At 72.1% G+C, this 113,996-nt stretch carries 105 protein-coding genes and 4 tRNA genes; 22 read left to right on the top strand and 87 right to left on the bottom strand.

Going from position 1 to position 113,996, the window contains the following annotated elements; genetic code table 11:
• Nucleotides 1-121 precede the first annotated feature (121 nt).
• Nucleotides 122-1,744 (bottom strand): ATP-binding cassette domain-containing protein, encoded by a 1,623-nt coding sequence (locus ACF053_RS19235; RefSeq protein WP_391954978.1) that lies wholly within the window; start codon nt 1,742-1,744, stop codon nt 122-124.
• 55 nt (nt 1,745-1,799) lie between these two features.
• Between ACF053_RS19235 and ACF053_RS19230 the strand changes: the two genes are divergently transcribed.
• A complete protein-coding gene (locus ACF053_RS19230; RefSeq protein ID WP_391954977.1) occupies nt 1,800-2,855 on the top strand; it encodes a hypothetical protein in 1,056 nt (351 codons plus the stop codon).
• On the opposite strand, the gene truA is transcribed toward ACF053_RS19230, so the two are convergent.
• The 31 genes from truA to rpsJ all read right to left on the bottom strand — a co-directional run bounded on the left by truA (nt 2,820) and on the right by rpsJ (nt 21,006).
• Nucleotides 2,820-3,683 (bottom strand): tRNA pseudouridine(38-40) synthase TruA, encoded by an 864-nt coding sequence (truA, locus tag ACF053_RS19225; protein WP_058943150.1) that lies wholly within the window; start codon nt 3,681-3,683, stop codon nt 2,820-2,822. The two genes, ACF053_RS19230 and truA, sit on opposite strands and share 36 nt — an antisense overlap.
• A 77-nt stretch (nt 3,684-3,760) precedes the next feature.
• Nucleotides 3,761-4,273, bottom strand: a complete 513-nt coding sequence (gene rplQ / locus ACF053_RS19220) for a 50S ribosomal protein L17 (protein WP_391954976.1) — start codon at nt 4,271-4,273, stop codon at nt 3,761-3,763.
• A gap of 80 nt (nt 4,274-4,353) precedes the next feature.
• On the bottom strand, nt 4,354-5,376 hold the full coding sequence (locus ACF053_RS19215) for a DNA-directed RNA polymerase subunit alpha (RefSeq protein WP_003956430.1): 1,023 nt from the start codon (nt 5,374-5,376) through the stop codon (nt 4,354-4,356).
• A 151-nt stretch (nt 5,377-5,527) separates the two neighbouring features.
• Nucleotides 5,528-5,932: a 30S ribosomal protein S11 gene (gene rpsK, locus ACF053_RS19210; protein WP_003956432.1), complete on the bottom strand. Its 405-nt coding sequence runs from the start codon at nt 5,930-5,932 to the stop codon at nt 5,528-5,530.
• 65 nt (nt 5,933-5,997) lie between these two features.
• Nucleotides 5,998-6,378 carry a 30S ribosomal protein S13 gene (rpsM, locus tag ACF053_RS19205; RefSeq protein ID WP_058943152.1) on the bottom strand — a complete coding sequence of 127 codons (381 nt, stop codon included), beginning with the start codon at nt 6,376-6,378 and terminating at the stop codon, nt 5,998-6,000.
• A 184-nt stretch (nt 6,379-6,562) separates the two neighbouring features.
• Nucleotides 6,563-6,676, bottom strand: coding sequence for a 50S ribosomal protein L36 (gene rpmJ / locus ACF053_RS19200; RefSeq protein WP_003956441.1), 114 nt, complete (start codon nt 6,674-6,676; stop codon nt 6,563-6,565).
• Nucleotides 6,677-6,739: 63 nt separating this feature from the next.
• Nucleotides 6,740-6,961, bottom strand: coding sequence for a translation initiation factor IF-1 (gene infA / locus ACF053_RS19195; protein WP_003956442.1), 222 nt, complete (start codon nt 6,959-6,961; stop codon nt 6,740-6,742).
• 214 nt (nt 6,962-7,175) lie between these two features.
• Nucleotides 7,176-8,027 carry a type I methionyl aminopeptidase gene (map, locus tag ACF053_RS19190; protein WP_058943153.1) on the bottom strand — a complete coding sequence of 284 codons (852 nt, stop codon included), beginning with the start codon at nt 8,025-8,027 and terminating at the stop codon, nt 7,176-7,178.
• Between the two features lie 154 nt (nt 8,028-8,181).
• Nucleotides 8,182-8,841 (bottom strand): adenylate kinase, encoded by a 660-nt coding sequence (locus ACF053_RS19185; protein ID WP_391954975.1) that lies wholly within the window; start codon nt 8,839-8,841, stop codon nt 8,182-8,184.
• Nucleotides 8,841-10,160: a preprotein translocase subunit SecY gene (gene secY / locus ACF053_RS19180; protein ID WP_257375445.1), complete on the bottom strand. Its 1,320-nt coding sequence runs from the start codon at nt 10,158-10,160 to the stop codon at nt 8,841-8,843. Before secY ends, ACF053_RS19185 begins: the two co-directional genes overlap by 1 nt.
• Before the next feature lie 1,123 nt (nt 10,161-11,283).
• Nucleotides 11,284-11,739, bottom strand: a complete 456-nt coding sequence (gene rplO / locus ACF053_RS19175; RefSeq protein WP_058942725.1) for a 50S ribosomal protein L15 — start codon at nt 11,737-11,739, stop codon at nt 11,284-11,286.
• Between the two features lies 1 nt (nt 11,740).
• Nucleotides 11,741-11,923, bottom strand: coding sequence for a 50S ribosomal protein L30 (gene rpmD, locus ACF053_RS19170; protein ID WP_058942724.1), 183 nt, complete (start codon nt 11,921-11,923; stop codon nt 11,741-11,743).
• On the bottom strand, nt 11,923-12,528 hold the full coding sequence (gene rpsE, locus ACF053_RS19165; RefSeq protein ID WP_006376045.1) for a 30S ribosomal protein S5: 606 nt from the start codon (nt 12,526-12,528) through the stop codon (nt 11,923-11,925). The genes rpmD and rpsE overlap by 1 nt, the downstream gene beginning before the upstream one ends.
• Before the next feature lie 43 nt (nt 12,529-12,571).
• A complete protein-coding gene (gene rplR, locus ACF053_RS19160; protein WP_010473938.1) occupies nt 12,572-12,955 on the bottom strand; it encodes a 50S ribosomal protein L18 in 384 nt (127 codons plus the stop codon).
• A gap of 3 nt (nt 12,956-12,958) precedes the next feature.
• Nucleotides 12,959-13,498, bottom strand: coding sequence for a 50S ribosomal protein L6 (gene rplF / locus ACF053_RS19155; protein ID WP_064069946.1), 540 nt, complete (start codon nt 13,496-13,498; stop codon nt 12,959-12,961).
• A gap of 21 nt (nt 13,499-13,519) precedes the next feature.
• Entirely contained in the window at nt 13,520-13,918 is a 399-nt protein-coding gene (gene rpsH / locus ACF053_RS19150; protein ID WP_010473942.1) for a 30S ribosomal protein S8, read from the bottom strand.
• Between the two features lie 261 nt (nt 13,919-14,179).
• Complete coding sequence (locus ACF053_RS19145; RefSeq protein ID WP_003948630.1) at nt 14,180-14,365, bottom strand: type Z 30S ribosomal protein S14; 186 nt, start codon at nt 14,363-14,365, stop codon at nt 14,180-14,182.
• Between the two features lie 2 nt (nt 14,366-14,367).
• Nucleotides 14,368-14,925 (bottom strand): 50S ribosomal protein L5, encoded by a 558-nt coding sequence (gene rplE / locus ACF053_RS19140; protein ID WP_031129704.1) that lies wholly within the window; start codon nt 14,923-14,925, stop codon nt 14,368-14,370.
• Complete coding sequence (rplX, locus tag ACF053_RS19135) at nt 14,925-15,248, bottom strand: 50S ribosomal protein L24 (protein WP_058942721.1); 324 nt, start codon at nt 15,246-15,248, stop codon at nt 14,925-14,927. The genes rplE and rplX overlap by 1 nt, the downstream gene beginning before the upstream one ends.
• A 2-nt stretch (nt 15,249-15,250) precedes the next feature.
• Nucleotides 15,251-15,619, bottom strand: coding sequence for a 50S ribosomal protein L14 (rplN, locus tag ACF053_RS19130; RefSeq protein WP_003956455.1), 369 nt, complete (start codon nt 15,617-15,619; stop codon nt 15,251-15,253).
• Between the two features lie 101 nt (nt 15,620-15,720).
• Nucleotides 15,721-16,005: a 30S ribosomal protein S17 gene (rpsQ, locus tag ACF053_RS19125; RefSeq protein WP_058942720.1), complete on the bottom strand. Its 285-nt coding sequence runs from the start codon at nt 16,003-16,005 to the stop codon at nt 15,721-15,723.
• A complete protein-coding gene (gene rpmC, locus ACF053_RS19120; RefSeq protein ID WP_058942719.1) occupies nt 16,005-16,229 on the bottom strand; it encodes a 50S ribosomal protein L29 in 225 nt (74 codons plus the stop codon). The genes rpsQ and rpmC overlap by 1 nt, the downstream gene beginning before the upstream one ends.
• A complete protein-coding gene (gene rplP, locus ACF053_RS19115; RefSeq protein ID WP_017949658.1) occupies nt 16,229-16,648 on the bottom strand; it encodes a 50S ribosomal protein L16 in 420 nt (139 codons plus the stop codon). Before rplP ends, rpmC begins: the two co-directional genes overlap by 1 nt.
• Before the next feature lie 5 nt (nt 16,649-16,653).
• Complete coding sequence (gene rpsC / locus ACF053_RS19110) at nt 16,654-17,487, bottom strand: 30S ribosomal protein S3 (protein ID WP_058942718.1); 834 nt, start codon at nt 17,485-17,487, stop codon at nt 16,654-16,656.
• Nucleotides 17,487-17,834 carry a 50S ribosomal protein L22 gene (gene rplV / locus ACF053_RS19105; RefSeq protein ID WP_009327087.1) on the bottom strand — a complete coding sequence of 116 codons (348 nt, stop codon included), beginning with the start codon at nt 17,832-17,834 and terminating at the stop codon, nt 17,487-17,489. Before rplV ends, rpsC begins: the two co-directional genes overlap by 1 nt.
• Nucleotides 17,835-17,883: 49 nt before the next feature.
• A complete protein-coding gene (rpsS, locus tag ACF053_RS19100; protein WP_031076666.1) occupies nt 17,884-18,165 on the bottom strand; it encodes a 30S ribosomal protein S19 in 282 nt (93 codons plus the stop codon).
• A 12-nt stretch (nt 18,166-18,177) separates the two neighbouring features.
• Nucleotides 18,178-19,014 carry a 50S ribosomal protein L2 gene (gene rplB, locus ACF053_RS19095; protein ID WP_058942717.1) on the bottom strand — a complete coding sequence of 279 codons (837 nt, stop codon included), beginning with the start codon at nt 19,012-19,014 and terminating at the stop codon, nt 18,178-18,180.
• Between the two features lie 41 nt (nt 19,015-19,055).
• A complete protein-coding gene (gene rplW / locus ACF053_RS19090) occupies nt 19,056-19,382 on the bottom strand; it encodes a 50S ribosomal protein L23 (protein ID WP_058942716.1) in 327 nt (108 codons plus the stop codon).
• Nucleotides 19,382-20,032 (bottom strand): 50S ribosomal protein L4, encoded by a 651-nt coding sequence (gene rplD, locus ACF053_RS19085; RefSeq protein ID WP_058942715.1) that lies wholly within the window; start codon nt 20,030-20,032, stop codon nt 19,382-19,384. Before rplD ends, rplW begins: the two co-directional genes overlap by 1 nt.
• A gap of 7 nt (nt 20,033-20,039) precedes the next feature.
• Complete coding sequence (gene rplC / locus ACF053_RS19080) at nt 20,040-20,684, bottom strand: 50S ribosomal protein L3 (RefSeq protein ID WP_058942728.1); 645 nt, start codon at nt 20,682-20,684, stop codon at nt 20,040-20,042.
• A 13-nt stretch (nt 20,685-20,697) separates the two neighbouring features.
• Nucleotides 20,698-21,006 (bottom strand): 30S ribosomal protein S10, encoded by a 309-nt coding sequence (gene rpsJ / locus ACF053_RS19075; RefSeq protein WP_003948644.1) that lies wholly within the window; start codon nt 21,004-21,006, stop codon nt 20,698-20,700.
• 1,097 nt (nt 21,007-22,103) lie between these two features.
• On the opposite strand from rpsJ, the gene ACF053_RS19070 reads away from it, so the two are divergent.
• Together ACF053_RS19070 and ACF053_RS19065 are read left to right on the top strand one after the other, a co-directional pair.
• Complete coding sequence (locus ACF053_RS19070; protein WP_391954974.1) at nt 22,104-23,936, top strand: RNA ligase family protein; 1,833 nt, start codon at nt 22,104-22,106, stop codon at nt 23,934-23,936.
• Entirely contained in the window at nt 23,937-27,146 is a 3,210-nt protein-coding gene (locus tag ACF053_RS19065) for an RNA repair domain-containing protein (RefSeq protein ID WP_391954973.1), read from the top strand.
• A gap of 162 nt (nt 27,147-27,308) precedes the next feature.
• Here ACF053_RS19065 and ACF053_RS19060 read toward each other — a convergent pair whose 3' ends face one another.
• Nucleotides 27,309-27,917 carry a MarR family transcriptional regulator gene (locus tag ACF053_RS19060; protein ID WP_391954972.1) on the bottom strand — a complete coding sequence of 203 codons (609 nt, stop codon included), beginning with the start codon at nt 27,915-27,917 and terminating at the stop codon, nt 27,309-27,311.
• 369 nt (nt 27,918-28,286) lie between these two features.
• Between ACF053_RS19060 and ACF053_RS19055 the strand changes: the two genes are divergently transcribed.
• Complete coding sequence (locus tag ACF053_RS19055; RefSeq protein ID WP_391955140.1) at nt 28,287-30,407, top strand: PIG-L family deacetylase; 2,121 nt, start codon at nt 28,287-28,289, stop codon at nt 30,405-30,407.
• A 502-nt stretch (nt 30,408-30,909) separates the two neighbouring features.
• On the opposite strand, the gene tuf is transcribed toward ACF053_RS19055, so the two are convergent.
• From tuf to ACF053_RS18985, 14 genes are all read right to left on the bottom strand, one after another.
• Entirely contained in the window at nt 30,910-32,103 is a 1,194-nt protein-coding gene (gene tuf, locus ACF053_RS19050; protein WP_058942712.1) for an elongation factor Tu, read from the bottom strand.
• A gap of 162 nt (nt 32,104-32,265) precedes the next feature.
• Complete coding sequence (gene fusA / locus ACF053_RS19045; protein WP_391954971.1) at nt 32,266-34,392, bottom strand: elongation factor G; 2,127 nt, start codon at nt 34,390-34,392, stop codon at nt 32,266-32,268.
• A 38-nt stretch (nt 34,393-34,430) separates the two neighbouring features.
• Nucleotides 34,431-34,901 (bottom strand): 30S ribosomal protein S7, encoded by a 471-nt coding sequence (rpsG, locus tag ACF053_RS19040; RefSeq protein ID WP_058942710.1) that lies wholly within the window; start codon nt 34,899-34,901, stop codon nt 34,431-34,433.
• A 2-nt stretch (nt 34,902-34,903) separates the two neighbouring features.
• Nucleotides 34,904-35,275 (bottom strand): 30S ribosomal protein S12, encoded by a 372-nt coding sequence (gene rpsL / locus ACF053_RS19035; RefSeq protein WP_003948652.1) that lies wholly within the window; start codon nt 35,273-35,275, stop codon nt 34,904-34,906.
• Between the two features lie 1,675 nt (nt 35,276-36,950).
• Nucleotides 36,951-40,859 carry a DNA-directed RNA polymerase subunit beta' gene (locus tag ACF053_RS19030; RefSeq protein WP_058942709.1) on the bottom strand — a complete coding sequence of 1,303 codons (3,909 nt, stop codon included), beginning with the start codon at nt 40,857-40,859 and terminating at the stop codon, nt 36,951-36,953.
• A 92-nt stretch (nt 40,860-40,951) separates the two neighbouring features.
• The gene (rpoB, locus tag ACF053_RS19025; RefSeq protein ID WP_391954970.1) at nt 40,952-44,437 is read right to left on the bottom strand and encodes a DNA-directed RNA polymerase subunit beta; all 3,486 of its coding nucleotides are present in this window, start codon (nt 44,435-44,437) and stop codon (nt 40,952-40,954) included.
• A gap of 514 nt (nt 44,438-44,951) precedes the next feature.
• Nucleotides 44,952-45,335 carry a 50S ribosomal protein L7/L12 gene (gene rplL / locus ACF053_RS19020; protein WP_058942707.1) on the bottom strand — a complete coding sequence of 128 codons (384 nt, stop codon included), beginning with the start codon at nt 45,333-45,335 and terminating at the stop codon, nt 44,952-44,954.
• Nucleotides 45,336-45,450: 115 nt separating this feature from the next.
• Nucleotides 45,451-45,981, bottom strand: coding sequence for a 50S ribosomal protein L10 (rplJ, locus tag ACF053_RS19015; RefSeq protein WP_058942706.1), 531 nt, complete (start codon nt 45,979-45,981; stop codon nt 45,451-45,453).
• Nucleotides 45,982-46,584: 603 nt separating this feature from the next.
• Nucleotides 46,585-47,562, bottom strand: a complete 978-nt coding sequence (locus tag ACF053_RS19010; protein ID WP_391954969.1) for a hypothetical protein — start codon at nt 47,560-47,562, stop codon at nt 46,585-46,587.
• A gap of 152 nt (nt 47,563-47,714) precedes the next feature.
• Nucleotides 47,715-48,437, bottom strand: a complete 723-nt coding sequence (gene rplA, locus ACF053_RS19005) for a 50S ribosomal protein L1 (protein ID WP_058942704.1) — start codon at nt 48,435-48,437, stop codon at nt 47,715-47,717.
• A 79-nt stretch (nt 48,438-48,516) separates the two neighbouring features.
• Nucleotides 48,517-48,951, bottom strand: coding sequence for a 50S ribosomal protein L11 (rplK, locus tag ACF053_RS19000; protein WP_023587070.1), 435 nt, complete (start codon nt 48,949-48,951; stop codon nt 48,517-48,519).
• Between the two features lie 180 nt (nt 48,952-49,131).
• Complete coding sequence (gene nusG, locus ACF053_RS18995; RefSeq protein WP_391954968.1) at nt 49,132-50,079, bottom strand: transcription termination/antitermination protein NusG; 948 nt, start codon at nt 50,077-50,079, stop codon at nt 49,132-49,134.
• A gap of 76 nt (nt 50,080-50,155) precedes the next feature.
• Complete coding sequence (gene secE, locus ACF053_RS18990) at nt 50,156-50,443, bottom strand: preprotein translocase subunit SecE (RefSeq protein WP_391954967.1); 288 nt, start codon at nt 50,441-50,443, stop codon at nt 50,156-50,158.
• Between the two features lie 102 nt (nt 50,444-50,545).
• Nucleotides 50,546-50,618 (bottom strand) — tRNA-Trp (locus ACF053_RS18985).
• A gap of 464 nt (nt 50,619-51,082) precedes the next feature.
• Here ACF053_RS18985 and ACF053_RS18980 point away from each other — a divergent pair.
• Entirely contained in the window at nt 51,083-52,309 is a 1,227-nt protein-coding gene (locus tag ACF053_RS18980) for a pyridoxal phosphate-dependent aminotransferase (protein WP_058942701.1), read from the top strand.
• Between the two features lie 152 nt (nt 52,310-52,461).
• Entirely contained in the window at nt 52,462-53,484 is a 1,023-nt protein-coding gene (locus ACF053_RS18975) for an adenosine deaminase (RefSeq protein WP_391954966.1), read from the top strand.
• A 138-nt stretch (nt 53,485-53,622) separates the two neighbouring features.
• Here ACF053_RS18975 and ACF053_RS18970 read toward each other — a convergent pair whose 3' ends face one another.
• The 8 genes from ACF053_RS18970 to ACF053_RS18935 all read right to left on the bottom strand — a co-directional run bounded on the left by ACF053_RS18970 (nt 53,623) and on the right by ACF053_RS18935 (nt 58,722).
• Nucleotides 53,623-54,513 carry a hypothetical protein gene (locus ACF053_RS18970; RefSeq protein WP_391954965.1) on the bottom strand — a complete coding sequence of 297 codons (891 nt, stop codon included), beginning with the start codon at nt 54,511-54,513 and terminating at the stop codon, nt 53,623-53,625.
• Entirely contained in the window at nt 54,510-55,046 is a 537-nt protein-coding gene (locus ACF053_RS18965; RefSeq protein WP_391954964.1) for a SigE family RNA polymerase sigma factor, read from the bottom strand. The genes ACF053_RS18970 and ACF053_RS18965 overlap by 4 nt, the downstream gene beginning before the upstream one ends.
• Nucleotides 55,047-55,497: 451 nt before the next feature.
• On the bottom strand, nt 55,498-56,553 hold the full coding sequence (locus ACF053_RS18960) for a UDP-N-acetylmuramate dehydrogenase (protein ID WP_391954963.1): 1,056 nt from the start codon (nt 56,551-56,553) through the stop codon (nt 55,498-55,500).
• Nucleotides 56,554-57,215: 662 nt separating this feature from the next.
• Complete coding sequence (locus ACF053_RS18955) at nt 57,216-57,644, bottom strand: MaoC family dehydratase (protein WP_391954962.1); 429 nt, start codon at nt 57,642-57,644, stop codon at nt 57,216-57,218.
• Nucleotides 57,645-57,652: 8 nt separating this feature from the next.
• A complete protein-coding gene (locus ACF053_RS18950) occupies nt 57,653-58,105 on the bottom strand; it encodes an FAS1-like dehydratase domain-containing protein (protein WP_391954961.1) in 453 nt (150 codons plus the stop codon).
• Nucleotides 58,106-58,274: 169 nt separating this feature from the next.
• A complete protein-coding gene (rpmG, locus tag ACF053_RS18945; RefSeq protein ID WP_003948671.1) occupies nt 58,275-58,439 on the bottom strand; it encodes a 50S ribosomal protein L33 in 165 nt (54 codons plus the stop codon).
• Nucleotides 58,440-58,528: 89 nt separating this feature from the next.
• A tRNA-Met gene (locus ACF053_RS18940) sits at nt 58,529-58,601 on the bottom strand.
• A 48-nt stretch (nt 58,602-58,649) separates the two neighbouring features.
• Nucleotides 58,650-58,722 (bottom strand) — tRNA-Thr (locus tag ACF053_RS18935).
• Between the two features lie 635 nt (nt 58,723-59,357).
• Between ACF053_RS18935 and ACF053_RS18930 the strand changes: the two genes are divergently transcribed.
• From ACF053_RS18930 to ACF053_RS18920, 3 genes are all read left to right on the top strand, one after another.
• Nucleotides 59,358-60,590, top strand: coding sequence for an amidohydrolase family protein (locus tag ACF053_RS18930; RefSeq protein WP_391954960.1), 1,233 nt, complete (start codon nt 59,358-59,360; stop codon nt 60,588-60,590).
• A 34-nt stretch (nt 60,591-60,624) separates the two neighbouring features.
• Nucleotides 60,625-61,281: an SDR family oxidoreductase gene (locus ACF053_RS18925; RefSeq protein ID WP_391954959.1), complete on the top strand. Its 657-nt coding sequence runs from the start codon at nt 60,625-60,627 to the stop codon at nt 61,279-61,281.
• Between the two features lie 185 nt (nt 61,282-61,466).
• Complete coding sequence (locus ACF053_RS18920; protein ID WP_391954958.1) at nt 61,467-62,870, top strand: HNH endonuclease; 1,404 nt, start codon at nt 61,467-61,469, stop codon at nt 62,868-62,870.
• A 221-nt stretch (nt 62,871-63,091) separates the two neighbouring features.
• Here the strand turns inward: ACF053_RS18920 and ACF053_RS18915 are convergent.
• Nucleotides 63,092-63,173: transfer RNA gene (locus tag ACF053_RS18915), tRNA-Tyr, on the bottom strand.
• 193 nt (nt 63,174-63,366) lie between these two features.
• Between ACF053_RS18915 and ACF053_RS18910 the strand changes: the two genes are divergently transcribed.
• From ACF053_RS18910 to ACF053_RS18900, 3 genes are all read left to right on the top strand, one after another.
• A complete protein-coding gene (locus ACF053_RS18910) occupies nt 63,367-63,855 on the top strand; it encodes a YajQ family cyclic di-GMP-binding protein (RefSeq protein ID WP_058942694.1) in 489 nt (162 codons plus the stop codon).
• A gap of 146 nt (nt 63,856-64,001) precedes the next feature.
• Complete coding sequence (locus tag ACF053_RS18905; protein ID WP_391954957.1) at nt 64,002-64,505, top strand: methylated-DNA--[protein]-cysteine S-methyltransferase; 504 nt, start codon at nt 64,002-64,004, stop codon at nt 64,503-64,505.
• Complete coding sequence (locus ACF053_RS18900; RefSeq protein WP_391954956.1) at nt 64,502-65,209, top strand: alpha-ketoglutarate-dependent dioxygenase AlkB family protein; 708 nt, start codon at nt 64,502-64,504, stop codon at nt 65,207-65,209. The genes ACF053_RS18905 and ACF053_RS18900 overlap by 4 nt, the downstream gene beginning before the upstream one ends.
• Before the next feature lie 19 nt (nt 65,210-65,228).
• Here the strand turns inward: ACF053_RS18900 and ACF053_RS18895 are convergent, their stop codons facing one another.
• Nucleotides 65,229-65,498, bottom strand: coding sequence for a GlsB/YeaQ/YmgE family stress response membrane protein (locus ACF053_RS18895; RefSeq protein ID WP_058942691.1), 270 nt, complete (start codon nt 65,496-65,498; stop codon nt 65,229-65,231).
• A gap of 248 nt (nt 65,499-65,746) precedes the next feature.
• Between ACF053_RS18895 and ACF053_RS18890 the strand changes: the two genes are divergently transcribed.
• On the top strand, nt 65,747-67,027 hold the full coding sequence (locus ACF053_RS18890; RefSeq protein WP_391954955.1) for an APC family permease: 1,281 nt from the start codon (nt 65,747-65,749) through the stop codon (nt 67,025-67,027).
• A gap of 224 nt (nt 67,028-67,251) precedes the next feature.
• Here the strand turns inward: ACF053_RS18890 and ACF053_RS18885 are convergent, their stop codons facing one another.
• The 12 genes from ACF053_RS18885 to ACF053_RS18830 form a co-directional block, all read right to left on the bottom strand.
• Nucleotides 67,252-67,644: a YccF domain-containing protein gene (locus ACF053_RS18885; protein WP_391954954.1), complete on the bottom strand. Its 393-nt coding sequence runs from the start codon at nt 67,642-67,644 to the stop codon at nt 67,252-67,254.
• Nucleotides 67,641-68,504, bottom strand: a complete 864-nt coding sequence (gene htpX, locus ACF053_RS18880; RefSeq protein WP_058942688.1) for a zinc metalloprotease HtpX — start codon at nt 68,502-68,504, stop codon at nt 67,641-67,643. Before htpX ends, ACF053_RS18885 begins: the two co-directional genes overlap by 4 nt.
• Nucleotides 68,505-68,924: 420 nt before the next feature.
• The gene (locus tag ACF053_RS18875; RefSeq protein WP_391955139.1) at nt 68,925-70,466 is read right to left on the bottom strand and encodes an NADH-quinone oxidoreductase subunit N; all 1,542 of its coding nucleotides are present in this window, start codon (nt 70,464-70,466) and stop codon (nt 68,925-68,927) included.
• A 26-nt stretch (nt 70,467-70,492) separates the two neighbouring features.
• A complete protein-coding gene (locus tag ACF053_RS18870; protein ID WP_391955138.1) occupies nt 70,493-72,046 on the bottom strand; it encodes a complex I subunit 4 family protein in 1,554 nt (517 codons plus the stop codon).
• Between the two features lie 27 nt (nt 72,047-72,073).
• Nucleotides 72,074-74,065 (bottom strand): NADH-quinone oxidoreductase subunit 5 family protein, encoded by a 1,992-nt coding sequence (locus ACF053_RS18865; RefSeq protein WP_391954953.1) that lies wholly within the window; start codon nt 74,063-74,065, stop codon nt 72,074-72,076.
• A complete protein-coding gene (gene nuoK / locus ACF053_RS18860; RefSeq protein WP_058942685.1) occupies nt 74,062-74,427 on the bottom strand; it encodes an NADH-quinone oxidoreductase subunit NuoK in 366 nt (121 codons plus the stop codon). The genes ACF053_RS18865 and nuoK (ACF053_RS18860) overlap by 4 nt, the downstream gene beginning before the upstream one ends.
• On the bottom strand, nt 74,427-75,008 hold the full coding sequence (locus ACF053_RS18855) for an NADH-quinone oxidoreductase subunit J family protein (RefSeq protein ID WP_198549358.1): 582 nt from the start codon (nt 75,006-75,008) through the stop codon (nt 74,427-74,429). Before ACF053_RS18855 ends, nuoK (ACF053_RS18860) begins: the two co-directional genes overlap by 1 nt.
• Nucleotides 75,005-75,664 (bottom strand): NuoI/complex I 23 kDa subunit family protein, encoded by a 660-nt coding sequence (locus ACF053_RS18850; RefSeq protein ID WP_391954952.1) that lies wholly within the window; start codon nt 75,662-75,664, stop codon nt 75,005-75,007. The genes ACF053_RS18855 and ACF053_RS18850 overlap by 4 nt, the downstream gene beginning before the upstream one ends.
• Nucleotides 75,664-76,632, bottom strand: coding sequence for a complex I subunit 1/NuoH family protein (locus ACF053_RS18845; RefSeq protein ID WP_391954951.1), 969 nt, complete (start codon nt 76,630-76,632; stop codon nt 75,664-75,666). The genes ACF053_RS18850 and ACF053_RS18845 overlap by 1 nt, the downstream gene beginning before the upstream one ends.
• Entirely contained in the window at nt 76,629-78,077 is a 1,449-nt protein-coding gene (locus ACF053_RS18840) for an NADH-quinone oxidoreductase subunit C (protein ID WP_391954950.1), read from the bottom strand. The genes ACF053_RS18845 and ACF053_RS18840 overlap by 4 nt, the downstream gene beginning before the upstream one ends.
• A complete protein-coding gene (locus tag ACF053_RS18835; RefSeq protein WP_391954949.1) occupies nt 78,074-78,721 on the bottom strand; it encodes an NADH-quinone oxidoreductase subunit B in 648 nt (215 codons plus the stop codon). Before ACF053_RS18835 ends, ACF053_RS18840 begins: the two co-directional genes overlap by 4 nt.
• Nucleotides 78,712-79,104 (bottom strand): NADH-quinone oxidoreductase subunit A, encoded by a 393-nt coding sequence (locus ACF053_RS18830; protein WP_058944763.1) that lies wholly within the window; start codon nt 79,102-79,104, stop codon nt 78,712-78,714. The genes ACF053_RS18835 and ACF053_RS18830 overlap by 10 nt, the downstream gene beginning before the upstream one ends.
• A gap of 181 nt (nt 79,105-79,285) precedes the next feature.
• Between ACF053_RS18830 and ACF053_RS18825 the strand changes: the two genes are divergently transcribed.
• The 7 genes from ACF053_RS18825 to ACF053_RS18795 all read left to right on the top strand — a co-directional run bounded on the left by ACF053_RS18825 (nt 79,286) and on the right by ACF053_RS18795 (nt 89,722).
• A complete protein-coding gene (locus ACF053_RS18825; RefSeq protein ID WP_391954948.1) occupies nt 79,286-80,458 on the top strand; it encodes a sensor histidine kinase in 1,173 nt (390 codons plus the stop codon).
• Between the two features lie 353 nt (nt 80,459-80,811).
• Complete coding sequence (locus ACF053_RS18820) at nt 80,812-82,224, top strand: sensor histidine kinase (protein ID WP_391954947.1); 1,413 nt, start codon at nt 80,812-80,814, stop codon at nt 82,222-82,224.
• A gap of 106 nt (nt 82,225-82,330) precedes the next feature.
• Nucleotides 82,331-83,002, top strand: a complete 672-nt coding sequence (locus tag ACF053_RS18815; RefSeq protein ID WP_058944766.1) for a response regulator transcription factor — start codon at nt 82,331-82,333, stop codon at nt 83,000-83,002.
• Nucleotides 83,003-83,299: 297 nt separating this feature from the next.
• Nucleotides 83,300-85,375, top strand: a complete 2,076-nt coding sequence (locus ACF053_RS18810) for a 2-oxoacid:acceptor oxidoreductase subunit alpha (RefSeq protein ID WP_391954946.1) — start codon at nt 83,300-83,302, stop codon at nt 85,373-85,375.
• Nucleotides 85,365-86,417: a 2-oxoacid:ferredoxin oxidoreductase subunit beta gene (locus tag ACF053_RS18805; RefSeq protein ID WP_058944768.1), complete on the top strand. Its 1,053-nt coding sequence runs from the start codon at nt 85,365-85,367 to the stop codon at nt 86,415-86,417. Before ACF053_RS18810 ends, ACF053_RS18805 begins: the two co-directional genes overlap by 11 nt.
• Nucleotides 86,418-86,782: 365 nt before the next feature.
• Nucleotides 86,783-87,706 (top strand): EamA family transporter RarD, encoded by a 924-nt coding sequence (gene rarD, locus ACF053_RS18800; protein WP_391955137.1) that lies wholly within the window; start codon nt 86,783-86,785, stop codon nt 87,704-87,706.
• A gap of 678 nt (nt 87,707-88,384) precedes the next feature.
• Nucleotides 88,385-89,722 carry a M28 family peptidase gene (locus tag ACF053_RS18795; protein ID WP_391954945.1) on the top strand — a complete coding sequence of 446 codons (1,338 nt, stop codon included), beginning with the start codon at nt 88,385-88,387 and terminating at the stop codon, nt 89,720-89,722.
• 325 nt (nt 89,723-90,047) lie between these two features.
• Here ACF053_RS18795 and ACF053_RS18790 read toward each other — a convergent pair whose 3' ends face one another.
• Both ACF053_RS18790 and ACF053_RS18785 read right to left on the bottom strand, forming a co-directional pair.
• Complete coding sequence (locus ACF053_RS18790) at nt 90,048-91,343, bottom strand: LolA family protein (RefSeq protein WP_391954944.1); 1,296 nt, start codon at nt 91,341-91,343, stop codon at nt 90,048-90,050.
• A gap of 165 nt (nt 91,344-91,508) precedes the next feature.
• Nucleotides 91,509-92,519 (bottom strand): polyprenyl synthetase family protein, encoded by a 1,011-nt coding sequence (locus ACF053_RS18785; protein ID WP_391954943.1) that lies wholly within the window; start codon nt 92,517-92,519, stop codon nt 91,509-91,511.
• A gap of 414 nt (nt 92,520-92,933) precedes the next feature.
• On the opposite strand from ACF053_RS18785, the gene fahA reads away from it, so the two are divergent.
• The gene (gene fahA / locus ACF053_RS18780; RefSeq protein WP_391954942.1) at nt 92,934-94,169 is read left to right on the top strand and encodes a fumarylacetoacetase; all 1,236 of its coding nucleotides are present in this window, start codon (nt 92,934-92,936) and stop codon (nt 94,167-94,169) included.
• 270 nt (nt 94,170-94,439) lie between these two features.
• Here the strand turns inward: fahA and ACF053_RS18775 are convergent, their stop codons facing one another.
• The gene (locus ACF053_RS18775) at nt 94,440-95,267 is read right to left on the bottom strand and encodes a dioxygenase family protein (protein ID WP_391954941.1); all 828 of its coding nucleotides are present in this window, start codon (nt 95,265-95,267) and stop codon (nt 94,440-94,442) included.
• A gap of 45 nt (nt 95,268-95,312) precedes the next feature.
• Nucleotides 95,313-96,431, bottom strand: a complete 1,119-nt coding sequence (locus ACF053_RS18770) for a helix-turn-helix transcriptional regulator (RefSeq protein WP_391954940.1) — start codon at nt 96,429-96,431, stop codon at nt 95,313-95,315.
• Nucleotides 96,432-96,679: 248 nt separating this feature from the next.
• Between ACF053_RS18770 and ACF053_RS18765 the strand changes: the two genes are divergently transcribed.
• Nucleotides 96,680-97,210 (top strand): hypothetical protein, encoded by a 531-nt coding sequence (locus ACF053_RS18765; protein ID WP_391954939.1) that lies wholly within the window; start codon nt 96,680-96,682, stop codon nt 97,208-97,210.
• A gap of 128 nt (nt 97,211-97,338) precedes the next feature.
• Here the strand turns inward: ACF053_RS18765 and nuoN are convergent, their stop codons facing one another.
• Genes nuoN through ACF053_RS18695 form a run of 14 tightly spaced genes read right to left on the bottom strand, consistent with a single transcriptional unit; the run spans nt 97,339 to nt 113,497 of the window.
• On the bottom strand, nt 97,339-98,991 hold the full coding sequence (nuoN, locus tag ACF053_RS18760; RefSeq protein WP_391954938.1) for an NADH-quinone oxidoreductase subunit NuoN: 1,653 nt from the start codon (nt 98,989-98,991) through the stop codon (nt 97,339-97,341).
• Entirely contained in the window at nt 98,988-100,568 is a 1,581-nt protein-coding gene (locus ACF053_RS18755; RefSeq protein ID WP_391955136.1) for an NADH-quinone oxidoreductase subunit M, read from the bottom strand. The genes nuoN and ACF053_RS18755 overlap by 4 nt, the downstream gene beginning before the upstream one ends.
• A gap of 5 nt (nt 100,569-100,573) precedes the next feature.
• The gene (gene nuoL, locus ACF053_RS18750) at nt 100,574-102,517 is read right to left on the bottom strand and encodes an NADH-quinone oxidoreductase subunit L (protein WP_391954937.1); all 1,944 of its coding nucleotides are present in this window, start codon (nt 102,515-102,517) and stop codon (nt 100,574-100,576) included.
• 15 nt (nt 102,518-102,532) lie between these two features.
• Nucleotides 102,533-102,832 carry an NADH-quinone oxidoreductase subunit NuoK gene (gene nuoK / locus ACF053_RS18745; RefSeq protein ID WP_058945132.1) on the bottom strand — a complete coding sequence of 100 codons (300 nt, stop codon included), beginning with the start codon at nt 102,830-102,832 and terminating at the stop codon, nt 102,533-102,535.
• Nucleotides 102,829-103,656 carry an NADH-quinone oxidoreductase subunit J gene (locus ACF053_RS18740; RefSeq protein ID WP_391954936.1) on the bottom strand — a complete coding sequence of 276 codons (828 nt, stop codon included), beginning with the start codon at nt 103,654-103,656 and terminating at the stop codon, nt 102,829-102,831. Before ACF053_RS18740 ends, nuoK (ACF053_RS18745) begins: the two co-directional genes overlap by 4 nt.
• Nucleotides 103,653-104,303 carry an NADH-quinone oxidoreductase subunit NuoI gene (nuoI, locus tag ACF053_RS18735; protein ID WP_391954935.1) on the bottom strand — a complete coding sequence of 217 codons (651 nt, stop codon included), beginning with the start codon at nt 104,301-104,303 and terminating at the stop codon, nt 103,653-103,655. The genes ACF053_RS18740 and nuoI overlap by 4 nt, the downstream gene beginning before the upstream one ends.
• Nucleotides 104,293-105,660, bottom strand: a complete 1,368-nt coding sequence (gene nuoH, locus ACF053_RS18730; protein WP_391954934.1) for an NADH-quinone oxidoreductase subunit NuoH — start codon at nt 105,658-105,660, stop codon at nt 104,293-104,295. The genes nuoI and nuoH overlap by 11 nt, the downstream gene beginning before the upstream one ends.
• Entirely contained in the window at nt 105,657-108,203 is a 2,547-nt protein-coding gene (locus tag ACF053_RS18725; protein ID WP_391954933.1) for an NADH-quinone oxidoreductase subunit G, read from the bottom strand. Before ACF053_RS18725 ends, nuoH begins: the two co-directional genes overlap by 4 nt.
• The gene (gene nuoF / locus ACF053_RS18720; RefSeq protein WP_058945137.1) at nt 108,200-109,549 is read right to left on the bottom strand and encodes an NADH-quinone oxidoreductase subunit NuoF; all 1,350 of its coding nucleotides are present in this window, start codon (nt 109,547-109,549) and stop codon (nt 108,200-108,202) included. Before nuoF ends, ACF053_RS18725 begins: the two co-directional genes overlap by 4 nt.
• On the bottom strand, nt 109,549-110,388 hold the full coding sequence (gene nuoE / locus ACF053_RS18715; RefSeq protein ID WP_058945144.1) for an NADH-quinone oxidoreductase subunit NuoE: 840 nt from the start codon (nt 110,386-110,388) through the stop codon (nt 109,549-109,551). Before nuoE ends, nuoF begins: the two co-directional genes overlap by 1 nt.
• 17 nt (nt 110,389-110,405) lie before the next feature.
• Nucleotides 110,406-111,788, bottom strand: a complete 1,383-nt coding sequence (locus ACF053_RS18710; RefSeq protein ID WP_391954932.1) for an NADH-quinone oxidoreductase subunit D — start codon at nt 111,786-111,788, stop codon at nt 110,406-110,408.
• A complete protein-coding gene (locus tag ACF053_RS18705; protein WP_391954931.1) occupies nt 111,785-112,567 on the bottom strand; it encodes an NADH-quinone oxidoreductase subunit C in 783 nt (260 codons plus the stop codon). Before ACF053_RS18705 ends, ACF053_RS18710 begins: the two co-directional genes overlap by 4 nt.
• Complete coding sequence (locus ACF053_RS18700) at nt 112,564-113,118, bottom strand: NuoB/complex I 20 kDa subunit family protein (protein ID WP_058945140.1); 555 nt, start codon at nt 113,116-113,118, stop codon at nt 112,564-112,566. The genes ACF053_RS18705 and ACF053_RS18700 overlap by 4 nt, the downstream gene beginning before the upstream one ends.
• Before the next feature lie 19 nt (nt 113,119-113,137).
• Nucleotides 113,138-113,497 carry an NADH-quinone oxidoreductase subunit A gene (locus ACF053_RS18695; protein ID WP_058945141.1) on the bottom strand — a complete coding sequence of 120 codons (360 nt, stop codon included), beginning with the start codon at nt 113,495-113,497 and terminating at the stop codon, nt 113,138-113,140.
• Nucleotides 113,498-113,996 lie beyond the last annotated feature (499 nt).

Genomic DNA, 113,996 nt, shown 5'->3' with positions numbered 1-113,996 from the left:
GGCCCGGTGAGCCGGCGTAACGGCCTCTCACGTGAGATCGAGCAAGCCAGTACGCATAACGAACCAGAAGAATACGCGGCGTCCCCCACCCGGGTCAAAACGACTCCGCCGCGCCCGCCCGCTACCGCTCCCGCTCCACCCTCCGCTCGTCCCAGACCGGCTCCGCCGTCTCCCGGACCACGCCGTCCGCGCCGAACACCAGGTACCGGTCGAAGGAGCGCGCGAACCACCGGTCGTGCGTCACCGCGAGCACCGTCCCGTCGTACGCCTCCAGCCCCGCCTGCAGGGCCTCCGCCGACTCCAGGTCGAGGTTGTCCGTCGGCTCGTCGAGCAGCAGCGCCGTCGCGCCCGACAGCTCCAGCAGCAGGATCTGGAACCGGGCCTGCTGCCCGCCGGAGAGCCGCCCGAAGGGCTGGTCCCCCTGCTTCTCCAGCTCGTACCGTCGCAGCACGGACATCGCCCCGCCCCGGTCCTTGGCGTGCTCGGTCCACAGGATGTCGACGAGGGGGCGGCCCTGGAGCTCCGGGTGGGCGTGGGTCTGCGCGAAGTGCCCGGGCACGACCCGCGCGCCGAGCTTCCAGGCCCCGGTGTGCGCCACCGAGGCGTCACCCGCCAGGAGCCGCAGGAAGTGCGACTTCCCCGAGCCGTTCGAGCCGAGGACGGCGACCCGCTCCCCGTAGAAGACCTCCAGGTCGAACGGCTTCATCAGCCCGGTGAGCTCCAGACGCGCGCACGTCACCGCCCGCACCCCCGTGCGCCCGCCGCGCAGCCGCATCCGGATGTCCTGCTCGCGCGGGGGCTCCGGTGGGGGCCCGGCCTCCTCGAACTTCCGCAGCCGGGTCTGGGCCGCCGCGTACCGCGACGCCATCTCGTGGCTGATCGACGCGGCCTGCCGCAGGTTGACCACCAGCTTCTTCAGCTGGGCGTGCTTCTCCTCCCAGCGCCGCTTCAGCTCCTCGAAGCGCGCGAACCGCTCCCGCCGCGCCTCGTGGAACGTCGCGAAACCGCCGCCGTGCACCCACACGTCCGACCCGGCCGGACCCGGCTCCACCGCGACGATCTTCTGCGCGGCCCGCGCCAGCAGCTCCCGGTCGTGGGAGACGAACAGCACCGTCTTGCGGGTCTCGGCGAGCCGCTCCTCCAGCCACCGCTTGCCCGGCACGTCGAGGTAGTTGTCCGGCTCGTCGAGGAGCAGCACCTCCTCCGGGCCGCGCAGCAGGGCCTCCAGCACCAGCCGCTTCTGCTCACCGCCGCTGAGCGTGCGGACCTCACGGAACTGCGCCCGGTCGTACGGGACGCCCAGCGCCGCCGTCGTGCACATGTCCCACAGCGTCTCCGCCTCGTAGCCGCGCGCCTCCGCCCAGTCGCTCAGTGCCTGCGCGTACCCCATCTGCGCGGCCTCGTCGTCCACGGTCATGATCAGGTGCTCCGCCGCGTCGACCGCGGCGGCCGCCTCCCTGATCCGCGCCGGCGCCACGGACACCAGCAGGTCGCGGACGGTCCGCTCGTCCCGTACGGACCCCACGAACTGCGGCATCACCCCCAGCCCGCCGCTGACCGTCACGGTCCCGCCGTGCGGCTGCGCCTCCCCCGCCACCAGGCGCAGCAGCGTCGTCTTGCCGGCTCCGTTCGGCCCGACGAGCGCCACCACGGCGCCCTCGCCGACCCGGAACGACACGTCGCCGAGCAGCGCCCGCCCGTCCGGCAGGTAGTACTCGAGGTGTGCGACCTCCACATGTCCCATGGCCGCATTGTGGCCGCCGGTCCCGCGGATACCCAACCGGATTAGGATGCGCGGCATGAGCTTTGGGGGACCGCGATGGCCGCAGGAGCCACACCAGCCGGACGGGGGCACCGGCCACGACCCGTACGGGCAGCAGCCCGCCGGGCCGTACGGGCAGCAGCAGGACCCGGGCGCGGGCCCGGCGCCCTACGGGCAGGGGCAGGAGCCGTACGGGCAGCAGCCACAGGTCCCGCCGTACGGCCCGGCCGGTGAGCCGTTCGGGCAGCAGCCCGCGGCCCCCTTCGGCACCGCGGCCGACGGCACGCCCGACTGGAGCGCCCTGGCGGAGGCGTCCGAGACGCGCCAGCGCCGCCGGCGCTGGCTGATCGCCGGCGGCGGGGTCCTCGCCACGGCCGCGATCGCCACCGTCGTGGCCGTCGCCGTCGTCAACGGCGGCAGCGGCGGCGGCACCGCCCCGACCGCCTCCGCGACGACCGCGGGCCCGGGCGGCGCCGAGGTCCCGACCGACGGGACCGGCCCCCAGCCGTCCTTCTCCTCCGTCGCGCCCGCGCCCCCGCCGGACCCGATGGACTTCCTCTCGACGGCCGCCAAGGACACGGCCCCGCTCACCCCGGAGGGCCTCTTCCCCGGCACGAAGCTGACCTTCGGCGACCGGGTCTACACCAAGGGCGCCACCGGCTCCACCACCCAGTGCGCGGGTGCCGGCCGGGACGGCCTGGGCGCCGTCCTGCAGCAGCACGGCTGCTCCCGCGTCATCCGCGCCACGTACGTCCGGGACGGCGTCGCCGTCACCGTCGGCGTCGCCCTCTTCGCCGACCAGGGCAAGGCGCTCGCGGCGAAGGAGGGCGCCCGGGGCGGGATCGCCCCCCTCGCGGGCGCCGGGGTCGGCGACTTCTGCCGCGCCACCGTCTGCCTGCGCCGCTCGAACGCGCTGGGCCGCTACGCGTACTTCACCCAGGCCGGCTTCACCGACGGCCGGAAGGTCACCACCTCCGACACCGCCGTCTTCAAGACCAGCGACGACCTGGGCTCCTTCGCCTTCAACCAGATCTACGCCCGTGGCCGCGCCCAGGCGTCAGCAGCAGCCACCGCTCCGGCCGGGGGCCAGTGAGCGCTTGTTGCGGGCCTCCAGGTTCCTGGCGGCCAGCAGCTCGTCCGCCGGGTAGCCGACGGCCTCCAGGGTGAGCCCGTGCGGCCGCACGACGTGGACGGCGGAGTCCCGCACCCCCGCGGCGAGGACCTTCGCCGGCCACTCCACCGGCCGGTGCCCGTCGCCGACGAACAGCAGCGCGCCGACGAGCGAGCGCACCATGTTGTGGCAGAAGGCGTCCGCCTTGACCGTCGCCTCCATCACCCCGGACGGCAGCCGCTCCCACCGCAGCTCCTGGAGGGTGCGGATGGTCGTCGCGCCCTCCCGCCTCTTGCAGTACGCGGCGAAGTCGTGCTCGCCGAGCAACGGCTCGGCGGCGGCGTTCATCGCGTCGACGTCGAGCGGCCAGTCGTGCCACAGCACGTGTCCGCGCAGCAGCGGGTCGACGCCGCCCGGGTCGTCGGTGACGCGGTAGGCGTACCGCCGCCAGATCGCCGAGAAACGGGCGTTGAAGCCGCTCGGCGCCTCCTCGACCCGCCAGATCCGCACGTCGTGGGAGAGCCGCCCGGCGAGGCGCCGCAGCAGCTTCTCGCGGTGCTCGGCCCACACGGCCTCCGGCAGGTCGACGTGGGCGACCTGCCCGCGCGCGTGGACGCCCGCGTCGGTCCGCCCGGCGACGGTCAGCTCGTACGTCTCCGAGGAGCGCGTCACCGTGCGCAGGGCGTCCTCGATCTCACCCTGCACGGTCCGCTGCCCGCCGGCCTGCTTGGCCCAGCCGTGGAAGTCCTTGCCGTCGTAGGACAGGTCCAGCCGCACCCGTACGGAGCCGGGCTTCACGTCATCGCTCACGCGTCAATCCTCTCAAGCGGAACGGGCCCGCCCCCCGTGAGGGGGACGGGCCCGTCCGTCAGCCTTCAGAACGCGGTTCAGGCGTCCTTGGACTCGTCGGCCTTGGCCTCGTCAGCCTTGGCCTCCGCCTCATCGGCCTTCGCCTCGTCGACCTTGGCGTTGGCCTCGTCGGCCTCCTTGACCGCGCGCTTCGTGGCGGCCTCGGCCTCGGCGACGGTCGCCTTCTTGGCGATCTCGCCCTCGACCAGCTCGATCACGGCCATCGGGGCGTTGTCGCCACGACGGTTGCCGATCTTGGTGATCCGGGTGTAGCCACCCGGACGCTCGGCGTAGCGCGGGGCGATCTCGGTGAAGAGCGTGTGCACGATGCCCTTGTCCGTGATCGTCTGCAGCACCAGGCGACGGTTGTGGATGTCGCCCTTCTTCGCCTTGGTGATCAGGCGCTCCGCGACCGGACGCAGGCGGCGGGCCTTGGCCTCGGTCGTGGTGATGCGGCCGTGCTCGAAGAGCGCCTTCGCGAGGTTCGCGAGGAGCAGCTTCTCGTGCGCGGCGCTGCCGCCCAGACGGGCACCCTTGGCGGGCTTCGGCATGGTGTTTCTCCTTGTGATCTGCCCCGGCCGTGTCAGGTACCGGGGTCAGGGCCCCGCAGGCGGTCGCCTGCGGGCAGCGATCAGTACTGCTCGGTCTCGACGAAACCGGCGTCCGCGTCGTCGTCGGCGCCGAAGGCGTCGGCGGCGGCGGTCGGGTCGAATCCGGGCGGGCTGTCCTTGAGGGCCAGACCCATGCCGGCCAGCTTCGCCTTGACCTCGTCGATCGACTTCGCACCGAAGTTGCGGATGTCGAGCAGGTCGGCCTCGGAACGCGCCACGAGCTCACCCACGGAGTGGATGCCCTCGCGCTTGAGGCAGTTGTACGAACGGACGGTGAGCTCGAGCTCCTCGATCGGCAGCGCGAGGTCGGCGGCGAGGGCGGCGTCCGTCGGGGACGGGCCCATGTCGATGCCCTCGGCGTCGATGTTCAGCTCGCGGGCGAGACCGAACAGCTCGACCAGGGTCTTGCCGGCGGACGCCATGGCGTCGCGCGGGCGCATGGCCTGCTTGGTCTCGACGTCGACGATGAGCTTGTCGAAGTCGGTGCGCTGCTCGACTCGGGTGGCCTCGACCTTGTAGGTGACCTTGAGGACCGGCGAGTAGATCGAGTCGACCGGGATGCGGCCGATCTCCTGACCCACCTGCTTGTTCTGCACCGCGGAGACGTAGCCGCGACCGCGCTCGACGGTCAGCTCCATCTCCAGCTTGCCCTTGCCGTTGAGCGTGGCGAGGACCAGGTCGGGGTTGTGCACCTCGACACCGGCCGGCGGGGCGATGTCCGCGGCGGTGACCAGGCCGGGGCCCTGCTTGCGCAGGTACATCACGACCGGCTCGTCGTGCTCCGAGGAGACGACCAGCTGCTTGATGTTGAGGATGAGGTCGGTGACGTCCTCCTTGACGCCCGGCACGGTGGTGAACTCGTGCAGGACGCCGTCGATGCGGATGGACGTGACCGCCGCACCCGGGATCGAGGAGAGGAGCGTACGGCGGAGGCTGTTGCCGAGCGTGTAGCCGAAGCCCGGCTCCAGCGGCTCGATGACGAACCGCGAGCGGTACTCGTCGACGACCTCTTCGGTCAGCGAGGGACGCTGAGCGATCAGCATGGTGTTTTTCCTTCAGTCGTGGACGCCCGCTATTTGACGTCCTCGGTCAGTGCAAGGGTACGGGCGGCACGCCCCCGAAGAGCCGTACCGCCCGGGAATCCCTGCGCGGAGCGGCCGCGCGCGGACGCGCGGTGCTCCGGTAGGCCGTGCGTCAGACGCGGCGGCGCTTGGGGGGACGGCAGCCGTTGTGCGGCGTGGGGGTGACGTCCTGGATCGAGCCGACCTCGAGGCCGGTGGCCTGGAGGGAGCGGATCGCGGTCTCACGGCCGGAGCCGGGACCCTTGACGAAGACGTCGACCTTGCGCATGCCGTGCTCCTGCGCGCGGCGGGCGGCCGACTCGGCGGCCATCTGCGCGGCGAAGGGGGTGGACTTGCGCGAGCCCTTGAAGCCGACGTGGCCGGCGGAGGCCCAGGAGATCACGTTGCCGGACGGGTCCGTGATCGAAACGATGGTGTTGTTGAACGTGCTCTTGATGTGCGCGTGGCCGTGAGCGACGTTCTTCTTTTCCTTGCGGCGCACCTTCTTGGCAGCGCCCTGACGTCCCTTGGGGGGCATGTCTTAACTCCTACGGGAGGTGGTCGGTCCTACAGCGAAGACCGTGGACAGTCGTCCGCTGCGGACTACTTCTTGCCCGGCTTCTTCTTGCCGGCGATGGCGCGACGCGGGCCCTTGCGGGTACGGGCGTTCGTGCTGGTGCGCTGACCGCGGACCGGCAGGCCACGGCGGTGACGCAGACCCTGGTACGTGCCGATCTCGACCTTGCGGCGGATGTCGGCCTGGACCTCGCGGCGGAGGTCACCCTCGGTCTTGAGGTTGGCGTCCACGTACTCGCGGATCTTGACCAGGTCCTCCTCGGACAGGTCACGAACGCGGGTGTTCGGGTTCACACCGGTGGCGGCGAGGGTCTCCTTCGCCAGGGTGCGGCCGATGCCGAAGACGTAGGTGAGTGCGACCTCCACGCGCTTGTCGCGCGGGATGTCAACACCGGAAACGCGTGCCATGCAATGGCTCCTGTGTGATCGGGGGTCTTCCGCAGCACCGTTCTCTGGCCGCCGTACGAGGTACGGACCAGGTCCCCGGCCCCCGCCGGAGGTGTCGCCGACCCTGTCAGGGCTTGGCGGGCGCTGCGTATGTACGAATTTGCTTGCGTCGCGCGAAGTACTGCGAGGTGCAGGTCGGCGTGCGTCAGCCCTGGCGCTGCTTGTGGCGCAGGTTGTCGCAGATGACCATGACCCGACCGTGACGGCGGATCACCTTGCACTTGTCGCAGATCTTCTTGACGCTCGGCTTGACCTTCATGGGATGTGAGGTTCTCCGGGTCAGTGCCACCACCCGCGCGGGAAGCGGGGGTGCGGGCAAGATCTACTTGTAGCGGTAGACGATCCGGCCACGCGTCAGGTCGTACGGAGACAGCTCCACGACGACCCGGTCATCCGGGAGGATGCGGATGTAGTGCATCCGCATCTTGCCGCTGATGTGCGCGAGGACCTTGTGACCGTTCTGGAGCTCTACCTTGAACATGGCGTTCGGCAGGGACTCGATCACGGTGCCCTCAATCTCGATGGCACCTTGCTTCTTGGCCACGCTTCGCCCTTCGAATCGGCTACCTTGATCGACTCCCGCAGCCGAGTGCGAACACACGGGTACACGAGAGCCGACGCATCAGTCTACGCGAGGCCCCTGGAAAAGACGAATCAGCAGAGCATCCCCACCTGGGGAGATCCCTAAGCGCCCCGGCGCCCCGCTGCCGGACCGACCCGGGCGCGGCCCCGCGGGACCGCGGGGCCGGTGGGGCGGATCAGGCCAGCGGGTCCGGGGCGGCGGTGACGCCGAGCTCGGCGAGCTTCGCCCGGCCGCCGTCGGGGGCGGTCAGGACCAGGGGGCCGTCCTCGGTGAGGGCGACCGAGTGCTCCCAGTGCGAGGACCACGTGCCGTCGGTCGTGATGACCGTCCAGTCGTCCTCCAGCACCTCCGTGCGGGGCGTGCCCAGGGAGACCATGGGCTCGATGGCGAGGCAGAAGCCGGGGACGAGCCTGGGGCCCTTGCCGCGCTTGCGCGAGACGTAGTTCAGCAGGTGCGGGTCCATGTGCATCTCGGTGCCGATGCCGTGGCCGCCGTAGTCCTCGATGATCCCGAACTTGCCGAGGCTGTGCTCACCCGTGGCCGGCCGCGGCTGGCGGCGGATGTAGGTCTCGATCGCGCGGGAGACGTCCACCAGCCGGTTGCCGTTCTTCATCGCTGCGATGCCGTGCCACATGGATTCCTCGGTCACCCGCGACAGCTCGATCAGCTCCGGGGCGTGACCGGAGCCGACGAACGCGGTGTACGCCGCGTCGCCGTGCCAGCCGTCGATGACGGCACCGCAGTCGATGGAGATGATGTCGCCGTCCTTCAGCACGACCTCCTCGCTGGGGATGCCGTGCACGACGACCTCGTTCACCGAGGTGCAGATCGTCGCGGGGAAGCCGCCGTACCCGAGGAAGTTCGACTTGGCGCCGTGGTCGGCGAGGACCTTGCGCGCGGCCTCGTCGAGGTCCTTGGTGGTGGCGCCGGGGACGGCCACCTCGCGCGTCGCCGCGTGGATGGCGGCGACGACCAGCCCCGCCTCGCGCATCTTCGCGATCTGCTCCGGGGTCTTGATCTGCACCATGACGGCAAACGCCTTTCTCGGACTTCTCGGGGGGGGGCGAGCGGGAGCTCTCGGTACAACGATACGGGCGCCCCCGCGGCAATGGCTTCGGCCGCGGCTCCCGGGACGGGGGCCGCGGCCGAAGCGCGGTACGGGGTGCGCGGTGCGCGGGGTCCTACGCGGCGTGCTCGCCGCGCAGGGCCGCCATGGCGCGGTCGGTCACGTCGCTGACCTTGCCGAGCGCGGGGATCGTGACGACCAGGCCCTGGGCCCGGTAGTGGTCGATGATCGGCTCGGTCTGCGTGTGGTAGACCTCCAGCCGCGTGCGGACGGTCTCCTCGGAGTCGTCGTCGCGCTGGTAGAGCTCGCCGCCGCAGACGTCGCAGACGCCGTCCTGCTTCGGCGGGGTGTACGTCACGTGGAAGACGTGCGCGCTGTCGTTGCGGCAGATGCGGCGGCCGGCGATCCGCTTGACGACCTCGTCCTCCGGGACCTCCAGGTCCAGGACGGCGTCGAGCTTCATGTCCGCGGCCTCGAGCATCCGGTCCAGCGCCTCGGCCTGGGCCACGTTCCTCGGGAAGCCGTCGAGGAGGAAGCCGTTCTCGGCGTCCGCCTGCTCCATGCGGTCCTTGGCCATGCCGATCGTGACCTCGTCGGGCACCAGGTTGCCGGCGTCCATGAACGCCTTCGCCTGCTTGCCCAGCTCCGTGCCCTGACTGATGTTTGCCCGGAACAGGTCACCCGTGGAGATGTGCGGAATCGAGAGATTCCCGGCGAGGAACGCGGCCTGCGTCCCCTTGCCTGCACCGGGCGGTCCGACGAGGACGATTCGCATCAGCGGAGGAACCCTTCGTAATTGCGCTGCTGGAGCTGGCTCTCGATCTGCTTCACGGTCTCCAGCCCCACACCCACGATGATGAGGATGCTCGTCCCGCCGAACGGGAAGTTGGCGTTCGCACCGCCGAAGCCGGCCAACGCCATCGTCGGCACAAGAGCGATCAGACCCAGATACAGCGAGCCGGGCCAAGTGATCCGGTTGAGCACGTAGCTCAAGTACTCAGCAGTAGGTCGACCAGCCCGGATACCCGGGATGAAGCCACCATACTTCTTCATGTTGTCGGCGACTTCCTCGGGGTTGAAGGAGATGGCCACATAGAAGAAGGCGAAGAACACGATGAGGAAGAAGTAGATCACCGTGTGGATGGGCTTGCCGTCGACCAAATGCTGCTGAATCCAGGCAGACCACCCGGTGGTCCCGCTACCGGCGAACTGCACGATCAGGATGGGGATGTAGAGCAGCGACGAGGCGAAGATGACGGGAATCACACCCGCCTGGTTCACCTTCAGCGGGATGTACGTCGAGGTCCCGCCGTACGAGCGGCGGCCGATCATGCGCTTCGCGTACTGGACCGGGATCCGGCGCTGGGCCTGCTCGACGAAGACGACGAGGGCGACCATCACGAAGCCGATCAGGATGACCGTGCCGAACTCGATCCAGCCCTTGGCGAGCTTGCCGCTCTCCTTGATGGCCCAGAGGGAGCCGGGGAAGCCGGCGGCGATCGAGATGAACATCAGGATCGACATGCCGTTGCCGACGCCGCGGTCGGTGACGAGCTCACCGAGCCACATCACGAGGGCCGTACCGGCCGTCATCGTGATGACCATGACGATGATGGTGAAGATCGACTGGTCGGGGACGATCTGGCTGGCGACGGTGCAGTTGCTGAAGAGCGCGCCGCTCTTCGCGGTGGCGACCAGACCGGTGCCCTGCAGGACGGCGAGGGCGACCGTCAGGTAGCGGGTGTACTGCGTGATCTTCGACTGACCGGACTGTCCCTCCTTCTTCAGGGCCTCGAGCCGCGGGATGACCACGGTCAGCAGCTGAAGGATGATGCTCGCCGTGATGTACGGCATGATGCCGAGCGCGAAGATGGTGATCTGCAGCAGGGCACCACCGCTGAACATGTCCATCAGGCCGAGCAGGTTGTTGTTGCCCTGCTGGGCCTGCTTGACACATTGCTGGACGTTCTCGTAGTCCACACCGGGAACGGGGATGTGCGCACCGAGCCGGTAGAGCACGATGATGCCGAACGTGAAGAGCAGCTTCTTACGCAGGTCGGGCGTCTTGAACGCCCGGGCGAACGCGGTGAGCACGGTGCCTCCTGCGACCCCCGAGCTAGCGCGTCAGAGGCGACGGGTTTGAAAGATCAGCGGTTATTGGGCAGGGCGGCGCTGTGCTGGCACAGGCCGCCCGAAGATTAATGGCGCCACCCTACCTGGCCGTACGCCACGCGGGAAACATCTCCCACCGCGCAGGGTCCGGAACGCCCTGTTGGACCGGGTACGGAGGGGCGCCACGGACCCGGGATGTTCACCCTCAGGCAGGACGCGCGCACCCAGCGTACCCGCAGCGCACGCGGCGCCCGCGGGGGCGACCGCGCCCGGTACGGGAGTTCCGCCGGGAGCGGAACGGACACCGAACCCGGGCCCCGACGCGGCCGGCCGGCGACCGGCGGCCGCGACCCGGCGGCGGTCGGGCGGACGGCGGTCGGTCGGGGCGGCGGTCGCGCGACCGGCCCGGCGGCGGTGGGCGGCCGGGGTGGGACGGGCGACGGTCGGCGGACGCGACCGGCCCGGCGGTCGGGCGGCGGTGGACGACGGGCGAGCGGCCCGGCAGTGGGCGGACGGTCCCGGGGCGGGCGGCCGGCGTCGGGCGGGCGGCGGTCGGCGATCAGCGCGAATGACCTGCGGCGGGCCGGCGGTCGACGGTCTCGCGACCGGCCCGGCGGCGAGCGGTCCGCGGCGGGCGGTCGGCACGAACGACCTACGGCGGACCGGCGGTCGACGGTCGCGCGAACCACCGGGCGAGCGGGCCTGGCGGCGAGCGATCTGCGGCGGGTGGTCGGCGGGCGGCGCGAATGACCTGCGGCGGGCCGGCGGTCGACGGTCTCGCGACCGGCCCGGCGGCGAGCGACCAACGGCGGGCGGTCGGCGGACGGCGCCAGTGTCCTGCGGCGGACCGACGGCCGCGGTCGGCGGGCGGCGGTCGTGCAGACGACCCGGCGGCGAGTGCGGGCGGGCTGTCGGCGACGGGCGGCGGGAGGGAGCCGGGGCGGGCGGACGGCCCCGGGCTCGGGTGGACGGGGGTGAGCAGCGGGGGCCGGTGTCGCGGACGGGAGCCGCTGGTGGCCCCGGACGCGGTGGTCCCGGGAAAGGCCGACGGCCCGGGTGCCGCCCCCGTGGGGGCGGCACCCGGGCCGTCAGGTCAGTACGAGGCTCAGACGAGCTCGGTGACCGTACCGCCGGCGGCGGTGATCTTCTCCTTGGCGGAGCCGGAGACGGCGTCGACCGTCACCTGCAGCGCCACGGAGACCTCGCCCTGGCCGAGCACCTTGACGAGCTGGTTCTTGCGAACCGCGCCCTTGGCGACCAGGTCGGCGACCGTCACCTCGCCGCCCTCGGGGTAGAGGGAGGCGAGCTTGTCCAGGTTCACGACCTGGTACTCGGTCTTGAACGGGTTCTTGAAGCCCTTCAGCTTCGGGAGGCGCATGTGGAGGGGCATCTGCCCACCCTCGAAGCGCTCCGGAACCTGGTAGCGGGCCTTCGTGCCCTTGGTACCACGGCCGGCCGTCTTACCCTTCGACGCCTCACCACGACCCACACGGGTCTTGGCGGTCTTGGCGCCCGGGGCGGGACGGAGGTTGTGGACCTTGAGCGGGTTGTTCTCCGCCATGTCAGTCGACCTCCTCGACCGTCACGAGGTGGCGGACGGTCTGCACCATGCCGCGGAACTCGGGGCGGTCCTCCTTGACGACCTGCGTGTTGATGCCCTTGAGACCAAGGGACCGCAGGGTGTCGCGGTGGTTCTGCTTGCTACCGATGTACGACTTCGTCTGCGTGATCTTGAGGCGAGCCATTACGCACCCGCCCCGGCACGCGCACGGAGGAGAGCCGCGGGGGCGACGTCCTCGAGGGGCAGACCGCGGCGGGCCGCGATCTCCTCGGGACGCTGCAGGCCCTTGAGGGCCGCCACGGTCGCGTGCACGATGTTGATCGCGTTGGAAGAGCCGAGCGACTTCGACAGGATGTCGTGGACGCCGGCGCACTCGAGCACCGCACGCACCGGGCCACCGGCGATGACACCGGTACCGGGGGAAGCAGGCTTGAGCAGGACGACGCCCGCGGCCTTCTCGCCCGTGATCGGGTGCGGGATGGTGCCCTGGATACGGGGGACCTTGAAGAAGTGCTTCTTGGCCTCCTCAACACCCTTGGCGATGGCGGCCGGCACCTCCTTGGCCTTGCCGTAACCGACACCCACGGTGCCGTCACCATCGCCCACCACGACCAGCGCGGTGAAGCTGAAGCGACGACCACCCTTCACAACCTTGGCGACGCGGTTGATCGCGACGACGCGCTCAACGTACGCGGTCTTCTCGGCGGCAGCAGCGCCGCCGTCACGGCCCTTCCGGTCCCGCCGCTCGCCGCCACCGGCACCGCTTCCGCGGCGCTGGGGTCCAGCCATTGGAATTACCTCTCTTCGTTTTCCGCTGAGCTACGGAACCGGCTCAGAACTTCAGGCCGGCTTCGCGGGCGGCGTCCGCCAGGGCGGCGATGCGCCCGGCGTACCTGTTGCCGCCACGGTCGAACACGACAGCCTCGACACCGGCGGCCTTGGCGCGCTCGGCGACGAGCTTGCCGACCTGCTGGGCCTTCGCCGACTTGTCGCCTTCGCCGCCGCGGATGGACGCGTCCAGGGTCGACGCCGACGCCACGGTGTGACCCGCGATGTCGTCGATGACCTGGGCGGTGATCCCACGGTTGGACCGGGTCACGACCAGGCGCGGACGCTCAGCGGTACCCGAGACCTTCTTACGGATGCGGATGTGGCGACGCTTGAGAGCAGCGCCCTTGTAGGCCTTGCCCTTGGCAATCTTCACGCCGTATGCCATGGCTTACTTACCAGCCTTTCCGACCTTGCGGCGGATGACCTCACCCGCGTACTTCACGCCCTTGGCCTTGTAGGGGTCGGGCTTGCGAAGCTTGCGGATGTTCGCGGCGACCTCGCCGACCTTCTGCTTGTCGATGCCCTCGACCGAGAACTTGGTCGGCGACTCGACCTTGAAGGAGATGCCCTCGGGGGCCTCCACCAGGATCGGGTGGCTGTAGCCCAGCTGGAACTCCAGGTTGGAGCCCTTCGCGGCCACGCGGTAACCGACACCGCTGATCTCGAGCGCCTTCGTGTACCCCTGGGTCACACCGGTGATCATGTTGGCCACCAGCGTGCGGGACAGGCCGTGGAGGGCCTTGTTCTGACGCTCATCGTTCGGGCGGGTGACGTTCAGAACGCCGTCCTCACCCTTGACGATCTCGATCGGCGCGGCGACGGTGTGGCTCAGGGTGCCCTTGGAACCCTTGACCGTGACCGTGCGGCCCTCGATGGTGACGTCCACGCCGGCGGGAACCGTGATGGGGAGCTTGCCAATACGCGACATTAGCTTTACCTCCGTTCCCGACTACCAGACGTAGGCGAGGACTTCCCCACCCACGCCCTTCTTCTGCGCCTGCTGGCCGGTCAGGAGGCCGTGCGACGTGGAGATGATCGCCACGCCGAGACCGCCGAGGACCTTCGGCAGGTTGGTGGACTTCGCGTAGACCCGGAGGCCGGGCTTCGAGATCCGCTTGATGCCCGCGATGGAGCGCTCACGGTTCGGGCCGAACTTCAGCTCGAGGACGAGGTTCTTGCCGACCTCGGCGTCCTCGACCTTCCAGCCCGTGATGAAGCCCTCCTGCTTGAGGATCTCCGCGATGTGGGACTTGATCTTGCTGTGCGGCATCGTCACGGTGTCGTGGTACGCCGAGTTCGCGTTCCGCAGACGCGTAAGCATGTCTGCGATCGGATCAGTCATGGTCATGAATTGGCCTTCGGCCTCTCTCGCCGGGGTTTCCTGTATGCGCCATCCCTCTCCCCACTCATGGGCGGGACGGGTGCGGTGCGGGGACCTACGGCGTAGTAAGTCGTACGGGCGGCAGGCGCCCAACCCCACAAGCCTACGGCATGCGGAGGAGGGCCCCTGCCGTCCAGATGCTTACCGAGAGCCCGGCATCAACCCGTTATCGATCCGTCGCCCGCCGGGCACCCCGCGGGGTGCTGGTGGGAGACGGGCGGGGGTTGATTACCAGGAGCTCTTGGTCACGCCCGGCAGCTCGCCACGGTGAGCCATCTCACGGAGGCACACGCGGCACAGGCCGAACTTGCGGTAGACGGAGTGCGGCCGGCCGCAGCGCTGGCAGCGGGTGTACCCGCGCACACCGAACTTCGGCTTGCGGGCGGCCTTAGCGATCAGAGCCTTCTTCGCCACGGTCAGTTCTCCTTGAACGGGAAGCCGAGGTGACGGAGGAGGGCACGACCCTCGTCGTCGTTGGTCGCCGTGGTGACCACGGTGATGTCCATGCCCCGGACCCGGTCGATCTTGTCCTGGTCGATCTCGTGGAACATGACCTGCTCCGTGAGACCGAAGGTGTAGTTGCCACGGCCGTCGAACTGCTTCGGGGACAGACCGCGGAAGTCGCGGATGCGCGGCAGCGCGAGCGACAGGGTGCGGTCCAGGAACTCCCACATGCGGTCGCCACGGAGCGTGACGTGGGCACCGATCGGCTGGCCCTCACGCAGCTTGAACTGCGCGATGGACTTGCGGGCCTTGGTGACGGCCGGCTTCTGACCGGTGATCGTGGTGAGGTCGCGGATGGCGCCCTCGATCAGCTTGGAGTCGCGGGCGGCGTCGCCCACACCCATGTTGACCACGATCTTGACGAGGCCCGGAACCTGCATGACGTTCTCGTACGAGAACTCGTCACGCAGCTTGCCGACGATCTCCTCGCGGTACTTCGTCTTGAGACGCGGGGTCGTGGTGGTAGCCATCAGATGTCCTCACCCGTCCGCTTGGCAACGCGGATCTTGTTGCCTTCCTCGTCGAAGCGGTAACCGACGCGGGTCACGACCTTCTGGCCGTCCTTCTCCACGACGAGCTGGACGTTGCTCACGTGGATGGGGGCCTCGACCGTGACGATGCCGCCGGCCTGGGAGGCACGGCCCGGCTGGTTCGCCTTGGTGTGCTTCTTGACCCGGTTGACACCCTCGACCAGAACACGGTCCTCGCGGGGGAAGGCCGCGATGACCTTGCCCTGCTTGCCCTTGTCCTTACCGGTGATGACCTGGACCAGGTCGCCCTTCTTGATCTTCATGCTTACAGCACCTCCGGCGCGAGCGAGATGATCTTCATGAACTTCTTCTCGCGCAGCTCACGGCCGACCGGGCCGAAGATACGGGTGCCGCGAGGGTCGCCGTCGTTCTTCAGAATGACGGCGGCGTTCTCGTCGAAGCGGATGTACGAGCCGTCCTGGCGGCGGCGCTCCTTGACGGTGCGAACGATGACCGCCTTGACGACGTCACCCTTCTTCACGTTGCCACCGGGGATCGCGTCCTTGACGGTGGCGACGATGACGTCACCGATGCCCGCGTAGCGGCGACCGGAGCCACCGAGCACACGGATGCAAAGGATTTCCTTCGCACCAGTGTTGTCGGCGACACGCAGTCGCGACTCCTGCTGGATCACGTCTATCTCCTGATTGTCTGCCGGTTCCCGGCGCCCGTGGGCGAACCCACGGGACGCCGAGCCTGGCGGAACGAAACTCGAAGGGTCACCCCTTCAAGTGCTTACTTGGCCTTCTCGAGGATCTCGACGACGCGCCAGCGCTTCGTCGCGGACAGCGGCCGGGTCTCCATGATGAGGACACGGTCGCCGACACCCGCGGCGTTCTGCTCGTCGTGCGCCTTGAGCTTGTTCGTACGGCGGATGACCTTGCCGTACAGCGCGTGCTTCACACGGTCCTCGACAGCGACGACGACGGTCTTGTCCATCTTGTCGCTGACGACCAGACCCTCACGGGTCTTGCGGAATCCGCGCTCAACCTTGTTCTCAGTCACGTTGCTCTCGCTCATCAGGCGCTCTCCACCGTCTCGATGCCCAGCTCGCGCTCGCGCATCAGGGTGTAGATCCGGGCGATGTCCTTACGGACGGACTTGAGCCGACCGTGGTTCTCGAGCTGTCCCGTGGCCGCCTGGAAGCGGAGGTTGAACAGCTCTTCCTTGGCCTCGCGGAGCTTGCCGACAAGCTCCTCGTTGCCCAGCTCGCGCAGCTCGGACGCCTTGGTACCGGCCGACATCACGCCTCACCTGCCTCGCGCCGAACGATCCGGCACTTCATCGGAAGCTTGTGAGCAGCGCGGGTAAGCGCCTCACGCGCAATCTTCTCGTTCGGGTAGGACAGCTCGAACATCACCCGACCGGGCTTGACGTTCGCGACCCACCACTCCGGGGAACCCTTACCGGAACCCATGCGGGTCTCGGCGGGCTTCTTGGTCAGCGGGCGGTCCGGGTAGATGTTGATCCAGACCTTGCCGCCACGCTTGATGTGGCGGGTCATCGCGATACGGGCCGCCTCGATCTGGCGGTTGGTCACGTACGCCGGAGTGAGGGCCTGGATGCCGTACTCGCCGAACGCAACCTGCGTACCACCCTTGGACATACCGCTGCGCTTCGGGTGGTGCTGCTTGCGGTGCTTGACCCTACGGGGGATCAGCATTTCGGTCAGGCCTCCGTTCCGGTGCTCTCAGCCGGAGCAGCGGCAGCGGCCTCGGCCTTGGGGGCCTCGGCAGCGGCGTTCTGCTGCTGCGGCTTGCGGCCGCGACCGCCACGCTCGCCACCACGGCCACCACGGCCGGCGGGGCGGTCAGCGCCGCCACGGGCCGGACGGTTGCCGGCGCGGGCCGCGGCGTTCTCGGCGCGAACCTCGGCGATGTTCTTGACGTCGCCCTTGTAGATCCAGACCTTCACGCCGATGCGGCCGAAGGTGGTCTTGGCCTCGAAGAAGCCGTACTCGACGTTCGCACGGAGCGTGTGCAGCGGCACACGGCCCTCGCGGTAGAACTCCGAGCGGGACATCTCGGCGCCGCCGAGACGGCCACCACACTGGATCTTGATGCCCTTGGCGCCCGCCTTCATCGCCGACTGCATGCTCTTGCGCATGGCACGACGGAAGGAGACGCGGGAGGACAGCTGCTCGGCCACGGCCTGGGCCACGAGCTGAGCGTCGACCTCGGGGTTCTTGACCTCGAGGATGTTCAGCTGGACCTGCTTGCCCGTGAGCTTCTCGAGGTCGCCGCGGATGCGGTCGGCCTCGGCGCCGCGGCGGCCGATGACGATGCCCGGACGCGCGGTGTGGATGTCCACGCGGACACGGTCACGGGTGCGCTCGATCTCCACCTTCGAGATGCCGGCGCGCTCCATGCCGGACGTCATCATCCGACGGATGGCGACGTCTTCCTTGACGTAGTCCTTGTACAGCTTGTCGGCGTACCAACGCGACTTGAAGTCGGTGGTGATGCCGAGCCGGAACCCGTGCGGGTTTACCTTCTGGCCCATTACCGGGTTCCTTCCTTGCTGCTGACGACCACGGTGATGTGGCTGGTCCGCTTGCGGATCCGGTAGGCACGGCCCTGGGCACGCGGACGGAACCGCTTCAGGGTCGGGCCCTCGTCGACGTACGCCTCGCTGATGAACAGCGAAGAGGCGTCCGTGTGGTCGTAGTTGTGCGCGGCGTTGGCAATGGCGCTGTCCAGCACCTTGCCCACCGGCACGCTCGCGGCCTGCGGGGCGAAACGCAGGACCGCCTGAGCCTCCGTGGCGTCCATGCCACGGATGAGGTCCACCACGCGGCGGGCCTTCATGGGCGTGACGCGGATGTACCGCGCCTGGGCCCTGGCTTCCATGGTTGTCCCTTCAGTGTCTGACACGTTCGTCATGGTCTGTCACCCCGCGTTAGCGGCGCTTCGACTTCCGGTCGTCCTTGACGTGGCCGCGGAAGGTGCGAGTCGGCGAGAACTCGCCGAGCTTGTGGCCGACCATCGACTCGGTGACGAACACCGGGATGTGGGTCTTGCCGTTGTGCACCGCGATCGTGTGGCCGAGCATGGCCGGGACGATCATCGAGCGACGGGACCAGGTCTTGATGACGTTCTTGGTGCCTGCTTCGTTCTGAGAATCCACCTTCTTGATCAGGTGGTCGTCGACGAAGGGCCCCTTCTTGAGACTACGCGGCATCTAAACCCGCTCCTAGCGCTTCTTGTTCGTCTTGCGGCGGCGGACGATGTACTTGTTGCTCGCCTTCTTGGGAGAACGAGTACGACCCTCCTTCTGACCCCAGGGGGAGACCGGGTGGCGACCACCGGAGGTCTTGCCCTCACCACCACCGTGCGGGTGGTCAACCGGGTTCATCGCCACACCGCGGACGGTCGGGCGAACGCCCAGCCAGCGCTTGCGGCCGGCCTTGCCCCAGTTGATGTTCGACTGCTCGGCGTTGCCGACCTCACCGATGGTGGCGCGGCAGCGGACGTCGACCAGGCGGATCTCACCGGACGGCATGCGCAGGTGGGCCATCTGGCCCTCCTTCGCGAGCAGCTGCACGGAGGCACCCGCAGAGCGGGCGAACTTGGCGCCACCACCGGGACGGAGCTCGATCGCGTGGATCGTGGTACCGACCGGGATGTTGCGCAGCGCCAGGTTGTTGCCGGGCTTGATGTCGGCGCCGGGACCGTTCTCGATCCGGTCGCCCTGGCTCAGGCCACGGGGGGCGATGATGTAGCGCTTCTCGCCGTCCGCGTAGTGCAGGAGCGCGATGCGCGCGGTGCGGTTCGGGTCGTACTCGATGTGAGCGACCTTCGCCGGCACGCCGTCCTTGTCGTGACGACGGAAGTCGATCACTCGGTAGGCGCGCTTGTGGCCACCGCCCTGGTGGCGGACGGTCACACGACCGGTGTTGTTACGGCCGCCCTTGCTGTGCAGAGGGCGGACCAGCGACTTCTCCGGCGTGGACCGCGTGATCTCGACAAAGTCGGCGACGCTGGAGCCACGACGGCCCGGAGTCGTCGGCTTGTACTTGCGGATACCCATTTCTCAGTCCTCGTCCGATATTCGGACGATCCAGACCGCCCTTAGGCGGTCGGACCGCCGAAGATGTCGATACGGCTGCCCTCGGCAAGGGTCACGATGGCGCGCTTGGTGTTGGCGCGCTTGCCGAAACCGGTGCGGGTGCGCTTGCGCTTGCCCTGACGGTTGATCGTGTTGACCCCGACGACCTTGACCGCCGGCCAGACCGCCTCGACGGCCTGCTTGATCTGGGTCTTGTTCGCGCGCGGGTCGACGATGAACGTGTACTTGTTCTCGTCCAGCAGCGCGTAGCTCTTCTCGGAGACGACCGGCTTGACGAGAATGTCGCGCGGGTCCGAGAAGGTCTTGCTGGTGACGACGGCCTCAGTCATCAGGCGTCGCTCCCTTCGGTCTCAGCGGTCTGGGGGCCAGACACGAAGGACTCGAAAGCGGCCTTGGTGAAGACCACGTCGTCGGAGACGATCACGTCGTACGTGTTCAGCTGGCCCGGCTCCAGGATGTGAACCTGGGGCAGGTTGCGGGCGGAGAGCCACGCGGCCTCGTCGGCGCGGTCGACGACCAGGAGCAGGTTCTTGCGCTCCGAGATCTTGCCGAACAGCGTCTTGGCGGCCTTGGTGGAGACCTCGCCCTCGACCACGCCGGTGACGACGTGGATGCGGGAGTGACGCGCCCGGTCCGAGAGGGCACCGCGGAGGGCGGCGGCCTTCATCTTCTTCGGGGTGCGCTGCGAGTAGTCACGCGGCACGGGGCCGTGGACGACGCCACCGCCGGCGAACTGCGGCGCACGGGTCGAGCCCTGACGGGCGCGGCCGGTGCCCTTCTGGCGGTACGGCTTCTTGCCGCCACCGCGGACTTCGCCACGGGTCTTGGTCTTGTGCGTGCCCTGACGGGCAGCGGCCAGCTGGGCGACGACGACCTGGTGGATCAGCGGAACGCTGGTCTTCGCGTCGAAGATCTCCGCGGGGAGCTCGACGGTACCGGCCTTGTCGCCTGCCGGCGAAAGGATGTCAATGGTGCTCATCGTTACCTCAGGCCCCCTTGGCCGCGGTACGGACCAGGACGAGGCCGCCGTTCGGACCGGGGACCGCGCCCTTGATGAGCAGCAGACCCTTCTCCGCGTCAACGGCGTGGACGGTCAGGTTCTGGGTGGTGACCCGCTCGTTGCCCATGCGGCCCGCCATGCGGAGGCCCTTGAACACGCGGCCCGGGGTGGCGCAGCCACCGATGGAACCGGGCGAGCGGTGCTTGCGCTGGGTGCCGTGACCGGCGCCGAGGCCCTTGAAGTTGTGACGCTTCATGACACCGGCGAAGCCCTTGCCCTTGCTCTTGCCGGTGACGTCGACCTTGACGCCCGACTCGAACACGGCAGCGGTGATCTCCTGGCCGAGCGTGTACTCGCTGGCGTCAGCGGTACGCAGCTCCACCAGGTGGCGGCGCGGGGTGACGTCGGCCTTGGCGAAGTGACCCTTGAGGGGCTTGTTCACCTTGCGCGGGTCGATCTCGCCGAAGGCGATCTGGACCGACTCGTAGCCGTCGATGTCGTTCGTGCGGACCTGGGTGACGACGCAGGGCCCGGCCTTGACGACGGTGACCGGGACGACCCGGTTGTTCTCGTCCCAGACCTGGGTCATGCCGAGCTTCTCGCCCAGGACGCCCTTAATGTTCTTAGCCATCTCGCGCGTCACCTCAGAGCTTGATCTCGATGTCGACGCCCGCCGGCAGGTCGAGACGCATGAGCGAGTCGACGGTCTTCGGCGTGGGGTCGAGGATGTCGATGAGGCGCTTGTGCGTGCGCATCTCGAAGTGCTCGCGCGAGTCCTTGTACTTGTGCGGCGACTTGATGACGCAGTACACGTTCTTCTCAGTGGGCAGCGGCACCGGGCCCGCGACCGACGCACCAGTGCGGGTCACCGTCTCGACGATCTTCTTCGCCGAGGAGTCGATGACCTCGTGGTCGTAGGCCTTGAGCCGGATGCGGATCTTCTGTCCCGCCATGGCTACTCAGTAGTCCTGTCTCTCGTAACGCTCTGGAACCTGGTGGGCTTCATGTCTTCTCCGACCCACGCGGTCGGGCGTGTCGCATTCCCTCTACGAAGATCTCCCGAAGGATTTCCCAACCAAGGGGGTGCGGGCCTGTGACCGCGGGTCCGGGGGAGACACCCACCGGGTGCCTGGTCGGGGCCCCGCTGACACTTCCCGGAAGATTCCCGTACGTCCGCCCCACGTGGGGACGACGAGTACTGTGGGACTCGCTTCCGGTCCTCCCGGCGGGAGGCGCGCAGCATCGGCACTCAACCGAGCAACCCGGACAGTCTGCCATACGGGGCAGCCGCAAAGCGAATCGAGCCGATGAGAATACCCCGGGGCGCGTATCGATCAAACCGGGGCACGCGGGTACGCCGCCTCCACCTCGCCTCCGGCCACCGGTAGGACGGTGCCGCGGCGGCGCGCGGGGGCGGTGCCGGGCCCCCTCCGGCCGCCGGCAGGCGGTGGGACGCGGCGGTGTGCCGAGCCGGCTACGGCCCCCGTGGGCCGGGTACGCGGCGGTGTGCCGGGGTGACGTCGGGCCGGCTCCGACCCCCGTGGGCGGGGAACGCGCCGGGGTGACGTCGGCCGTCGAGGAGACGGGGGCGCCGGGCTTTTCCTGCGAGGCGGCGGCTCAGGTCCGCCCGGGCCACCGGTCGCGGAGTCGGGTGGTCCTGATCGGTGGCGCCGGGTACCGCTCCTCCCCGCTGCCCTGGCGGGGCACGAGGCCGGCCCCATGGGCGCGCCCGCCCTGGCCCGACGCCCGGCACCCGGCACCCGGTGGGCAGGGACCTGTGGCCACCCGCCCGCCCCGCGCGCTGCGGGCGGGGAGCACGCGGCGGCGTACGGGGCGTGGAGCGGGTTGCGGCCTACCGTCGCCGCCGACCGGGCCCTGGTCGCTGGCCCCGGGCAGCCCGGCGGCGGTGGAGCCCGTGGCGGCGGCCGCCCGCGCCATCGCGCCGGACGGCCGGGCCCGGGGGCCCGGCCGGCGGTTAATCGGTCGTACGGCGTCGGGGCGGCTCCTACAGTGACCGGGCACGTCACAGACCGACGGGGGTCGATCCAGCATGGTCGCGCAGCAGCCGCGCACCCACTACCCGCGCACGCCGCACCTGCCCTGGTCGCCGGGGGTGGCCGGCGACGACGTCCGGGCCGCCGACCTGTCGGGGCTCGCCGGGCGCGAGGTGGTGGTCACCGAGAAGCTCGACGGGGAGAACACCACCCTGTACGCCGACGGACTGCACGCGCGGTCGCTGGACTCGGCGCACCACCCGTCGCGGGCGTGGGTCAAGGCGCTGCAGGCGCGGATCGGTCACGCGGTCCCGGCGGGGTGGCGGGTGTGCGGCGAGAACGTGTTCGCCCGCCACTCGCTCGCGTACGACACGCTGGACGGCTACTTCTACGGCTTCTCCGTGTGGGACGGGCACGGGTGGTGCCTGGACTGGGACCGGACGGTGGTGTTCCTGCGCGGGCTGGGGGTGCCGGTTCCGCGCGTGCTGTGGCGCGGGGTCTTCGACGAGCGGGCGCTGCGGCGGCTGCGGGTGGACACCGCCCGGCAGGAGGGGTACGTCGTCCGGACCGTCGAGGGGTTCCCGGCGGCGGAGTTCGGGCGGCGGGTCGCGAAGTGGGTGCGCGCCGCGCACGTGCGGACCGGTACGCACTGGATGCACGCCGCCGTCACGCCGAACGGCCTCGGGGCGTCCGCCGCGCTGTGGGACGTACGGTCCGGGGCGGCGCCCGACGCGGGGGCGCTGCTCGCCGCCGTGGGCGTGGCCGACGGGGACGCGACGGCCGCGGCCGAGACCGCCGCGCGGCTGGAGGTGGGCGGCGTGGGGCTGGGCGCCGACGGCGCGTGGCTCGGCGGCGCGGGGCTGGACGCGGCCAGGGACGCGCGCGCGGACGGCGGTGATGCGGGGCCCGGCGGCGGCGGTGACGTGGTGGTGGGCGGGGGTGGTGGTGACGCGCGGCTGGCCGGGGTGCTGGCGGCGCTGCTGCACCGGGAGCGCCGGGGCCCGCTCGCCGGGCGGCTGGCGCGGGCGGTGGGGCTGCCCCTGGCCCGGCGGGTCGCCGACCTGGTGGGGCTGCAGGGCGTGCTCCACCGCCCGTACCCGGACGAGGAGCGGGCCGCGGGCCTCGTACGCCTGTCGTACGCCGCCGACCTGCGCGTCCTGCACGCCGTCGCGGCGGCCACCGCTCCCGGGGCGGAGGCGCGGGAGCAGGTGGAGTGGTCGGCGCTCCTCGCGGAGGAGGTGCGCGGGCTGCCGGGCGGACCCGACGGGGCGTGCGCCGCGGCGGACCCGTTCGCCGGGCTGGAGCCGGACGTGGCCGCGCGGTGCCGGGGGGAGGCGCGCGAGCTGCGCGCTCTGGGGCGCGTCGCCACGCCGGAGGAGGCCGTCGCCGCCACCTGGCGCTGGCGGGACGGGGGCTTCCCCCGCCTGGTGCACCTGGTCGGGCCCTCGGGCAGCGGCAAGAGCACCTTCGCGCGGGGCCTGGCCGGGGTGGGCGCGTACGTCTCCCTGGACGCCGTCCGCGAGGAGCGCGGGGACCGCGCCGACCAGCGGGCGGGCGGCGACGTGCTGCGGGCCGCCCTGGGGCGGCTCGACGCGGCGCTCGCGGCGGCCGCCCCCGGCGGCGGGACCGTCGTCTGGGACGCCACCTCGCTCAACCCGCACCAGCGCTCCCTGGTCCACGCCGTGGCCCGCCGCCGGGACGCCCTGGTCACCCACGCGGTGGTGCTGGTCGACGAGGAGGAACTGGTCCGGCGCAACGCCGTGCGGGAGCACCCCGTACCGGCCGCGGTCCTCACCGCGCAGCTGCGCCGGTTCGTACCGCCGTACCCGGGCCAGGCGCACCGCACCTGGTACGTCGGCGCGTGCGGCACCGTGGAGGAGGAGGCGTAGGTGCGCACGAGTGACGAGATCTACCACCGGGTCCGGTGGGACGCCCGGTTCGACCCGGCGCGGTTCACCGTCGGCGTCATGCAGCGCGGGGCGGCGCCGAAGCGCGTGCCGCTGCCGGCGTTCGTGCCCGGCGGGGACGTCCCGTGGCACCGGGTGCTGTTCTTCGAGGCCGACGGCGAGGTGGTCTGGGACCGGGCGACGGGGGTCGACCGGATCGACGCGACCGCCGCGGGCCGGGTCCGGGAGGCGCGGCTCCTGCGGTCGCCCTTCTTCACGGCGCGCCGGCCGTACGCGTGGGACCCGGCCGCCGCGCGCTGGGAGCCGTGCGGCGGCCCGGGCGGCGGGGCCGGCGGCGGGGCCGGCGGCGGGCTTGCTGCGGGCGGGGGCGCCGTGGCGGTTCCGGCGGTCACCGGGCTGCGGGTGCTGACGTGGAACACCTTGTGGGACCGGTACGACAGCGACCGCATCGACACGGCGCGGCGCCGCCCGCTGCTGCTGGAGGCCCTGCGCGGCGCCGACGCGGACGTGATCGCCCTCCAGGAGGTGGAGGCGGAGCTGCTCGGCATGCTGCTCGCGGCGCCGTGGGTACGACGGGGGTACACCGTGTCGACGGACCCGGGTGGGCGGGACGTCGGCGAGTGCGGGCTGCTGCTGCTCAGCCGCGTACCGGTGCGGGAGACGGCCGTGCACGTGCTGGGCCCGCACAAGGCGGTGGCGGCGGTGGTCCTGGAGACCGGTGCGGTGCGGCCGCCGGTGGTCGCGGTGACGCACCTGAGCAGCGACCACTCGCAGGACGGCGCCGGGCGGCGGGCGGTCGAACTGGCCCGGCTGGCCGAGGGGTTGGCGGGAGTCGACGCGGACGTGGTGCTGGCCGGGGACGTCAACGACGGCGGTGACCTGCCGCAGACCGCGCTCGGCATGCGGGACGCGTGGAGCGAGGTGCACGGGCCGGACGACCGCACGCCGACGTTCGACCCGGGCAGGAACCCGCTGGCCGCCGTCTCCTCGCTGTCGGGCCGCGCGTCGCGGCTGGACCGGGTGCTGCTGCGCGGCGAGGGGCTGCGCGCGGACGCGGCGGTACTGGCCGGTGACGCGCCGGGACCGGAGGGGCTGTTCGTCTCGGACCACTACGGGGTGGTGGTCGACCTGACTGTCGACGCCTCGCAGGACACGGGCTCGGGATCCGGCTCCCGCTCGGGGTCCGGCTCCGGCTCGGGCTCTGTCTCCGGCTCGGTGGACAGCGCCGGGGCCGGGACGCTGGACGTGGGGCCGACGGTCCGTACGGCGGTGGCGTGGTTGCCACCCCGCGGGCTGTGGCCGGAGCTCCAGGACGTCCGGCGGGAGCACGACCCGGGGTTCCTGCGGTGGCCGCCGCACGTGAACCTGCTGTTCGGCTTCGTCCCGGAGGCGGAGTTCGAGCGGGCGGCGGAGCTGGTGGCGCAGGCCGTGCGGGAGGTAGCGCCCTTCGACGCCCGGTTGCAGGGCGTCCACAGCTTCGGCCACGGCGAGGACGCCGCCGTGTGGCTGGACCCGGCGGCCGGTGGCGAGGCGCCGTGGGGGGAGCTGCGCCGGGCGCTGGAGCGGCGGTTCCCCCGGTGCCGCGGCACCCGGTCCGGGTTCACGCCGCACCTGACCCTGGCCCGGACCGGTGACGCGCACGCGCTGGCCGCCTCGTTGGAGGCGAGGGTGGGCGGTTCGGCGGCGCGTGTCGGCCATGTGGCGCTGCTGTCGCGGCGCGGCGACGAGCCGATGCGGGTCCGGGCGACGGTCGCCCTCGGCTCCGGCCAGGTGCGGTGGCGGGACGACGAACCGCCGGGCGCGGAACCGGCGGGCGCGGAGCCGGCGGACCGGGAGTCGGCAGACCCGGGGCCGGTGGAGGTCGAACCGGACCCGTGGGCGGACCCGGCCCTGACACCCGCCGGGGCGGACCCCGACGCGGCCCACACAGCCCATGCGGCACCTGCGGCGCACGCGCCCCGCCCCGGCCGTGCCGCGCGCGTCGCGCGGCTGGTGGCCGAGGCGCTGCCCGAGGGCGCCGTGCACGTGGTGGGCTCGCGCCGCATGGGCTGCGCCCTGCCGGGCGCCGACCTGGACCTGGTGGCGGCCCTGCCCGGTGACGCTGACCTGGCCGACGTGCGGGCCCGCGTCACCGCCGCGCTCCCCGGGGCCCGGCACGTACGCGAGGTGGTCGGCGCCCGCGTGCCCGGGTTGCGCCTCACCCTCCGCGACGTCACCCCCGCCCCGGGCGGGGCCGGGGCCGGCGCGGGCGGCGGCACGCCCCGCGCCGCGGGTCCGGACCCCGCCGTGGACGGGTCCGCGGACCCGTCCGCGGACCTCGGCGCGGACCTCGTCGTGGACCTCGTCGTGGTCGCCACGGGAGCCGTACCGCCGGGTGACGCCGTGGCGCGCCGCGCGGAACTGGACGCGGCCGCCGCCGTGGCGCTGAGCGCGGTGAGCGACGCGGACGCCGTCCTCGCCGAGGTGGGCGACCGGCGGGCGGCCTTCGCCGGGCTGGCGCGCGAGGTGAAGCGGTGGGCGCGGGCGCGCGGCCTGGACGCGGCACCCCTCGGCGGGCTGCCCGGTCTGGCGTGGAGCCTGCTGGCGGCCCGTACGGTCGGCGAGGCCGACGACCTGCGGCCGACGGAGCTGCTGCGGCGCTTCTTCGCCACCTGGGCCGCCTGGGACTGGCGGGTCGCCGTGGACGCGCCCGGAGGTCCCGGGGACGCGCGGCCGACGGCGCCCGGGCCCCTGCCGCTGACGGTGGTGACCCCGACGCATCCCCGGCGCCCGTGCACGGACCAGGTGACCCCGGGCGGCCGGGACCTGCTCACGCACGAGCTGTACCGGGCGTGGGAACTCCTCGAAGACGGCGGGCCCGGCGGCCGGGAGCGGCTGTGCGCCCCACCCCCGCTGCACCGCCGTCACGCCGCCTGGGCGGTCGTCTCCGTACCGCCGGGTCCCTTGGAGGGGCGCGTACGGGGCCGTTTGCGCGCCCTGCTCACCGCGCTGACCGAGGCCGGCGCACCGGACGCCCACGTCTGGCCCCGGCCGTTCGACACGGGACCGGACGTGCTCCGGTACGCCGTGGGGCTGGGTGCCGTACCGCCGGACCGCGCCGCCCTCGCCGCCGTGGCCGGACGCTGGCTGCGGGGCCTGCCCGGGGTGACGCTGACGTGGGCGGACGGCGGGGAGGTGCCCACACTCCGCTGACGTGCGCGGCCGCCGTCGGGTCCTGACGTGTCGTCGGATCCTGACCCGTCAGGTCCCGCCGGCCCGTCGCCGGGTCCGGCCCGACGACGGCCGCGCCCTGCGCCTCGGCCCGCCGCGCCCGGGGCCTTCCGCCCCCGGGGACCCGTGGCCCCGGAAGTCACCTCAGCCCCGACCACCTCCCACCCCACCGGCCTCGGCCCCACCGGCCACCGCCCCGGCGACGGCCTCGGCCCCACCGGCCATCCCACCGGCCGCCGCACCGGCCTCGGCCCCGGCCGCCGCCTCGGCCCTCGCCGAGGCCGCCGCCGCGTTCGCCGCCATCCGGCGCAGCACCCGCAGCGCCGTCACGTACTCCTCGTCCGGTACGCCCTCGTGGATCTCGGACCTCAGCCGGGTGACGAGCCGCTTGATCCGGGCGTGGGCCTCCCGCCCCGCGTCCGTCATGCGCAGGGCGCCGGCCGCGTCGGCGGCGATCCACCCGCGGTGCAGGAGCTGGTCGAGGGCGCGCGGCACCTCCCGGGGGCCGTCCGCGACCTCCGCCAGCTGTACGGCGACGGCCGCGCGGGTCACGCCCTCGTCACCGGCGACGAGCACCCGGTTCAGGGACCACCACTGGGGCTGGGTGACGTCGAGGCGGGCCATGGAGTCGCGGAGGTGCGTGATGACGGCCCGGTGGGCCGCCCCGCTCCAGTAGCCGACGGGCTGCGCGGCGAGCTCGGCGTCGGAGGCGTGCGGGTCGGCGACGGCCGGGACAGTGGGTGTCGTGGTCATGCCTCGACGCTAGGACCTCGACTCGACTTGAGGTCAACCCGCACGCCACCCACTCCCCCGCTGAACACCCCGCTGCGCCCCGGGCAACCCGCGGTGTCGATAATCCGTCTAGCTGATCGCGGGAGGCGCTTCGACCTGCGCCACGACCGCCACTCCCAGCTCCACCCACCCAGCAGTACCAGCAGCATCCGCCGCAGTAGCAGTACGGGGGCACAAGTGAACGACATACCGGGGGGCCGGACTCGCGCTGCCGTGTTCCGGAACGGCGCGCGGCCCGGCCAGGCGCCCCGCGCCACCAGCCACGCCGCCGCGGGCCACACCCCCGACCCCGGCGTCCCCACCCCCGGCACCACCGCCCCCGCCGGCACCATCGCCCCCGGAGCCACCACGGCCGGCCGCCCGGCTCCCACGCCGCCCCCGGGCCCGACCCGGCGCCGCACCCTCGCCACCGCCACCGTCGCCGCGCTCGCCGGGACGGCCGGGCTCGCCGGCCTCGCGGGCCTCACCGGCTGCTCGGTCCCCACCCCGCGCCGCAGCGGCCCCACGGCCGACCCGGCGCCCGGCATGTCGATCACCAGCTCGCGGCGGGCGCAGCTCCTGCAGATCATGGCGCACCCGGACGACGACCTGTACTTCATGAACCCCGACTGCCAGCGCATGGTCGACGCCGGCGTCCCCCTCGTCTGCGTGTACGTCTCCGCCGGCGAGCACACCGGCAAGAACCACGTCCCCGGCAGCCGCACCGAGCCCGTCGCCGACCGCGCCGCCTACTCCTCCGCCCGCCACCAGGGCCTGCGCCAGGCGTACGCCGAGATGATCGGCCTGGACAAGTTCACGCCCTGGCAGAAGGGGGTGGCCACGCTCCGCGGCGGCCGCGAGGCCGAGATCGACACGCTCACCCACGGCCCCCGCCGCGTCGAACTGGTCTTCCTCAACCTCCCCATGCACACCCCCCGGCGCTGGATGGCGCTGCCCGCGCTGTGGCAGGACCGCGCGCTGGGCCTGCGGACCGTCGTCGCCACCGACTCCCCCGTCCGCCGCGCCTGCGACTACGACTACGACGGCCTGGTGGACGTACTCGTCGGGCTCATGGAGCGCTACCGGCCGACCGTCGTCCACACGCTCGACCCGGACCCCGACATCCAGCACAGCGACGAGGCGACCCGCAAGAAGGACTCCGAGCAGCGCGGGTACTCCGACCACGCCGACCACACCGCGGTCGCCTCCTTCAGCTGGGCCGCGATGGTCCGCTGGGTCGCCGAGGCCACCGGCGACGGCGGGTCCGTACCGGGGTTCGTGGCCACCTCGTTCCGCGGCTACTACAACCGCCACTGGCCCAAGAACCTCCCCGAGCCGGTCCTCCGGGAGAAGGCCGCCCACCTCGTCCCCTACGGCGGCGACCCGTCGTGGCAGTGCGGCAACAACGCGGGCTGCGGCGACTACATGGTCGGCGGCACCCGTCCCCTCACCAACAAGAAGGGCTGGGTCCGCGCCACCCACCACCGCTACCCCGGCCCGGGCCCGGTCGTGGCGACCGCCCCGGACGGACGGCTCCGCGTGTACGGGGTGCTCGGCCTGCGCGCGGTGTGCTGGCAGGAGACCGAGCCGGGCAGCGGCCAGTGGGGCGACCCGATCGACCTCGGCGGCGGCCCCCTCGCCCCGGAGCTCGGCGCGGCGACCCTGCTCGACGGCCGCCAGTTGCTGTTCGGGCTGCGGTTCGCCGCGCTCGGCGGGCACGGCGGCGCCAACGAGCGCGAGGTCGTGGTGCTGGAGCAGCGGGCGCCGGGCGGGCCGTTCCTCGCCTGGGCGGGCCTCGGCAACCCCGAGCGCGACGACGACCGCGGGCGCCGTGTCGGCGTGCCGGTCGCGGTGACGGCTCCCGACGGGCGCGTCCACCTCTTCGTGCGCAACGCGGACAAGGGCGTCAGCACCCGCGTCCGCGAGGTCGACGGCACGTGGTCCCGCTGGCGGGACGCGGGCGGCGCCGAGGTCCAGGACGGGTTGTCCGCAGCGGTCGACGGACGGGGCCTGGTGCACCTCTTCGCCGCCGGGCGGGACACGGTGCACCACTGGGCGCAGGACACCGCCGGCGGGCCGGTCGGGTTCCGGCCCGGCGGCGCCCTGCCCGTGCCGGGCGGACCGGTCGACGTGGCGGTCACCCCCTCGGGCGACCTCGCCCTGTACTACCGGCAGCCGGCCCGGCAGGAGCTCACGGCCGTCCGGGTCGACGGCGGCCGCCTGCCCGTACCGCGCTTCGACGGGTACGGCGCGGTCACCGCGACCGGCACCCCCCGGGGCCCGGTCCTCCTCGGCCGCGACCTGCGCGGCCGGGTACAGCTGCACGTCGGCGGCCGCGTCGCGGTCCGCGCGCGGGGCGTCGCCGCCCTGGAGCCGGTGACGCTGCACCTGGGCCCGAAGGGCGCGACGGCGGTCGGCGTCGGCGCGGACGCGTACCCCTGGTCGTGGTCCTCCCACACCGACTCGGCCTGACCCCCGCCCACTCCCGGCCCGGCCCCGGCCCCCACTCCGGGGGCCGGAACCCGGACCCGGGCCCCCTGGGGCCTGTCTTTCGGATCGTGCCGGGCTCGCGGCGTCCGGCACCGCGCCACGCCGCGTCGTCGTCGCTCGCCCATGCTCCGCAGGGCTCCTCCTCCGCCTCGCGATCGACAGGACCGGACGCCGCTCCCTGTCCGGCCTGATCCACAAGACAGGACCTGGGCCCTGACCTCCCGGCCGGCACCCCGCCCACCGGCACGCCCCGGCACGCCCCGGCCCTCTGCAGCCCGGCCGGCCCCTGATCCCCCAGCTCCGGCGCCCCGCACCGGGCCACGGACCGACCGATCCGCCGGACCCCTTGCCCCGGACCCGCGACCCGCCGGACCGGACCCCGGACGACAACGACGAAGGGCCCCGCACCTCACGGTGCGGGGCCCTTCGCGTGCAGCTCGATGGAGCTACCAGATCAGCCGTTCAGGCCGTCAAGAAGCGGAGCTTACTTGACGATCTTGGTGACCTGGCCGGCGCCGACGGTCCGGCCACCCTCACGGATGGCGAACTTGAGGCCCTCCTCCATGGCGACCGGCTGGATCAGCGAGACCGACATGGTGGTGTTGTCGCCCGGCATGACCATCTCGGTGCCCTCGGGGAGGGTCACGACGCCGGTCACGTCCGTGGTACGGAAGTAGAACTGCGGGCGGTAGTTGTTGAAGAACGGCGTGTGACGGCCACCCTCGTCCTTGGACAGGATGTACGCCTGCGCCTCGAACTCGGTGTGCGGGGTGACCGAGCCCGGCTTGATGATGACCTGGCCGCGCTCGACGTCCTCGCGCTTGATGCCACGGAGGAGCAGACCGACGTTCTCACCGGCCTGGCCCTCGTCGAGCAGCTTGCGGAACATCTCGATGCCGGTGACCGTGGTGGTGGTCTTCTCCTGCTTGATACCGACGATGTCGACGGTCTCGTTGACCTTGAGGACACCACGCTCGATACGGCCGGTGACGACGGTGCCACGACCGGTGATCGTGAAGACGTCCTCGATCGGCATCAGGAACGGCTTGTCGACGTCACGCTCGGGCTGCGGGATGGACTCGTCGACGGCCTTCATCAGGTCGAGGACGGACTGGCCCCACTCGGCGTCGCCCTCGAGCGCCTTGAGCGCCGAGACCTTGACGACCGGGAGGTCGTCGCCCGGGAACTCGTACTCGGAGAGGAGCTCACGCACCTCGAGCTCGACGAGCTCCAGGATCTCCTCGTCGTCCACCATGTCGGCCTTGTTCAGGGCGACGACGATGTACGGCACGCCGACCTGGCGGGCCAGGAGCACGTGCTCCTTGGTCTGCGGCATCGGGCCGTCGGTGGCGGCGACCACGAGGATGGCACCGTCCATCTGGGCCGCACCGGTGATCATGTTCTTGATGTAGTCCGCGTGACCCGGGCAGTCGACGTGCGCGTAGTGACGCGACTCCGTCTGGTACTCGACGTGCGCGATGGAGATGGTGATACCGCGCTGACGCTCCTCAGGAGCCTTGTCGATCTGGTCGAAGGCCGAGGCCTCGTTCAGGTCCGGGTACTTGTCGTGCAGCACCTTGGTAATGGCGGCCGTGAGGGTCGTCTTACCGTGGTCGATGTGACCGATGGTGCCGATGTTGACGTGCGGCTTAGTCCGCTCGAACTTCGCCTTCGCCACTGGGGTCCTCCTGTGGAGTGGTTCTGTACGCCTTACTCATCGGCGCCAGGTGATCTTTGCTGGGATGCCGGCCCCGGGACGTTCCGCCACTCCGCTCGCGCGGTGTGGGGCGGAACGCCCCGGTGTATCCGGTGACAAGCCTAAAGCGTGAACTCGGTGGAGTTACTCGCCCTTGGCCTTCGCGATGATCTCCTCGGCGACGTTCCGGGGAACCTCGGCGTAGGAGTCGAACTGCATCGAGTAGCTTGCGCGACCCGAGGTCTTGCTGCGGAGGTCGCCGACGTAGCCGAACATCTCCGACAGCGGCACCAGGCCCTTGACGACACGGGCACCGGCACGCTCCTCCATGGCCTGGATCTGGCCACGGCGGGAGTTGATGTCACCGATCACGTCACCCATGTAGTCCTCGGGCGTGGTGACCTCGACGGCCATCATCGGCTCGAGGAGCACGGGGGACGCCTTGCGCGCGGCCTCCTTGAAGGCCTGCGAGCCGGCGATCTTGAAGGCGAGCTCGGAGGAGTCGACCTCGTGGTAGGCACCGTCGAGCAGCGTGACGCGCACGCCGGTCATCTCGTACCCGGCGAGGATGCCGAACTGCATGGCCTCCTGCGCACCGGCGTCGACCGAAGGGATGTACTCCTTCGGGATGCGACCACCGGTCACCTTGTTCACGAACTCGTACGAGGCGTCGCCGCCCTCGATGGGCTCGACCGCGATCTGCACCTTGGCGAACTGACCGGTACCACCGGTCTGCTTCTTGTGGGTGTAGTCCACGCGCTCGACGGCCTTGCGGATCGTCTCACGGTACGCGACCTGCGGCTTGCCGACGTTGGCCTCGACCTTGAACTCGCGCTTCATGCGGTCGACGAGGACCTCGAGGTGAAGCTCGCCCATACCGCCGATGACGGTCTGGCCGGTCTCCTCGTTGGTGTGCACCTGGAAGGAGGGGTCCTCCTCCGCGAGACGCTGGATGGCGACACCCAGCTTCTCCTGGTCACCCTTGGACTTCGGCTCGATGGCGACCTCGATCACCGGCGCCGGGAAGTCCATGGACTCCAGGATCACCGGGGACTTCTCGTCGCACAGCGTCTCACCGGTCGTGGTCTGCTTCAGACCCATGACGGCGATGATGTCGCCGGCGCCCACCGAGTCGATCTCCTCACGCTTGTTCGCGTGCATGCGGTAGATCTTGCCGATGCGCTCCTTCTTGCCCTTGACGGAGTTCAGCACCGAGGTGCCGGACTCCAGGCGACCGGAGTAGATCCGGACGAAGGTGAGCTTGCCGAGGTGCGGGTCGCTCATGATCTTGAACGCCAGCGCCGACAGCGGCTCGTCGTCGGACGGCTTGCGCTTCACGACCGTCTCGGCGTCCTTGACGTCGTGGCCCTCGATGGCCTCGATGTCGACGGGCGACGGCAGGTAGCGCACGACCGCGTCGAGCAGGGGCTGGACGCCCTTGTTCTTGAACGCGGTACCGCAGAACACCGGGGTCACCGTGGTGCCGGTGCCCTTGCCGGACGCGATGGTGATACGACGGATCGCGGCGTACAGCTGCTCCTCGGAAGGCTCCTGGCCCTCCAGGTACAGCTCCATGATCTCTTCGTCGTTCTCCGCGACGGCCTCGATGAGCTTGTTGCGGTACTCCTCGGCGGCCTCGGTGTGGGTGTCCGGGATGTCGACGACGTCGTACATCTCGCCCTTGGCGGCCTCGGCGGACCAGACCAGCGCCTTCATGCGGACCAGGTCGATGACGCCCTTGAAGTCCGCCTCGGCACCGATCGGCAGCTGCATGACGAGGGGCTGCGCGCCCAGGCGGTCCGAGATCATGTCCACGCAGCGGTGGAACTCGGCGCCCGTGCGGTCGAGCTTGTTGACGAAGCAGATGCGCGGAACGCCGTAACGGTCCGCCTGCCGCCACACGGTCTCGGACTGCGGCTCCACACCGGCCACACCGTCGAACACCGTCACGGCGCCGTCGAGGACGCGGAGCGAACGCTCCACCTCGACGGTGAAGTCGACGTGACCCGGGGTGTCGATGATGTTGATGGTGTGATCGACGTCCTCGAGCGACCAGTGGCAGGTCGTCGCGGCGGACGTGATCGTGATGCCGCGCTCCTGCTCCTGCTCCATCCAGTCCATCGTGGCAGCGCCGTCGTGGACCTCACCGATCTTGTACGAAACACCGGTGTAGAAGAGGATGCGCTCGGTGGTGGTCGTCTTGCCCGCGTCGATGTGGGCCATGATCCCGATGTTGCGGACCTTGGCCAGGTCAAGCGAAGTGGTAGCCATAAGGCTTCAGTCTTCTCTCGGTCTCGATGTGGGTGCGACTACCAGCGGTAGTGCGCGAAGGCCTTGTTGGACTCGGCCATCTTGTGCGTGTCCTCGCGCTTCTTGACCGAGGCGCCGAGGCCGTTCGAGGCGTCCAGCAGCTCGTTCATCAGGCGCTCGGTCATGGTCTTCTCGCGACGGGCGCGCGAGTAGCCCACGAGCCAGCGCAGGGCGAGGGTGGAGGCGCGACCGGGCTTGACCTCGATCGGCACCTGGTAGGTGGCGCCACCGACACGGCGGGACTTCACCTCGAGAGCCGGCTTGACGTTCTCGAGCGCGCGCTTCAGCGTGATGACCGGGTCCGCGCCGGTCTTCTCGCGGAGGCCCTCCATGGCGCCGTAGACGATGCGCTCGGCGGTGGAACGCTTGCCGTTGAGCAGGATCTTGTTGATGAGCGACGTCACCAGAGGAGAACCGTAGACCGGGTCGATGATGACCGGGCGCTTCGGGGCGGGGCCCTTACGAGGCATTCTTACTTCTCCTTCTTGGCGCCGTAGCGGCTGCGGGCCTGCTTGCGGTTCTTGACACCCTGGGTGTCGAGCGAACCGCGGATGATCTTGTAGCGAACACCCGGCAGGTCCTTCACACGGCCACCACGCACGAGCACGATGGAGTGCTCCTGCAGGTTGTGTCCCTCACCCGGAATGTAGGCCGTGACCTCGATCCCGGAGGTCAGACGCACACGCGCGACCTTGCGGAGGGCCGAGTTCGGCTTCTTCGGGGTGGTCGTGAACACACGCGTGCAGACGCCGCGGCGCTGAGGGGAACCCTCAAGGGCGGGCGTCTTGTTCTTCTCGACCTTGTCCTGCCGGCCCTTCCGGACCAGCTGCTGGATCGTAGGCACTACTTCTCCGGTTTCTGTGTGCCGTGTAGTGAAGCTAACCTGGAACGTCGCCGACCCACGCGGTCGGGTGTGTCGAATCCGCCGAACCCCCGCCCGGGCGGGGAGGAGCGCGAATTGCGGTGGCCCTTGAGGACTCGCCGTGCGGTTGAAGACACGCACAGGAGCCCAGGCACACCCCAGGCACAAGGTCTGAGCGTACCTATCGCATGGACTCCGGTCAAAACAAATGCCACGCCGAAGATCAGTCACGACCGGCCGGAGACCGCCCCCCGCACGGGTGATCGGCCGGGTGGGCCACCGGACCCCCCGTCGGGCCCCCGACCGCACCCCGGTCGCCGCCCTGAACTGCCCCTTCCCGCCCGCCTGGGTGCCCCTGGGGGCCCGCGCGGAACCGGAGGCGCCGCCTCGTACCACGAGCGCCGCGAGGCCCGTACGGGCCCGCGGGTCCCCGCCGGCCGCCGCACGCTCCGGCACCCGCGAGCCGCCTCGGGGCGGGCACACGGACATCCGTACGAGGAGTGGCCGGACCGCGGGGCCGGACCGTCGAGACCGCCGCGACGGCCGGAGGGCCACCCCCGAATTCGGACCGGCCCCGGCCCGACCCCGTGCCGGGAGGGCTGCGGTCCGAATCCGCATCGGCATGCTGCGGCCCGCCCGCGTCGACGGGCCGCAACGCCGACCCGTATCCGACTGCGGCCCGAAACCCGCGTCGGAGTGCACGGCCCGTGCCCGCGCCGGTGTGCCGTGACCCCGGCCTGCGTCAGGACGCCGCCGACCGAACCCGCGAGGGGGCCTGCGGCCCGGCCCCACGTCCGGGTACTGCCCGCCGGTCGCTTACCGGCCGGCCCCGGTGTCCGTGCGCCGCGGGCCGACCCTGTGACGGGCTGCTCCGCACCCGGACCACACCCCGGTGCGGCGGCCCGGACCCACGTCCAGGCACTGCGACCGCACCCGCTGCGGCCTGCCGCAGCCATGTCGGGCGTCGCAGCCGAACCCGCCAAGGGGTGCTGCGGCCCGGACCCGCGTGCCAGTGCTGCGCTCCGGGCCCGTGACCGGGGACCACGGACCTGGGATCGCGTCCTGGCGCGGCGGCCCGACCCGCGGCCGGGCGCTGCCGGCCGACCCCATGACCGGCCCCTGCGGATCGGCCCCTCGTCCGGGCTGCTGGCCGGACGAGTGACGGGTGCCGCGGACCGGGACCGCGTCCCTGTGCCGCCCGGACCGTGACCGGGCACTGACGGCTGGACCCAGTACGGGTACCGCCCACCGGACCCGTGACCTGGCGCAGCGAGCAGGACCCACGTCCCGGCGCTGCCGACCGAACCCACGGCCGGGTGCACGGGCCGTACGCACGGGCCGAGACCCCCGGACCCCGTTGCCTCGCGGGCCGAGACCCCCGGACCCGGTTACGGGGTCACGATCCCGAACCAGGCCCGCCACTGACGGGTTCCGTACCAGGCCCGCCCCCCGCAGACTCCGGACCAGGCCCGCACCCCGACGGGCCCCGGACCAGGTCCGCGCCCGAGAGGCCCGGACCGGGCGTCGGCCGAGCAGCCCCAGGGCCCGGCGGGCGGCCCGGCCGTGGACCGGCCTCCGGCCGGTGACCGGCCCCGGACGCGCCGGAGGGCGGCACCCCGTCCACGACGGGGTGCCGCCCTCCGATCAGACTGCGCGCTTACTGGTTGTACGGACCGTAGTCGTAGTCCTCCAGCGGAACGGCCTGGCCGGAGCCGGTGCCGAACGGCGAGTAGTCGATGTCGTCGTAGCCGACGGCCGAGTACATCGCGGCCTTGGCCTCCTCGGTCGGCTCCACCCGGATGTTGCGGTAGCGGGACAGGCCCGTACCGGCCGGGATGAGCTTACCGATGATGACGTTCTCCTTGAGGCCGATCAGGGAGTCGGACTTGGCGTTGATCGCCGCGTCCGTCAGGACCCTGGTCGTCTCCTGGAAGGAGGCCGCGGACAGCCACGACTCCGTCGCCAGCGACGCCTTGGTGATACCCATCAGCTGCGGACGGCCGGAGGCCGGGTGGCCGCCTTCCGTGACCACACGACGGTTCTCCTGCTCGAAGCGCGAGCGCTCGACGAGCTCGCCCGGCAGCAGCTCCGCGTCGCCGGACTCGATGATCGTCACGCGGCGGAGCATCTGCCGGATGATGATCTCGATGTGCTTGTCGTGGATCGACACGCCCTGCGAGTTGTAGACCTTCTGCACCTCGCCGACCAGGTGGACCTGGACGGCCCGCTGACCGAGGATGCGCAGCACGTCGTGCGGGTTCTCGGTACCCACGGTGAGCTTCTGGCCCACCTCGACGTGGTCGCCCTCGCCGACCAGGACACGGGCGCGCTTCGAGATCGGGTAGGCCGTCTCGTCGCTGCCGTCGTCCGGCGTGATGACGATCTTCTTGGTCTTCTCGGTCTCCTCGATGCGGACCCGGCCCGACGCCTCGGCGATCGGGGCCATGCCCTTCGGGGAGCGGGCCTCGAAGAGCTCGACGACACGCGGCAGACCCTGCGTGATGTCGTCACCGGCCACACCACCGGTGTGGAAGGTACGCATCGTCAGCTGGGTACCGGGCTCACCGATGGACTGGGCGGCGATGATGCCGACCGCCTCGCCGATGTCGACCAGCTTGCCGGTCGCGAGCGAACGGCCGTAGCAGTACGCACACGTGCCGACCGCGGACTCACAGGTGAGGACCGAGCGGGTCTTGACCTGCTCGACACCCGCCGCGATGAGCTGGTCGATGAGCACGTCACCGAGGTCGACGTTGGCCGGCGCGATCACCTTGCCGTCGACGACGACGTCCTCGGCGAGCATCCGGGCGTACACGGAGGTCTCGACGTCCTCCGCCTTCCGCAGGATGCCGGCCTCGTCCTTCGAACCGATCCGCAGCTTCAGACCGCGGTCGGTGCCGCAGTCCTCCTCGCGGATGATCACGTCCTGCGAGACGTCCACCAGACGACGGGTCAGGTAACCCGAGTCGGCGGTACGCAGGGCGGTGTCGGCCAGACCCTTACGGGCACCGTGGGTGGAGATGAAGTACTCCAGCACGGACAGGCCCTCGCGGAAGGACGCCTTGATCGGACGCGGGATCGTCTCGTTCTTGGCGTTCGACACCAGACCGCGCATACCCGCGATCTGGCGCATCTGCATCATGTTTCCTCGCGCACCCGAGTTCACCATCATGAAGATCGGGTTCGTCTTCGGGAAGTTCTCGTTCATCGCGTCGGCGACCTTGTTGGTCGCCTCGGTCCAGATCTGGATGAGCTCCTGCGTGCGCTCGTCCTTGGTGATCAGACCACGCTCGTACTGCTTCTGGACCTTCTCGTCGCGCGCCTCGTACTCGGCGACGATCGCCTTCTTCGCCTCCGGGACGACGACGTCCGAGATGGCGACGGTGACGCCGGAGCGGGTGGCCCAGAAGAAGCCGGCCGCCTTCAGGTTGTCGAGCGTCGCCGCCACGATGACCTTGGGGTAGCGCTCGGCGAGGTCGTTGACGATCTCGGAGAGCTGCTTCTTGCCGACCGTGTAGTCGACGAACGGGTAGTCCTCGGGCAGCAGCTCGTTGAAGAGCGCGCGACCCAGGGTCGTCCGCAGACGGAACGAGTCGCCCTGCTGCCAGGGACCGAGGCCCTCGTCACCCTCCTCCTCGACCGGCGGGGTCCAGCCGCGGGGCGGGACGGAGCCGATCGGGAAGCGGATGTCGACCTTCGCCTGGAGCGAGAGCTCCCGGGCGTCGAAGGCCATGATCGCCTCGGCGGTCGAGTTGAAGGCGCGGCCCTCACCCTTGACCTCGCGCTCCTCCTCGTCCGTGGTGAGGAAGAAGAGGCCCAGCACCATGTCCTGGGTCGGCATGGTGACGGGACGGCCGTCGGCCGGCTTGAGGATGTTGTTCGAGGACAGCATCAGGATGCGCGCCTCGGCCTGCGCCTCCGCGGAGAGCGGCAGGTGGACGGCCATCTGGTCACCGTCGAAGTCCGCGTTGAACGCGGTGCAGACGAGCGGGTGGATCTGGATGGCCTTGCCCTCGACCAGCTGCGGCTCGAAGGCCTGGATGCCGAGGCGGTGCAGCGTGGGCGCACGGTTCAGCAGCACCGGGTGCTCGGCGATGACCTCTTCGAGCACGTCGTACACGACCGTGCGGCCGCGCTCGACCATGCGCTTCGCCGACTTGATGTTCTGCGCGTGGTTCAGGTCGACCAGGCGCTTCATCACGAACGGCTTGAAGAGCTCCAGCGCCATGGCCTTGGGCAGACCGCACTGGTGCAGCTTGAGCTGCGGGCCGACGACGATGACGGAACGCGCCGAGTAGTCGACTCGCTTGCCGAGCAGGTTCTGACGGAAGCGACCCTGCTTGCCCTTCAGCATGTCGCTGAGGGACTTCAGCGGGCGGTTACCGGGACCGGTGACCGGGCGACCGCGGCGGCCGTTGTCGAAGAGCGCGTCGACGGCCTCCTGGAGCATGCGCTTCTCGTTGTTCACGATGATCTCGGGCGCGCCGAGGTCGAGAAGCCGCTTCAGACGGTTGTTGCGGTTGATGACGCGGCGGTACAGGTCGTTCAGGTCGGAGGTCGCGAAGCGGCCACCGTCCAGCTGCACCATCGGACGCAGGTCCGGCGGGATCACCGGGACGCAGTCCAGGACCATGCCCTTGGGGCTGTTGCTGGTCTGCAGGAAGGCGGAGACGACCTTGAGGCGCTTGAGCGCGCGGGTCTTCTTCTGGCCCTTGCCGGTGCGGATGATCTCGCGGAGGCGCTCGGCCTCCTCGTCGAGGTCGAAGGACTCCAGGCGCTTCTGCAGCGCGGCGGCGCCCATCGAGCCGTCGAAGTAGGTGCCGAAGCGGTCGCGCAGCTCGCGGTAGAGCAGCTCGTCGCCCTCGAGGTCCTGGACCTTGAGGTTCTTGAAGCGGCTCCACACCTCGTCGAGACGGTCGATCTCGCGCTGGGCGCGGTCGCGCAGCTGCTTCATCTCGCGCTCGGCGCCCTCGCGGACCTTGCGGCGCACGTCGGCCTTGGCGCCCTCGGCCTCCAGCTCGGCCAGGTCGGTCTCGAGCTTCTTGGCGCGGGCCTCGAGGTCGGCGTCGCGGCGCTGCTCGATCTGCTGGCGCTCGACGGAGACGTGGGCCTCCAGCGACGGCAGGTCGCGCTGGCGGCGCTCCTCGTCGACGTACGTGATCATGTACGCCGCGAAGTAGATGACCTTCTCCAGGTCCTTCGGGGCGAGGTCCAGCAGGTAGCCGAGCCGGGACGGGACGCCCTTGAAGTACCAGATGTGGGTGACGGGGGCGGCGAGCTCGATGTGGCCCATCCGCTCGCGGCGCACCTTGGCGCGGGTGACCTCGACGCCACACCGCTCACAGATGATGCCCTTGAAGCGGACACGCTTGTACTTGCCGCAGTAGCACTCCCAGTCCCGGGTGGGGCCGAAGATCTTCTCGCAGAAGAGTCCGTCCTTCTCGGGCTTGAGGGTGCGGTAGTTGATGGTCTCCGGCTTCTTGACTTCGCCGTGGGACCACTGTCGGATGTCGTCCGCGGTGGCCAGGCCGATCCGCAGCTCGTCGAAGAAGTTGACGTCGAGCACTATGCGTCAATCCCTCTCAGGGTTGTGTCAATCAATGGTCTGTACGGGTCGCTGGGAGGCCGGCCGGATGGGAGATCCGGCCGGCCGACCCGTCAGACCTCTTCGACGCTGCTCGGCTCGCGCCGGGACAGGTCGATGCCGAGTTCCTCCGCAGCGCGGAAGACGTCCTCGTCGGTGTCGCGCATCTCGATGGACATGCCGTCCGAGGACAGCACCTCCACGTTGAGGCACAGGGACTGCATCTCCTTGATGAGCACCTTGAAGGACTCCGGGATGCCGGGCTCGGGGATGTTCTCGCCCTTGACGATGGCCTCGTAGACCTTCACGCGGCCCGTGACGTCGTCGGACTTGATGGTCAGGAGCTCCTGGAGGGCGTACGCGGCGCCATAAGCCTCCAGCGCCCACACCTCCATCTCACCGAAGCGCTGGCCACCGAACTGAGCCTTACCACCCAGCGGCTGCTGGGTGATCATCGAGTACGGACCGGTCGACCGGGCGTGCAGCTTGTCGTCGACCAGGTGGTGGAGCTTGAGGATGTACATGTACCCGACCGAGATCGGGTCCGGGAACGGCTCGCCGGAGCGGCCGTCGAACAGGCGCGCCTTGCCGGTCGGCAGCATCATGCGGTCGCCGTCGCGGTTCGGCAGGGTGTTCTCCAGCAGGCCCGCCAGCTCGTCCTCGCGCGCACCGTCGAAGACCGGGGTCGCGACGTTCGTGCGGGGCTCGACCACGTCGGCGCCGATGAGCTGGAGCCGCTTGGCCCAGTCCTCGGCGAGGCCGGAGACGTCCCAGCCCTGACTGGCGAGCCAGCCGAGGTGGATCTCCAGGACCTGTCCCGGGTTCATTCGGGACGGGACGCCCAGCGGGTTGAGGATGATGTCGACCGGGGTGCCGTCCTCCAGGAACGGCATGTCCTCGATCGGCAGGATCTTGGAGATGACGCCCTTGTTGCCGTGGCGGCCGGCGAGCTTGTCACCGTCGGTGATCTTGCGCTTCTGCGCGACGTAGACGCGGACCAGCTGGTTCACGCCCGGGGGCAGCTCGTCGCCCTCCTCGCGGTCGAAGACGCGGACGCCGATGATCTTGCCGACCTCGCCGTGCGGCACCTTCAGCGAGGTGTCGCGGACCTCGCGGGCCTTCTCACCGAAGATCGCGCGGAGCAGGCGCTCCTCCGGCGTCAGCTCGGTCTCGCCCTTGGGCGTGACCTTGCCGACCAGGATGTCGCCGGCGACGACCTCGGCACCGATGCGGATGATGCCGCGCTCGTCGAGGTCGGCGAGGACCTCCTCGGAGACGTTCGGGATGTCCCGGGTGATCTCCTCGGGGCCCAGCTTGGTGTCACGGGCGTCGACCTCGTGCTCCTCGATGTGGATCGAGGAGAGGACGTCGTCCTGGACGAGGCGCTGCGACAGGATGATCGCGTCCTCGTAGTTGTGGCCCTCCCAGGGCATGAACGCCACGAGGAGGTTCTTGCCGAGCGCCATCTCGCCGTTCTGGGTGGCCGGGCCGTCGGCGAGGACCTGGCCCTCGACGACCCGGTCGCCCTCGGCGACGACGACCTTCTGGTTGACCGAGGTGCCCTGGTTGGAGCGGGCGAACTTGGCCAGGCGGTACGTGATGTACGTGCCGTCGTCGTTGGCGACGGTGATGTAGTCCGCGGAGAGCTCCTGGACCACACCGTCCTTCTCCGCCTTGACGACGTCACCGGCGTCGACGGCGGAGCGGTACTCCATGCCGGTGCCGACCAGCGGGGACTCCGACTGGATCAGCGGCACGGCCTGGCGCATCATGTTCGCGCCCATGAGGGCGCGGTTGGCGTCGTCGTGCTCGAGGAACGGGATCATGGCGGTCGCGACCGACACCATCTGGCGCGGCGAGACGTCCATGTAGTCGACGTCCTGCGGGCTGACGTAGTCGACCTCACCGCCGCGGCGGCGCACGAGGACGCGGTTCTCGGCGAACCGGAGGTCGTCGTTGAGCGTCGCGTTGGCCTGCGCGATGACGAAGCGGTCCTCCTCGTCGGCGGTCAGGTAGTCCACCTCGTCGGTGACCTGGCCGTCGACGACCTTGCGGTACGGCGTCTCGACGAAGCCGAACGCGTTGACCCGGCCGTAGGAGGCGAGCGAGCCGATCAGACCGATGTTCGGGCCTTCGGGCGTCTCGATCGGGCACATGCGGCCGTAGTGCGAGGGGTGCACGTCACGGACCTCGAAGCCGGCCCGCTCACGGGACAGACCACCCGGGCCGAGCGCGGACAGACGACGCTTGTGCGTCAGCCCGGACAGCGGGTTGTTCTGGTCCATGAACTGCGACAGCTGGCTGGTGCCGAAGAACTCCTTGATGGAGGCGACGACCGGCCGGATGTTGATCAGGGTCTGCGGCGTGATCGCCTCGACGTCCTGGGTCGTCATGCGCTCGCGCACGACGCGCTCCATCCGGGCCAGACCCGTGCGGACCTGGTTCTGGATGAGCTCGCCGACGTTGCGCAGACGACGGTTGCCGAAGTGGTCGATGTCGTCGGTCTCGACGACGATCGTGGTGCCGTTGGCACCGACCGTCTCGGTCTCGCCGGCGTGCAGCTGCACCAGGTACTTGATCGTCGCGATGACGTCGTCGACGGTCAGGACGCCGGCGTCGAGCGGCGCGTCGGCCCCGAGCTTCTTGTTCACCTTGTAGCGTCCGACCTTGGCCAGGTCGTAGCGCTTCGGGTTGAAGTAGAGGTTCTCGAGCAGCGTCTGCGCGGCCTCACGCGTCGGGGGCTCGCCCGGGCGCAGCTTGCGGTAGATGTCGAGCAGCGCGTCGTCCTGGCCCTGGGTGTGGTCCTTCTCCAGGGTGGCGCGCATGGACTCGTACTCGCCGAACTCCTGGAGGATCTGCTCGGTGGTCCAGCCGAGCGCCTTGAGGAGGACGGTCACGGACTGCTTGCGCTTGCGGTCGATGCGGACACCGACCATGTCGCGCTTGTCGATCTCCATCTCCAGCCAGGCACCCCGGGACGGGATGATCTTGGCGGAGAAGATGTCCTTGTCGGACGTCTTGTCGATGGAGGAGTCGAAGTAGACACCCGGCGAGCGGACCAGCTGGGACACCACGACACGCTCGGTGCCGTTGATGACGAAGGTGCCCTTGTTCGTCATGAGCGGGAAGTCGCCCATGAAGACCGTCTGGGACTTGATCTCGCCGGTCTCGTTGTTGGTGAACTCGGCCGTGACGAAGAGCGGCGCGGCGTACGTGAAGTCGCGCTCCTTGCACTCGTCGATGGAGTTCTTCGGAGGCTCGAAGCGGTGGTCGCGGAAGGTCAGCGACATCGACCCGGAGAAGTCCTCGATCGGCGAGATCTCCTCGAAGATCTCCTCCAGACCGGACTTGGTGGGGACGTCCTGTCCGGACTCCAGAGCCGCCTCGACACGAGCCTTCCACGCGGCGTTGCCGAGCAGCCAGTCAAAGCTCTCGGTCTGCAGCGCGAGGAGGTTCGGAACCTCGAGGGGCTCCTTGATCTTTGCAAAGGAGATGCGCAGCGGGGCGGTGCTTGCGCCGTTGTTCGTATTCGCGGTCGAGGCGTTGCGCGAGGCGGCCAAGAGGGGGTCCTTCCGAGGGCTCGGACTCACTACGCGCGTACCGGTCCCCAGCCGAGCACGGAGACCCGAAATCCCAGGTCAGGGCATTCGGTCAACTGTGCTCTCGCGAGGGTATGCCCCTGGTGACGGGCAGGGAGCAGCTAACAGGCAGCGCAAAGGGTCAGTGTAGCCACTTGGCCCACTGATGTCCAGGGCGAGCAATTCGCGACCCTCGTTGTTCTCATCTCCGCGGCACCTCGCGCCCGTCGGCGCACATCGATACTGCCCGTTCGGTCGTCGATCCATGCCTCGGATCCGGATCGTTGTGACGACGCGTCCTGAGAATTGCGCGCGGCGTGCGGTTCGTCAAGGCCCCCGGCTCCGCGGGGCGCACGGCGAAGATCACCATACTCCTCGGGGCGCCGGTCGCACGACAGACACCGCGGCAACGCCGAAGGGCGACCACCCGGATGGGTGATCGCCCTTCGGAACGCCCTCAGCGGGCGTCAGCGCGAGTCAGGAGACCCGCAGGAGGTCACTTGACCTCGACGGCCGCACCGGCGCCCTTGAGGGCCTCGGCAGCCTTGTCGGCCTGCTCCTTGTTGACCTTCTCGAGGACCGGCTTCGGGGTGCCGTCGACGAGGTCCTTGGCCTCCTTCAGGCCCAGGGAGGTCAGCTCACGCACGACCTTGATGACCTGGATCTTCTTGTCGCCGGCGCCGGTGAGGATGACGTCGAACTCGTCCTTCTCCTCAGCGGCCTCGGCCGGGGCGCCCGGGGCGCCGGCGGCGGCAACGGCGACCGGGGCGGCGGCGGTGACGTCGAACTTCTCCTCGAACGCCGACACGAACGCGGCGAGCTCGATGAGGGTCATCTCCTCGAACTGCGCGAGCAGGTCTTCCTGAGACAGCTTCGCCATGATGGCGGTCCTTCCACTAATTCGGCTGGTGCCGGGATGTACATGTGTGGCGGGCGTACGTGGGGCCCGCTGTGACCGTCGCCCTGGTCAGGCGGCGATCAATGTGCGAGCCGAGTTACTCGGCACCGCCCTGCTCGGCCTGCTTGGCGCGAAGCGCGTCCACGGTGCGGACGAGCTTCGACGGGAGCGCCTGGAAGAGCGCGGCAGCCTGGGACTGCTTGCCCTTCATGGCACCCGCCAGCTTGGCGAGCAGAACCTCGCGGGACTCGAGGTCCGCAAGCTTCTTGATCTCATCGGCGGACAGCGCCTTACCGTCAAGGACACCGCCCTTGATGATGAGGTTCGGGTTGTCCTTGGCGAAGTCACGAAGACCCTTCGCCGACGTCACCGGGTCACCGGTGATGAAGGCGACCGCCGTCGGACCATTGAACTGGTCGTCCAGCGACGTGATCCCGGCCTCGTTGGCCGCAATCTTGGTCAGCGTGTTCTTCACCACGGCGTACTGGGCGTTCTCACCGAGCGAACGGCGCAGCTGCTTGAGCTGTGCCACGGTGAGACCGCGGTACTCGGTCAGCACGGCGGCGTTGGAGCTGCGGAACTTGTCCGTCAGCTCGGCAACCGCAGCAGACTTGTCGGGCCTCGCCATGAGCCTCGGCCTCCTTCCGGGTGATTCGGACCGCGATGGCTGAAGGAAGGAGACTGGGCAAAACGAAACGCCCCGGCGCAGGCGCACGGGGCGTGACTCGACCGGACGGCTCGCCCGGGAGTACTACCACTGTCACCTACGCGGGTCGTCCGTAGCTAGCGGATCCTTCGGCGGCTGCGCCCTGGGGGCACGGCTGCGACCAGCGGTCTTTGGCTTCTGTGGAAGAGTACGGGACCGGGCTGCCGTCAAGCAAATCGGCCGGTCGTCAGCGGAACGGGGCGGGGCCGGGGGCTCCGTACGGGGCCGGGGCGGGGATGGGCGGGACGGAGGGCGGGGCGGGGGTGAGGCAGGTGCCGGCGGCCCGCGGGCCCCGCCCGGACCGGCTCGGACTCGCTCGCGTTCCGCACGTAGCGGCTCGGACTCCGCTGGTACCGGCCGCCAGGCCGCGGTGAGGCCGCACGGGCTCGTACCGGCTCGGACTCCGCTCGTACCAGCCGGTCAAGGCCGCGGTGAGGCCGCGGGGGCGTACCGCCGGTCAAGCCGGGTCGGGACCGCGGTGAGCCCGCGGTCCCGACCCGGCACGCCGCCGGCACGCCGCCGCGCTCAGGCCGCGCCGGCTCCGTCGGTGCCCGTGCCGGCCCCGGCGTCCTGCGGGCCCTCGGTGTCGCGGGCGGCGGAGCCGAGCTTCTCCAGCACCTCCATGAAGTCGAAGGTCTGGCCGGCGGGCGGGGCCTGCACGGCGGCGGCGGTGCCGTAGTCGGAGTAGGCCACGGAGATGTCGAAGGTGCCCTGCGGCGTCTCCATGCCGATGTCCATCTTCACCGGGTAGCCGTCACCGTCGACCCACACGTCGGTGTCGTACGCCTTGAGGCCGCCCTGCTTCAGCGTGGCGACCAGCTCGGCCCGCTCCTGCGCGGAGAGCACCGCGAGCGACTTGTTGGAGGCGACCATCTCGTCGACGGTGAGCCGACCCTTGTAGTGCTGGGTCTCGACGCCGTCGACCTTCTCCGGGCCGACGTGCTTCAGGTTCGGCGAGTCCAGCAGCAGGGCGAGCTGCTTGGCCGGGTCCTGGTTGATGTTCTCCAGGCTGCCGGTCATCTGCCGGCGCACCGCGGCGTCGCCGGACAGGTCGGCCATGGCCTTGAGGTCCATCTTGATCCAGCGCTTGCCGCCCAGCTCCGCCGGGGCCTTCTCCCCCATGTCCATGTACATGACCTCGTCGGCCATGATCAGGCGGAAGGTGCCGGGGCCGCCCTGCGCCTGGTTCAGCACACCGCCCTCGACGGTCATGTCCATCACGCCCGGGTCCCACCCCATGACGCCGGACATCGTCATCTCGCCGCCGCCGGCCATGCCCTCGACGCCGGCCGGCATGGTCATCGTCATGCGGATCTTCGCCGACTTCGCCGCGGCGGTCTTCTCGTACGCCGCCTGGATGACCTGGGCGGGCGCGGACCACCGGAGTCCGTCGCGCGGCGCCTCGGCCGCCTTCTTGTCGCCGCCCTGGCAGCCCACGGCCCCCGCGAGCACGACCACGGCCACTGCCGGGACGCCCACAAGCCTGCGTACGGAGACGTTCATCCCCACCCCCATGTTCGAATTTCCGACCTGCAGAACGCTAGCCCATGGGACTGACAGCCGATCAGGGTGGGGAAAAGTGACCGGCCCCCGCTCCTCCGAAGAGGTGCGGGGGCCGGTGGGGCTTTCCCCGTGAGCCGTCAGGCTCGACCCGGTCAGACGGCGGCCGGGTCCTCCTCGACGAGGAGGTTGCGGGTGCGGTTGGCGTCCAGCGGGATGCCGGGGCCCATCGTGGTGGACAGGGTCGCCTTCTTGATGTAGCGGCCCTTCGCGGCGGACGGCTTCAGACGGAGGATCTCCTCCAGCGCGGCCGCGTAGTTCTCGACCAGCTTCGTCTCGTCGAAGGAGACCTTGCCGATGATGAAGTGCAGGTTCGAGTGCTTGTCGACGCGGAACTCGATCTTGCCGCCCTTGATCTCGGTGACGGCCTTGGCGACGTCCATCGTGACGGTGCCGGTCTTCGGGTTCGGCATCAGACCACGCGGGCCGAGGACGCGGCCGAGGCGGCCGACCTTGCCCATGAGGTCCGGGGTGGCGACGACGGCGTCGAAGTCCAGACGGCCCTTCGCAACCTCGTCGATCAGTTCGTCGGAGCCGACGATGTCGGCGCCCGCGGCCTCCGCGGCCGCAGCACGGTCACCGGTCGCGAAGACCAGGACCCGGGCGGTCTTACCGGTGCCGTGCGGAAGGTTCACGGTGCCACGGACCATCTGGTCGGCCTTGCGCGGGTCGACGCCCAGGCGGAAGGCGACCTCGACGGTGCCGTCGAACTTGGTGGCGGCGGTGTCCTTGGCGAGACGGACGGCCTCGAGGGGGGCGTAGTTCCGCTCCCGGTCGACCTTGGCGTCCGCGCCGCGGAGAGCCTTGCTGCGCTTCACTTCTTCTCCTGCTTTCAGGTATGGAGTCGTGGTGCGGGCCGGCGCTGGCCCTTCCACAGAGAGGTCAGACGGGAGCTGTTCAGCCCTCGACCGTGATGCCCATGGAACGGGCGGTGCCGGCGATGATCTTCTCCGCGGCGTCCAGGTCGTTCGCGTTCAGGTCGGGCATCTTGGTCGTGGCGATCTCGCGGACCTGGGCGCTCGTGAGCTTGGCGACCTTGGTCTTGTGCGGCTCGCCGGAGCCCTTCTCCACACCAGCGGCCTTGAGGATCATCCGCGACGCCGGGGGCGTCTTCGTGATGAAGGTGAAGGAGCGGTCCTCGTAGACCGTGATCTCCACCGGGATGACCCAGCCACGCTGCGACTCGGTCGCGGCGTTGTAGGCCTTGCAGAACTCCATGATGTTGACGCCGTGCTGACCCAGCGCGGGGCCGACCGGCGGGGCCGGGTTGGCCGCGCCGGCCTGGATCTGGAGCTTGATGAGCCCCGTGACCTTCTTCTTCTTGGGAGGCATAGCTCTCTCCGGGTCCTAGTGAGAGTGTTCGGCCGCCATCCGATGCCGTTCGATGTCGTCCGACATCATCCGGATGGAGGCATACCGCACAACGATAACGGGTATGACCGCCCGGCCAAAAACCGAGCAGGTCAGAGGGCGCGCACGCCACTCTGACCTGCTCGGGAGGACCGACCTGGGTCAGTTCTTCTGGATCTGGTCGAAGCTCAGCTCGACCGGCGTCTCGCGGCCGAAGATCTCGACGAGACCCTTGACCTTCTTCGAGTCGGCGTTGATCTCGTTGATGGTCGCCTGGAGCGTCGCGAACGGGCCGTCGGTGACGGTGACGGAGTCGCCGACCTCGAAGTCGAGCACCTGGACCTCGACCTTGCGGGCCGGAGCCGGCTTGCCCTCGGCCTCGGCGGCCTCGCGGGCGGCCTTCTCCTCGGCCTCGGGGGCGAGCATCTTGACGATCTCGTCCAGCGTCAGCGGGTACGGGTCGTAGGCGTTGCCGACGAAGCCGGTGACGCCCGGCGTGTTGCGCACGACGCCCCAGGACTCGTTCGTCAGGTCCATGCGGACGAGCACGTAGCCAGGCAGCTTGTTCTGCTTGACGTTCTTGCGCTCGCCGTTCTTGATCTGGACGATCTCTTCCTCGGGGACCTCGGCCTGGTAGATGAAGTCCTCGACGTTGAGCGAGACGGCGCGCTGCTCCAGGTTGGCCTTCACGCGCTTCTCGTAGCCCGCGTAGGTGTGGATGACGTACCACTCGCCGGGCAGGCCGCGCAGTTCCTCGCGGAGCGCGGCGACCGGGTCGACGGGAGCGGCCGGCTCGGCCTCGGCCCCGTCGGTCTCGTCGTCGGCGTCCGCCGGCTCGATGGCGTCTTCGTCCTCGACGGCCTCGGCGATCTCGATGGCGTCGGCGTCCTCGACGGGTCCGGCGTCCTCATCGGCGTCGATGTCGAGGGCGGCGACGTCCGCCGCGTCCTCGTCCTCGCCGGCCACGACGTCGTCGTCCTCGACGAGGAGGTCGATGTCCTCGGGCGCCTCGCCGACAGCGGCGTCCGCAGCTTCCGCCTGGTCCTCGTCGGCCGCCTCGACGACGTCGAGCTCGTCCTGGGCGGACTCGTTCAGGTTCGGGTCAGACACGGTGGCTGCTTCTTCCTGGATACAGATGGGGTGGAACATGCGAAAAGGGGCGCCGGGTGGGCGCCCTCCGCGGGAATCAGCCGAAGACGTACTTGACTGCTTCCTGGAAGCCGAAGTCGATGGCGGTCACCATGCCGATCATGATGACGACGAAGATGATGACGACCGTCGTGTACGTGGTCAGCTGGTTCCGGGTCGGCCAGACGACCTTGCGCAGCTCGGCGACGATCTGACGGTAGAAGAGCGCGAGACGGCCCAGCGGGCCCTTCTTGGCGCGCTTGCCGCCCTTGCGGGTCTTCTTCTTGGACTCCGGCGCTTCGTCCTCAGCATCAGGCATGTCGATGGAGCCTACGGCGTCCGTCACGTATCTCACCTGATTCCGGGTCGGCCGTGCCGCGCCCGGGTGGAGCCGCACGGCGGTGCAATGAAGTACATACCTGCGCACACAACCTGGCGGTGTGTGTAGCAGGGCCGGAGGGACTTGAACCCCCAACCGCTGGTTTTGGAGACCAGTGCTCTACCAATTGAGCTACGACCCTTTGTGGTTCTCCCCCAACCTACCGCATCCGCAGAAGTGCCTCGCGGACCGGCCGGTGAGGGCCAACGAGCAGAGAGTGTACGTGGTCAGCGCCTCCGCGTCGAACAGAAAGCCCCGGCGGGCTGTGCGCCGCCTCCCCCGGCCGCCGCCGGGGACCTCCCGCCGGCCTGCTGCCGGAGCCCTGCCCGTCCCCTCCCCACCCTCACCGCGCCACCCCGCCACGCCGTTCCGGCGGGGCCCCGGCCGGGCTGCGGCGGGACCGCCGACGGGGCACCGGACGGGCATCGGACGGGCCTGCGGCGCGGCCCGTCCGCCGGTTCGGACGAACCTCCACCGGAGCCCCACCGGGCTCCCGACCGGCCTCCGGCGGGCGCTCCCGCGCCCCGGGGCCACGGGTCGGGCACGGACGTCCGGTGGGTGAAACCCGGGTCCTGGCCCCCCACGGGGTCTGGGAGCATGGGCCGCATGAGCGCTGCAACCTCTCCGACCGAGCGCCGGGTCTCCGCCCGCATCGGCGCGATCTCCGAGTCCGCGACCCTCGCCGTCGACGCCAAGGCCAAGGCCCTGAAGGCCGCCGGGCGCCCGGTGATCGGCTTCGGCGCGGGCGAGCCGGACTTCCCGACGCCCGACTACATCGTCGAGGCGGCCGTGGAGGCCTGCCGGAACCCGAAGTACCACCGCTACACCCCGGCCGGCGGCCTGCCGGAGCTGAAGTCCGCGATCGCCGCCAAGACGCTGCGCGACTCCGGCTACGAGGTCGACGCCTCGCAGGTCCTGGTGACCAACGGCGGCAAGCAGGCGATCTACGAGGCGTTCGCCGCGATCCTCGACCCGGGTGACGAGGTCATCGTCCCGGCCCCGTACTGGACGACCTACCCGGAGTCGATCCGCCTGGCCGGCGGCGTGCCGGTGGAGGTCGTCGCGGACGAGACGACCGGCTACCGCGTCTCCGTGGAGCAGCTGGAGGCCGCCCGCACCGAGCGGACCAAGGTCGTCCTGTTCGTCTCCCCCTCGAACCCGACCGGCGCCGTCTACCCGCGCGAGGACGCCGAGGCGATCGGCCGCTGGGCCGTCGAGCACGGCCTGTGGGTCCTGACCGACGAGATCTACGAGCACCTGGTGTACGGCGACGCCGCCTTCACCTCGCTGCCGGCGCTCGTGCCGGAACTGCGCGACAAGTGCGTCGTCGTCAACGGCGTGGCGAAGACGTACGCGATGACCGGCTGGCGCGTGGGGTGGATCGTCGGCCCGAAGGACGTCGTGAAGGCCGCGACGAACCTCCAGTCGCACGCCACGTCGAACGTCTCCAACGTCGCCCAGGTGGCCGCGCTCGCCGCCGTCTCCGGGAACCTCGACGCGGTGGCGGAGATGCGCGAGGCGTTCGACCGGCGCCGCCGCACCATCGTGCGGATGCTCAACGAGATCGACGGCGTGGTCTGCCCGACCCCGGAGGGCGCGTTCTACGCGTACCCCTCGGTGAAGGGGCTGCTGGGCAAGGACATCCGCGGTCAGCGGCCGCAGACCTCCGTCGAGCTGGCGGCGCTGATCCTGGACGAGGTCGAGGTGGCCGTGGTGCCGGGCGAGGCCTTCGGCACCCCGGGGTACCTGCGGCTCTCGTACGCGCTCGGCGACGAGGACCTGGTCGAGGGCGTGTCGCGGATGCAGAAGCTGCTCGCCGAGGCGCGCGACTGAGCGCTCGGTGAGCGCTCGGTGAGCGCCGCCCCCGCGCGGGGCGTCCGCGGGCCCCGGCCGGACCACCGGCCGGGGCCCGTTCTTTCGTTCCCGCCGTACCCGTTCGGAGAAAAGGGCTGTTTCACGGCGCCACTCTGCGGCAGGATCCCCGGATGGAGCACGTCCGCGATCTGCAACAGCTGCCGAAGGCCCATCTGCACCTGCACTTCACCGGGTCGATGCGGCCCTCCACCCTGCTGGAGCTGGCCGACAAGTACGGCGTCCACCTGCCGGAGGCACTGACCGGCGGCGAGCCGCCCCGCCTGCGGGCCACGGACGAGCGGGGCTGGTTCCGCTTCCAGCGGCTGTACGACATCGCCCGGTCCTGCCTGCGCGAGCCCGAGGACATCCGGCGGCTGGTGCGGGAGGCCGCCGAGGAGGACGTGCGGGACGGGTCGGGCTGGCTGGAGATCCAGGTCGACCCGACGTCGTACGCACCACGCCTGGGCGGGCTGATCGCGACGCTCGAGATCATCCTGGACGCCGTGGACGCCGCCTCGCGGGAGACCGGCCTGGGGATGCGGGTGGTGGTCGCGGCGAACCGGATGAAGCACCCGCTGGACGCCCGCACGCTGGCCCGGCTGGCGGTGCGGTACGCGGACCGGGGGGTCGTGGGGTTCGGGCTGTCCAACGACGAGCGGCGCGGGATGGCGCGCGACTTCGACCGGGCGTTCGCCATCGCCCGGGAGGGCGGGCTGCTGGCCGTGCCGCACGGCGGCGAGCTGACGGGACCGGCGTCCGTACGGGACTGCCTCGACGACCTGAAGGCGTCCCGCATCGGCCACGGCGTGCGGGCCGCGGAGGACCCGCGGCTGCTGCGGCGGCTGGCCGAGAAGGGCGTGACCTGCGAGGTGTGCCCGGCGTCGAACGTCGCCCTCGGCGTGTACGAGAAGCCCGAGCAGGTGCCGCTGCGGACGCTGTTCGACGCGGGCGTGCCGCTGGCGCTCGGCGCGGACGACCCGCTGCTCTTCGGGGCGCGGCTGGCGGACCAGTACGAGTTCGCCCGTCATCACCACGGCTTCACGGACGCCGAGCTGGCGGAACTGGCCCGACAGTCGATCCGCGCGTCGGTGGCCCCGGAGGACGTCCGCGCGAAGCTCCTGTCGGGCGTCGACACCTGGCTGACGGAGGGCTGAGGGGCGGGCTGGCGCGGCCGGGCTCCCTGCCGGGCCGTGACACCGGAAGGGCTTCCTGCCGGGCCCACTGTCGGCTGTGCCACTGGTCGGCCTCCCTGCCGGGCCCACGGGGTGCCCGCGGACCCGGCAGGGGGTGCGTCACGAGCAGACCGGAGGCTCGTCACCGGGGCCGGCCGGCACGAAGTCGATCGGGGGCAGCCCCGGCGACTCGAAGCGGAGCGTGTCCCCCGACATCCTGGCCATACCCGTCACGATGGTGTGGCGGCCGCTCCCGTCCAGTCCGGTGTCCGCCGCGCGGTCCCGCGGCGTCCGCCACGTCCGTCCGTCGAAGAGGGCGTACCGCAGTCCGCAGTGGACGTACAGGTCGTGCGGGTACCACGTGCGCTCCCGGGCGTTCTTCGGCGCCTGTTCCAGGACGGGCGGTCGTATCGGGTCCGGTGCGGGCAGGATCGGACAGTGGCCGCCTCCGGAGACCGACCTGAAGGTCAGTGAAGGCCCGGTACGGTCCCGACCGGCCGTGAACACCGCCGTGCTCTCGGAGGTCAGCTTCATGAATCCGGGCAGCCGGTCGGGGGGAGAATCCCCGCGGCCTGCCGGGGTGGGGCCGCCGGGGTCCGGCCCGGCACTGGGCAGGCCGTCACTCACCCACTTCCGGCCGGCGAACACGGCGAAGCGGTAGTCGCAACTGCTCACCAGGTCGTACGGGTACTCCACACCGGTCCGGGGCTGGGCCGGCCCCAGCCGCAGCGCCGTGTCCGAACCGTCCTCGTCGGAACCCTCGACGACCGCCAGCGAGTCGGAGGGCGGCGGTGCGGACGAGTAGCGGCTCCCCCAGCCCAGGCTCACCGCCGTCCCGCTCACCAGTACGGCGGCCGCGCAGGCCGCGCCCACCGCGGTGCGCCGTCGGTGGCGGGTGCGGCGGGCGTGGGCGATGACCGTGCCCGTGGGGGGTGCCGCGCCGGTGGCCGCCCCGTCCTTCGCGGCGAGTTCCCGCAGGCCCTGCCGGAGTGCGTCCTCGATGTGGCTCATCGTGTGCCCCTTCCCGCGTAGTCGGCGAGCGCGCCGGCGGCGCGCAGCCGCTCCAAGGCCCGGTTGGTCCGGCTCTTGACCGTCCCGGGCGAACAGCCGAGCAGTCCGGCCGTCTCCTCCACCGACAGGTCCTCGTAGAAGCGGAGCACCACCACGGCGCGCTGCGCGCGGGGCAGGGTGTCCAGGGCACGGGCCAGTTCGAGCCGTGCCTCCGCGTCGGCCGCTATGTCCGCGCGGTCCGCGGCCGCCACCGTCCCCTCGCCGCCGGGGTGGGCGGTCTCGGTGTGCCAGCGGCGGCGGCGCCAGGTGGCGTACAGGTTGACGACCACCTTGCGCGCGTACGCCTGCGGGGAGGCCCACCCCGCGGAGCGCCCCCACCGCAGGTACACCTTCACCAGCGCGGCCTGCACCAGGTCCTCCGCCGCGTGCCGGTCTCCCGTCAGGAGACGGGCGGTGCGCAGCAGGGAGGCGTACGACGCCTCGGTGAACCGTGTGAAGTCCTCGTCGTGATCCGGGGACGGAACCGTCCTCACGGATACCCCCTCGACCAGCGTGCCGTGGTCCCGGTCGCGCTTGACGCGGGGCCCTGTCACCCACTCGACAACCTGGGGGACCGACGGGGTTCCCTCAGGTTTTCGGCGCCCCTCCGCCCGGCGGGCGGGCGGGCGGAGGGGCGGGCGGGCGGAGGGGCGGGCGGGCGCGCAGGCAGGGGAGCCGGCCCCGGGCGACCCGCCCAGGGGGCACTGGCCCCCCGGGACGGGGCTGGGCGGGGCTGGGACGCCGGACCCGGACGGGGCGGGGACGCCGGACCACGGACGGGGTGGGTGTGGTGGGCCGGGCACGGGGGGCCGGGGGCCGGTCTTCCCGGCCCTCCCCCGTCCGAGTGGGGCCGGGCAGGCCAGGCCGGCCGGGGCCCGGTCGGCCTGCTCATCCGAGGCCGAGCCCGGCCGAGGCGGTGCCGGGCCGGGCCGGGCCGGGCCGGGGTCAGAGGGTGACGCCGACCGTCACGGGCTCGTTGACGAGGGTGACGCCGAACGCGTCGCGGACCCCCGCGACGACCTCGCGGGCGAGTGCGAGCAGGTCCTCGGTGGTGGCCTGGCCCCGGTTGGTGAGGGCGAGGGTGTGCTTGGTGGAGATGCGGGCGGGCCCGGCGCCGTACCCCTTGGTGAACCCCGCCCGGTCGATCAGCCACGCGGCGGACGTCTTGGTGCGGCCGTCGCCGGCCGGGTAGGCGGGCGGGGCGACGTCCGGTCCGAGGCGGTCGCGCACGCGGTCCAGGAAGGCGGCGTACGCGGTGTCGTCGAGGATCGGGTTGGTGAAGAACGACCCTGCGGACCACGTGTCGTGGTCGTCGGCGTCGAGGACCATGCCCTTGCCCGCGCGCAGGGCGAGGACGGTCTCGCGGGCGGCGGCGACGGGCACGCGGTCGCCCGGCTCGACGCCGAGGGCGCGCGCGGTCTCCGCGTACCGGATCGGGGCGCTCAGCCCCTGCGCGTCCTCCAGCTCGAACCGGACGCGCAGGACGACGAAGCGGTCCGGGTGGGCCTTGAAGCGGCTGTGCCGGTAGGAGAAGTCACAGGCGGCGTTGGGGAGCGTGACGACCTCGTCGGCGCGGCGGTCGTACGCCACGACCTCGGTGAGGGTGGTGGCGACCTCCTGGCCGTACGCCCCGACGTTCTGGATGGGGGTGGCGCCGGCGGAGCCGGGGATGCCGGCCAGGCACTCGACGCCGGCGAGCCCGGCCTCCACGGTACGGGCGACGGCGTCGGTCCAGACCTCGCCCGCGGCGAGCTCCAGGCGGGTGCCGTCGAGGGTGAAGCCGCGGGTCGCCACGCGCAGGGCGGTGCCGTCGAAGCCCTTGTCACCGATGACCAGGTTGGACCCGCCGCCGATGACCAGCAGCGGCGTACCGGACCGGTCGGCTTCGCGCACGGCGGCGACGACGTCGTCGTCGGTGGTGGCCGTGAGCAGCCGCGTGGCGGGGCCGCCGAGCCGGAACGTGGTCAGGGGGGCGAGGGGAGCGTCGTGGAGTTCCTGCACGCGCCCAAGCCTACGGTGCCCCACCCATCGGCCCCGGCCCACGGCCGGGGGGACGTCGTGGCGGGACGTGGTGGAGGGCGATCGTTCTGCGGCGGGCGGTACTTCTGCGGAGGGCGGTCCGGTTCGGCGGGTCCGCCCGCGGGCAGGGGTGCGTCCGACGCGCTGGGCGGTACGGACGGCGGGGCGGGCCTGAGGCCGGGGCTCCACCGGGGGGCGCGGCCGGGGTCGGTGGCGGGGCGTGGGGCCGCTCGAGCGGCGGGGCGCGCGTGCCCTGGAGGCCTGAGGCCCGGGAGTCCGGACCGCGACCTGACGTACGCGGCCGCCGGCGCGCACGCCTGCCGGGTCGCCGAACGGCTGGCTTCCGGGCGGCGGGGCGCGGCCGGTGCCGGAGGCCGGGGCCGGGTGGGGCCGTGCGGGCGGCGGGCGTGGCGTCTGAGCCGTAGGCGCCGGTGGGGGCCTGAGGCCCGGCCCTCATGGGCGGCGGGGCGCGGCTGGTGATGCCGGGCGGCAGGCGCGGGGCCGTACAGGACGGCGGGGCGCGTCTCGCGCCCCGGACGGGCCTGACGCCGGGGCGGCGGGTGCCCGGTGGGGCGGGGCACTCGGGCGCTGCGCCCCACCGTCCCGGCGGCCGGCCCGTCAGGCGGGCCGGCCTGGTGGCCGCGTCAGGCGAGCTGGACCACCGCACGGGACATGCCGAGGACCTTCTGACCCGCACTGGTGGCGGTGAGGTCGACGCGGACCCGGCCGTCGTCCAGCTTCGCGGCGACCTTCGCGCTGACCTCGATCAGGGCGCCCTGCTCGTCGTCGGGCACGATGACCGGCTTGGTGAAGCGGACGCCGTACTCGACGACCGCGGCGGGGTCGCCGACCCAGTCGGTGACGACGCGTACGGCCGCGGCCATCGTGAACATGCCGTGCGCGATGACGTCCGGCAGGCCGACCTCGCGGGCGAACCGCTCGTTCCAGTGGATGGGGTTGAAGTCCCCGGAGGCGCCCGCGTACCGCACCAGTGTGGCGCGGGTCACCGGGAAGCTCCGGGCCGGCAGCTCGGTGCCGACCTCGACCTCGTCGAATGCGATCTTCGCGGTCATGATGTTCCTCACGCCTCCTCTGCGGCGCGCGCCACGAGCTTCGTCCAGGCGGTCACCACGTGCTCACCGGCCTCGTCGTGCACCTCGCCCCGGATGTCGAGGATGTCGTTGCCCGCGAGGGACTTGATCGCCTCGATGGTGGAGGTGACCGACAGGCGGTCCCCGGCCCGTACGGGACGGCTGTACGCGAACTTCTGGTCGCCGTGCACGACCCGGCTGTAGTCGAGCCCCAGCTGCGGGTCGGCGATGACCTGGCCGGCCGCCTTGAACGTGATGGCGAACACGAACGTGGGCGGGGCGATCACCTCGGGGTGTCCGAGCGCCTTCGCGGCTTCCGTGTCGGTGTACACCGGGTTCGCGTCGCCGATGGCCTCGGCGAATTCGCGGATCTTCTCCCGGCCGACCTCGTACGGCGTGGTGGGCGGGTAGCTCCGCCCGACGAAGGACTGGTCGAGCGCCATGGACGCGGTACCTCCTGCGGTCCTGTCTGGGGCCGGCCGTGGTGCCGGCTCGGTGAGGTTGCGGTGGGGTGTGCGGGTGGTGCGTGGTGCGGTGGTGGTGCGGTCGTGCGTGGAGGGAAACGACACGAGGCCGCCCCCGATGGGGACGGCCTCGTGTACGAGCCTGTTCTTAGCGCGTTTCGCGGTGCGCGGTGTGCGCGTTGCAGCGCGGGCAGTGCTTCTTCATCTCAAGACGGTCCGGGTTGTTACGCCGGTTCTTCTTGGTGATGTAGTTCCGCTCCTTGCACTCCACGCAGGCCAGCGTGATCTTCGGGCGGACGTCGGTGGCAGCCACGTGAGTGCTCCTTGACGGACAAATGGACGGATGGAACGCAGAAAAGAGTAGCCGATCGAAGGACCGACCCCACAATCGGCTACTGGGAGTAGCGGTGACCGGACTTGAACCGGTGACACAGCGATTATGAGCCGCTTGCTCTACCGACTGAGCTACACCGCTTTGATGTATGGATCACCTCACCCGAAGGCGAGGTTCTCCCCACACCAGAGCCCCAATACGGAATCGAACCGTAGACCTTCTCCTTACCATGGAGACGCTCTGCCGACTGAGCTATTGGGGCGAGCGATGAAGACATTACACGGTCGGTGGCCGTTCACCCAAATCCGTTTGCCGCCCTCCCGGCTCGGGCCCGAACAGGCCCTACGGGGTCCGGTTCGTCCGGAGGCGCCCGGCCCGTCACGGGGCGGCCACAGAGCCCGCACATCCCCCGCCACGCTCCGCGTGCCGCACCCCGTCCTCCGCACCGCACCGGACCCTGCTCCCCCGCGCTGAGCGCCGACCCAGGTGGCACCCGCACCCGAGGCGACCCGGCCCCGCCCAACACGGCCGGCACGGCCGGCACGGCCGGGCGGATCCCGCGCACCCGACTCGGCCCACCCGGCTTACCCGCCCCAGCCAACCCATCCGAGCCGGCGAACCCATCCGGCCCGCGAGGCCCATCAACCCGGCCGACTCATCCCACTCACCCGACCCAACCGGCCCATTCGACCCGCCCGGTCCACGCACGCGACGCCCGCGCGCCCTGCTCACGCTCCGTAGCGACGCCTCATGTGTCACGCCGGCCCCACGCCGGTACGACTATTGCGCTCCTCCGCGAAGGCCGAACGGCGGCGCCCTAGGCTGCCTCACGCTGCGCGACCACGCCCTCGCCCCACGTGACCACCCACACCACCTGCCCACTTACCCAGGAGCCCCATGTCCTCCGACAGCCAGCAGCCGCGGCCGCCCGAGGGCGCCACCACCGACACGACCGCACTGCTGCTGAGCGGCGCCCGCCTCACCGACGGGCGGACCGTCGACGTACGGCTCAGCAGCGGGCGCATCGAGGCCGTCGGCACGCCCGGCAGCCTCGGCGCGCACGGTGCCCGCGTGGACCTCGCCGGGTACCTCCTGCTGCCGGCCCCCGCGGAACCGCACGCGCACGCCGACACGGCCCTCAGCGGCGACGTCCCCGGCCCCGTCCCGTACGCCGCCGAGGACGTCCAGCGGCGCGCCACGCAGGCGACGCTGCTCCAGCTGGGGCACGGGGCGACGGCGCTGCGCGCGCACGTCCGGATCGGCGACGTCCAAGGGCTGGCGTCGCTGGAGGCGGTGCTGCAGGCGCGGCGGTCGCTGCGGGGACTGGCCGACCTGACGGCGGTCGCCGTGCCCCGGCTGCTGACCGGCGTGGCCGGCGCGGACGGGCTGGCGATGCTGCGGGACGCGGTGAAGATGGGCGCGTCGGTCGTGGGCGGCTGCCCGGACCTGGACCCGGACCCGGCGGGGTACGTGGAGGCGGTGCTGGAGGTGGCCGCGGAGCACGGCTGCCCCGTGGACCTGCACACGGACGGGGACGACCCGGCGCGGCTGGCCCGGCTGGCGGCGATGGCGGGCGGGCTGCGGCCCGGGGTGTCCATCGGGCCGTGCGGCGCCCTGTCGCACCCGCCCGCCGACGCCCGCGCCCGGGTCGCGGACCAGTTGGCGGCTGCCGGGGTGACGGTGGTGTGCCTGCCGCAGGGCGGCTGCTCGGGCACGGAGGTGCGCGGGGCCGCGCCGGTGCGGTTGCTGCGGTCGGCGGGGGTGCGGATCGCCGCGGGCAGCGGCGCCCTGCGGGACGTGGCGAACCCGGTGGGGCGCGGCGACCCCCTGGAGGCCGCGTACCTGCTGGTGTCGCAGGGCGGGCTGCGCCCGGCGGAGGCGTACGGCGCCGTCAGCGAGGCGGCCCGGGAGGCGATGGGGCTGCCGGCGGTGCGGGTGGAGGCCGGGTTCCCGGCGGAGCTGCTGGCGGTGCGCGGGGAACGGCTGGCGGGGGTGCTGTCCCTCGCGTACAGCCGGATCGTCGTGCACCGGGGGCGGGTCGTGGCCCGGACGAGCGCGGTGCGCGAGTACTGCGACTCGGCGGCGGCGCTGGAACTGCCGCGCCAGGCCCGGCCGGACGCACGTCCGTGAGCGTTCCGCGCTCCGGCGCCGTACGGTCGTGAGCATGCGCATCGTCATCGCTGGAGGACACGGTCGGATCGCGCGGCGCCTGGAGCGCCTGCTGGCGGCGGCCGGACACGAGGTCGCGGGCATCATCCGCAAACCGGAGCAGGCCGACGCCCTGCGGGAGGCGGGCGCCGAACCGGTCCTCCTGGACATGGAGTCGGCGTCCCTGGAGATGGTCGCCGCGGTACTGCAGGGCGCCGACGCGGCGGTCTTCGCCGCGGGCGCCGGCCCGGGCAGCGGCGTGGACCGCAAGGAGACCGTGGACCGGGCCGCGGCGGTCCTCTTCGCCGACGCGGCGGAACGGGCGGGGGTGCGGCGGCTCGTCGTGGTGTCCAGCATGGGCGCCGACCCGGACCACCGGGGCGACGAGGTCTTCGACGCGTACCTGCGCGCGAAGGGCGCCGCCGACGCGCACGTCCGCGGCAAGACCAGCCTGGACTGGACGATCCTGCGCCCCGGCATGCTCACCGACGACGCGGGCACGGGCCTGGTCCGCCTGGAGGCCTCCACCGGCCGCGGCCCGATCCCCCGCGACGACGTGGCGGCGACCATCGCCGAACTCCTCGACTCCCCGGGCACCGCGGGCCTGACCCTGGAACTGATCAGCGGCTCGACCCCGATCCCGGTCGCCACGAAGGCCGTAGCCGGCAACTGACACCCCGACGACCCGCGTCGGACGGCCCCCTCGCCCTGCATCCCCGCCGGACGAGGGGGCCCCTGCGTGCCCGGGTGCCGTCCGTGGGGTGATGAGTCGCCAAGTGGGAGTGCAACTGTCGAGCCGGATTGTCAGAAGCGTCTGGTGAGATGGGAGCGCTCGCACTCGGGGAGGTAGCAGTGGTCATGCAGGGACAGGACCTGATCAAGAGGATCGGGAAGCTGAAGGCGGCACAGCGCTCCGCGGGCGGGACACTGCACCGTCCACTCCTCCTGCTCTGGGCCATCGCCCAGGCGGTGCACCGCAGGCCCCGGCAGCAGCCGTGGTCGGTCGTCAGGGCGGCCGTGCGTCCCCTGATCTCCTCGTACGCCGGTGTGACGGACGCGGAGCGGGGGGCGCTGGAAGCGTTCTGGGATCTGCAGGGGGACGGACTGTGGGAGGTGCACGTACCCGGGGGGCGGCCTCTGTCCGGCCGGGGTCGTCGACCGCAGGCTTCCGCGCTCGATGCCACGGATCCGCTCGCGGGGCTCCCCGAAGCGGACTACGAGCAGGTGGCCGAGGATCCTGCGCTGGCCGCCTGGGCCGTGGGCACCGTGCTCCACCGCTTCTTCGACCCGATACCCGCGGACCTGTTGGCCGACCTGGAACTGAGCAGGCTGATGGCCGGTCGGCTGGAGACGGCGCTGCGCCCGTTCGTGGGCGAGCCCTACCCGAACCGCCGGGCCATCGCGGACGTGTACGGCGGCAACCGCGTGCTCGGCATCACACCGCTGGCGGACGGCATCCTCACGGTCTACTCGGACGACAAGGGGCCGTACGCGGACCGGCGGATCCCCGAGACCAACTGGATCGCCTACACCGGTGACGGTCTGTCGGGCCACCAGAAGCTGGTCTCCGGGAACGCGTCCATGGCCGCCTACCAGGAGCAGCAGAAGGCCCTGCGGTACTGGCACAAGCCCTACGGCAGCGAGTGGACGTTCGAGACGTGGGCCGTCATCGTGCAGCGGCGGCGGCGTTGGGGTCGGGGGGAGGACAAGCGCGACCGACGGGAGTTCGTCTGGATCCTCGCGCCCGTGCCCTCCCCGCTCCGGGACTCGTGGCCCGCAGACGTGCGGGAGGCCCTGGCTGCTGACGACGGACGTCTGCACGACGACACGCTCGACTTCGTCCCGCCCGGTGCGGCCCTTGCCTCCGGCACGACCGCGGTGGACGACCATGAGCGCTACAGGCGGCTGAGCGAGGCGGCGCGACGTCGTGCCGCCAGCCGCACGGAACGCTCCAAGCTCACCACGGTCGAGCGTTACCTCCGCTCGACGGTTGCGCGGCAGGCGGTGCTCCTGCGCAGCGGCGGCCACTGCGAGAATCCTTCCTGTCTGGGGCACCCGCTGGAGCGTACGGACACGGGGGCTCCGATCCTCGAAGTCGATCACGTCAAGGACCTGGCGCGCGGGGGGCAGGACACCCCGGAAACCATGATCGCGCTCTGTCCGAACTGCCACGCCCTCAAGACGCGCGGCGAACAGCGGCAGCAGCTCCGGAAGGTCCTGCTGAACGTGGCGCGCCAGCGCCATCTCGACTTCGCCAGGTAGCGGCGGGCACACCGGCCTCCCACACATGGTGCAGATCGCGTTCGCGATCCGGCGACGGCTGGTCCGGAAGGTCCCGTCGCCGCCCGACTGGGCAGCGGGTGCGGACGCGCCCGGCCGGCGCACGTCCGCGCCTCGGGGACTCGCCGTGGCCGGTGGCCATCCAGTGCATACGACGATGGCCCCTGACTGCGTTTCCGCAGATCAGGGGCCATCCATTCGCGTGGCGGCGCCAGGATTCGAACCTGGGTAGGCTAAGCCGACGGATTTACAGTCCGCTCCCATTGGCCACTCGGGCACACCGCCATGGGATGCCGCCTTGGTGCTCCGCCTTTCGGCCTCGCTCCCCGGCAACGACGTAAACGATACCTGATCCCGGGGGGTGGTTCGCCACCGATTTCGATCAGTACGTGGGACGGGTGGGGGTGGCTAGGCTTGGGGTGGCGGTCGGCGCTGGGCCGCCGCCCTCGCAACCACCCGACGCAAGGAGCCACAGGACATGGCCGACTCCAGTTTCGACATCGTCTCGAAGGTCGAGCGGCAGGAGGTCGACAACGCCCTCAACCAGGCGGCGAAGGAGATCTCCCAGCGCTACGACTTCAAGAACGTCGGCGCGTCGATCTCCTGGTCCGGCGAGAAGATCCTGATGCAGGCGAACTCCGAGGACCGGGTCAAGGCGATCCAGGACGTCTTCGAGACCAAGCTGGTCAAGCGCGGGATCTCGCTGAAGTCGCTGGAGACGGGCGAGCCGCAGCTCTCCGGCAAGGAGTACAAGATCTTCGCGACGATCCAGGAGGGCATCTCGCAGGAGAACGCCAAGAAGGTGGCGAAGATCATCCGCGATGAGGGCCCCAAGGGCGTCAAGGCGCAGGTGCAGGGCGAGGAGCTGCGGGTCAGCTCGAAGAACCGGGACGACCTGCAGGCCGTGATCGCGCTGCTGAAGGGCAAGGACTTCGACTTCGCGCTGCAGTTCGTGAACTACCGCTGACGCGTGCGGTGTTCCGGGCGGGACGGGGGCGGACGCGGCCGGTGGCCGGTCCGCCCCCGCCTCGTCACGGGGTGCCTGATGTCGGATTTCCGCCAGCGGCGAGTGGGCGGCGCGGCACAGACTGGTGGGGGAAGAAGGGACCGACCATGACGGTGTACGCGCAGGTCGAGGGGCCGTTGGGCGCCATGTTGCTGGTGGGTGAGGAGAGCGGGGACGGCGCTGTCGCGCTCGTCTCGCTGTCCCTGCCGGAGCAGAAGGGGGCGGTCGCCGTGCGCGAGGGGTGGCGGCACGCGCCCGGGGCCTTCGAGCCGGTCGCGGCGCAGCTGGAGGAGTACTTCGCGGGACGGCGGCGGGTGTTCGACGTGCCGGTGGCTGCCGGCGACGTCGGCAGTGAGTTCCAGCGGCGTGTCTGGCGGGCGGTGGAGGACATCCCGTACGGCACGACCGCCTCGTACGGGGAGGTCGCGGCGCGGGTGGGGGTCACGGGTGCCGGGGTGCGAGCCGTGGGGACGGCGATCGGGCGCAACCCGCTGCTGGTGGTGCGGCCTTGCCACCGGGTGATCGGGGCGGACGGTTCGCTGCGCGGCTACGCGGCGGGGCCGGAGCGCAAGGAGCGCCTCCTCGGCATCGAGGGCGCACTGGTCCGGTGACGCAGGCGTTGTTCCCGCTGGGCGGCGGCCGCGCCGAGGTGGCGCCGGGGGCGGTGCACGTGCCGGGGTGGCTGTCGGTGGAGCGCCGGCGGGAGCTGGTCGAGGCGTGCCGCGCATGGGCGCGCGGTCCGGTGCCGCTCCGGCACACCGCGCTGCCGGGCGGCGGGGTGATGTCGGTGAGGACCGTGTGCCTGGGATGGCACTGGCTGCCGTACCGGTACTCACGGACGGCGGACGACGTGAACGGGGCGCCGGTCGCGCCCTTCCCCGGGTGGCTCGGGGATCTCGGGCGGGAGGCGGTGGCCGCGGCCTACGGCGAGGGTGCGGAGGGGGAGGTCGGGACCGACGGCGCCGGGACGGACGGCAGGCGGTACGCGCCTGACGCCGCGCTGGTGAACTTCTACGACGGGGACGCCCGCATGGGCATGCACCAGGACCGCGAGGAGCGTTCCTCGGCCCCGGTGGTGTCCCTGAGCATCGGCGACAGCTGCCTGTTCCGGTTCGGGAACACCGAGTCGCGCGGGCGGCCGTACACCGATGTGCTGCTGGAGTCCGGGGACCTGTTCGTCTTCGGCGGGCCGTCACGGTTCGCGTACCACGGGGTGCCGAAGGTGTACCCGGGCACCGGCGATCCGGAGTCGGGGATGCGGGCGGGGCGGTTGAACCTCACCCTGCGGGAGACGGGGCTCCCGGGAGCCGGGTGACCCGGAGGCCGGGGCCGGGTCAGCGGGGCCTGGAGTGGCCGAACAGGATCCGGTAGGCGATCAGCAGGACCAGGGAGCCGCCGATGGCCGCGAGCCAGGTCGCGCCGTCGTAGAAGTCGTTGCTGATCGGCCGGTCCAGGTAGCGGGCTGATATCCAGCCGCCGGTGAACGCGCCGGCGATGCCGATGAGGGTCGTGCCGATCAGGCCACCGGGGTCGCGGCCGGGGAGCAGCACCTTGGCGACGACGCCGGCGAGCAGGCCCAGGACGATCCAGCTGATGACGCTCACGCGGTGTTCCTTCCGTCGGGGCCGTGCGGGGCCGTGGTGGCCCGGGGCTGTGGTGGCCTGGGGCTGTGGGGGGCCGGGGGCCGGGGGTCGTCGGGCTGGGGTGGCCGTGGCGCCGTCTTTGCCGTCGGGGCGTCGTTGGCTCAGGGCGTGGTTGCCGCTGGGCCGTTCATGCGGTTCGCGTGGTGTGTCTGTCCTGGAGGACGCCCGGGATGGGTCGGGTGGTTGCGCAGGTCAGTAGGGTGCGGCGCATGGTACGCACTCTGCGACGGTCGCTCGGGCTCTTCGACGCGGTCATGGTCGGTCTGGGCGCGATGTTGGGCGCCGGGGTCTTCGCGGCGCTCGGGCCGGCCGCACGGGCGGCCGGGAGCGGGCTGCTCCTGGGTCTGGCGCTCGCCGCGGCCGTCGCCTACTGCAACGCGATGGCCTCGGCGCGGCTGGCCGCGCGCTACCCGGCGTCAGGCGGCACGTACGTCTACGGGCGGGAGCGGCTTGGTCCTTTCTGGGGGTACCTGGCGGGCTGGGCGTTCGTCGTGGGCAAGACGGCGTCGTGCGCGGCGATGGCGCTGACGGTGGGCGTGTACCTGTGGCCGGGGCAGGCCCACTCCGTGGCGGTGGCGGCGGTCGTGGTGCTGACGGCGGTGAACTACGGCGGGGTGCAGAAGTCGGCGTGGGTGACGCGCTGGATCGTGGCGGTGGTGTTGGCCGTGCTGGCCGCCGTGGTGGTGGCCTCCCTCGGTTCGGAAGCGGCGGACCTCGGCCGGCTGGGGCCGGGGCGCGACGCCTCGGTGGGCGGGGTGGTGCAGGCGGCGGGGCTGCTGTTCTTCGCGTTCGCGGGGTACGCCAGGATCGCGACGCTCGGCGAGGAGGTCCGCGATCCCGGGCGGACGATCCCGCGGGCGGTCCCGGTGGCGTTGGGGATCGTGCTGGTGGTGTACGCGTGTGTGGCGGTGTCCGTCCTCTCCGTGCTGGGCGCGGGTGGGGTGGCCGGGTCATCGGCGCCCCTGGCCGACGCCGTGCGCGCGGCGGGCGCCGACGGGCTGGTGCCGGTGGTGCGGGTGGGCGCGGCGGTGGCGGCGCTCGGCGCGCTCCTGGCGCTGGTCCTCGGGGTGTCCCGTACGGCCTTGGCCATGGCGCGGGACGGACACCTCCCGCGGGGGCTCGCGGCCGTCCACCCGCGCTTCGGGGTGCCGCACCGCGCCGAGCTCGTGGTGGGTGCGGTCGTCGCGGTGGTGGCGGCGACCGCCGACCTGCGCGAGGCGATCGGCTTCTCGTCCTTCGGCGTGCTCGTCTACTACGCGATCGCCAACGCCTCGGCGTGGACGCTCTCGGCGGGGGCGTCCCGGGTGCGGCTGCTCGCCGCGGGGGGCCTCGCGGGATGTCTGGTGCTGGCCTTCTCCCTGCCGCTCGGCTCGGTGCTGGCGGGTGCGGCCGTGCTGGCGGTGGGAGCGGTGCTGTACGCGGGGCGGGCGGGCGTCGACGGACGGTCCGGGCGGGCCGGGCAGCCGGAGCGGCCTGGGCGGGGCCGCTAGCGGTGCGACGACCGACCCGGGGTCATATCCGGGCGCGGTGGTGAGGGGCGCGGCGTGGTCCGGAGGGCCCCCGGGTCGACGACCACCTGTGTCGGGGCGAGGTGTGCCGTGACGGCATGCGTGTGTCTGTGACGCCGTGTAGTCGCCATGACGCTGTGTAGTCGCTCATGAGTCCATGGTGCAGCACTCGGGCGACAGTCGTCACAGCCTGTGGATAACCCCGGTCACCGGGCCGTGAACGGCTGGTCGCTGGAGACGATGTCCTTGCCGAGTGGCAGCAGGGAGACCGGGATCAGCTTGAAGTTGGCGATGCCGAGGGGGATGCCGATGATCGTCACGCACAGGGCGATGCCGGTGACGATGTGGCCGAGGGCCAGCCACCAGCCCGCCAGGACGAGCCACAGGACGTTCGCGACGAAGGAGGGCGCGCCCGCGTCCCGCCGGTCGACGACGGTGCGGCCGAAGGGCCAGAGGGCGTAGCCGCCGATGCGGAAGGCGGCGACGCCGAACGGTATGCCGATGATCGTGACGCACAGCAGCAGACCGGCCGCGAGGTAGCCGAGGAAGAGCCAGAAGCCGCTGAGTACCAGCCAGATCAGGTTGAGGATCGTCTTCACGGGCGGTGGCCTGCCATCTGTTCGAGCCGGGCGATGCGTTCCGCCATCGGCGGGTGGGTGGAGAACATGCGGGACATGCCCTGTCCGGGCCGGAACGGATTGGCGATCATCATGTGGCTCGCCGTCTCGATCCGCGGCTCGGGAGGCAGGGGCAGCCGCTGCGTACCGGCCTCCAGCTTCCGCAGGGCGGCGGCGAGGGCGAGCGGGTCGCCGGTGAGCCGGGCGCCGGACGCGTCCGCCTCGTACTCGCGGGAGCGGCTGACCGCCAGCTGGATGACCGAGGCTGCGAGCGGACCCAGGATCATGATCAGGAGCATGCCGAGGAGGCCCGGGCCCTCGTCGTCGTCCGAGCGGCCGATCGGGATGAGCCAGGCGAAGTTCACCAGGAACACGATCACGGAGGCGAGGGCTCCGGCGACCGACGAGATGAGGATGTCCCGGTTGTAGACGTGGCTCAGCTCGTGTCCGATGACGCCGCGCAGTTCACGCTCGTCGAGGAGGCGCAGGATGCCCTCGGTGCAGCAGACGGCGGCGTTGCGGGGGTTGCGGCCCGTCGCGAACGCGTTGGGGGCCTGGGTCGGGGAGATGTAGAGCCTCGGCATCGGCTGCCGGGCCTGTGTGGAGAGCTCGCGGACCATCCGGTAGAGCTGCGGCGCCTCGAACTCGCTGACCGGGCGGGCCCGCATCGCGCGCAGGGCGAGCTTGTCGCTGTTCCAGTAGGCGTACGCGTTCGTTCCGAGAGCGACCAGGACGGCGACGACCAGGCCCGTGCGCCCGAAGAGGCCGCCGATCACGATGATGATCGCGGACAGCCCTCCGAGGAGTACGGCGGTCCTCAGCCCGTTGTGCCGGCGGTGCACGGTACGCCCTCCAAGTGGTGCGGCAGGGGAACCCTTCGCTGGTGTTGCTCCACTGTCCAGTGGACCCTCCCGTACTGGTCAACGCGAGGCGGGAGTGGCTGGTTCCCTTGCGCGCGCCGGGGCGGGCGCTGCGCCGGACGGGTGACGGGCGGGGGCATGGGCCCGCCCCGCCGGGAGCATGGGCCCGCCCCGGGCGGGGGCGTGGACGGCCCCGGGCAGGGCGCGGGTGCGGCGTGGCGCAGACCGTGGACCGGCCCGGGGCGGGCCGTGGGCCCGCTCAGGGCGGGGCGTGTGGGTCCCGGAAGGCGCGCGCCGGGGCTTGACGCGGGGGCTCGCGCGCGGGGCGAGTTCCGGTGCCGGAGAGGGCGTACCCGCCCCGGCCCGGCCTGGTCGGGCCGGGCCGGGCGGGGCGCGGATGGGTCAGAACAGCGTGGTGGCCGCGAAGCGGAGCACCAGCTGCGGGTAGCCCGAGAGCAGCACACCACCGACGGCGGTCAGCGCCACCGCCACGGCGAGGCCGGCGGGCACCCGGTGCCGTACCGGAGCCTCCGCCTCCTCGGTGGCGGCCTCCGGTGCCCGGAACAGGACGGCGGTCCAGCGCAGGTAGTAGTAGAGGGCGATGACGACGTTGACGCCCATCACGACGGCGAGCCAGCCGAGGCCCGCGTCGACCGCGGCGGAGAAGACGACGACCTTGGCGAACAGGCCGATGACGCCGGGCGGCAGGCCCGCCAGGCACAGCAGGAAGAAGCCCATGGCGAGGGCGGTCACCGGCCGGGTGGCGTACAGGCCCCGGTAGTCGGCGATCCGGTTCGCCGGGTGGGTGCGGGCGACGACCGCGGCGACCGCGAAGGCCCCGAGGTTCACGACGGCGTACACCAGCGCGTACGCGACGGTGGCGCCGACCTGGTCGTCACTGGAGTACGCCGCGGCGGCGATCGGGACCAGGAGGTAGCCCGCCTGCCCCACGGACGACCAGGCGAGGAGGCGGACCGCGCTCAACGCGCGCGTGGGGGCCTGCCGCAGCGCGGCGACGTTGCCGACGGTCATCGTGAGGGCGGCCAGTACGGCGAGTGCCGGACCCCACACGTCGGCGTACGACGGGAAGGCGACGACCGTCACCAGGACGAGGCCGGTGAAGCCGACCGCCTTGCCGACGACGGACAGGTACGCGGCGACCGGCAGGGGGGCGCCCACGTAGGTGTCGGGCACCCAGAAGTGGAAGGGCGCGGCCGCCGTCTTGAAGGCGAAGCCGACCAGCGTGAGGGCGACACCCGCCTTGGCGAGCGTGCCGAGCTGTGCGGGGACGTCGTCGAGCTGCCCGGCGATCTCCGTCAGGTGGAGGGTGCCGGTCGCGGCGTACACGAAGCTCACGCCGAGGAGGGTGACGGCGGTCGCCGTGACGGAGGAGAGGAAGAACTTCAGCGCCGCCTCCCCGGACATGCGGTCGCCGCGCTTCAGGCCGACGAGCGCGAAGGCCGGGAGCGAGGCCACCTCCAGGGCGACGACGAGGGTGGCCAGGTCGCGCGAGGCGGGCAGCAGGGCCGCGCCGGCCGCGGAGGACAGCAGCAGGAACCAGTACTCGCCGGCCGGGAGCTCGTCCCGGGTGAGCGCGACGGACAGGAGCGCCGTCAGCAGGGCGCCGCCGAGGACGAGGAGCTGGATGGCGAGCGTGAAGTGGTCGGCGGTGTAGCTGCAGGCGTCCGGGGTGCCGGTCAGGCAGAAGGTGGAACGGTCGCCGGCGCGGAGGGGCACCAGCGTGGCGAGCGCGGCGACGAGGCCGGCGATCGCCGCCCAGGCGAGGACCGGCTTGCGCCGCGGCGGGAGGAACAAGTCGGCGACGAGCACGGCGAGGGCGACGACGGCGACGACGGTCGGCGGCGCGATGGCCACCCAGTCGACGGCCTGGACGACGTCGGCGGCGGGCGCGGCGGCCGGCGCGGCGAGGTCGGCGGCGGTCACGGGCGTGCCGGTCACGGCTGCGGCGGTCACGACTTGCCTCCTGCGAGAAGCTGCTGCACGGCCGGGTCGGTGAGGCCGAGGAGGACCGCGGGCCAGAGGCCGGCGAGGACGGTGAGGGCTGCCAGCGGGGTCCACGCGGCGAACTCGTGGCCCTGGACGTCGGCGACCGCGGGCTGGTCGGCGGTGGGCCGGGCGCCCATGCAGACGCGGCGCACGACGACGAGGAGGTACGCGGCGGTGAGCAGCGTGCCGAAGCAGGCGACGGCCGTGTAGGTGAGGAACGCGGGGCGGCTGAGGCCCTCGGCGGGCTGGAACGCGCCGAACATCGCGAGCATCTCGCCCCAGAAGCCGGCCAGCCCGGGCAGTCCGAGGGAGGCGACGGCGCCGAAGGCGAGGAGGCCGCCGAGGCGGGGCGCGCGGCCGTACAGCGCGGCGCCGGTCGCGCCGGCGAGGGTGTCGAGGTCCGCGGTGCCGAAGCGGTCCTTCACGGCACCGACGAGGAAGAAGAGGAGCCCGGTGATCAGGCCGTGCGCGATGTTGGCGAAGAGCGCGCCGTTGACGCCGGTCGGGGTCATGCTGGCGATGCCGAGGAGCACGAAGCCCATGTGGCCGACGGAGGAGTAGGCGATGAGGCGCTTCAGGTCGCCCCGGGCGCCGCTCCTGGCGAGCGCGAGGCAGGCGAGCGACCCGTAGATGATCCCGGCGACGGCGAAGGCGGCGAGGTACGGGGCGAAGACGTGCATGCCGTCGGGCGCGATCGGCAGGACGATCCGGACGAAACCGTACGTTCCCATCTTGAGGAGGACGCCGGCGAGGAGGACCGAGCCGACGGTGGGCGCGGCGGTGTGCGCGTCCGGCAGCCAGCTGTGCAGCGGCCACATCGGCGTCTTCACCGCGAGCCCCACGCCGATCGCGAGGACGGCGATGACCTGCAGCGACGTGCTCAGCGCGCGGCCGTTGTCAGTGGCGAGTGCCACCATGTCGAACGTGCCCGCCTTCAGTCCGACGAGGAGCAGGCCGAGCAGCATGACGACCGAGCCGAGGAGGGTGAAGAGGATGAACTTCCAGGCGGCCGCCTGTCGGCCCTCGCCGCCCCAGCGGGCGATGAGGAAGTACATCGGGATGAGCACCATCTCGAAGGCGAGGAAGAACAGCAGCAGGTCCAGGACGGCGAAGGTGGCCAGCGTGCCGGCCTCCAGGACGAGCAGCAGCGCGACGAAGGCCCTCGGGGAGGGGCCCGCGGGGGGCTTGGCGTAGCTGTACAGCGCGCAGAGGAAGGTCAGCAGCGCGGTCAGGACCAGGAGGGGGAGGGAGATGCCGTCGACACCGAGGTGGATCCGTACGTCCAGGGCGGGGATCCAGCTGATGTCCGTCGTGGCCTGCATCCTCGACGCGTTGTCGTGGTCGAAGCCGAGCGTCAGGGCGATGGCGGCGGCCAGGACCGCGCCGGTGACGGTCACGCCGTGGCGCAGGACGGCCTGGTCGGGTGACGTCCCCTTGAGTCCGGGCGGGGCCGGCAGGAGCGCCGCGACGGCACCGAGGAGGGGCGCGGCGACGATGAACGCCAGGAGGAACTGCATCACGGATTCGCTCATATCGATCACGGTTCACGCTCCGGCGGCGACGAGGACGGCGGCGACCGCCAGGACGACGGAACCGGCGAGCAGGACGCTGAGGTAGGTCTGCACGTTGCCGGTCTGGGCGCGGCGCACCGCCGCCCCGAGCAGACCGGTCGTGGCGCCCGCTCCGCGTACGTAGGTGTCGACGACCTCGCGGTCGAGGAAGCGGACCAGCGAGGCCGCCGCCCGGACGGGGCGTACGAACACGGCGGTGTAGAGGGCGTCCAGGTGGAAGCCGGTCACCGCGTGCCGGTGGAGCGGGCCGAGGAGGAGGCGTCCGGGGTCGGCGGGGTCGGGCGCTGAGGCGATCGAGCCGTAGGCCGGGGTGTGGGTGGTGATCGCCTCGGCCTCGGAGACGGCGGGTTCCGCCTCGGGGTGGGCGGCGACGGCGCCGAGCGGGACGTGCGCGGCGCGGGTGGTGGCCCGGCGCCAGGCGGCGTACGTGATCAGGCCGCCGACGAGGGCGGTGCCCGTGCCCAGGACCGCGGTGGTGGTGGTCGGGGTGAGGGCGTGGCCGTCGAACCAGTCGTCGAGGGAGGTGACGGCCAGGCCGAAGGCGAGCGAGGGGACCGCGAGCACCCACAGGACGGCGCTCATGGCGAGCGGCTGACGGCCGTGGTCGGGGACCTCCTCCCCGCGGCCGCGGAAGGCGAGCAGCCACAGGCGCGTCGCGTAGGCGGCGGTGAGGAGGGCGGTGAGGAGACCGGCCACGAGGACGATCCACCCCGCCCCGGCGGGGGCGACGTCCCGGTCGCCGAGCGCGGTGTGCTCGGCGGCGACGAGGACGGCCTCCTTGGAGAAGAAGCCCGCGAACGGCGGGATCGCGGCGAGCGCGAGGAGGGCGACCGTCATCGTCCAGTACGCGTCGGGGATGCGGCGGGCGAGGCCGCTCATGCGGGACATGGCGGCCAGCGAGTTGGTGCCGGCGGCGTGGATGACCACGCCCGCGGCGAGGAAGAGGACCGCCTTGAAGGCGCCGTGCGACAGGAGGTGGAAGACGGCGGCGCCGCGGTCGCCGACGGCCAGGGCACCCGACATGTAGCCGAGCTGGCCGATGGTCGAGTAGGCGAGGACCCGCTTGATGTCGTCCTGGGCGAGCGCGGCGAGGGCCGAGCCGACCATGGTCAGCGCGGCCATCACGGCGAGGACGGTCAGGGCGGCCGCGGAGGCGGCGAAGACGGGGAGGAGGCGCGCGACGAAGTAGATGCCGGCGGCGACCATCGTCGCGGCGTGGATGAGCGCGGAGACCGGCGTCGGGCCGGCCATCGCGTCCGGGAGCCAGGTGTGCAGCGGGAACTGGGCCGACTTGCCCGCGACCCCGGCGAGGAGCAGCAGCGCGACCAGGGTGGGGTGGTCGAGGCCGCCCGCGGCGACGGCGCCGAGGACCCCGGTGATCCGGAACGTCCCGGCGTCGGCGGCGAGGGCGAACAGGCCGAGGAGGAACGGGACGTCGCCGAGCTTCGTGACGAGGAACGCCTTCAGGGAGGCGGCCCGCGCCTCGGGCGTCTCCCAGTAGTGACCGACGAGGAAGTACGAGCAGACGCCCATGACCTCCCAGCCGACCAGCAGCACCATCAGGTCGCCGGAGTAGACGACGAGCAGCATCGCGGAGGTGAAGAGGGAGACGAGCGCCGCGTACGACGGGTAGCGGGGGTCGTCGCGCAGGTAGGCGGTCGAGTAGATCTGCACGCAGGACGCGACCAGGCCCACGAGGACGGCCGTGAGGGCGGCGAAGCCGTCGACGTGCAGGGCCAGGTCGACGGGGACCGAGCCGGTCGGGGTGAGTTGGGTGGCCGCGTCGACGGCCTTCCCACCGCCCTGGCGCGCGGCGACCAGCACGGCCAGGACGAACGCGGCCACGGTCGGCAGGACGGCCAGGGGCCGTACGAAACCGGGTGCGGTGCGGCCGAGGAGGAGGCCGGCGGCCGCGCCGAGGAACGGGAGGAGGGGGACGAGGACGGCGAGGGTCGTGGTGGTCACGCGGTGGCCTCAGCCTTCTTGCCGGTCTGCTCGTGGGCGGCCCCGTCGCCGCCCGGGGTCTCGGCGTTGTCGCGGAGCCGGTCGATGTCGGCGGTGCCGCGGCTGCGGTGGACCATCAGCACGATGGCCAGGCCGATGCCGATCTCGGCGGCGGCGATGGCGATGGTGAAGAGCGTCAGCGCCTGTCCCGCGTGGAGGGTGTCGCGGAGCCAGACGTCGAAGGCGACCAGGTTGAGGTTGACGGCGTTGAGCATCAGCTCGACGGACATCAGGACCAGGATGGCGTTGCGCCGGGCGAGGACGCCGTACAGGCCGGTGCAGAAGAGCAGCACGGCGAGGACGGCCGGATAGGCGAGGTGCATCAGCGCTTCCCCTCCGCCCCGGAGTCGCCCTTGCGGGAGAGGACGATCGCGCCGACGAGCGCGGCGAGCAGCAGGACGGAGAGCGCCTCGAAGGGCAGCACCCAGTTGCGGAAGAGCATCTCCCCGGTGACCCGGGTGCTGCCCTGGACCGGGCCGTCGAGGTCGATCCAGGTGGTGCGGAAGGCGTCCACGACCACCCAGACGAGGGCGGCCGCGGCGGCCACCGCCACGGCGAGGGCGGCGGGCCGGTTGCCGGAGTCCGCGTCCGGGGAGCGGCCGATGGGGGCCTTGGTGAGCATGAGACCGAAGAGGAGGAGGACGACGACGGAGCCGACGTAGATGAGCACCTGGACCCAGGCGATGAACTCGGCCGTGAGGAGCAGGTACTCGACGGCGATCCCGCCGAGGGCGACGACCAGCCAGAGCGCGGCGTGGACGAGCTGGCGGGTGGTGACCGTGATCACCGCGGCGCCGAGGGTGACGACGCCGACGAGGAGGAACGCGATCTCCGTGCCGGTGGGCGAGAGGAAGCCGTGGCCGGCCGCGAGGGTCATGGCGGCGGGCGCCGTGGCGGGGGTCATGCGGTGCCTCCCTCGCGGGGGGTCCCGGGGGCGCCCGGGGCGTCGGGGGTACCCGGGGCGTCGGGGCCGGGGGTGGTCGGAGTGGTCGGCGCGCCCGGGGTGGCGGGTGGGGCGGGCTGGGTCGTGGCGGCCTGCTGGGCGGCGAGCTTCTCGGCTGCCTTGCGGGCCGCGACGAGCTCCTTCGGCTCCTCCGCGCCGGCGTCCAGCGCGGGCGGCTCCGGCACGGTCCACATCCACTCGCGGAGCTTGTCCCGCTCGTGCGTGAGGTCGCGGATGTCCGTCTCCGCGTACTCGAACTCCGGCGACCAGAACAGCGCGTCGAAAGGACACACCTCGATGCAGATGCCGCAGTACATGCAGAGCGAGAAGTCGATCGCGAACCGGTCGAGGACGTTGCGGCTGCGCTCCCGTCCGCCGGGCGCGGCGGCCGGCACCGTCTCCTTGTGGGAGTCGATGTAGATGCACCAGTCGGGGCACTCGCGGGCGCACAGCATGCAGACCGTGCAGTTCTCCTCGAACAGGCCGATGACGCCGCGGCTGCGCGGCGGGAGTTCGGGCTGGACGTCCGGGTACTGCGCGGTGTGGCTCTTCCTCGTCATCGTCCGGAGGGTGACGGCGAGGCCCTTGGCCAGGCCGGATCCGGGGATCGGGGCCATTACTGGATCACCACCTTGACGACGCCGGTGAGGGCGATCTGGGCGAGCGCGAGCGGCACGAGCGTGGTCCAGGCGAGCTTCTGGAGCTGGTCCTCGCGCAGCCGCGGGTAGCTCACTCGCAGCCAGATGACGACGAAGGCGAGGACGGCCGCCTTCAGCAGCGTCCACACCCAGCCGAGGCCGTCGGCGCCGAACGGGCCGTGCCAGCCCCCGAGGAAGAGGACGGTGGTCAGACCGCACAGGACGACGATGCCCGCGTACTCGGCGAGCAGGAACAGGGCGAAGCGCAGACCGGTGTACTCGGTGTACGCCCCGAAGATGATCTCCGAGTCGGCGACGGGCATGTCGAACGGCGGGCGCTGGAGCTCGGCCAGGCCCGCGACGAAGAAGACCAGCGCGCCCACGATCTGCCACGGCAGCCACCACCACTCGAACGCGTCGAGGATGCCGGGGAGGGAGACGGTCCCCGCCGCCATCGCGACGGAGGCGGCCGCGAGCAGCATGGGCAGTTCGTAGGCGAGGAGCTGCGCGGCGGTGCGGAGACCGCCGAGGAGGGAGAACTTGTTGGCGGACGCCCAGCCCGCCATGAGCGAGCCGAGGACGCCGACGCCCATCACGGCGAGGACGAAGAAGACGCCCGCGTCGACGAGCACGCCGACCGCGCCCTCGCCGGGTCCGATCGGGATGGCGACGAGCACGAGGAGGTACGGGAGGAGCGCGACGGCGGGCGCGAGCTGGAAGACGCGGCGGTCGGCGGCGGCCGGGACCACGTCTTCCTTCTGCGCGAACTTCACGCCGTCGGCGACGAGCTGCGCCCAGCCGTGGAAGCCGCCGGCGTACATGGGGCCGAGGCGGCCCTGCATGTGCGCCATCACCTTGTGCTCCGTCTGGCCGATCACCAGGGGCAGCACCAGGAACACGGCGAAGACGACGACCAGGCGGAGGGCGACGTCGAGTGCGTCGTTCACGCGTCGTCTCCTTCGGGGCGTCGTCGGTCGGGGGCGGGGTCCGGGGCCGGCGCCGGGGCCGGGTTCGGGTCCGGGGCTGTGCCCGGGCCCGGGGCGGAGTCCGGGTCCGAGGCCGGGTCCGTGGCCGCGTCCTGCCCCGGGTCCGAAGCTGGGTCCGAGTCCGTGGCCGCGTCCTGCCCCGGGGCCGGGTCCTGCCCCGGGCCCGGGTCCGGGGCTGCGGGTCGGCCGGGGGCCGGGGCGCCGGTCCGGTCCTCGGTCGGGCCCTGCTCCGGGGTCGGTCGTGGCGGGTCGGCCGGGTCGGGGGGCTCGAAGGCGGGGCGCGGGTTGTTCCACGGGGCGTCCGCGCTGCGGGTGCGCGGGGGCGCCGCCGGAGCCTGGTCGGCCGGGCGCTCGTCCTCGGTGGGGCTCCGGCGCTGACTGGCCGATCCCTCGCCCGCCGTACGGGCGCGGCGCGGCGGGCGAGCGGCGCCACCCGGTGCCGTACCGGGCGGGGCGGCCGGAGGCGTGGCGGGCGCCGCGGAGGCCTCCGAGACGCCGGCGCCCTCCGCGGGCGGGGTGGCGGGCGCCGGCGCCGCGGCGCCGGACCCGGACGCCGGAACGCCGGACGCCGGAACGCCGGGCGCCGCGGTACCGGGCGTCGCCGCAGCGGCACCCTCCGCGCCGCCGGACGGGCCACCGGGCGTCGGGGCGGCCGCGCCCCCCGACGTGCCGGGCGCTGCCGCGGTGCCCTGGCTGCTGGAGCCCTCGCCCGCCGTGCGCGTCCGGCGTACCGGTCGGTCGCCGGCGGCGCCGGCGCGCGCGGGGCCGCCGGCGCCGCCGGCGCGCGCGGCGCGGGCCGGGCGGGCCGGGGCGGGCGGGAGCTGGCCCTTCAGCGGACCCCACTCGTTGGGGTCGGGCACGCCGGGCGGCAGCATCTGGCGCCGCTTGGGGCCGCCGTGCGCCGCGCCCGCCGCGGACTCGCCCGGCTCCTTGGCACCCGGCCACGCCTTGGCGACGCGCGCCGCGAGGACGAAGTCCTTGCGCAGCGGGTGGCCTTCGAAGTTCTCCGGGAGCAGCAGGTGCGCGGGGTTCGGGTGGCCCTCGAAGGTGACGCCGAACATCTCGTGCGTCTCGCGCTCGTGCCAGCCGGCGCCCGCGTACACGCCGACCGCGGTGGGCAGGACGGGCGCGTCGTGCGGGACGGTCGTGCGCAGCATGAGGCGGCGGACGGTGCCGCCCTCCAGGGCGGCGACGTGGGCGCAGACGCGGAAGCCGGTGCCGGGCTCGTCGACGGCGCTCAACCAGTCGAAGTAGGTGCAGCCCAGCGCGTCCCGCGCGGTCTCCAGCGCGGTGGTCCACGCCCCCGCCGGGACGTCGACCGTCAGCAGGTCGTACGCCCGCTCGGCGGTCGCCTCCGCACCGAAGACATCGGTGACGGCGTCGGGCAGGGTGTCGTACGCGTTCACCGGGCACCGCCTGCGGACGCGGGCGGCGGCGGGGTGACCAGGCCGCTGCGGAGTGCGGCGGTGTCGGGCCGCCCGGTGCCGTGCCCGTACCGCTCGCCGAGCGACTCCCGGGCGATCTTCTCCTGGAGCTTCAGGATGCCCTGGAGCAGCGCCTCGGGCCGCGGCGGGCAGCCCGGCACGTACACGTCGACGGGGATGATCTGGTCGACGCCCTTGGTGACGGAGTACGAGTCCCAGTACGGGCCGCCGCAGTTGGAGCAGGCGCCGAACGAGATGACGTACTTGGGCTCCGGCATCTGCTCGTACAGCCGCCGCACCGCGGGCGCCATCTTGTCGGTGACCGTCCCGGAGACGATCATCAGGTCGGCCTGGCGGGGGCCGGGCGCGAAGGGGATCACGCCGAGCCGGATGAAGTCGTGGCGGGCCATCGACGCCGCGATGAACTCGATGGCGCAGCAGGCGAGGCCGAAGTTGAAGACCCACAGGCTGTAGCGGCGGCCCCAGTTGAGGACCACCTTCATGGGCTCGGGGGCCAGCCGCGACAGGACGCCGAGCCGCTTCGGCTCGGGCAGGGGCACGGGCTGCGCGGCCGTCGCCTGCGCGGAGGTCACGGGCTCGGGGGTGGCGCCGGGGTTCACGTCCATGTCAGGACGCCCTTCTTGTACGCGTAGAGCAGTCCCACGGCCAGGAAGCCGAGGAAGACGAACATCTCGACCAGCGTGGTGGCGCCGTACCCGGGCTCGGCGAAGACGGTCGCCCACGGGAAGAGGAAGATCGAGTCGACCGCGAAGATCACGTAGAGGAAGGCGTAGACGTAGTAGCGGACCTGGGTGTGGGCCCAGCCCTCCCCCACCGGGTCGACGCCGCACTCGTACGTCATCAGCTTCTCCGGCGTCGGCACGACGGGGCGCAGCAGCCGCCCGGCCGTGAACGCGACGGCCACGAAGAGCACGCCGACGACGGCGAGGAGCCCGACGGCCGAGTAGCTCTGGAAGTAGTCGGCCGCGAGTCCGGTCTGTTCCGGCACGTCCGTCCCTCTCTCTTCCTGCCCCCGCGGGCGCCGATCGGCGATCTGTACGCACGGGAGTCTAGGCCCTGGTACCACCCGGCCCGTCAGCCGTGCCACGGACGGGGTGGGGTTATCCCCACCGGCCCTCACCCACGGCCCCCATGGCGCGGCCGGTGCCGTGCCGGGCAGTCTGGTCGCCATGACCACGCCCAGCGACCACGCCGTCCCGGCCCCTCCCTCCCGCATCGGGTTCGGGACGGCCATGTGGAAGGAGATCGTCCACCTCCTCTCCAACCTGCCAGTGTCCCTCGTGGCGTTCGTCTACGTCACGGTCGCGGTGGCGGTCGGGGCCGCGCTCAGCGTGACCGTCGTCGGTCTGCCGCTGCTGGCGTGCGGGCTGGCGGGGATGCGGCTGATGGGGCGCGTGGAGCGGTCGCGGGCCCGGGCCCTGCTCGGGACGCGGATGGAGGAGCCGAGCCGGCTGCCGGTTCCGCCGCGCGGCGGCCTCGCGGCCCGGGTGTGGGCGCTGCTGCGCGACCCGGTGGCGTGGCGGGCGGCGCTGTTCGGGTTCATACGGCTGCCCTGGGGCGTGCTGACGTTCGCGGTGACGCTGGTCGCGCTGGTCGCGCTGTGGCCCGCGCTGCCGTACCTGGTGCGGGCCATGGCCAACCTCGACCGGGTGATGGTGCGGGGGCTGCTGGGGCCGTCGGACGAGTTGGAGCGGCGGGTCGCCGAGCTGGAGTCGGACCGGGGTGTGGTCGTGGACACCGCCGCGGCGGACCTGCGGCGCATCGAGCGCGACCTGCACGACGGCGCCCAGGCCCGCCTCGTGGCCCTCGCCATGGGGCTCGGCCTCGCCAAGGAGAAGGCCGGCGAGGACCCGGAGGCCGCCGCCCGCATGGTCGACGAGGCACACGGCGAGGTGAAGCTCGCCCTGCAGGAGCTGCGCGACCTCGCCCGCGGCATCCACCCGGCGGTCCTCACCGACCGGGGCCTCGACGCCGCGCTCTCCTCCGTCGCCTCCCGCTGCACCGTCCCCGTGACCGTCACGGTCGACCTGCCGGAACGGCCGGCCGAGGCCACCGAGGGCATCGCGTACTTCACGGTGTCGGAGCTGCTGCAGAACGTCTCGAAGCACGCCGGGGCCCGGAGCGCCTCCGTGGACGTCTGGCGCACCGAGGAGTACCTCCTCATCCAGGTCACCGACGACGGCCACGGCGGCGCCGACCCGGCCGCCGGCAGCGGCCTCGCGGGACTTTCCGAACGCCTCGGAGCCGTCGACGGACTGTTCGTCGTCGACTCCCCGCCGGGCGGTCCGACGACCGTGACGGCCGAACTGCCCTGGCGTTCCCGGGCGGCCGTCCGCCCCTGACGCTCCCGCACGGCACCCGTCCCGCGGCGACCGCACGCCCCGGGGCAGCCCCCGCACGCCCGCACCCGGCGGCTCACCACACCACCCGCCACCCCGCCCACACCCACCGTCCCTCGCAACCGGTCAGACGCCCGGGACGGGAGGCGCGGCCGGGCGGGTTCGCCCCCCCAGGTGTCGGCGGAGAAGGGCGGGCGCGCCGGCCGGGACCCGAGCCCGCCGACCCCGAGGAGGTGAGCCCGCACGGCCCCGCCGCACCCACCACCCGGGAGCACCCGCCCGGACGCACCACCCGCCCCCGACGCCCCGATCTCCCACGCCGACCGACCCCACGCGAGCAGAAACGGATCTCCCTCATGGCCATGGCATACCGGCCGGACACCACCGGCCGCCCGCGTCCGCCGCGCGTCCCCGCGTGGCTCACCGCCCCGCTGTCCCCCCGCACCTGGCGCGAGTTCTGCCACCTGGTGGTGGGTCTGCCGCTCGGCGTCCTGTACTTCGCGCTCTCCGTGACGGCGCTGGCGGTCGGCGCGGGGCTGGTCGTGACGTTCGTCGGCATCCCGGTGCTGGCCGCGGGCCTGGCACTGTGCCGGGGCTTCGGGGTGGTCGAGCGGGCGCGGGCGCGGGCCCTGCTCGGTACCCGGGTCGCCGCCCCCGAACCGGTACGGACCCGGACGGAGCCCGGCAGCGGGCCGTTCGCGTGGATGGGGGCGACGCTGAAGAGCGGCGCGTCGTGGCGGCACCTGCTGTACGCGGTGGTGCACATGCCGTGGGCGGTCTTCGCGTTCTCCGTCGCGGTGACCCTGTGGACCACGGCGTGGGCGCTCTTCACGTACCCGCTCTGGCAGTGGCTGCTGCCCCTGTACGCGGGGGTGGACGGCGTGCAGCTGTACGGGGACGGGCGGCACAGCGTCGTCCTGGACACGGCGTACGGCGTGGGGGCGAGCTGCCTCGTCGGTCTGGTCCTCCTCCTGGTGACGCCGTGGGTGATCCGGGCGCTGGCGGGGGTCGACCGGTTGCTCGTGGTCGGGCTGCTCGGCCCGTCGCGGCTGGCCAGCCGCGTCGTGGAGCTGGAGTCGGACCGGGGCGTGGCCGCGGACACCGCCGCGGCGGACCTGCGGCGCATCGAGCGCGACCTGCACGACGGCGCCCAGGCCCGCCTCGCCGCACTCGCGATGGACCTCGGCCTCGCCAAGGAGAAGGCCGGCGAGGACCCGGAGGCCGCCGCCCGCATGGTCGACGAGGCACACGGCGAGGTGAAGCTCGCCCTGCGGGAACTGCGCGACCTCGCCCGCGGCATCCACCCCGCCATCCTCACCGACCGGGGCCTCGACGCCGCGCTCTCCTCCGTCGCCTCCCGCTGCACCGTCCCCGTGACCGTGACCGTCGACCTGCCGGAACGCCCCGCCGCGGCCATCGAGGGGATCGCCTACGTCACCGTCTCCGAGCTGCTGCGGAACGTCTCACGGCACGCGGGCGCCCGCCGCGCCTCCGTCGAGGTCTGGCACAGCGGCGACCGCCTCCTCGTCCAGGTCACCGACGACGGCCGCGGCGGCGCCGCCCCGACCGAACCGACCACCGGCCCGACGAAAGCCCCCGCGACCGCCCCGACCTCCGGCCGGACCACCGAACCGGCCACCGCCCCCACCACCGGCAGTGGCCTCGCGCGGCTCGCCGAACGCCTCGGTGCCGTCGACGGGCTCCTCGTCGTCGACTCCCCGCAGGGCGGCCCGACGACGGTCACGGCGGAGCTGCCCTGGCGCAGTTGAACACAGTTGAACGCTCTGTCACCCACATGGCCGGACTTGCTGGGATGCTGGTGGTGACGGTGGACATCGCCGTACCGGAGCTGATCGAAGTGGGGGCCGCAGGGCTGTGGACGACAGGGTGCGGGTGGTCATCGCCGAGGATTCGGTACTGCTCCGGGAGGGTCTGACCCGGCTGCTGACCGACCGCGGGCACGACGTCGTCGCGGGCGTGGGGGACGCGGACGCGCTGCTGCGGACGGTGGACGCGCTGGTCGCCGACGGGGCGCCGCCGGACGTGGTCGTCGCGGACGTGCGGATGCCGCCGACCCACACCGACGAGGGCGTCAGGGCGGCCGTGAAGCTGCGCGCGGACCATCCGGGGATCGGCGTGCTGGTGCTGTCCCAGTACGTCGAGGAGCGGTACGCGACGGAGCTGCTGGCCGGCAGCAGCCGGGGCGTGGGGTACCTGCTGAAGGACCGGGTCGCCGACGTCCGCGACTTCGTGGACGCGGTCGTGCGGGTCGCGCGCGGCGGCACCGCGCTCGACCCGGAGGTCGTGGCGCAGCTGCTGGGGCGCAGCCGGCGGCAGGACGTGCTGGCGGCGCTGACGCCGCGGGAGCGGGAGGTCCTCGGTCTGATGGCCGAGGGGCGGACGAACTCGGCGGTCGCACGTCAGCTGGTGGTGAGCGACGGGGCGGTCGAGAAGCACGTCAGCAACATCTTCCTGAAGCTGGGACTGTCGCCGAGCGACGGCGACCACCGACGGGTGCTCGCGGTGCTGACGTACCTGAACACCTGATCCGCCGCCCCGCCCGCGGTGGCCGGACCGGGTGCCACCGGCGCCGCCGCCCGCGGAGGGGACCCAGACCGAAGACCGGGCCGGGAGTGCCGTTCCGGTGGCACACGGGGGGAGACCAAGCATGATGTTCCAGGACAAAGGGGCGTCTCAGAGTGGCGTCCATCATTCGAGCTGTCCAGGGAAGGGAACCCTTACCGACGTAGGGTGGGCCTCGGGACGGCCGGTCGTCCGGCTGTCTTCCGAGCGTTCTCCCGCCGACGGCGGGGAGACCCCTTGTCTCGAGGGAGGTCCAGTTCAGTGACCAGCCAGGTCAGTAGCCCGGCCGAGCAGACGGGTGAGACGGCGCGGGAGGCCCTGCGGGCCGCCGGAACGACCGACGCAGCGACCGACGGAACCACCGACGGGACGACCGCCGCAGCGACCGACGGGACGACCACCGCGGCGCCCGCCGGAGCCACCGAGGGAACGACCGCCGGGGAGCGGCACGGCACCCCGGAGCAGCGGCGCGGCTCGGAGAAGGAGGTCCGCCGTCTGGACCGGGTGATCATCCGTTTCGCGGGTGACTCGGGCGACGGCATGCAGCTCACGGGTGACCGCTTCACGTCGGAGACGGCGTCCTTCGGCAACGACCTCTCGACGCTGCCGAACTTCCCCGCCGAGATCCGCGCCCCCGCCGGGACGCTGCCGGGTGTCTCCTCGTTCCAGCTGCACTTCGCCGACCACGACATCCTCACCCCCGGCGACGCGCCGAACGTGCTGGTCGCGATGAACCCGGCGGCGCTGAAGGCGAACCTCGCGGACGTGCCGCGCGGCGGCGAGATCATCGTCAACACCGACGAGTTCGCCAAGCGCGCCATGGCCAAGGTCGGCTACGAGACGTCGCCGCTGGAGGACGGCACCCTGGACGGCTACCGCGTCCACCCGGTGCCGCTGACGACGCTCACGATCGAGGCGCTGAAGGAGTTCGGCCTGTCCCGCAAGGAGGCCGAGCGGTCGAAGAACATGTTCGCGCTGGGCCTGCTGTCGTGGATGTACCACCGGCCGACCGAGGGCACCGAGCAGTTCCTGCGCCGCAAGTTCGCGGGGAAGCCGGACATCGCCGAGGCGAACGTGACGGCCTTCCGGGCGGGCTGGAACTTCGGCGAGACGACGGAGGACTTCGCCGTCTCCTACGAGGTGGCCCCGGCCACGTCGGCGTTCCCCCCGGGCACGTACCGCAACATCTCCGGGAACCTCGCCCTGTCGTACGGGCTGATCGCCGCCGCCCGCCAGGCGGACCTGCCGCTGTACCTGGGCTCGTACCCGATCACCCCGGCGTCGGACATCCTGCACGAGCTGAGCCGGCACAAGAACTTCGGCGTGCGGACCTTCCAGGCCGAGGACGAGATCGCGGGCATCGGCGCGGCGCTCGGCGCCGCCTTCGGCGGCTCGCTGGCGGTGACGACGACGTCCGGGCCGGGTGTGGCCCTGAAGTCGGAGACGATCGGCCTGGCCGTGTCGCTGGAGCTGCCCCTGCTCGTCGTGGACATCCAGCGGGGCGGCCCGTCGACGGGCCTGCCGACCAAGACGGAGCAGGCCGACCTGCTCCAGGCGATGTACGGCCGCAACGGCGAGGCGCCGGTGCCCGTGGTGGCGCCGCGGACGCCGGCGGACTGCTTCGACGCGGCGCTGGAGGCGGCGCGCATCGCGCTGACGTACCGGACGCCGGTGTTCCTGCTGTCGGACGGCTACCTGGCCAACGGCTCCGAGCCGTGGCGCATCCCGGACGTGGCGGACCTGCCGGACCTGGGCGTCTCCTTCGCGACGGGGCCGAACCACACCCTGGAGGACGGTACGGAGGTCTTCTGGCCGTACAAGCGCGACCCGGAGACGCTCGCCCGGCCGTGGGCGGTCCCGGGCACGCCGGGGCTGGAGCACCGCATCGGCGGCATCGAGAAGCAGGACGGCACGGGCAACATCTCGTACGACCCCGCCAACCACGAGTTCATGGTCCGCACCCGCCAGGCCAAGGTGGACGGCATCGCCGTGCCCGACGTGGCGGTCGACGACCCCTCCGGGCGGGCGCGCACGCTGGTGCTGGGCTGGGGCTCGACGTACGGGCCGATCACGGCCGCCGTGCGGCGGCTGCGGAACGCCGGCGAGACGATCGCCCAGGCCCATTTGCGCCACCTCAACCCCTTCCCGGCCAACCTCGGCGAGGTGCTGAGGCGGTACGACAGGGTCGTCGTGCCGGAGATGAACCTGGGGCAGCTCGCCCTGCTGATCCGTGCCAGGTACCTGGTCGACGCACGCAGCCACACGCAGATCAACGGCATGCCGTTCAAGGCCGAGCGGCTCGCCGCGGCGCTGAAGGAGGCCATCGATGCCCAGTGAAGCCCTGACCCTGGTGCCCAAGGCCGAGGGCAAGCAGTCCATGAAGGACTTCAAGTCGGACCAGGAGGTCCGCTGGTGCCCCGGCTGCGGTGACTACGCCATCCTCGCCGCCGTGCAGGGCTTCATGCCCGAGCTGGGGCTGGCGAAGGAGAACATCGTCTTCGTCTCCGGCATCGGCTGCTCGTCCCGCTTCCCGTACTACATGAACACGTACGGCATGCACTCCATCCACGGCCGCGCCCCGGCCATCGCCACGGGTCTGGCCGGTTCGCGGCAGGACCTGTCGGTGTGGGTGGTCACGGGGGACGGCGACGCCCTGTCCATCGGCGGCAACCACCTGATCCACGCGCTGCGCCGGAACGTCAATCTCAAGATCCTGCTGTTCAACAACCGGATCTACGGTCTGACCAAGGGCCAGTACTCGCCGACCTCCGAGGTCGGGAAGATCACGAAGTCGACGCCGATGGGGTCGCTGGACGCCCCCTTCAACCCGGTGTCGCTGGCGCTGGGCGCGGAGGCGTCGTTCGTGGCGCGGACGGTGGACTCGGACCGCAAGCACCTCACGGAGGTGCTGCGGGCGGCGGCGGACCACCCGGGCACGGCGCTGGTGGAGATCTACCAGAACTGCAACATCTTCAACGACGGCGCGTTCGAGGCGCTGAAGGACAAGGACCGGGCGCAGGAGGCGGTGATCCGGCTGGAGCACGGGCAGCCGATCCGCTTCGGCGCGGACGGGGCGAAGGGCGTCGTCCGCGACCCGGCCACCGGTGACCTGCGGGTCGTCGAGGTGACGCCGGAGAACGCGTCGCGGGTACTGGTCCACGACGCGCACGCGCAGTCGCCCACGACGGCGTTCGCGCTGTCGCGGCTGGCCGACCCGGACACCTTGCACCACACCCCGATCGGCGTCTTCCGCAGCGTGGAGCGGCCGGTGTACGACACGCTCATGGCCGACCAGCTGGATGTGGCCGTCGAGCAGCGGGGCAAGGGCGACCTGGCGACGCTGCTCGCCGGGAACGACACGTGGACGGTGGTCGGCTGAGGCCGGCCGACCCGTCCGTCCCCGCCCGGGCCCGGTCCGGAACCCATGGTTCCCGGACCGGGCCCCGGCGCGTGCGAGGGCGCTCCGGGCCGGGGCCCGCTCCGGGCGGGGCGGGGCCGGCACGGGGCCGGCACGGGGGGCAGGTCCGGGCGGGGCCGTCGCCGTGATGGACGCGTCATGACCGTATGGCGAAACGGGCATGACACGACCTCCCGTGCGGCGCTACCGTCGACCGGACAGGGCGGTGCGGGACGGTGGTCGCCGGGACGGCGGACGTCGGGACGGGAAGGGCGGACGCGGTGGCGGCGAGGAGCGGCGGCGGCGAGCAGAGGGCGGGACTCCTCTACGGCATCGGGGCCTACGGCATGTGGGGGCTGTTCCCCCTGTACTGGCCCCTCCTCCAGCCGGCGGGGGCGGTCGAGATACTCGCCCACCGCATGCTGTGGTCCCTGGTGGCGGTGGCCCTGGCGCTGCTCGTCGTGCGCCGCTGGGCCTGGGTGCCCGAGTTGCTGCGGCAGCCGCGCAAGCTGGGGCTGATAGCCGTCGCGGCCGCCGTGATCACCGTGAACTGGGGCCTCTACATCTGGGCGGTCAACGCCGGCCACGTCGTCGAGTCGTCCCTCGGCTACTTCATCAACCCGCTGGTCACCATCGCCATGGGCGTCATCCTGCTCAAGGAGCGGCTGCGTCCGGTGCAGTGGGCGGCCGTGGGCACCGGGTTCGCGGCGGTCGTGGTGCTGGCGGTCGGGTACGGCAGGCCGCCGTGGATCTCGCTGGTGCTGGCCTTCACCTTCGCGACGTACGGCCTGGTGAAGAAGAAGGTCAACCTGGGTGGCCTGGAGTCGCTGGGCGCGGAGACGGCCATCCAGTTCCTGCCCGCCCTCGGGTACCTGCTGTGGCTGGGCTCCCGGGGGGAGGCCGCCTTCGGTTCGGCGGGCGTCGGGCACATGGCGCTGCTGGCGTCGGCCGGCCTCGTCACCGCCGTGCCGCTCGTCTGCTTCGGGGCGGCCGCGATCCGGGTGCCGCTGTCGACGCTCGGGCTGCTCCAGTACCTCGCGCCGGTGTTCCAGTTCCTGGCCGGCGTCCTGTACTTCCGCGAGGCGATGCCGCCGGAGCGGTGGGCCGGGTTCGCGCTGGTGTGGGTGGCGCTGGCCCTGCTCACGTGGGACGCCCTGCGCACGGCGCACCGCACCCGCGCGACGGCCGCCCGCCTCGCGGCCGAGGCCGCCTCCCGCGCCGTGGTCCAGGCCCAGGCGGCCGCCGCGCAGTCCACGCGCCCCAAGCTCTAGCCGTCCCTCCCCCGACGCGGCGACGGCCGCCGGCGGTCCGGTACCGGCCGTTCCGGCGGGCGGGGCCGGTGGTCACCCGGTACGGCGGGATCCGGCCGCGGTCCGGCATCCGGACGGCGGCCCGCGCGGACCCGCGGCGCCCGGGGAGCCCGTGCGGCCCCGGGGGGGCGCGCCGTACCCCGGTGGGGCCGCGACCGGGCGGACGACGGCCGCTTCCCCCACGGCCCCCGGCCGCGCCCCGGCCCCCTCCCGACCCGCGCGCCCGCACACCCCGTCCGCGTCCCGGCGCACCCCGGACCTGCGGAGGGGCGCGCCCGCACGCCCCGCGTACCGGGCCGCCCCCGCCTCACCCCGGCACGGAGTGCGCGGCCCCACCCGGTGCGGGCCCCCGCCGGGTGCGTCCGCGCCGCGCCGGCCCACGCGCCACGGTGACCGGCCGTCCGCACCGCACCCGGGGACGGCCGCCGCCCCCGTAGCGCCACCGCGTCCGGTATACGGAGCCGGGTGACCGGAAACCGCCCTTGACGCGCGGTCGAATTGTCGATGTACATTCAGCGACGCACCGCGCACCAGTGGCACCAGACCGGTACCACCAGCTCCAGCGCCCCGCCGACGCCGCCGTCGCGGGGCGTCTCGCTCGTTCCGTCCCCATCCCCGTACGGAATTCGGAGCCCCCACATGACGCACTCCGTGTCCGGCATACCCAGACGCACCTCCGCGGTCGCCGCGCTCGCCCTCGCGGGCCTGCTGGCCACCGCCGCGCCCGCCGCCACCGCCGCGCCCTCGGCCCCGGCGGCACCGGCCGCCGCTGTCGCCGCGCCCGACATCCCGCTCGCCAACGTCAAGGCGCACCTGACGCAGCTCCAATCGATCGCCTCCGCCAACGGCGGCAACCGCGCCCACGGCCGCCCCGGCTACAAGGCGTCCGTCGACCACCTGAAGGCCAAGCTGGACGCCGCCGGGTTCACCACCACCGTGCAGCAGTTCACCACCAGCGGCGCCACCGGCTACAACCTGATCGCCGACTGGCCCGGCGGCGACCCGAACAAGGTCCTCATGGCCGGCGCCCACCTCGACTCCGTCTCCTCGGGGGCGGGCATCAACGACAACGGCTCCGGCTCGGCCGCCGTCCTGGAGACCGCGCTCGCCGTCTCCCGCGCCGGCCTCAAGCCCGCCAAGCACCTGCGGTTCGCCTGGTGGGGCGCCGAGGAGCTGGGCCTCGTGGGCTCCAAGTACTACGTCAACAACCTGCCGACGACCGAGCGCGCCAAGGTCTCCGGCTACCTGAACTTCGACATGATCGGCTCGCCGAACCCGGGCTACTTCGTCTACGACGACGACCCGGTCATCGAGAAGACGTTCAAGGACTACTTCGCCGGCATCGGCGTCGCCACGGAGATCGAGACCGAGGGCGACGGCCGCTCCGACCACGCGTCGTTCAAGAACGTCGGCATCCCGGTCGGCGGCCTGTTCACCGGTGCCAGCAGGACCAAGACGAGCGCCCAGGCACAGAAGTGGGGCGGGACGGCCGGGCAGTCCTTCGACCGCTGCTACCACTCGTCCTGCGACACCACCGCCAACATCAACGACACCGCGCTGGACCGCAACAGCGACGCCCTCGCGCACGCGGTGTGGACGCTGTCGGCGGGCGCGACCGAGCCGCCGGCGGGCGACACGTACGAGAACACCGCCGACGTGGCCATCCCGGACAACGGCACGCCCGTCACCTCGTCCGTCACGGTCTCGGGCCGCACCGGCAACGCCCCGGCCGCCCTGCGGGTCACGGTGGACGTCGTGCACACCTGGCGCGGCGACGTGGTCATCGACCTCCTCGCGCCGGACGGCACGGCGTACCGGCTGAAGAACTCCAGCGGCAACGACTCGGCGGACAACGTCCGCGAGACGTACACGGTCGACGCGTCGAGCGAGCCGGCCAACGGCACCTGGCGGCTGCGCGTCCAGGACGTGGCGCAGTACGACACCGGGTACCTCAGCGGTTTCTCGCTGACCTTCTGAGGGCGACGACACCCGAAGGGGCCCACCGCGACCGTGCGGTGGGCCCCTGCCGTACGTGACGGCCGCCGTCGGGTCCGGGCGGCAGCCCCGGGGTCCGGCGGCGGCCCTGGAGCCCGGCGGTCCCGGGGTCCGGCGGCGGCCCTGGCGTCCGGCGGCCTCGGGGTGCGGCGGCGGTCCCGGGGTCCGGCGGCCCTGGCGTCCGGGACAGGCCGTCGTCCCTTCCGAACCGCCGCCGCGAGGCGCGGGCGGGCGCCCTCATGCCCGGGGCGCGTCACGCCCGGGCCGACGTCGTGCCCGGGCGGCAGCCGTCACGCCCGGGCCGACGTCACTTCGTGGCGCCGTTCGCCGCCGCGACCAGCGCCTGCTGGGTCACGGCGCCGACGTACACCCGGCCGTCGTCCGTCATCAGGGCGTTGACCAGGCGGGTCTTGAAGACCATGCCGGAGCCGAACGAGCCGGTGACCCGGTCGCCGAGGCCGTCGAGGAACTGCTGCGCCTCGGGCGGCAGTCCGTCCTCGTCCCCGGCGCCACCCGCGCCACCCGCGCCGTCGCGCCGTGGCGCGGGCGCCGCCGCGTCCCCGCCCGCACCCGGGCCGGCGAGCTCGACGACGGTGGTCCAGCCCTCACCGAGGACGTTCAGCCCCTGGAAGCCGTCCGGGCCCTCCAGCCCTTCCAGCCCCTTCAGGCCCTCCTCGACGGCCTTGCGGTCCTTCTCCTTCAGTCCGGCGGCCGGCCCCTCAGAGCCCGCTCCGGCGGCGTCCGCCTCCGTCACCTTCGTGCCCTTCGGCGGCGTGAACGCGAACACCGAGGCGTCCGGCCGCGCGAAGTCGACCTTGGTGAAGCCGGCGTCCAGCGCCGCCTTGCCGCCGTCCCGCGGCGTGAGCGTGAACTTCAGCGGGACGCCGTTGCGCGCGTCGACCGCCACCTTCACGGACCCGATGGTGGAACCGCTCTGGCGGGGCTTGATGACCAGCTGGTACGCGTCCCGCCCGGCGACCCGCGCCGTGCCCTCGACGGTGACGGACGTCGTGGCGTCGACCGCCTCCAGCGCCTGCGAGGCGAGGTCGCCCGGGGTGACGGGCGGCTGCTGTCGCGCGTCGGCGCCGGGGCCGCGCTCGCCACCGCGCCCGGTGTGCCCGGCCGGGGCCTCCTCGTGCACGGCCTCGCCGGCCTTGCTGTCGTACGCCCAGACCTCGCCGCCGTTGTGGACGAGGGTGTACTCGTCGGCGCCGTCCTGGACGGTCAGCCGCTGCCGGTCCGGGCCGTCGGCGGCGACCCGCAGGGTGTGGGTACCGGACGCCAGCTTCATCAGCTGGGCGTCGGCGGACGCGGCCGCCCCCGAGTCGCCGAGCAGGTCGCCGAGGCCCGCGACGGACGGCAGTCCGAGGTCGGTGCTGACCTTCAGCGTGCCGGACATCTGCTGGACGTCCGACGCGGCGATCCTCTCTATGAGCTCCTGGGCGGTGATCTTCGGCAGGTCGGGGTCGCCGGCCGCCGCGAGCGCCGGGACGAGCCCGATCGTCGCCGCCGCCACCCCCGCCACCGCTACCGGGACCGCGTACCGCGTGACCTTCGCGCGCACGGGCCGTGCGGTCCTTGCGTCGCTGTCGTTCGGTGCCATGTGTGCGCTACCTCCGTGGTGTGGTGGTAACCATTCCACCCAACCACCGCCCCGGAGGCGTCAGCCCGCGGCATCAACTTGCCGTACCTCTCAGGGATGACCCACCCCTGAGACGCTCACCCGCGCGGAGCGCGGCGGCGCCGCGCGGCCGGGTCCGGGCCGGTGTCAGCCCGCGCGGTGGACGACCAGGTCGCACAGCTCCACGAGCGCGGACTTGGCGTACCCGTCCGGCAGCGGGGCGAGCATGGCCCGCGCCTCCTGCGCGTACCGGACGGTGTCCCGGCGGGCCAGCTCCAGCGCCGGGTGGGCGCGCAGCCGGCGCAGCACCTCGGCGTGCCGGGCGTCGTCCGTCAGGTCGCCGTCCAGCAGCTCCACCAGCTCCAGGTCCTCGGCGCGGCCGTGCTGCTCCGCGAGCGCGCGCAGGTGGAGGACGGGCAGCGTGGCGATGCCCTCGCGCAGGTCGGTGCCGGGGGTCTTGCCGGACTCGTGGGAGTCGGAGGCGATGTCGAGGACGTCGTCGGCGAGCTGGAAGGCGGTGCCGAGCCGCTCGCCGTACTGCGTGAGGATCTCCACGGTCCGCTCGTCGGAACCGGCCATCATGGCGCCGAACCGGCCGGACACGGCGACCAGCGAACCGGTCTTGCCGGCGATGACGTCGAGGTAGTGCTCGACCGGGTCCTGGCCCTCGCGCGGGCCGGCGGTCTCCAGGATCTGCCCGGTGACCAGCCGCTCGAAGGCGCCCGCCTGGATCCGTACGGCCTCGGGGCCGAGGTCCGCCAGGATGTGTGAGGCGCGCGCGAAGAGGAAGTCACCCGTGAGGACGGCGACGGAGTTGCCCCAGCGGGTGTTGGCACTGTCCACACCGCGCCGGACGAGGGCCTCGTCCATCACGTCGTCGTGGTACAGCGTCGCCAGGTGCGTGAGCTCGACCACCACGGCCGCGGGCACGATTCCGGGCGCGTGCGGGTCGCCGAACTGCGCGGAGAGCATCACGAGCAGCGGGCGGAACCGCTTGCCGCCGGCCCGGACCAGGTGCTGCGCCGCCTCCGTGATGAAGGGGACGTCGCTCTTGGTGGCATCGAGGAGCCCAGCCTCGACCGCCGCCAGCCCGGTCTGGACATCGGCTTCGAGAGCCTGGTCCCGCACGCTCAGCCCGAACGGCCCGACTGCGGTCACGAGGAGGTCTCCTGTCTGCTGACGATCACACGGATTGTCGATGTGTCGCTGGATTCACTCACGTCAGCGTATCCGGTCCCGTTTGGAACGCCGTGGGCACCTTCCCGCCACCCCCGGTATGTTCGCCCTCGGCACATACGACCGGAATGGGTCGGAGGGCGACCCGTCGTGACCGTCCGCGCCGCCTCCCGGTGCGCGCACTGCCCCGCGGATGTTCCGGAGGTTCCCGTTCCGCCACCGGACGGCGCCCGGCTCCCCGCGCGGGGCGCGCGGGGCGTCCGGTCGATCGGGCCCGGCGGGCACCGGAACCCGGCCGCCGCGAGGGTGACGAGCCCCTCTGCCACCACACCTGGGAGAAGCGCGGGCACCGCCGTAACGTGTCCCCCACACACGTGGAAAGCGAGGCAAGCACCGATGCCCGAGCAGCCCGAACAGAGCCCGCTCGACCTGCCCGAAGGCGACCCCTTCGGCCCGCACAACCTCCCGTACGGCGTGTTCTCGACCGCCGGCGAACCCGGCCGCCGCAGGGTGGGCGTACGGATCGGCGGCCATGTGCTGGACGCCGGCGCCGCGGCGCACGCGCTCGGCTCCCCGTACGCGGACCTGCTCGCGCAGCCGACCCTCAACCCGCTGATGGCGGCGGGCCGCAGGGTGTGGCGGGACGTGCGCCGCGCGCTCACCGCCTGGCTGACCTCACCCGCGCACCGGGCGGACGTCGAGCCCCTGCTGCACCCGCTCGACGCGGTGACGCTGCACCTGCCGTTCGAGGTGGCCGACTACGTCGACTTCTACGCGAGCGAGCACCACGCCTCCAACGTGGGCCGCATGTTCCGCCCGGACGGCGAGCCGCTGACGCCGAACTGGAAGCACCTGCCGATCGGTTACCACGGCCGCTCCGGCACGGTCGTCGTCTCCGGCACGGACGTGGTGCGCCCCCGCGGGCAGCGCAAGGCGCCGGCCGACGCCGCGCCGGTCTTCGGACCGTCCGGCAAGCTGGACATCGAGGCGGAGGTCGGCTTCGTCGTCGGCACCCCCTCCGAGCTGGGCCGGCCGGTCGCGCTCGGCGACTTCCGCGAGCACGTCTTCGGCCTGACGCTGCTGAACGACTGGTCGGCGCGCGACGTCCAGGCGTGGGAGTACGTGCCGCTCGGCCCGTTCCTGGGCAAGTCGTTCGCCACGTCGGTGTCGGCGTGGGTGACGCCGCTGGAGGCCCTCGACGCCGCCCGGGTGGCCCCGCCGGCGCGCGACCTCCCGCTGCTGCCGTACCTGGACGACGCGGCCGAGGAGGAGCAGGGCGGCTTCGACCTGCACATCACGGTGCGGATCAACGGCGAGGTGGTGGCCGAGCCGCCGTTCTCCACCATGTACTGGACGGCGGCGCAGCAGCTGGCGCACATGACCGTCAACGGCGCCTCGCTGCGCACCGGCGACCTGTACGGCTCGGGCACGGTGAGCGGCCCGGAGCCGCACCAGCGCGGCTCGCTGCTGGAGCTGACGTGGAACGGGCGGGACGCGCTGGAACTGGCCGGCGGCAAGCGGACGTTCCTGGAGGACGGCGACGTCGTCACGCTCACCGCGTGGGCGCCCGGCCCGGACGGCACCAAGGTCGGCCTGGGCGAGGTCACGGGCCGGGTCACTCCGGCGGTCTGACACCCGGCCCCGTAGCACTGGGGCCGGATCCGGCCCCAGTGCTACGGCACCCCGCCGGATCCGGCCCCCGGCGCTCCGGCACGCGCCGGTCAGGTGCTGCGGCACCCCGCCGGATCCGGTCCCGCCGGGCGCTGCGCACCGGCCGTCCGGTGCTGCGGCACCGGCCGTCCCGGCGGACGCCGGCGGGCCACGCCCCACGGGGCGTGGCCCGGCACCCCGGCTCCGGGTGCCGGGCCGTGCGGCGCATGGCTCAGCCGCACCCCGTGGTGGTCATCCGGCGCGCCAGAGCGCGGGGGCGCCCGGCGGCTCCCACCCCGCCTGCGCGGTGTGGGCCTGGAGGCAGACGTAGCCGCGGCCCCCGTACGTGACCCGGTCGCCCGGCCGGTACGCGGTCCCCGGCGACCAGGTCCCGCCGGGCGGCGGGGTGGTCGGCGGGGTGGTCGGGTCGGGTGTCTGCGGCACGTCCAGCACGAAGTCGAAGGCCGCCTCCTTCGCCCCGGAGCCCGCGTCGCGCACGCTCATCAGCAGTCGCGGGTCGAAGAGCGGGTCGGTGGCGTTGCGCGGCTCGCCCGGGAAGTACAGCTGCGTGGTGAGCACCGGTCGTCCGGGGGCCTGCGCCTTGACGTGGATGTGCCGGGTGCGGCCCGGGTACAGGCCCGGCACGATCGTGGTGAGGCGGAAGGCGCCCTGGGCGTCGGTGAACTGGTGGCCGCGGAAGCGGTACCCCGCGTTGTCGTACGCGCCGTTGACGTCGGCCTGCCAGAAGTCGAGCAGGACGCCCGGGACGGGCCGGCAGCCGCGCCCGAAGACCCAGCCGGTGACGGTGAGGCGGACGCCCGGGGTGCCGGCGTCCACGAGGGACGTGCGCCGGGGCGAGTTCGGCTTGAAGTACGGGCCCTCCATCTGCGGCGGCGTCGGGTCGTCCCCGTCGTCGCAGGTGGGCGTCAGCTCCGGCGTGGCGCCGCCGGGGACGGCGCCGGTGCGGGCCAGCGCCGGCACGCCGACGAGCACGGCGGGGGCGGCGAGGCCCGCCGCGAGGGCGGCGCGCAGCACGGTCTTGCGGGTGGGGTGCCCGTCGCGGGGCTCCTGGTCGTCCATGCCTGCTCCTCGTCCGGGAGGGGGGTCAGGGGAACGGCTCCGAACCTACGCAGGCCGTCCGGGGCGCACGATGGACTGGACGCGGCGGTCGTGGTGAATATCGCGGCACGTCCACGGCCCGTGGTCCCGCGCCCCTCCGCCACCGCCCTCCCCTCCCCCGCCGCCCGCCGCTCCCCCGCGGGACACCCGCGCGTCCCCGCCGCCCGCCGCCCCTGCCCGGTCGGACACCCGCGCGTCCCCGCCGCCCGCCGCCCCTGCCCCGCCGCGCGCCTCCGCGCCGCGCCGGAAGTCGCCCGGACTGGCGCCGGTCTCGCGGCGGAAGAAGCGGCAGAAGTAGGCGGGGTCGCCGAACCCCACCCGTGCGGCCACCTGCCGGACGGTCAGGTCGGTCCGGGCGAGGAGACGTTTCGCCTCGTGGACGCGGGCCTCGCGGACGAGCTGGCCCGGGGTGCGGCCGGTGGCGGCCTTGACCGCCTCGGCGAGGTGTCCGGCGCTCACGCCGACGGCCGCCGCGCAGGCGCCCACCGACCACAGCGCCGGGTCGCCGCGGCCGATGAGGCGGGTGAACTCCTCCGCGACCGCCCCCGGCCGCCCCCCGGGGCGGCCCGGCGCGACGGGGTGCGCGTCGTACAACCGCGCCGCGCGGACGACGAGGACGTGCAGCAGGGCGCGGAGCACCGAGGGGTGGCCGTCGGCGCCGCGGCCGTACTCCTCGTGGAGGTCGGCGACGAGCCGGGCCGTCCGGTCGGCGGCCCGCTCGTCCAGGGTGTGCCAGGGCCGCTCTCCCAGGCGGCGCAGGAGCTGCCGGTCGCCGGGATGGTCGATCAGGAAGTCCTCGGTGAACAGGACCACGGAGCCGTCCACGCCGGTCGCGCCCTCCCAGTGGTGGACCTGACCGGGGGTGAGGAAACCGAGGTGGGGCGGGCGCAGCGGCCAGCGGGCGAGGTCGGTGACGTGCGCCCCGCGCCCGGCCGTGACGTGCACGATCTCGTAGAAGGTGTGCCGGTGGGGGAAGGCGGCCCGGGACATCGGCCCGATGGTGTCGAAGGTGCCGATCGCGAACGGCACCGCGTCGGGCATCGGGACCTCCAGGCGGTGCATCGGCAGCGCCCCCCGCCCGTCGGTCCCGCCGTCCTCCCCTGGTAACACCGTGGTGCCGCGCATCGCCGTCGTCCGCCCTCGTCAACCCGTCGTGGGCCCGCCACCCCGCGCCGGGCCGTCCCGGCCGGTGGTCTGGACCAGTTGCGTCCGGTCACCATGCCACGGCGGGGCGGGCCGGGGACAGGGGCCTTTCCGTCCGATGGCCCGTCCCCGGGTGCGACCACCGGGGCCGCGTCGCATGCTGCCTAGGAGTCCCGCCCGGACCACCGGGCGCTCCGCGCGCTCGACCGCCGTCCCACGAGGAGCACCGCATGAACCCGAGAGGGCCCATGACCGCCGCCGCCGTCGCCTCCCTAGCCTCCCTGGCGCTGCTGGGGGGTCCGGCCCCCGCGACGGCCGCCGACGACGACGCCGCGCACGCCGACCTGATGGCGGCGTACAGCGCGACGCAGAAGTACCACTCGGTCGAACGGGCCGTCGCGGACGGCTACACGCCCATGCGCGGCTGCATCGCCCGGGAGGGCGAGGGCGCCATGGGCTACCACTACGTCAACGAGGCGCACAACAACCGGACCGACCCCACCAGGCCGGCCGCCCTCATGTACGAGAAGGACGCGGACGGCGTGCTGCGGCTGGTCGGCGTGGAGTGGTTCGTGGAGGACGCCGACCAGGACATGGCGACCGACGGCGACCGCCCGGTGATGTTCGGGCAGCCCTTCCTCGGCCCGTCGTCGGGCGTGGAGGCGGGCGTCAAGGTCCACTACGACCTGCACGTGTGGCTGCACAAGCCCAACCCCAAGGGCATGTTCCACGAGTGGAACCCCGAGGTGCGCTGCCCCTAGGGGGGCCGCGTGCCGAGCGGGGCCGGACGCGGCGGCGGCCGGGCGGGGCGCGTCGCCGCGCGTCCCACCCGGCCGCCGCTCCGCGCGCACGTCCCGTGCGCGCCGGGGAACCGCCCGGAGGCCGTCCGCTACCGGACGAACACCCCGGCCTGGCCGGCGAGGTCCAGGAAGTACTGCGGGGCCACGCCGAGGACGAGCGTCACGGCGACGCCCACGCCGATGGCCGTCATGGTCAGCGGCGACGGCACCGCGACGGTCGGCCCCTCCGGGTGCGGCTCGCTGAAGAACATCAGCACGATGACCCGGACGTAGAAGAACGCGGCGATGGCCGAGGCGATCACACCGACCACCACCAGGGCACCCGCGCCACCCTCCGCGGCCGCCTTGAACACGGCGAACTTGCCGGAGAAGCCGGACGTCAGCGGGATCCCGGCGAAGGCCAGCAGGAACACCGCGAAGACCGCCGCCACCAGGGGCGACCGCCGCCCGAGGCCGGCCCACTTCGACAGGTGCGTCGCCTCGCCGCCCGCGTCCCGCACGAGCGTGACGACCGCGAACGCGCCGATCGTCACGAAGGAGTACGCCGCCAGGTAGAACAGCGTGGACGAGATGCCGGAGGGGGTCGCGGCGATGACTCCCGCGAGGATGAAGCCCGCGTGGGCGATGGACGAGTAGGCGAGCAGCCGCTTGATGTCGGTCTGGGTGATGGCGACGACGGCGCCGGCGAGCATGGTGACGATGGCGACGCCCCACATGACGGGCCGCCAGTCCCAGCGCAGCCCCGGCAGGACCACGTACAGCAGCCGCAGCATCGCGCCGAACGCCGCGACCTTGGTGGCCGCCGCCATGAAGCCCGTCACCGGCGTCGGGGCGCCCTGGTAGACGTCGGGCGTCCACATGTGGAACGGCACCGCGCCCACCTTGAACAGCAGGCCCATCAGCACCAGCGCGAAGCCGATGAGCAGCAGGACGTCGTTGCTCATCGTCGCGGCGAGCGCCGGGTCGACCGTGCCGACCGCGCCGTCCACGACGTCCGCGATCCGGGCGTACGAGACGGAGCCCGCGTAGCCGTAGAGCAGGGCGATGCCGAAGAGCAGGAACGCGGAGGCGAAGGAGCCGAGCAGGAAGTACTTCACCGCGGCCTCCTGCGACAGCATCCGCTTGCGGCGGGCGACGGCGCAGAGCAGGTACAGCGGCAGCGAGAAGACCTCCAGCGCGATGAAGAGCGTCAGCAGGTCGTTGGCGGCGGGGAAGACGAGCATGCCCGTGACGGCGAACAGTGCCAGCGGGAAGACCTCGGTGGTGGTGAACCCGGCCTTGACCGCGGCCTTCTCGTGGTCGCTGCCCGGGACGGCGGCCGCCTCGGCGGCGAACGAGTCGACGCGGTGGCCGTGCCGGGCCGGGTCGAGGCGCCGCTCGGCGAAGGTGAAGACCGCGACGAGCGAGGTCAGCAGGATCGTCCCCTGGAGGAACAGGGCGGGGCCGTCGACCGCGATGGCGCCCATGGCGGAGATCTGCGCCTTGGTGGTCGCGTGGCCCGTGACGGCGAGGCCGACGACGGCGGCGAACGCGCAGGCGAGCGCCACCGCGCTGAGGAACAGCTGGACGTGGTAGCGCGCCCGGCGCGGGACGGCGGCCTCGACGAGGATGCCGAGGACCGCCGCGCCGACCACGATGAGGACCGGCGCCAGCTGGGAGTACTCGATCTCCGGTGCGGGGATCTTGCCGAGCGGTTCGACCGCCGCCGTCGTCCACAGGGTGTGGAAGTCCGTAGTGCTCACTTGGCCGCCTCCACGTCGGGCCGGGGGTCCTTCTGCTGGACGTCGGACATGGTGTGCCGCACCGCCGGGTTGACGATGTCGGTGAGCGGCTTGGGGTAGACGCCGAGGACGAGCAGCAGCGCGATCAGCGGGGCCACCACGGCCAGCTCGCGCGGCCGCAGGTCGGGCATGGCCCGGACCCCCTCCTTGACCGGCCCCGTCATCGTCCGCTGGTAGAGCACCAGCGTGTAGAGCGCGGCCAGCACGATGCCGGTGGTGGCGACGACGCCCGCGACCGGGTACCGGGCGAACGTGCCGACCAGCACCAGGAACTCGCTGACGAACGGCGCCAGGCCGGGCAGCGACAGCGTGGCGAGCCCGCCGACGAGGAAGGTGCCGGCGAGGACCGGCGCGACCTTCTGCACCCCGCCGTAGTCGGCGATGAGCCGCGAGCCGCGGCGCGAGATCAGGAACCCGGCGACCAGCATCAACGCGGCCGTCGAGATGCCGTGGTTGACCATGTAGAGCGTGGCGCCGCTCTGGCCCTGGCTGGTCATCGCGAAGATGCCCAGGACGATGAAGCCGAAGTGGGAGATCGACGCGTAGGCGATCAGGCGCTTGATGTCGCGCTGGCCGACCGCGAGCAGCGCCCCGTAGACGATGCTGACCAGCGCCAGGGTGATGATCACCGGGGTGGCCCACTTCGACGCCTCGGGGAAGAGGCCGAGGCAGAAGCGGAGCATCGCGAACGTGCCGACCTTGTCGACGACGGCCGTGATGAGCACCGCGACGGGTGCCGTGGCCTCCCCCATCGCGTTCGGCAGCCAGGTGTGCAGCGGCCACAGCGGCGCCTTCACCGCGAAGGCGAGGAAGAAGCCGAGGAAGAGCAGCCGCTCGGTGTCGGTCGCCATGGACAGCTCGCCGCTCGCGCGCGCGGCGGTGATCTCGGTGAGGGAGAAGCTGCCCGCGACGACGTACAGCCCGATCACCGCGGCCAGCATGACCAGTCCGCCGGCGAGGTTGTACAGCAGGAACTTCACCGCCGCGTACGACCGCTGGGCGGCCGCCCGGTCGTCGGTGCCGGCGTGGGCCCGGTCCCCGAAGCCTCCGATGAGGAAGTACATCGGGATGAGCATGGCCTCGAAGAGGATGTAGAAGAGGAAGACGTCGGTGGCCTCGAAGGAGAGGATCACCATCGCCTCGACCATGAGGATCAGCGCGAAGAAGCCCTGGGTGGGGCGCCACCGCTCGGAGCTGGTCTCCAGGGGGTCGGCGTCGTGCCATCCGGCGAGGATGACGAAGGGGATCAGCAGGGCGGTGAGGGCGATCAGGGCGACCCCGATGCCGTCCACGCCCAGCTCGTAGCGGACGCCGAAGTCGCTGATCCAGGCGTGCGACTCGGTGAGCTGGTACCGGGCGCCGCCCGGGTCGAAGCGCACCAGGACCACCACCGCGAGGGCGAGCGTGGCGAGCGAGAAGAGCAGCGCCAGCCATTTGGCCGCCGTGCGGCGGGCGGCCGGGACGGCGGCGGTGACGATCGCGCCGGCGGCCGGCAGCACCGCGGTCGCGGTGAGGAGGGGGAACGACGAAGCGGACATCGCGATCACACCGCCCTCATCAACAGGGTCGCGGCGATCAGCACCGCAGCACCTCCGAACATCGAGACCGCGTAGGAGCGGACGAAGCCGTTCTGCAGTAGGCGCATCCGGCCGGAGAGACCGCCCATCGCCGCGGCGGTGCCGTTGACGACACCGTCGACGAGGGTGTGGTCGACGTAGACGAGCGAGCGGGTGAGGTGTTCGCCGCCGCGGACCAGGACCACGTGGTTGAAGTCGTCCTGGAGGAGGTCGCGGCGGGCGGCCCGGGTGAGCAGCGAACCGCGGGGCGCGACCACCGGCACGGGCCTGCGCCCGTACTGGGCGTAGGCGATGCCGACGCCGACGAGGAGCACGATGACGGTCGACGTGGTGATGACGGCGGCGCTGACCGGTGGGTGCCCGTGGTCGAAGTCGGTGACCGGCTTCAGCCAGTTCACGAAGGCGCTGTTGAGGGAGAAGAGCCCGCCCGCGAAGACCGAACCGAAGGCGAGCAGGATCATCGGGATCGTCATGGACTTCGGCGACTCGTGCGGGTGGGGCATGCTCCCCGGGGCCGCCTCGGCGCCGGGCTCGACGTCCGCCGCGGCCGGGTCGGGCGCGGGCTGCCAGCGCTTCTCGCCGAAGAACGTCATGAGCATCACGCGGGTCATGTAGTACGCGGTGATCCCGGCGCCCAACAGCGTGACGGCGCCCAGGATCCAGCCCTCGGTGCCGCCCTTCGCGAAGGCCGCCTCGATGATCTTGTCCTTGGACCAGAAGCCGGACAGTCCCGGGAAGCCGATGATCGCCAGGTACCCGAGCCCGAAGGTCACGAAGGTGACGGGCATGTACGTGCGCAGCCCGCCGTACTTGCGCATGTCGACCTCGTCGTTCATGCCGTGCATGACGGATCCGGCACCGAGGAACAGCCCGGCCTTGAAGAAGCCGTGCGTCACCAGGTGCATGATCGCGAAGGCGTACCCGATCGGCCCGAGGCCGGCGGCGAGGACCATGTACCCGATCTGCGACATCGTCGAGCCGGCGAGGGCCTTCTTGATGTCGTCCTTCGCGCAACCGACGATCGCACCGAAGAGGAGCGTCACCGCGCCGACCACGACGACCGCGAGCTGCGCGTCCGGCGCGGCGTTGAAGATCGCCCCGGACCGGGTGATCAGGTACACGCCGGCGGTCACCATCGTCGCCGCGTGGATCAGCGCCGACACCGGGGTCGGGCCCTCCATCGCGTCACCGAGCCAGGACTGCAGCGGCACCTGGGCGGACTTGCCGCACGCGGCGAGGAGCAGCATCAGCCCGATCGCCGTCAGCATGCCCTCGGACGCCCCGTCGGTCGCGCCGAGCACCGGCCCGAACGTGAACGTCCCGAACGTGGTGAACATCAGCATGATCGCCACGGAGAGGCCGATGTCGCCGACCCGGTTGACGAGGAACGCCTTCTTCGCGGCCGTGGCCGCGGAGGGCTTGTGCTGCCAGAACCCGATGAGCAGGTAGGACGCGAGACCGACGCCCTCCCAGCCGAAGTACAGCAGCAGGTAGTTGTCGGCGATGACGAGGAGCAGCATCGCCGCGAGGAAGAGGTTCAGGTAGCCGAAGAAGCGGCGGCGCCGCTCGTCGTGCTCCATGTACCCGATGGAGTAGACGTGGATCAGCGTGCCCACGCCGGTGATCAACAGGACGAACGTCATCGACAGCTGGTCGAGCTGGAAGGCGACGTCGGCCTGGAAGCCCTCGACCGGCACCCAGCTGAACAGCCGCTGGTGCAGGGTCCGGTCCTCGGCGCCGCGGCCCAGCATGTCGGCGAAGAGGACCGCGGCGACGGCGAAGGAGGCGGCGGCGAGCAGCGTGCCGAGCCAGTGCCCGGCCCGGTCCAGCCGCCGGCCGCCGCACAACAGGACGGCCGCTCCGAGCAGGGGCGCCGCGACGAGCAGCGCGATCAGGTTCTCTGTTTCCACGGTTGCAGCGACCCCTTACAGCTTCATCAGGCTGGCGTCGTCGACCGAGGCCGAGTGGCGGGCACGGAACAGGGACACGATGATGGCGAGCCCCACCACGACCTCCGCGGCGGCGACGACCATCGTGAAGAACGCGATGATCTGGCCGTCCAGGTTGCCGTGCAGCCGGGAGAAGGCCACCAGCGTGAGGTTGCAGGCGTTGAGCATCAGCTCCACGCACATGAAGACGACGATCGCGTTCCGCCGGACCAGCACGCCGGCGGCGCCGATGGTGAACAACACGGCGGCGAGGTAGAGGTAGTTGACGGGATTCACTTGGCCGCCTCCTCTCCGTCCCGGTCGCGGCCCAGCCGCTCCTCGGCGCGCCGCTCCAGCGCCCGCAGGTCCGCCAGCGCCTGCGGCGACACGTCGCGGACCTGGCCGCGCTTGCGCAGCGTGCGGCTGACGGTCAGCTCCGACGGGGTGCCGTCGGGCAGGAGGCCGGGGACGTCCACGGCGTTGTGCCGGGCGTACACACCGGGCGCGGGGAGCGGCGGGAGCTGCTTGCCCTCGCGCACGCGCTGCTCCGCCAGCTCCCGCTGGGACCGGGCCCGTTCGATGCGCTCGCGGTGCGTGAGCACCATCGCGCCGACCGTCGCGGTGATGAGGAGCGCGCCGGTGATCTCGAAGGCGAAGACGTACTTGGTGAAGATGAGCGCCGCCAGGCCCTCGACGTTCCCCCCGGCGTTCGCCGTGCCGAGGCCGGTGAACGTGTCCAGGGAGGCACGGCCGAGACCGGCGACGAGCAGCGCCCCGAAGCCGAGGCCGCAGAGCGCCGCCAGCCAGCGCTGGCCCTTCAGGGTCTCCTTCAGCGAGTCGGCGGCGGTGACGCCGACGAGCATCACGACGAAGAGGAACAGCATCATGATCGCGCCGGTGTACACGATGATCTGGACGACACCCAGGAAGTAGGCGCCGTTGGCCAGGTAGAAGACGGCCAGGACCACCATCGTCCCGGCCAGGCACAGGGCGCTGTGCACGGCCCTGCGCATCAGGACGGTGCACAGCGCGCCGACCACCGCGACCGTGCCCAGCAGCCAGAACTGCACGGCCTCACCGGTCGAGGTGGTGTAGGCGGCGGCCAGGGTGCTCGCGGTCATGCCCCGACCACCTTCCCGGACGCGGGCTCGGTCGGGCCGAAGTCCGTCGCCGCCTCCTGCGGCTCCTCGCCCTTGCTCACCGCGACCTGCCGGACCGTGTCCGGCGCGGCCCCGTGGACCAGGCCCCGGTAGTAGTCCTGCTCGTCCGTCCCCGGGTACATCGCGTGCGGCGTGTCGACCATGTCGTCGTCGAGGCCCGCGAGGAGCTGCTCCTTGGTGTAGATGAGGTTCTCGCGGGAGCTGTCGGCGAGCTCGAACTCGTTGGTCATCGTCAGCGCCCGGGTCGGGCACGCCTCGATGCACAGGCCGCACAGGATGCAGCGGGCGTAGTTGATCTGGTAGACGCGGCCGTACCGCTCGCCGGGCGAGTAGCGCTCCTCGTCGGTGTTGTCCGCGCCCTCCACGTAGATCGCGTCGGCGGGGCAGGCCCAGGCGCACAGCTCGCAGCCGACGCACTTCTCCAGCCCGTCCGGGTGGCGGTTGAGCTGGTGCCGGCCGTGGAAGCGGGGCGCCGTCGTCTTCGGCTGCTCCGGGTACTGCTCCGTCAACCGCTTCTTGAACATGGCCTTGAAGGTCACGCCGAAGCCGGCCACCGGGTTCTGGAAGGGGGTCCGTGGGGTGTCCCCCCGGGATGACTCAGTAGACACCGTCCGTCTCCTTTCCGTCACTCGCAGTGTCCCTCGGGCCACTGACAATCAACTCGCGCTCACCGCGCGGCCGTCGGCGCGGGACCGGCGGCAGGGTCTGACCGGGCAGCGGCGGCACCGGGAACCCGCCCGCCATCGGGTCGAACCCGCCGTCCTCGTCCGCCTGCTCCGCCTCGGCCGCAGCCCCGGCCCTGCGTTCGCGGAACATGTCCGCGACGAAGGAGAGCAGCAGCACCGCGAGGACGCCACCGGCGACGTACAGCACGATCGACTGGAAGGCGACGTTCTCGTTCCGCAGGGCGCGGACGGTGGCGACGAGCATCAGCCACACGACGGAGACGGGGATCAGGACCTTCCAGCCGAGCTTCATCAGCTGGTCGTAGCGGACGCGGGGCAGCGTGCCGCGCAGCCACACGAAGAGGAAGAGCAGCAGCACGACCTTGCCGACGAACCAGAGCATCGGCCACCAGCCGTGGTTCGCGCCCTCCCAGAACCCGGAGATCGGGTACGGGGCGCGCCAGCCGCCCAGGAAGAGGGTGACCGACACGACCGAGACGGTGACCATGTTGACGTACTCGGCCAGCATGAACATCGCGAACTTGATGGAGCTGTACTCGGTGTTGAAGCCGCCGACCAGGTCGCCCTCGGACTCCGGCATGTCGAACGGGGCGCGGTTCACCTCACCGACCATCGTCACCATGTAGATGAGGAACGACACCGGCAGCAGCACCACGAACCAGCGGTCCGCCTGCGCCTCGACGATCGTCGAGGTCGACATGGAACCGGAGTAGAGGAAGACGGACGCGAAGGCCGCGCCCATCGCGATCTCGTACGAGATCATCTGCGCGCAGGCCCGCAGCCCGCCCAGCAGGGGGTAGGTGGAGCCGGAGGACCAGCCGGCGAGGACGATGCCGTAGATGCCGACCGAGGCGACCGCGAGGATGTACAGCATCGCGATCGGCAGGTCCGTCAGCTGCATCGTGGTGCGGTGGCCGAAGATCGAGACCTCGTTGCCGGCCGGCCCGAAGGGGATCACCGCGATCGCCATGAAGGCGGGGACGGCGGAGACGATCGGGGCGAGGACGTAGACGACCTTGTCCGCCCGCTTGACGACCACGTCCTCCTTGAGCATCAGCTTGACGCCGTCCGCGAGGGACTGCAGGAGGCCCCACGGGCCGTGCCGGTTGGGGCCGATGCGCAGCTGCATCCAGGCGACGACCTTGCGCTCCATCACGATGGAGATCAGCACGGTCACCATCAGGAAGGCGAAGCAGAAGACCGCCTTGACGGCCACGAGCCACCAGGGGTCCCGGCCGAACAGGGAGAGGTCCTCGGCCGCGAGGAGGACCTGGTTCATGCGCGCACCTCCGACGAGTCGGTCGGGTCCGTCGAGTCCGTCGACGCCGGTGGGGAGGAGGGCGCCGGCGCGCCGGGCGAGCCGGTGGCCGGGGCGAGGCGGACGAGCCCGCCGGGAACCGCGCCCAGGTCGGAGAGGACACCGTCGCCGGTCGACCGCAGCGGCAACCACACCACCCGGTCGGGCATCTCGGTCACCCGCAGCGGCAGCCGCACCGACCCGGCGGGGCCGGTGACCTGGAGGAGTCCGCCGTCCGCGACCCCGGCCTCCCGCGCGGTGGCGGCCGAGAGGCGGGCGGGCGCGGCGTGCCGGGTGCCGGCGAGCGCCTCGTCGCCCTCCTGGAGGCGGCCGAGGTCGAGCAGCATGCGGTGGCCGGCGAGGACGGCCTCGCCCGCACCGGCCCGCGGCAGCGGTCGCCCGGACTCGGTGGGGTCGCCCGCCGGCGTGCCGTCCCACCGGCCGAGCCGGTCCATCTCGGCGCGCACGGCCCGGACGTCGGGCAGGCCGAACGGCACGTCCATGGCGTCGGCCAGCATGTGCAGGACGCGTGCGTCGGTCGGGGGCAGCGCACGGGTGAGCTGCTCCGGCTTCAGCGCCGCCTCGAACATCCGGACGCGGCCCTCCCAGTTGAGGAAGGTGCCGGCCTTCTCGGCGACGGCCGCGACCGGCAGGACCACGTCCGCCCGGTCGGTGACCTCACCGGGGCGCAGTTCCAGCGACACCACGAACGCCGCGTCGAGCGCCTCCCGGGCGCGCGCCGGGTCGGGCAGGTCGGCGACCTCGACGCCCCCGACGAGCAGCGCGCCGAGCTCCCCGGCGGCCGCGGCCTCCACGATCTGCCCGGTGTCGCGGCCGTAGCGGTGCGGCAGCTCGCCGACGCCCCAGGCGGTCGCCGTCTCCTCCCGGGCGCGGGGGTCGGTGGCGGGCCGCCCGCCGGGCAGCAGCGAGGGGACGGCACCCGCCCACACCGCGCCGCGCTCGCCGGCCCGGCGCGGGATCCACACCAGCTCGGCGCCGGTGGCGTTCGCCGCCCGGACGGCGGCGGTCAGCGCGCCGGTGACGCCCGCGAGCCGCTCGCCGACGACGATGACGGCGCCCGGTGCGCGCAGCGCCTCCACGGCGGCCGTGCCCGACGCGTCGAGGCCGGTGCCGGTGACCAGCGCGTCCAGCCACTCCGTCTCGGTCCCGGGCGCGGCGGGCAGCAGCGTGCCGCCCGCCTTCTGCAGGCCGCGGGTGGCGTACGGGGCGAGGGCGTACGTGCGCTGCCCGTGCTTGCGCCACGCCTTGCGCAGCCGCAGGAAGACGCCGGGCGCCTCCTCCTCGGCCTCCACGCCCACCAGCAGCACCGCGGGCGCCTTCTCCAGCGAGCCGTGGGTGACCCCGCGGCCGTCGAGGTCACGGCCCCGGCCGGCGACGCGGGCGGCGAGGAAGTCGGCCTCCTCGCTGCTGTGGACGCGCGCCCGGAAGTCGATGTCGTTGGTGTCGAGGGCGACCCGCGCGAACTTGGCGTACGCGTAGGCGTCCTCGACCGTCAGCCGGCCGCCGGTGAGGACGCCGGTGCGGCCGCGGACCAGGCCGCGCGCCGCCGCCTCCAACGCCTCCGGCCAGGACGCGGGGGCGAGCGCGCCGTCGGCGCCCCGCACGAGCGGCGTGGCGAGCCGGTCGCGGGCCTGCGCGTACCGGAACGCGAAGCGCCCCTTGTCGCACAGCCACTCCTCGTTGACCTCCGGGTCGTTGCCGGCGAGCCGCCGCATGACCTTCCCGCGCCGGTGGTCGGTGCGGGTGGCGCACCCGCCGGCGCAGTGCTCGCAGACGCTCGGCGAGGAGACCAGGTCGAAGGGGCGGGAGCGGAACCGGTACGCCGCCGAGGTCAGCGCGCCGACCGGGCAGATCTGGATGGTGTTGCCGGAGAAGTACGACACGAACGGGTCGCCCTCGCCGGTGCCGACCTGCTGGAGGGCGCCGCGCTCGATCAGCTCGATCATCGGGTCGCCCGCGACCTGGTTGGAGAACCGGGTGCAGCGGGCGCACAGCACGCACCGCTCGCGGTCGAGCAGCACCTGCGTGGAGATCGGGACGGGCTTCTCGTAGGTGCGCTTGCGGCCCTCGAAGCGGGACTCCGCCTGCCCGTGGGACATGGCCTGGTTCTGCAGGGGGCACTCGCCGCCCTTGTCGCAGACCGGGCAGTCCAGGGGGTGGTTGATGAGCAGCAGCTCCATCACGCCCACCTGCGCCTTCTCGGCGACCTCCGAGGTGAGCTGCGACCTGACGACCATGCCGTCGGTGCAGGTGATGGTGCAGGAGGCCATCGGCTTGCGCTGGCCCTCGACCTCGACGATGCACTGGCGGCAGGCGCCGGCCGGGTCGAGGAGCGGGTGGTCGCAGAATCGGGGGATCTCGATGCCGAGCTGCTCGGCCGCGCGGATGACCAGCGTCCCCTTGGGGACGGAGGTCTCGATCCCGTCGATGGTCAGCGTGACCAGGTCCTCCGGGGGCACCGGGGCCGCCCCGCCGCCGGCGGGGTTCGACGCCATGACGGTCATGCCGTCACCTCCACGTGGTTGTCCGCCCAGGCCGTCGACCTGGCCGGGTCGAAGGGGCAGCCCTTGCCGGTGATGTGCTCCTCGTACTCCCCGCGGAAGTACTTCAGGGAGGAGAAGATCGGCGAGGCGGCGCCGTCGCCGAGGGCACAGAACGACTTGCCGTTGATGTTGTCGGCGATGTCGGCGAGCTTGTCGAGGTCGGAGAGCGCGCCCCGGCCGGCCTCGATGTCGCGCAGCAGCTGCACCAGCCAGTAGGTGCCCTCCCGGCAGGGGGTGCACTTGCCGCACGACTCGTGGGCGTAGAACTCGGTCCACCGCGTGACGGCGCGGACGACGCACGTCGTCTCGTCGAAGCACTGCAGGGCCTTGGTGCCGAGCATGGACCCGGCGGCGCCGACCCCCTCGTAGTCGAGGGGCACGTCGAGGTGCTCGTCGGTGAACATCGGCGTCGACGAGCCGCCCGGCGTCCAGAACTTCAGCCGGTGGCCGGGGCGCATGCCGCCGCTCATGTCGAGCAGCTGGCGCAGCGTGATGCCGAGCGGGGCCTCGTACTGGCCGGGGCCGGCGACGTGGCCGCTGAGCGAGTACAGCGTGAAGCCGGGGGACTTCTCACTGCCCATCGACCGGAACCAGTCCTTGCCCCGGTGCATGATCGCGGGCACGGAGGCGATCGACTCGACGTTGTTCACCACGGTGGGGCAGGCGTACAGACCGGCGACCGCGGGGAACGGGGGACGCAGCCGGGGCTGGCCGCGGCGCCCTTCGAGGGAGTCGAGCAGCGCGGTCTCCTCGCCGCAGATGTACGCGCCGGCCCCGGCGTGGACGGTGAGGTCGACGTCGAGTCCGCTGCCGAGCACGTCCTTGCCGAGGAAGCCCGCGGCGTACGCCTCGCGCACGGCCTCGTGGAGCCGGCGCAGCACGGGGACGACCTCGCCGCGCAGGTAGACGAAGGCGTGCGAGGACCTGATCGCGTAGCAGGCGATCACGATGCCCTCGATGAGCGAGTGCGGGTTGGCGAAGAGGAGCGGGATGTCCTTGCAGGTGCCCGGCTCGGACTCGTCGGCGTTCACCACGAGGTAGTGGGGCTTGCCGTCGCCCTGCGGGATGAACTGCCACTTCATCCCGGTGGGGAAGCCGGCGCCGCCGCGGCCGCGCAGACCGGAGTCCTTGACGTAGGCGATGACCTCGTCGGGTGTCATGGCGAGGGCCTTGCGGAGTCCCTCGTACCCGTCGTGCCGCCGGTAGGTGTCCAGGGTCCAGGAGCGGGGCTCGTCCCAGAAGGCGGACAGGACCGGCGAGAGGAGCTTCTCGGGGCTGGTCTCCCCGATCTCGGTGGCCAAGGTCATCACTCCCCCTCCTCGCTGACCGGCCCGGCCGGGTGCTTCGGGTCGGACGCGGAGGTCTGTTGTGGTGCGTCGTGCGAGCTGAGGTGCCCGGAGCCGGGCTGGGGGCCGCCGTGCGGGGCCTGGTCGCGGGTACCGGCGTCGGCGGACTCGCCGCGCGGGTGGACGACGCGCGGCGGCAGCGCCTCGCCCTTGGCGAGCCGGAGGCCGATGAGGGAGGCGGGGCCCGCCCCGCCGGTCGCCTCGACGGCGCCGGGGCGGGTGTCGGGGAACCCGGCGAGGATGCGGGCCGTCTCCTTGAACGAGCACAGCGGCGCGCCGCGGGTGGGCGCGACGGGGAGGCCGGCGCGCAGGTCGTCGACGAGCCGCTTGGCGCTCTGGGGCGTCTGGTTGTCGAAGAACTCCCAGTTGACCATCACGACGGGGGCGAAGTCGCAGGCGGCGTTGCACTCGATGTGTTCGAGGGTGACCTTGCCGTCGGCGGTGGTCTCCTGGTCGCCGACGCCGAGGTGCTCCTTCAGCTCCTCGTAGATGGCGTCGCCGCCCATGACCGCGCAGAGCGTGTTGGTGCAGACCCCGACCTGGTAGTCGCCGGAGGGCTTGCGCCGGTACATGGTGTAGAAGGTCGCGACGGCGGTGACCTCGGCGGTGGTCAGCCCGAGCACCTCGGCGCAGAACCGCATGCCGGTGCGGGTGACGTGCCCCTCCTCGGCCTGGACGAGGTGCAGCAGCGGCAGCAGCGCGGAGCGGGAGTCGGGGTAGCGGGCGATCACCTCCCGGGCGTCCGTCTCCAGCCGGGCGCGCACGTCGGCGGGGTAGTCGGGGGCGGGGAGTTCGGGCATCCCCAGCTGGACGTCGGTCACCGGTCGACGCCTCCCATCACGGGGTCGATGGACGCGACGGCGACGATGACGTCGGCGACCTGGCCGCCCTCGCACATCGCCGCCATGGCCTGGAGGTTGGTGAAGGACGGGTCACGGAAGTGGACCCGGTAGGGGCGGGTGCCGCCGTCGGAGACGACGTGGGCGCCGAGCTCGCCCTTGGGGGACTCGACCGCGGCGTACGCCTGGCCGGCGGGGACCCGGAAGCCCTCGGTGACCAGCTTGAAGTGGTGGATCAGGGCCTCCATGGAGGTGCCCATGATCTTCTTGATGTGGTCGAGGGAGTTGCCGAGTCCGTCCGGGCCGAGCGCGAGCTGCGCGGGCCAGGCGATCTTCCGGTCGGCGACCATGACGGGCCCGGGGGCGAGCCGGTCGAGGCACTGCTCGATGATCCGCAGCGACTGGTGCATCTCCTCCAGCCGGATCAGGAAGCGGCCGTAGGCGTCGCAGGTGTCGGCGGTCGGCACCTCGAACTCGTACGTCTCGTAGCCGCAGTACGGCTCCGCGCGGCGCAGGTCGTGCGGGAGGCCGGCGGAGCGCAGGATCGGGCCGGTCGCTCCGAGGGCCATGCAGCCGGTCAGGTCGAGGTGGCCGATGTCCTGCATGCGGGCCTTGAAGATGGGGTTGCCGGTGGCGAGCTTGTCGTACTCCGGCAGGTTCTTCCGCATGGTCCGCACGAACTCGCGGACCTGGTCGACGGCGCCGGGCGGCAGGTCCTGGGCGAGGCCGCCGGGGCGGATGAACGCGTGGTTCATGCGCAGGCCGGTGATCAGCTCGAAGAGGTCCAGGATCATCTCGCGGTCCCGGAACCCGTAGATCATGACCGTGGTGGCGCCGAGCTCCATGCCGCCGGTGGCGATGCACACCAGGTGCGAGGAGAGCCGGTTGAGCTCCATGAGCAGGACCCGGATCACCGTGGCGCGGTCGGGGATCTGGTCCTCGATGCCGAGCAGCTTCTCGACGCCGAGACAGTACGCCGCCTCGTTGAAGAACGGCGTCAGGTAGTCCATGCGCGTCACGAAGGTGGTGCCCTGCGTCCACGTCCGGTACTCGAGGTTCTTCTCGATGCCGGTGTGCAGGTAGCCGATGCCGCAGCGGGCCTCGGTGACGGTCTCGCCGTCGATCTCCAGGATGAGCCGGAGCACGCCGTGGGTGGAGGGGTGCTGGGGGCCCATGTTGACGACGATCCGCTCGTCGTCGGCCTTCGCCGCGGACTGGACGACCTCGTCCCAGTCGCCGCCGGTGACGGTGTAGACGGTGCCCTCGGTGGTCTCGCGGGCATCGGCGTCGGCGAGGTGCGTCCCGGAGTCACCCGGCGGGGCGTGGTGGCCGGGTGACGGGTGGGCGTGTGGGGTGGTCACGAGTACGACCTCCGCTGGTCCGGAGCCGGGATCTGGGCGCCCTTGTACTCGACGGGGATGCCGCCGAGGGGGTAGTCCTTGCGCTGCGGGAAGCCCTGCCAGTCGTCCGGCATCATGATCCGGGTCAGGGCGGGGTGGCCGTCGAAGACCAGGCCGAAGAAGTCGTACGCCTCGCGCTCGTGCCAGTCGTTGGTCGGGTAGACCGCGACGAGGGACGGGACGTGCGGGTCGGCGTCCGGGGCGGACACCTCCAAGCGGATCAGCCGGCCGTGGGTGAGCGAGCGCAGGTGGTAGACGGCGTGCAGCTCGCGGCCCTTGTCACCCGGGTAGTGCACGCCGCTGACGCCCGTGCACAGCTCGAAGCGGAGCGCGGGGTCGTCGCGGAGGGTGCGGGCGACGCGGACGAGGTGCTCGCGGGCGATGTGGAAGGTGAGTTCCCCGCGGTCGACGACCGTCTTCTCGATGGCGTTCTCCGGGACGAGACCCTGCTCCTCCAAGGCGCCTTCGAGCTCGTCGGCGACCTCGTCGAACCAGCCCCCGTAGGGGCGGACGGCCGGGCCCGGCAGGCGGACGGGACGGACGAGGCCGTCGTAGCCGGAGGTGTCGCCGCCCCGCTCGGCGCCGAACATGCCGCGCTGGACGCGGATCTCCTCGCCGTGGTCACCGCGCTGGCCGGGCAGGTTCTGCGCGGCGAGCTCCTTCTCGGGGTTCGGCTCGTCGGTCCGGTGCGGGTCACCGGGCCCGTTCGGCCGGTTCGGCCGGTTCGGCTGGTCGGTCACCGGAGCAGCCCCTTCATCTCGATCGTGGGGAGCGCCTTGAGCGCCGCCTCCTCCGCCTCGCGGGCCGCCTCCCGGGCGTTGACGCCGAGCTTGGAGGACTGGATCTTCTCGTGGAGCTTGAGGATCGCGTCGAGCAGCATCTCGGGGCGGGGCGGGCAGCCGGGCAGGTAGATGTCGACGGGGACGACGTGGTCGACGCCCTGCACGATGGCGTAGTTGTTGAACATGCCTCCCGAGGAGGCGCAGACGCCCATGGAGATCACCCACTTCGGGGCGGGCATCTGGTCGTAGACCTGGCGCAGGACCGGGGCCATCTTCTGGCTGACCCGGCCGGCGACGATCATCAGGTCGGCCTGGCGCGGCGAGCCGCGGAAGACCTCCATCCCGAAGCGGGCCATGTCGTACCGGCCCGCGCCGGTGGTCATCATCTCGATGGCGCAGCAGGCGAGGCCGAAGGTCGCGGGGAAGACGGACGCCTTGCGCACCCATCCCGCGGCCTGCTCGACCGTCGTCAGCAGAAATCCGCTCGGCAGCTTCTCTTCGAGTCCCATGAGTGTGTCCTTCAGCCCCTCAGTCCCATTCCAGGCCGCCGCGCCGCCACACGTAGGCGTAGGCGACGAAGACCGTGAGCACGAAGAGCAGCATCTCCACGAGCCCGAAGATCCCCAGTGCGTCGAAGGTGACGGCCCAGGGATAGAGGAAGACGATCTCGATGTCGAAGACGATGAAGAGCATCGCCGTCAGGTAGTACTTGATCGGGAAGCGGCCACCTCCGGCCGGCGTCGGGGTGGGCTCGATGCCGCACTCGTACGCCTCGAGCTTGGCCCGGTTGTAGCGCTTGGGGCCGATGAGCGTGGCCATGACCACGGAGAAGATCGCAAACGCTGCCCCGAGGGCGCCGAGCACGAGGATGGGCGTGTAGGCATTCACGCTCCTCGCTCCTTCCAGTCGTCCTTGACCGTTGGACCGCACCGGGCTTCCACGTCGCCGCCCCGGCTCCTTCCGGCCCGTCGCGCTGAGCCCGGAAGATCGCTTACATGTGAGGCAGTTCACAAGCCCGTTTGGAACGCATCCTATGCCCGTCGATCTGTGATCTGCGACACGGGGTACGTCAACGGCTTTGTGATCTCCACCACCTGGCGAACGATCATGTATTCGGATGAACGGTGATCTTCGCACCACACGTGATCGAGTGGCGACGATACGTGACATCGGAGCCGGTCATCGCTGGTCGGGGCGGTCTTGCACTATCAAGCGCTGGCCGCTACACGCAAATTCGAGTCGGACGCGTCCGAGTGATAAAGGGGCTCACCCCACTCGTGCGGGGGTGCGGCGGGACGGGAGTGGACGCGTGCGACGACCGATGGCGGGTAAGCGTCGCCCGACGGGGCCGCGCATGTGACCTGCACCACTCGCTCCGGGCTGCCGG

It is taken from the genome of Streptomyces kanasensis, from assembly GCF_043077165.1.
Classification (GTDB): domain Bacteria; phylum Actinomycetota; class Actinomycetes; order Streptomycetales; family Streptomycetaceae; genus Streptomyces; species Streptomyces changanensis.
The sequence above is the reverse complement of the archived record's forward strand: the minus strand, read 5'-3'. Positions and strand labels throughout refer to the sequence as shown.

Bases quoted from the DNA above. Each gene is read 5' to 3' on its own strand.
- ACF053_RS19235 (WP_391954978.1), bottom strand. From the start codon at position 1,744: ATGGGACATGTGGAGGTCGCACACCTCGAGTACTACCTGCCGGACGGG.
- ACF053_RS19230 (WP_391954977.1), top strand. From the start codon at position 1,800: ATGAGCTTTGGGGGACCGCGATGGCCGCAGGAGCCACACCAGCCGGAC.
- rplQ (WP_391954976.1), bottom strand. From the start codon at position 4,273: ATGCCGAAGCCCGCCAAGGGTGCCCGTCTGGGCGGCAGCGCCGCGCAC.
- ACF053_RS19215 (WP_003956430.1), bottom strand. From the start codon at position 5,376: ATGCTGATCGCTCAGCGTCCCTCGCTGACCGAAGAGGTCGTCGACGAG.
- rpsK (WP_003956432.1), bottom strand. From the start codon at position 5,932: ATGCCCCCCAAGGGACGTCAGGGCGCTGCCAAGAAGGTGCGCCGCAAG.
- rpsM (WP_058943152.1), bottom strand. From the start codon at position 6,378: ATGGCACGCGTTTCCGGTGTTGACATCCCGCGCGACAAGCGCGTGGAG.
- rpmJ (WP_003956441.1), bottom strand. From the start codon at position 6,676: ATGAAGGTCAAGCCGAGCGTCAAGAAGATCTGCGACAAGTGCAAGGTG.
- map (WP_058943153.1), bottom strand. From the start codon at position 8,027: ATGGTGCAGATCAAGACCCCGGAGCAGATCGCGAAGATGCGCGAGGCG.
- ACF053_RS19185 (WP_391954975.1), bottom strand. From the start codon at position 8,841: ATGCGAATCGTCCTCGTCGGACCGCCCGGTGCAGGCAAGGGGACGCAG.
- rplO (WP_058942725.1), bottom strand. From the start codon at position 11,739: ATGGCGGAGAACAACCCGCTCAAGGTCCACAACCTCCGTCCCGCCCCG.
- rpmD (WP_058942724.1), bottom strand. From the start codon at position 11,923: ATGGCTCGCCTCAAGATCACGCAGACGAAGTCGTACATCGGTAGCAAG.
- rpsE (WP_006376045.1), bottom strand. From the start codon at position 12,528: ATGGCTGGACCCCAGCGCCGCGGAAGCGGTGCCGGTGGCGGCGAGCGG.
- rplR (WP_010473938.1), bottom strand. From the start codon at position 12,955: ATGGCATACGGCGTGAAGATTGCCAAGGGCAAGGCCTACAAGGGCGCT.
- rplF (WP_064069946.1), bottom strand. From the start codon at position 13,498: ATGTCGCGTATTGGCAAGCTCCCCATCACGGTTCCCGCCGGCGTGGAC.
- rpsH (WP_010473942.1), bottom strand. From the start codon at position 13,918: ATGACCATGACTGATCCGATCGCAGACATGCTTACGCGTCTGCGGAAC.
- rplE (WP_031129704.1), bottom strand. From the start codon at position 14,925: ATGGCTACCACCACGACCCCGCGTCTCAAGACGAAGTACCGCGAGGAG.
- rplX (WP_058942721.1), bottom strand. From the start codon at position 15,248: ATGAAGATCAAGAAGGGCGACCTGGTCCAGGTCATCACCGGTAAGGAC.
- rpsQ (WP_058942720.1), bottom strand. From the start codon at position 16,005: ATGAGCGAGAGCAACGTGACTGAGAACAAGGTTGAGCGCGGATTCCGC.
- rpmC (WP_058942719.1), bottom strand. From the start codon at position 16,229: ATGTCGGCCGGTACCAAGGCGTCCGAGCTGCGCGAGCTGGGCAACGAG.
- rplP (WP_017949658.1), bottom strand. From the start codon at position 16,648: ATGCTGATCCCCCGTAGGGTCAAGCACCGCAAGCAGCACCACCCGAAG.
- rpsC (WP_058942718.1), bottom strand. From the start codon at position 17,487: ATGGGCCAGAAGGTAAACCCGCACGGGTTCCGGCTCGGCATCACCACC.
- rplV (WP_009327087.1), bottom strand. From the start codon at position 17,834: ATGGAAGCCAGGGCCCAGGCGCGGTACATCCGCGTCACGCCCATGAAG.
- rpsS (WP_031076666.1), bottom strand. From the start codon at position 18,165: ATGCCGCGTAGTCTCAAGAAGGGGCCCTTCGTCGACGACCACCTGATC.
- rplB (WP_058942717.1), bottom strand. From the start codon at position 19,014: ATGGGTATCCGCAAGTACAAGCCGACGACTCCGGGCCGTCGTGGCTCC.
- rplW (WP_058942716.1), bottom strand. From the start codon at position 19,382: ATGACTGAGGCCGTCGTCACCAGCAAGACCTTCTCGGACCCGCGCGAC.
- rplD (WP_058942715.1), bottom strand. From the start codon at position 20,032: ATGAGCACCATTGACATCCTTTCGCCGGCAGGCGACAAGGCCGGTACC.
- rplC (WP_058942728.1), bottom strand. From the start codon at position 20,684: ATGGCTAAGAACATTAAGGGCGTCCTGGGCGAGAAGCTCGGCATGACC.
- rpsJ (WP_003948644.1), bottom strand. From the start codon at position 21,006: ATGGCGGGACAGAAGATCCGCATCCGGCTCAAGGCCTACGACCACGAG.
- ACF053_RS19070 (WP_391954974.1), top strand. From the start codon at position 22,104: ATGGTCGCGCAGCAGCCGCGCACCCACTACCCGCGCACGCCGCACCTG.
- ACF053_RS19060 (WP_391954972.1), bottom strand. From the start codon at position 27,917: ATGACCACGACACCCACTGTCCCGGCCGTCGCCGACCCGCACGCCTCC.
- fusA (WP_391954971.1), bottom strand. From the start codon at position 34,392: ATGGCTACCACTTCGCTTGACCTGGCCAAGGTCCGCAACATCGGGATC.
- rpsG (WP_058942710.1), bottom strand. From the start codon at position 34,901: ATGCCTCGTAAGGGCCCCGCCCCGAAGCGCCCGGTCATCATCGACCCG.
- rplL (WP_058942707.1), bottom strand. From the start codon at position 45,335: ATGGCGAAGCTGTCTCAGGAAGACCTGCTCGCGCAGTTCGAGGAGATG.
- rplJ (WP_058942706.1), bottom strand. From the start codon at position 45,981: ATGGCGAGGCCCGACAAGTCTGCTGCGGTTGCCGAGCTGACGGACAAG.
- ACF053_RS19010 (WP_391954969.1), bottom strand. From the start codon at position 47,562: ATGAACGTCTCCGTACGCAGGCTTGTGGGCGTCCCGGCAGTGGCCGTG.
- rplK (WP_023587070.1), bottom strand. From the start codon at position 48,951: ATGCCTCCCAAGAAGAAGAAGGTCACGGGGCTCATCAAGCTCCAGATC.
- ACF053_RS18980 (WP_058942701.1), top strand. From the start codon at position 51,083: ATGAGCGCTGCAACCTCTCCGACCGAGCGCCGGGTCTCCGCCCGCATC.
- ACF053_RS18975 (WP_391954966.1), top strand. From the start codon at position 52,462: ATGGAGCACGTCCGCGATCTGCAACAGCTGCCGAAGGCCCATCTGCAC.
- ACF053_RS18970 (WP_391954965.1), bottom strand. From the start codon at position 54,513: ATGAGCCACATCGAGGACGCACTCCGGCAGGGCCTGCGGGAACTCGCC.
- ACF053_RS18955 (WP_391954962.1), bottom strand. From the start codon at position 57,644: ATGACCGCGAAGATCGCATTCGACGAGGTCGAGGTCGGCACCGAGCTG.
- ACF053_RS18950 (WP_391954961.1), bottom strand. From the start codon at position 58,105: ATGGCGCTCGACCAGTCCTTCGTCGGGCGGAGCTACCCGCCCACCACG.
- ACF053_RS18930 (WP_391954960.1), top strand. From the start codon at position 59,358: ATGTCCTCCGACAGCCAGCAGCCGCGGCCGCCCGAGGGCGCCACCACC.
- ACF053_RS18925 (WP_391954959.1), top strand. From the start codon at position 60,625: ATGCGCATCGTCATCGCTGGAGGACACGGTCGGATCGCGCGGCGCCTG.
- ACF053_RS18920 (WP_391954958.1), top strand. From the start codon at position 61,467: ATGCAGGGACAGGACCTGATCAAGAGGATCGGGAAGCTGAAGGCGGCA.
- ACF053_RS18910 (WP_058942694.1), top strand. From the start codon at position 63,367: ATGGCCGACTCCAGTTTCGACATCGTCTCGAAGGTCGAGCGGCAGGAG.
- ACF053_RS18905 (WP_391954957.1), top strand. From the start codon at position 64,002: ATGACGGTGTACGCGCAGGTCGAGGGGCCGTTGGGCGCCATGTTGCTG.
- ACF053_RS18890 (WP_391954955.1), top strand. From the start codon at position 65,747: ATGGTACGCACTCTGCGACGGTCGCTCGGGCTCTTCGACGCGGTCATG.
- ACF053_RS18870 (WP_391955138.1), bottom strand. From the start codon at position 72,046: ATGCAGTTCCTCCTGGCGTTCATCGTCGCCGCGCCCCTCCTCGGTGCC.
- nuoK (WP_058942685.1), bottom strand. From the start codon at position 74,427: ATGCACCTCGCCTATCCGGCCGTCCTCGCCGTGCTGCTCTTCTGCACC.
- ACF053_RS18855 (WP_198549358.1), bottom strand. From the start codon at position 75,008: ATGACCCCCGCCACGGCGCCCGCCGCCATGACCCTCGCGGCCGGCCAC.
- ACF053_RS18850 (WP_391954952.1), bottom strand. From the start codon at position 75,664: ATGGCCCCGATCCCCGGATCCGGCCTGGCCAAGGGCCTCGCCGTCACC.
- ACF053_RS18835 (WP_391954949.1), bottom strand. From the start codon at position 78,721: ATGGACGTGAACCCCGGCGCCACCCCCGAGCCCGTGACCTCCGCGCAG.
- ACF053_RS18825 (WP_391954948.1), top strand. From the start codon at position 79,286: ATGACCACGCCCAGCGACCACGCCGTCCCGGCCCCTCCCTCCCGCATC.
- ACF053_RS18820 (WP_391954947.1), top strand. From the start codon at position 80,812: ATGGCCATGGCATACCGGCCGGACACCACCGGCCGCCCGCGTCCGCCG.
- ACF053_RS18805 (WP_058944768.1), top strand. From the start codon at position 85,365: ATGCCCAGTGAAGCCCTGACCCTGGTGCCCAAGGCCGAGGGCAAGCAG.
- rarD (WP_391955137.1), top strand. From the start codon at position 86,783: ATGTGGGGGCTGTTCCCCCTGTACTGGCCCCTCCTCCAGCCGGCGGGG.
- ACF053_RS18795 (WP_391954945.1), top strand. From the start codon at position 88,385: ATGACGCACTCCGTGTCCGGCATACCCAGACGCACCTCCGCGGTCGCC.
- ACF053_RS18790 (WP_391954944.1), bottom strand. From the start codon at position 91,343: ATGGCACCGAACGACAGCGACGCAAGGACCGCACGGCCCGTGCGCGCG.
- fahA (WP_391954942.1), top strand. From the start codon at position 92,934: ATGCCCGAGCAGCCCGAACAGAGCCCGCTCGACCTGCCCGAAGGCGAC.
- ACF053_RS18775 (WP_391954941.1), bottom strand. From the start codon at position 95,267: ATGGACGACCAGGAGCCCCGCGACGGGCACCCCACCCGCAAGACCGTG.
- ACF053_RS18770 (WP_391954940.1), bottom strand. From the start codon at position 96,431: ATGCGCGGCACCACGGTGTTACCAGGGGAGGACGGCGGGACCGACGGG.
- ACF053_RS18765 (WP_391954939.1), top strand. From the start codon at position 96,680: ATGAACCCGAGAGGGCCCATGACCGCCGCCGCCGTCGCCTCCCTAGCC.
- ACF053_RS18755 (WP_391955136.1), bottom strand. From the start codon at position 100,568: ATGTCCGCTTCGTCGTTCCCCCTCCTCACCGCGACCGCGGTGCTGCCG.
- ACF053_RS18740 (WP_391954936.1), bottom strand. From the start codon at position 103,656: ATGACCGCGAGCACCCTGGCCGCCGCCTACACCACCTCGACCGGTGAG.
- nuoH (WP_391954934.1), bottom strand. From the start codon at position 105,660: ATGAACCAGGTCCTCCTCGCGGCCGAGGACCTCTCCCTGTTCGGCCGG.
- ACF053_RS18725 (WP_391954933.1), bottom strand. From the start codon at position 108,203: ATGACCGTCATGGCGTCGAACCCCGCCGGCGGCGGGGCGGCCCCGGTG.
- nuoF (WP_058945137.1), bottom strand. From the start codon at position 109,549: ATGACCTTGGCCACCGAGATCGGGGAGACCAGCCCCGAGAAGCTCCTC.
- nuoE (WP_058945144.1), bottom strand. From the start codon at position 110,388: ATGCCCGAACTCCCCGCCCCCGACTACCCCGCCGACGTGCGCGCCCGG.
- ACF053_RS18700 (WP_058945140.1), bottom strand. From the start codon at position 113,118: ATGGGACTCGAAGAGAAGCTGCCGAGCGGATTTCTGCTGACGACGGTC.